This is a genomic window from Nonomuraea sp. NPDC003804 (genome assembly GCF_040610675.1).
Classification (GTDB): Bacteria; Actinomycetota; Actinomycetes; order Streptosporangiales; family Streptosporangiaceae; genus Nonomuraea.
In genome coordinates this window covers 1-91,570 of the sequence record NZ_JBEXMT010000040.1, presented here as the reverse complement: position 1 = coordinate 91,570, position 91,570 = coordinate 1, and the positions used below count along the sequence as shown (strand labels likewise).

The window sequence follows — 91,570 nt, the reverse complement described above, 5'->3', positions numbered from 1 at the left end:
AGGTTCCCCCGGACAGCCGACGATCAACGCCGACTGGGTGGGACTGGTGAACTCTATGTACGACTCCGTCCCCCGTCAAATCAACGCACCGCCATGCGTGCCAACACATCCCGTCTTGCCGTAACAAACCGGTATTGATGGGTATGAACCACGGGTGAGTGATCAGCCTGCGCCACGCGCGATGATCGTCCTGGTGACGGCCGCGAGCGCGGTCGTCACGTTGTTCGGACTGCGCGAAGTCTCCTCGATCGCCGGCCCCGTGATTCTGGCCCTGGTCCTGGTGATCGCGGTCTCCCCCGTGCGCTCGTGGCTGAGCGGGCGGGGCGTGCCCGCGTGGATCCAGGTGGCGGTGCCGTTCCTGATCGTGGTGCTGGTCCTGCTCGGCATGGTGGCCGTGCTGACGGTGTCGGTCATGCAGCTGGCCACGATCCTGCCCACCTACGCCACGCAGTTCCAGGAACTCCTGGCCGAGGCGCAGCGCTTCGCCGCCCGGCAGGGATTCGGCGAGGAGCAGCTCGCCTCGGCCCTGCGGGCGTTCGACCCCGGCAAGGTGCTGGGCTTCGTGCAGACGCTGCTGACCGGCCTGTTGAGCGTGCTGTCCAGCCTGTTCCTGATGGTGGTGCTGCTGCTGGCGATGTCGCTGGACGCGCCGATCACCTCGAAGATCCTCGCCTCGGGCAGCGAGCGCAGCCCGGCGCTGGTCACCGCACTGACCACGTTCGCCGGCAGGACCCGGCGCTACCTGGTCGTCTCCACCGTGTTCGGCCTCATCTGCTCGACGCTCGACGTGGTCGCGCTGGCGCTCCTCGGCGTGCCGCTACCGCTGCTGTGGGGTGTCCTGGCGCTCATCACCACCTACATCCCGAACATCGGTTTCGTGCTCGGACTGGTGCCTCCCGCGCTCCTCGCCCTGCTCGACGGCGGTGTGCAGCAGATGATCCTCGTCATCGTCGCCTACTGCGTGATCAACGTGGTGTTCCAGTCGTTCATCCTGCCGAAGTACCTGGGGGACGCGGTCGGCCTGTCGACCACGATGACATTGCTGTCGCTGATCGTGTGGACGTTCGTGCTCGGGCCGTTGGGCGCGCTGCTCGCCATCCCGCTCAGCCTGCTCACGCGGGCCGTGCTGATCGACAGCGATCCCGCCGCCCGGTGGGCGGCGGCCCTCATCTCCGGCGACGCCACCCCGGCACCCGTTCCCGAGCCCGCGTCGAGTACGGCAGGCACCGGCCGGGCCGGGGCCGGCCCTCCTGGCGGCGAAAGTGTCGGCCCCGGCGCCTAGCGTGGGTTCCATGTACGTCGAACGCGCTCCGGGGGTGGCACTCGCCGCGCGGGTCGCCTGCCTCTGGGCGCAGGACAGCGCCGAGGAGGGCGTCCAGCTGGTGGTGCCCGACGCGTGCGTCGACCTGATCTGGGGGCCCGACGGCCCGCACGTGGCCGGCCCCGACACCGGCCCCATGCCGGTGCGGATGCGCGCGGGCGACGCCTACCAGGGCATCAGGTTCAAACCGGGCGCGCTGGGCGGGGCGCTCGGCGTGCCGATCGAGGAGCTGCGCGACGGCCGGATCCCGTTCGAGGAGCTGGGGCTGCCGGCGGACCTCACGCTGGAGGACCTCACCGAACGGCTGCGCGCCACGCCGCCGCCCGACCCCGCCGCGCCCGCCATCGCGGTGGCGCTGCGCGAGTGCTCCTCGGTACGGCAGGTGGCGTGGGATCTCGGGCTGAGCGAGCGTCACCTGCACCGGCGCGCGGTGGCGGCGTTCGGTTACGCGCCGAAGATGCTGCAGCGGATCGTGCGGTTCCAGCGGGCGTTGCGCATGGCCAGGTCGGGGGTGCCGCTGGCACGGGTGGCCGCCGAGAGCGGCTACACCGACCAGGCGCACCTCGCCCACGACGTCAAGCGGTTGAGCGGTGTCTCCATGGGCCGCCTGCTGGCTCCCCCACCCGCCTCCTCCACGGACGGCGGCTGACCGCAGGCCCGCACTCCCTGGGTCACGGGGTGGGACGGCCGTAGGCGCGCAGCGTGTTGAGGCGCGCGAGCGTCAGATGCCCGCCCCACTCGTGCCGCACGACGGGCGTCCACATGAGGAAGTCGGGCTCCCAGCCGCCCTCGGGCATCCGGGTCTCCAGCAGCGCGTCGAGGTGCCGGGCGATGGTCTCGTCCGTGAACAACGGCAGCCGTCGCATCGGGGCGGGCGCGAAGTCGAGGGGGAAGTGCGCCTCGCCGCCGGCGTGGGGGTCGAGCGACACCACCGCCAGGATCGAGTCCTTGAGCCGGGCGAACTCCGCCAGTGCCCGCTCGCCGTCGTCGACCAGGTCGAGGAAGGTGACGACCGCGCGCGCCTCGTACGGCGTCGTCTTCTCGATCCGGGCGATGGCGTTCCAGCAGAACGATGTCGCGGGCCCGAGCCATGGGTGCGCGACGCCGTGCTTGTGCAGGAGCCCGGCGATGGAGGCGGTCGGGATGAGGTCGCCGGGCGGGTCGGCGTCGGTCCGCCACCACGGCGCGTGCGGCGCCTCGTCCACGCTGGGAAGCACGAACGGCACGCCGCCGTCGTCCGCCGTCACCGAGACGAGGTAGTCGCACGCGGCGGCCACCATCGGGTCGTCGAAGGCGTCGAGCTCGTCCAGGATCCAGAACGCCATCTCCACGGGTTCCGGCTGGCTGGTGGAACCGCGCAGGTCGGGCTCCAGCGCGTGGGCGAACCCGCCGTCGGGGTTCTGGTACGCGCGCAGCGCCCGCAGGACCCGTTCCTTCGAGCCGCCCTTGAAGAGGGCCTCGTGCCTGAGCCTGTCGAGCAGGCGGGCGTTGAGCTGGATGTAGCGCTCCGGGCTGTTCTCCATGCCGCCGACCCTACGGCGGGCGGGCCGGCCGGAGCTTGTAGGAATCGGCCGCGCCGGCTCTTGGGAAACCTCGCTGCGGCGGCGACAATCACCGGCATGGAGCAGCGGCGATGGGATGACGACGAGCGGTTCACCGGGGTCGGCGACGCCTCGGCGATGCGGCCTGCCGTACAGGACCTGGCGGCGGTCATGGCGCGGGACGGGTGGGTGACCGAGGACCCCGACGCGCACCTGCTGCCACACCTGCGCGCCGTCCCCGGCTGGCGGGTGGTGGCCGAGCGGCTGGTCGAGGGTGGGGTCTACGAGGTGGCCGCCCATCCCGACGAGCCGCTGGAGGGGATCGAGGCGCACCGGGCGGCGATCAGGCTGCTGGCCGCGATCGCCGAGCCGTCGTTCTTCGTCCGGCAGTGCGGCCCGGACACCTTCGAGTGCGTGACGGGCGTGCTGCCGGGTGATCCTCCCGGATACGCCACGCATGGCCATCTCGTCCGGCTTGTCATCACGCCATAGGCGGCGTCCCGGAGCGACATGCCAGAGGGCGGCGGTAGGGAGGGGCACGGCAGACCGGCGAGCGCGGGCTCGGCCGACCAGCGGGTCGGCCCCTCGGCCGGTACGGCAGCCGCCCCGCCCCGAAAAACACGTCGCAATCTCCGGCCGGCTTCTTTAGCCTGCTGGCATGTCATGCATCTGTTTCATGCGTCTGCGCAGCGGCCGGGCTCTGGCTCGCTAGCTTCGTAGATCGCGAGCCCAGGGCCCGTCGAGATCCCCTTCGTCTCGAGGACCCGAAAGGGCTTTTGCTGTGGCGCAGAACTTCGCGCACGGAAACTATTCACACACCCAGAAGAAGGTCAGGAACAACGGTGGCGGTCGCACGCCCAGAGATCGGGCGCGGCGCGAGCTGTCGCAGAACTTCCTGGTGGATCGGAACGCCGTCGACCTGATCGTCAAGGCGGCCCGACCGAGCGGTCTCGTCCTCGAACCCGGCGCGGGCGAGGGGGTGCTCACGACGGCGCTGGCAAGGGCGGGCGCCGAGGTCGTGGGGTACGAGATCGACCCGCTGCTGGTGGCCAAACTCAGGGCCAGGACCAAGCTCAAGATCATGAAGGGTGACTTCACCGCGACACGGCCGCCGGACCAGCCGTTCGCCGTCGTGGGAAACATCCCCTACGGGATCACCTCCAAGATCGTCGACTGGTGCCTGCGGGCGCCCGAGCTGACGTCGGCGACCCTGCTGACCCAGCTGGAGTACGCCCGCAAGCGCAGCGGCGACTACGGCAGGTGGAGCCTGCTCACCGTCGAGAGCTGGCCGTGGTTCTCGTGGGAGCTGGTCGGCCGGATCGGCAGGGAGAGCTTCAGGCCCGTCCCGTCGGTCGACTCGGCGATCCTGCGCATCGAGCGCCGGCCCGCGCCGCTCGTCGACGACGGCGGGGCGTGGCAGGAGCTGGTGGAGGTGGGCTTCTCCGGCGTGGGCGGCTCGCTGTTCGCCACGCTGTCGCGACACTTCGGCGGCGGGGTGGCCGCGGCCTTCGACCGCGCGGGCATCGCCCGCGACACGGTCGTGGCCTTCGTCCACCCCGACCAGTGGGTGACGCTCCACGCCGGCCTGCACCGCTGAGCGCCGGGCGGGCGGCGGTCCGGCCGCCGCCCGCCCACACGCCGAGCCGGCTGGTCAGCCGGTGATGCCTGCCGCGTCGGGCTTGGCCGGGGTGGTCCGGGTCGCGGTCGCCGGCACGGCGACGGAGGTCCGCCGGTCCCACGGCAGCGCGACGGCCAGCACGGGCAGCAGCGCGATGGAGGCCATCGCCCAGCCGGGATGCCAGGACGACCACACGTACCAGCTCTGGCTCATCCAGAGGTAGCCGATCGCGGCCCACAGCGAGGTGCCGAGGATGGCCGGCCAGGCGAAGCGGGTGGGCCTGGCGACCAGGAACGGCATGAACCACAGCAGGTACTGCGCGCCGAGACGCGGGGTGACGACCATGAAGGCCAGCAGGATCGCCGTCGTCATGTCGACGGGGTCGGCCTTGCGCCACACCCAGCAGACGGCCAGGACGGTCGCGTAGATCAGGTAGGTGCCGATCTTGGCGTAGGCGGAGTGGAGCGTCCAGTCGCCGCCGACCAGCACCGCCGTCCAGCCCCATTCGCCGACGATCGGCCGGATGTCGCTCATGACGTCCATCACCTTGGGGATGTCGGCCAGCGAGGTACCCGCGAAGATCGGCAGCGTGACGAGGAAGAACACCGGCGGGACGCCGGTGGCGGCCAGCCCGATGAGGCGCGCCCTGAAGTTCGGCAGCAGCAGGACCATGCCGGGGATGAGCCAGATCGGCCAGCTCTTCGCGCACAGCGCCAGGCCCATCAGCAGGCCCGCCCACATCGCCCTGCGGTAGGCGGGCGCCTCGGCGGCCCGGAAGGTGAGGACCTTCCGCAGGTCGAATCTGGCGACCGCCTCGCGGACCGTCATCGTGAAGCCGTGCCGGTCGGGCTCGCCGGGACCGCGCGCCACCACGAAGGCCGCCACGCCGAACACCAGCGCGACCGGCTCGACCTGCCCATGGACGGAGGCGACCAGCAGCGCCAGCGGGTTGAGCGCGTACTGGAAGGCGCGCAGTGACGCGCGCGGGCCGCCGGCCAGCTTTCCGACCAGCGGGATCAGCACGATGTCGGCGACCACGGTGACCAGACGGCCCGCGTACTCCCAGGGGATGCCCAGCCACAGCAGGATCCCGTAGACGTAGGGGATGGTCGGCAGGAAGTGCCACCCGCCGTTGCTGCCCAGGACGGGGTCCTGCCGGTTGAGTACCGCCTCGCCGGCCGGCTTGAAGCTGTTGACGAAGTCGACAGGCTGCCAGGTGTCGATCGCCGACGTGTACATGATCAGCACGCGGACCCCGATGCCCACCGCGAGGGCGAGCCAGAGCGGGGGTCGCCAGTCACGCCACTGCGCGATGAGAGCGAACACGACACCTGAGACGAGGACGATCCCCGTGAGCACTGCGTAGTCCATGGCGGCTCCTAGCCTGCCTCACGATCGGAGGTACTGCCACCCATAAGGCGGGTCGCAGCACCCCGGATCGTCACTCAGTGTGTTCAATGAGAAGCATGGGGGGATCACGGGGCAACGCGCTGCTGGTCGGGCTCTACCGGGAGGCGAGAGGCAGGGTCGCCGACCCTGTCGCGGCCTGGGCGCAACTCACAGCCAATCCACAGGTACGGCAGGCCTACCAGCGCGGCAGGGGCGGCGAGGTGGCACCGCTCGGCGACGACGAGGTCGCCGAGATCGTCGCCGCCGCCCACGTGCACACGATCGCCGCCTACGGCCCCGATCGGGTCGCCGCCCACTCCACCTCCATGATCGCCAGGTTCGTCGGCCTGATCGGCGGCACGGTCCTGTTCGACCAGCCGCTGGTCGCCGCGCAGGTCTTCGGCCCCTGCTCGGAGGTGCCGGAGCCGGCCGACTGGGAGCAGGCCGCCTACGCGGTCATGTGGGGCGAGAACGACCGCGCGATCCGCTCGCCCGACACGCACTGGCTGGTGGCCGGGCGCTACCCGGGGCAGAAGGTGGTCGCGATCGGCAGCCACCCGATGCGGCTGTCGGACGAGACCGTCGTGGTGCGCTCGGGCACCGACGCCGCGCTCGCCATGGCGATGGGGCACGTGCTGCTGAAGGAGTTCCACCTGGAGCGGCCGGCGTTCGCCGAGCACGCCAAGCAGCGCACCGACCTGCCGTTCCTCGTGCGGCTGCGCGAGCGCGCCGACGGCTACGTGGCCCACCGCTTCCTCACCGCCGCCGACCTGGGCGACACCTCGCCCACCGCCGCGCTGAAGACGGTGCTGCTCGACGGCGACGGCGCCCCCGTGGTGCCGAACGGGTCGCTGGGCCTGCGCCGCGATCCCGCCCGCTGGAACCTGACGCTGGAGACCGACCCGGCGCTCACCGTGTACGGCACGGCCGGCGACGGCGTCGAGCTGCTGCTCCCCCGCTTCGACGAGGGATCGGGCGTGCTGCGCAGAGGCGTGCCCGTCATGCGGGTCGGCGACCATGTGGTCACGACCGTCTACGACCTGCTGCTCGCCCAGTACGGCGTGGCGCGTGACGGGCTTCCCGGCGCCTGGCCGGCCGGCTACGACGACGCGCGGGAGCCGTACACGCCGGGCTGGCAGGAGCCGATCACCGGTGTCAGCGCCGCGCGGGCGCTGAAGGTGGCCCGCGAGCTGGCCGAGACCGCGCTGCGCACCGGCGGCAGGTGCATGATCATGCCGGGGCGGCTGGGCACCGAGCACGCCGACACCGCGCACCGGGCGATGCTCGCGCTGCTGGTGCTGACGGGCTCGGCCGGGGTGCGCGGCGGCGGCTGGGGCGGACCGCGGGCCGAGAGCGAGCGGGTGGTGGAGACGGGGCTCTACTTCTACCTGCACGCCGACCGGTGGCGCTACGACTGCACCGACGTGGGCATGCTGTCCTGGCAGCTGGGCGAGGGACTGTTCAACGACCGGGCGCCGTGGCCGGTGCTGGCCGAGGCGGTGCGCGAGGGGTGGCTGCACATGTCGCCCGAGTACGATCGTAACCCGCTCGACCCGGACGGCGACCCGGGGCGCCGCGCCTGCGACGAGCCTGACGACCCGCGCAACTGGCCGAGGGTGCTGACGCTCGCGCACGGCGACCTGGCCGACCCGTGTTTCGAGCACCATCTGGTCAACGGGAAGCTGGACCTGCTGGTGGGCCCCTCCCAGTACGCCGACGTGCCGCTGCCCGACGTGGGGCTGCTGGCCGAGACGTTCGCGAAGCTGTCGGTCGACCATCTGGGCAGGCGCAGGGACATGGTGGGCGGCCGCGTCGTGGAGCGCAACTACCCGGAGACGGCGGCGCTGCTGGCCGCCGTGCCGGGGCCGGCCGTACGGCCCGAGGGCATGCCGTGGCTGACGCTGACGGGCCGCATGCACACGCTCGTCGACCATGACTGGATGCACGAGTACGGCGAGGCGCTGCCCATCTACCGGCCGCCGGGCTCGGGGCATCACGTGAAGCCGACGGTGATGGTCAGGCATCGCGGGCAGGAGGGCTGACTCCCGCCCGCGATCCCCCGGCCGTCAACACACCGTCAGCGCAGGCCGCCGGCGCAAAGCCGTCAGCGCAGGCCGTCAGCGCAGGCCGTCAGCGCAGGCCGTCCAGGTACGGGCGGTGCGAGCGGGAGAACTCGAAGCCGTTGTGCCGGTCCCAGTTGACCGACCAGGCCATCAGGCCCCGCAGGTTCGGGTACACGCCCCTCGGCTGGTAGGAGCCGCAGCCGGTGCCCTTGGTCAGGCAGGTGAACGCCTTCTGGACCTCGGCGACGGTGGTGAACCCGTTGCCCGCGTTGGGCGAGGCGGGCAGGCCGATGGCGACCTGGTCCTGGCGGAGCGCGGGGAACACGTTGCCGGCGTTGCCCATGATGGGGAATCCGGCGAGCAGCATGTCGGTCATCGCCACGTGGAAGTCGTGCCCGCCCATCGTGTGGTACTGCCCGTCCAGGCCCATGATCGGCCCGGAGTTGTAGTCCTGCACGTGGAGCAGGGTCAGGTCGTCGCGCAGCGCGTGGATGACCGGCAGGTAGGAGGCGCTCCTGGGGTCGGCGGTGCCGTTCGGGCCCGGTCCATAGAACTGGTGGCCGAGCTGCACGAAGAACGTCTCGGGCGCCATGGTCAGCACGAACCGCGCGCCGTACCTGGCCTTGAGCGCCTTCAGCGCGGAGATCAGGTTGACCACGACGGGGGTGGTGGGGTTGCTCAGGTTCGTGTCGCCCTGGTTGAGGTAGAGCGAGTGGCCCTCGAAGTCGACGTCGAGGCCGTCGAGGCCGTAACGGTCGATGATCGCCGACACCGACGCGACGAACGTGTCGCGCGCGGCGGTGGTGGTGAGCTGGACCTGCCCGTTCTGCCCGCCGATGGAGATGAGCACCTTCTTGCCCGCGGCCTGCTTGGCCCTGATGGCGGCGATGAAGTCGGCCTCGGACTCGACGTCGGGGCATTCGGCGACCGGACACCTGGCGAACCTGATGTCCCCTGAGGTGACCGAGGTGGGCTCGCCGAAGGCGAGGTTGACGAAGTCCCACTCGGCGGGCACGTCGGCCATCCTGACGTAGCCGGAGCCGTTGGCGAACGAGGCGTGCAGGTAGCCGGCCATCACCCTGCTGCTCGGCCCTCCGCCGCCGGTCGAGGTGGTCCCGCTGACCTCCTGCGTGTACGGCGAGCAGTTGCCCGACGGGTCGCAGGCGCGCACCTTGAACCGGTAGGTGGTGGCCGGGTTGAGCCCGGTGGCGGTGTGGGAGGTGCCGGTGACCTGGGTGGGGGCGGCGCCGTCCCTGGAGATCTCGTAGCGGGCGACGGTGCCGGAGTCGTCGGTGGACGGCGACCAGGTGACGGTGAGCGAGCTGCTGGTGGGGCCGCCGACGGCCAGGTTGCCCGGCACGGTGGGCGGGGTGGTGTCGCCGCCTCCTCCCGGGCCGTCGAGCACGACGTCGTCGGCCAGGTAGGGGCCCTGGCCGTACCAGCCGTTGACGTGGACGGTCACGGCGGTGGTGCTCGCGCCCGTGGTGAAGGAGGTGGTGAGCTGCCGCCAGGTGGCGCCGGGCGTGCCCCACGTGCTGGCGTTCACGCCGGTGCCCGTGGCGCCGAGGAAGACGTAGGCGCCCTGCACCCAGGCGGACAGCTGGTAGGCGGTGTTCGGCTGGACCGTGACGGTCTGCCCGCAGCGGGCGAAGTCGGTGCCCGCGGGGCTGCCCTGGAGCGCCTTGGTGCCGCCGTGGACGGGGCTGGAGACCGTGGTCGCCAGCGAGCAGGTCCATCCGTCCAGGCCCGACTCGAAGCCGGGGTTGACGGCGATGTTGGCGGCGATGTTGGCGGCGGGGCCGGCGGCCGTGCCGGTGGCGGGGCCGGCGGTGATGCCGGCGGTGATGCCGGCGGCGGCGTCGACGGGGTGGGCGGGGGTCAGGGGCAGCACGGCCATGGCGAGTGCGAGGGCGGCCGCGGCCGCGGGCTTGCTCAGGTTCATGCGTGCGGTTCCTCGATCGTGGTGCGTGGGGGGTGCGGCCTCCCGTCCCGGGAGAGGAGGCGAGCTCTCCCGGGACGGGAGCCGGGCCGGCGCTCGGGAGGGGCGAGCGCCGGGCGGGCGCTCCGGAGAGGAGCGCCGGGGGGCGCGCTCCGGAGGGGGGAGCGCCGGGGGTGGGCCTGGATCAGAACCCTGCGGTGGTCCTGGTGAACTCCCACTCGGTCTGGGCGATGCCGCTGCAGTTGGAGGTCACGCCGCCGCCGGGGCACGGCCGGTCGCGGTTGACCGCCCAGTACGCCAGGCGGGTCAGGCCCTTGGACCTGGCCCAGGTGGTGATCTGGGTCCAGGTGGCGGGCGTGGTGAGCTCCTGCTGGTCGGACAGGCCGTTCATGCCCGAGATGCCCATGTGCGCGTACGCCTGGGCGTCGGTCCAGCCGAACGCGCTCTTCAGCGTGTTCTTCAGGCCCTCGGAGGCGTTGACGGTGTCGGTGTAGATGTCCGAGCCGCCGAAGTCGAACGGCATGATCGTGTAGTTGTCGATCGGGACCGCGAGTTCCTTGGCGCGGTTGACCAGGCGGACGCCGTGGGCGTTCGGCCCGGTCCTGGTGGTGCCGAAGGTGACGACGACCTTGACGTTCGGGTTGTTCTGCTTGACGATCTTCAGGCCGTTCAGGATGCGGTCCTGCACGGTGTAGTTCTCGAACTCGTCGGTGTTCTCGATGTCGAAGTCGACGACCGCGGGGCCGACGGCGTTGATGACCTGCTGGACGGCGCCCGCGAAGGCCTGCGGGGTCGAGCAGTTCGGGCCGAGCTTGTTGCCCTGCCACCCGCCGAAGGAGACCTGGACGCTGCCGCCCTTCGACTTGATCGTGGAGATCGCCTGGGCGTCGGTGCCGCCGGTCAGCGGCCGGTTGCCGTCCCATGCGGGGGTGCAGCCGCCGCTGGACAGGATGAAGGCCATGGTGAAGGACTTCACGCCGGTGGCGTCCATGACGGTGCCGGGGTTGGGCGGGTTGCCCCAGCCCATGTAGAGGTAGGGCGCGCCGGGCATGCGGGCCCCGGTCGGGCAGCCGGTGGTGGAGCCGGTGACGGAGGCGCTGGAGCCGGACTCGCCCGCGGAGTTGTAGGCCCTGACGGTGTAGGTGTGCGAGGTGCAGGCGCCGAGGCCGGAGATCGTGGCCGAGGTGCCGCTGACCTGGGCGCGCTGGGTCGAGCCCTCGTAGACGCGGTAGCCGGTCACCGTACCGCCGGCCGCGCCCCATGACAGGGAGATCGAGGTGTCGGTGGCGCCGGTGACGGCGGGCGCGCCCGGCTGGCCGGGCACCCCGGTGCCGCCGGAGGTGGCGGCGGTGACCGCGGCGCTGGCGGCCGACAGGTTGCCGGCCGCGTCGCGGGCGCGGACGGTGTAGGTGTAGCTGGTGCCCGAGGCCAGGCCGGTGTCGGTGTGGGTGGTGCCGGTGACCGTGGTCACCAGCGTGGTGCCGCGGTAGACGTTGTAGCCGCTGACCCCGACGTTGTCGGTGGAGGCGTTCCACGCCAGCGAGATGCTGCTGGAGGTGCTGCCCGTGGCGCGCAGGTCGCCCGGCACCGAGGGTGGGGTGGTGTCTCCGCCCCCGGAGACCGTCGTCCACAGGGCGGGCACGTTGGGCGGCTCCCAGCCGGGCTGCGAGGTGTGCGCCTGCCGGCATTCGTAGTCGACGCCGTTGTGGGTGACGCGGGTGCCGATGGTGTACGACGTCCAGGCCTGCCACGCGGGGTAGGCGGCGACCGTGACGCCCTGCGCGGCGGCGGGCGTGGAGGTGGCGAGGCCGGTGACCGCGAGGGCGAAGGCGGCCAGCAAGGCGAGCATGATGCGTCTCATGGCATTCCCTGGAGGTGGGGCTTGACGGTCTTGGCGAAGTTCCAGTTGTTGCTCGCGTCCCAGTTGATGGACCAGGTCATCGCGCCCCTGATGTCGGGGTAGGCGCGGGGAGGGACGAAGGTGCCGCAGCCGGTCCGCTTGGCGAGGCAGTCGAGCGCCTGGTTGACCAGGCTCGGCGCGACGACGCCGCCGCCTGCCGCGCCGGGGCCGGCGGGCAGGCCGAGCGCCACCTGGTCGGGGCGCAGGCCGTTCTCGAGCTGGATGCAGGCCAGCGCGACCATGAAGTTGACGGTGCCCTGGGAGTAGGCGGCGTTCTGGTCGCAGCCGAGCATGGAGCCCGAGTTGTAGTACTGGGTGTGGACGACGGTGAGGATGTCCTTGATCGACAGGGCCAGCTTGAAGTACTCGGCGCCCGTCGACTGCATGTCGATGGTCTGCGGCGCCATCGTGATGATCAGGCCGGAGCCGGCCTTCGCCCGCAGCGACCTGAGAGCCTGGGCCATGTAGGTGGCGTTGAGCCCGTTCTCCAGGTCGATGTCGACGCCGTCGAAGCCGTAGGCCTGCATGATGGCGTGGACGGTGTCGGCGAACTTCGTGGCCGCGGCGGCACTGGCGACCTGGACGCGGCCCGCCTCCCCGCCGACCGACAGGATGACCTTCTTGCCGCGCTGGTGGAGGGCGGCGACGTCGGCCTTGAACTGGGCGTCGGTGTAGCCGCCCACGGCGGTCGCCAGGCCGGGGTCGACGCCGAAGACGACCTCGCCCGGGGTGGCGGTGGCCTCGCCGAAGGCGATCGCGACCAGGTCGTACTCGTCGGGTACGGCCGACAGCTTCAGCTCGACGGCCTGGTTGACGAAGTTGTGCCAGTAGCCGGTGAGGAAGTGCCGGGGCAGCGGGCCCGCGGTGCATCCGGCCGTGGTGCCGGTGACGTCGCGTCCGGCCGACTCGCCGACGGAGTTGTAGGCCCTGACGGTGTAGATGTGCGTCTCGCAGGTGCCCAGGCCGGTGATCGTGGCGCTGGTGCCCGTCACCGTGGTCTTCGGCGTGGTGCCCTCGTAGACCCGGTAGCCGGTGACGGTGCCGCCGGCCGTACCCCAGGACAGGGAGATGGACGAGGTCGTGGAGGTGGCGGTGGCCGGTCCCGGCTGGCCGGGGACGCCTGGCTGCGGTTCGCCGCCGCCGCAGGAGGCGCCGTTGATCGTGCAGCCGGTGATGCCGGGGAAGTTGCCGGGGCTGCCGTTGAATCCGAAGGTCGTGGTGGCGCCGGGGGCCAGCGGGCCGGCCCAGCCGGGCGCGGTGAAGGTGTAGTGCTGGCCGCTCCGGGACATCGTGGCGTCCCAGGCCGACGGGATGGAGTGGCCGGCCGGCACGTCGAACTGGACGTTCCAGGAGACGGGGGCGGAGGTGCCGTTGGTGATGGTGACCCTGCCCTCGAAGCCCGAGCCCCAGTCGGCGGCTTTGGCGAAGGTGGCGGTGAGGCCGGCGGCGTGCGCGGGCGGGGCGACCAAGGCGAAGGCGAGGGTGATCAGGGCTACCACTGATGCGCGTAATCTCACGCTGTTCCTTCTTTTCGGGGGGTGCGCGCCCTTTGCAGGGGCTGTCAGGGCGAGTCAGGCGAGGGCGCGCCGCGCGACGACCTCCCGGGCCGGCGGGACGGCGCGGCGCGATGCGCTGCCCCGCGGGACCGGGCGGGGGGCGTGATCGTTGTCGCAGGTGGGGTGTGGGGGGTGGGGGTGTGCGATGGTCCGTGGGGCGTCTTTCATGATTTCTTTTAGGAAAGTTTCCTAAGAGTTGTCGCGATCGTAGCCTTGACACCGACCCCTTACAAGACCCAAAAAACCACCCCTCCCGGCCTGCGAGGAAGCCGGAAGGGGTGGGTCTGTGACCGGGTTTCGGCTACGGCGTGTGAGTGATCTTCACATCGTCGACGCCCGCCTCGACCAGGGAGGCGGTGGAGGCGTCCGCCGCGTCGACGACGATCCTCACCGTCTGGCCCGCGTGCGAGCTCAGGTTGGCCGTCGCCACCGTCCACGCGCCGTTCCTGTTGGTGGCGGCGCCCTGCTGGTTGACGACCGTGGTCGTGGTGGAGCCGACCACCCGCACCCTGAAGTAGTCGGCGGTGGAGGAGTTCGAGCCGTGCGCCAGGTACCACGACAGCGACAGGTTGAGCGTGCCCGAGGCCGGCAACGTGATCGGTGGTGACTGGATGGTGGTCACGCCGCCGTCGATGTCGTAGTCACCCGCCGACGTGCCCGCCAGAGGCCCCGTCACCAGGTCGTTGACGCCGCTGACCGTGGTGCCGAGCTGCTTGGCGCCGGAGGAGGTGGTCGCCGCGGGGTCGCCGCGCTCCCACCGGCCGGTCGTCGCGGTGTCGGTGCCGGCCGGGTTCGCCGTCCAGCCCGTCGCGCTCTCGAAGGTGTCGGAGTAGATCGTGGTCCCGCCGCCCGTGCCGCAGTACTGGGCCTCCTTGCCGATGATCCGGTAGACGCAGTCGGAGTACTCGAGGAAGCGGAGCACGGCCTCCTTGTTGCGTGTGGTCTGCGGGACGATCTGCTCGTCAGGCGGGTAGAAGCCGGGGCTCGCCCCCGTCGGGTACATCTCGAACGTGAAGCTGAAGATCTTGTAGACGCCCCACAGCCAGTCGTCGATCGTGCCGTCGGTGATGTAGAGGTCGCTGGCCTGTTCGGGGGTGTAGCTGTTGGTGGAGGCCATGTTCTGGCCGAGCGTGGCGTGCGCGTCCCTGTCGTCCTGCGTCAGGCCGGGCGCGGTGTCGTTGAAGGTGTAGCCGTAGGGCCACAGGATCAGCTCGCTGTAGGTGTGCCAGTCGATGTGCGACTTGATCTGCTGCACGCCGCCGACGACACGGCCGCGCACCCAGTCGGCCACCGCCCGCACCTCGGGAGTGGACTCGGCCGACGCGCCGCGGTAGGTGTCGCTGGAGGGGGAACCGGACGAGCCGCCGCAGCAGCCCCAGTTGTAGCCCCAGTTGCGGTTCATGTCGGTGCCGATCGCCGTGGAGCCGGAGTTGGGCTGCCGGTTCTTGCGCCACGACCGGTAGGAGCCGGTGGCGATGTCGTATTCGCCGCCGTCGGGGTTGAGGTCCGGCATGATCCAGATCTCGCGGGTGTTGACCAGGTCGGCGATGCGGGTGTCGGTGCCGTAGCCCTCGGCGAGCAGGTGCATGATGTACAGCGCCATCTCGACCGTGAGGTGCTCGCGGGCGTGCTGGTGGGCGGTGAAGAGCACCTCGGTCTCGGCCTCGTCGGAGCCCACGTTGTCACTGATCTTGACGCCGATCAGCGGCCTGCCCTCGTAGGAGGTGCCGTAGACGAACTTGCCGGCGATCGCCGGATGCGCGGCCACCAGCGCGTCCACGTCCGCGGTCATCTCCGCGTAGTTGTGGTAGCCGGAGTCGGACGGAGGGAAGTCAGCGGCCCGCACACCGGACGGGGGTAACGGGGACGGCAGCTCCACGACCCGGTAGCCGAGCCGCTTGATCGCGGCGACCTCGTCCGCGGTCGCGCTCACCACCACCGAGTCGGCGGCCACCTCGTTGATCGCCGCGCCCGTGGACGCCACGGCGCTGCGCTCCCGTGCGTCGGCCGGCCCCTGCACCCTGTACTGCTTGTTGGGCGGCGGTTCCGCGCTCGCCCCTGCCCCTGTCACGCCGGTCAGGCAGATCAGGGCCAGAACGGACAGCAGGATGACTAATCGACTTCTCACCTTCAGCCTCCTCAGGCTTGACGGGCGTCTGCACCGAGAGTGAAGAAGCTCGCACAACCGGAAAAGGCCCAAATTTTCAGAAGCGGACCAGCGCCTCGTCCAACGGCTTCCGCCGCAGGTCGGGCACCTGCGCGTCGGGCGCGGCGTGGCCGACGGGGAACAGGATGTAGGGCCGCTCGTTGCCCGGCCGCGCGCAGATCTCGCTGAGGAAGGCCATCGGGTTGGGCGTGTGCGTCAGCGTCGACAGGCCCATGGTGTGCAGCGCGGTGATGAACAGGCCGCAGGCGATGCCCACGCTCTCGTTGACGTAGTAGTGCTTCACCCTGCTGCCGTTGGCGCGCACGCCGTACTTCTCGGCGAAGCACACCACGATCCACGGCACCACCTCGAGGTAGCCCTTGTCGGAGGTCGTCCCGAGCGGCGCCAGCGCCTGCCGCCACTGGGGGGTCAGCCTGCCGCCCTCGTAGTTCTGGCGCTCCTCGACCTCGGCCGCCTGCCTGATCCGCCGCTTGGTCGCGGGGTCGCCGATCAGCACGAACTTCCACGGCTGCTGGTGGGCGCCGGACGGGGCGGTGTTGGCGGCCATGACGGCCAGCTCGACGCACTCCCTCGGCACGGGTTCGGCGCTGAAGAAGCGCACGCTGCGCCGCCGGTCGACGTGCTCGTAGAAGGCACGGCCCCGGCGCACCATCTCCGCCTCGTCGAGACGGTCGGCCGCGTAGGGGACGAACGGATACCTGTGCTCCATGGACCGCAGTGTCCGCAGCGGTGACGATGATGACAACACCGCGCCCTCTATCCTGGCGAAAAGTCAGCCAAAGGCCCGCCAAGGAGCCAGATTGCCAGCACGCCGTACCGGACTCGACGATCTCGACCTGCTCATCCTGCGCCTGGTGCGGGACCGCCCCCGCACCGGCCTGCTGGAGATCGCCCGCCTGGCAGGCGTGGCGCGCGGCACCGTGCAGGCGCGGCTCGACCGGATGGCCGCCGACGGCGTGATCAGCGGCTTCGGCCCGGCCCTCTCCCCCACCGCGCTCGGCTATCCGGTGCAGGCCTTCACCACTCTGGAGGTCGAGCAGGCCGCCCGCGAGCACATCTCCTCCGCCCTGCACGCCATCCCCGAGCTGCTGGAGGCCTACATCGTCACCGGCCCTGGCGACGTCTGGTGCCGCATCGCCGGGCGCGACAACGAGCACGTCCAGCGGGTGATCGACGGCATGCTGACCATCCCGGGCGTACGGCGCAGCACGACCGTCATCACGCTGTCCGAGGTCGTCGCGCACCGGGTCCACCCGCTGGCAGGCATCCCGGACTGACCTGACAGGCCGCCTGCCAGGCACCTGCCAGGGCACTGCCAGCGGCCGGCGGCACCGTAGCGGGCATGATGTATGCGATCGAAGCCGAAGGGCTGGTCAAGAGATACGGCGACAAGGTGGCCCTGGCCGGGATCGACCTGCGCGCCAGGACCGGGACGGTGCTCGGCGTCCTCGGCCCGAACGGCGCGGGCAAGACCACGGCCGTGCGCATCCTCGCCACCCTCCAGGCCGCCGACGCGGGCCGGGCCACGGTCGGCGGGTTCGACGTGCGCGCCCAGGCCGCGCGGGTGCGCGAGCTGATCGGGCTGACCGGGCAGTACGCCTCGGTCGACGAGCAGCTGACCGGCACGCAGAACCTGGTGATGATGGGCCGCCTGCTCGGCCTGCCCCGCGACGCGGCCAGGGCCAGGGCCGCCGAGCTGCTGGACAGGTTCGGGCTGAGCGAGGCCGGCGGCAGGAAGGCCGGCGGGTACTCCGGCGGCATGCGCCGCCGCCTGGACCTGGCCGCCAGCCTGGTCAGCCGCCCCCGCGTGCTCTTCCTCGACGAGCCCACCACCGGGCTCGACCCCCACGCCCGCAACGAGCTGTGGCAGGTGGTCAGGGAGCTGGTCGCCGACGGCGTGACCGTGCTGCTGACGACGCAGTACCTGGACGAGGCCGACCAGCTCGCCGACGACATCCTGCTGATCGACGGTGGCCGCGTGGCCGCCTCCGGCACCCCCGGCGAGCTCAAGGCCAAGGCGGGCGGGCACCGCCTGGAGGTCAGGCCGCTGCACGAGCCCGACGCGGAGCGGATCACCGCGATCATGGGCGGCCTCAGCGTGCCCGTCCACGACCTGGCCGAGGCGCCCGTGCTGCTCAGGAAGCTCGACGAGGCGGGCATCGTGCTCGCCGAGCACGCGTTGCGCCTGCCCTCCCTCGACGACGTCTTCCTCAGCCTGACAGGAGCATCGAAGTGATCTCGCAGAGCCTCACCCTCGCCTGGCGCAGCCTCGTCCCGCTGAGGAACAGCCCCGGCCAGCTCGTCGGCCTGCTGATGCAACCGATCTTCATGATCGTGGTGTTCGTCTACCTGTTCGGCGGCTCGGGCGGCGACAGGGCGGGCGCGGTGCAGTACATGCTGCCAGGAGTCCTCACCCAGGTGGCGCTGATCACCACCATCGGCACCGGCATGAACCTGGCCACCGACATCGGCAACGGGGTGTTCGACCGGTTCAGGACGATGCCGATCGCCAGGGCCGCGCCCCTCGCCGGCCGGATCCTGGCCGACCTGGCCACGCTCATGGTCACCATCATGATGTCCCTGCTGATCGGCTACGTCGTGGGCTTCAGGATCAGGACCGGCCCGCTGGAGGCGCTGGCCGCCGTCGGGCTGATGGTGCTGTTCGCCTTCGCGCTGAGCTGGGCGTCGGCCTACCTGGGGCTGGTGACGAAGTCCGTGACCACGATGCAGAGCATGGCCAGCGCCGTCCTGCTCCCGCTCACCTTCGGCAGCACCGCCTTCATCCCGGCCACCGGCCTGCCCGGCTGGCTGGTGTGGTGGATGAACGTCAACCCCGTCTCGCACCTGGCGTCCGCGCTGCGCGGGTTGATGGTCGGCGGCACGCAGGCCGCCGACGTGTGGTTCACCCTCGGCTGGGCCGCCGCCATCGCCGCGGTGTTCGTGCCGCTGGCGCTGCGCGCCTACGCCAGGCGGGTCAGCTGATCACGGGACATGCGCCCGCCGCGCCCGAACGCCGCCTCGAAGGCCGCGTCACCGAGCGCGGCACGCGTGTCGGCGGCGGTTGTGGCCATCTCGGCGCCCCCTCCGCCGACACCGCCGTGGACGGCGCTCGCCCCGCCGAGCAGGACGGCGGCCCGCTCGGCGTCGCCGTCGGCCAGCGCCACCTGGGCGAAACCGGCGAGCGCGGCGGCCAGGATCGGCAGGTCCGGCGCCGCCCCGAAGGTCTCCACCGCCAGCCGCAGCTGCTCCCTGGCGCCCTGCGGGTCGCCCGCCTCCAGCAGCGCCCTGCCGTAGGAGGTGCGCGCCCAGCTCACCTGCTGCGGCAGCACGTCGCTCATCGCGGGCAGCGCGGCGAGGAGTTCCTCGTAGCGTGCCAGCGCCGCCGCTCCGTCCCCGGCCAGCCTCGCCAGCTCGGCCTCGCCGAGCCGCAGGTGCAGCAGCACCTGCGGCGACGTCTCGTCCGAGACGACCGCCCTGGCCCTGGCCAGGTCGGCGGCGCCGCCCTCGGCGTCGCCGCCCTGGGCGCGCAGCAGCGCCACCGTGGTGAGCGTGGTGATCGTGTCCTCGACGCTCACCCATCCCACGGTGAGCGCCCCCGCCTCCGCGATCAGCTCGGCGGCCGGCTTGCCGCGAATGACCCGCGCCCCGGCCAGGGCCAGCAGCGACTCGCTCAGGCCCCACCGGTCGCCGATCCGCCTGAACCCGGCGACCGCCCGCTCCAGATCGTCCTCCGCCAGCGGGTGGGCCGACCGCCAGCCGCCCCTGATCATCAGCGCGGCGCTCGACAGCCACGGGTCCTCGGCCGCGACGTACTCGTCCAGCAGCTCGGCCAGGCGCTCCTCCTGCCGCGTCATCGCGGCCAGCACGGCCCTGCCCAGCCACAGCATCGGATGGACGGGGCCCTCCGCGCGAGCCTGGACGATCACCCGCTCCATGTCGTCCAGGATCCGCCCCAGCGCGTCGGGCTCGTTCAGCAGCCGCCCGATGAACCGGGTGCCGACGCCGAAGGTGCAGGCGGCGTAGGCGGCCGCCAGCCCCGGCGGCGGGCCGTCGCCCGCCCGCTCGGCCAGCTCGATCACCTGCGTGGCCCACGCCTCGCCCTCGGCCCGGTAGCCGCACAGCCACCAGTACCAGGTCAGCGCCCCGCACAGGCGCAGCGCCAGCTCCACCTCGCCGGTGTCGAGCGCCCAGCGCAACGCCGCCGCGTGGTTGTCGCGTTCGGCGGCCAGCCGCTCGATCCACACCAGCTGCTCGGCCGTGCGCAGGTGCGGCACCGCCGCCTCGGCCAGCTCCGCGAAGTGGACGGCGTGCGCCCTGCGCGGCTGCCGGCCGCCGTCCATGGCGTAGGCCCTGATCGTCTCCAGCATCGTGTAACGGCCCTGGGCGTCCATCCTGACCAGCGACTTGTCCACCAGCGCGCCGAGCACCTCGATCCCCGCCCCGCACACGGCCTCGACCGCCTCCAGCGTGGCTCCGCCCGGGAACACCGCGAAGCTCTCGGCCAGCGCCCGTTCCTCCTCGGTCAGCAGGTCCCAGCTCCACTCGACCACCGCGCGCAACGTCTGCTGCCGGGGCAGCGCCGTCCTGCTGCCGCCGGTCAGCAGCCTGAACCTGTCGTCGAGCCGGTCGGCCAGCTGGGCGGGCGTCATCGTGCGCAGCCTGGCCGCGGCCAGCTCTATCGCCAGCGGCATCCCGTCGAGCCTGCGGCAGATGGCCACGATCGCGGCCACGTTCCGCTCGTCGAGCCTGACGCCGCTGGCCCGGTCGAGCAGGAGCCGCACCGCCGGAGACGCCGCCGCCACGCCCGGCTGCGCCCCCTCGGGCGGCAGCTCGAGCGGCGGGATGGCCGCCAGCCGTTCCCCCTGCACGCCGAGCGGCTCCCTGCTGGTGGCCAGCACCCTCAGGCCGGGACACTCGATCAGGAGCCGTTCGGCCAGCACGGCCGCCGCCGCCACGAGGTGCTCGCAGTTGTCGAGCACGATGAGCGCCTTGCGGCCGGCGAGCGCGCCCACCAGCCGGTCGGCCGGGCTGACCTTCTCCGCCGCGCCCAGCGCAGGCCGGTCGGTGCCGCGCAGGTCGAGCGCGTCGAGCACGGCGCCGGGCACGTCGGCCGGGTCGGTGATGGCCGCCAGCTCGACCAGCCACGCCTCCTCGGCCAGCAGTGCCGCCTCCGTCGCCAGCCTGGTCTTGCCGGCGCCGCCGGGGCCGACGATGGAGACCATTCTCGAGGTCGCCAGCAGCCCGGTCAGCTCCTCCAGCTCCTCCTCGCGGCCGATGAAGCTGGTCAGCGGGCGTTTCACGCCCGGGCGGCGATGCCGTACGGCGGGCGGGCCGGTCGGCTGGACAGGGGGCCGGCCGGTCGGCGGGGCCGCAGGGAGGTCCCCCGACACCACCGCCAGATGGGCGGCGCGCAGTTCGGGGCCGGGATCGACGCCCAGCTCGTCGGCCAGGCGCGCCCTGGTGCGCTCGAAGAGGGCCAGCGCGTCGGCCTGCCGCCCGGCGGCGGCCATGGTGCGCACGGCGATCGAGCACAGCCGTTCGCGCAGCGGGTGGGCGGCCACCTCCGCCGCCAGGTCCACGGGCAGCCCCGCCGCCAGCCGCGCCTCGGCCCTGGTCTCGACCGCGGCGAGCCTGTCCTCCTCCAGCGCCGCCGCCACGTTGGCCAGGTGCGGCACCGTGGCCAGGTCGGCCAGCGCGGGCCCGCGCCACAGCTTCAGCGCCGCCTCCAGCTCGCCGGCGGCCACCAGGTCGTGGAAGCGGCGCACGTCCACCCGCGCGGTCAGCCGGTAGCCGCCCGGCCTGCTCTCCACCGCCTCGCATGGCCTGAGCGCCGCGCGCAGCCGCTTGACCAGCGTCTGGAGGGCGTTGGCCGCGTTGGCGGGCGGTTCGCCCGGCCAGAGCGCGTCGATCAGCCGGTCGGCGGTGACCAGCCGTCCCTCCTCCAGCGCGAGCAGCGCCAGCAGGGCCCTGACCCTGGCGCCGCCGACCTCGATCGGCCCTTCAGGTCCCTCGACCTCCAGCGGACCGAGAATCGCCACACGCATACGCACATCTTGCCGTCCGGAAGGGCCCGCGCAGCCACCCCAGCCGCGCGAGCCCTCGATACCGGCTAATTCATAGTAACTCAGTGGGTTTTATAGGTAAATACCCGTCTCCCTAGTCGGCGCGCACCCTCTCGCGCACCCACACCCCCGCCGGCTTGAGCCTGGAGGTGCCCGCGAACGGGCCGTTCGGGCAGGTGCCCGAGGTGAAGACGGCACCCGAGCGCGAGTCGTCGGAGTAGTTCCAGTTCACCCAGCTGATCTTCTTCTGCGCCATCAGGTCGATGTACTGCTGTGACCGGGTGAAGTTGTTCGAGCCGTCACCCGAGGCCGTCTGCGTGCCGAACTCCGTGACGAACATCGGGATCCGGTCGGCCGCCCGCGACAGCGCGTTCAGGTACTCCGAGCCGTGGGAGGCGGCGTAGAAGTGGAAGGTGTACATGATGTTGGTCGCGTTGACCGGGTTGTTGACGACCTCGCTCTCGTCGGCCCCGTCCGAGACACCGAGCGACGACCACGCGCGGGTCCCCACGAGGATCGGGGTCTCCGGATCGTGCTGCCTGATCACCGGGATCAACTGGTGGGCGTAGTTCCTGATCGTCGACCACGACACGCCGTTCGGCTCGTTGGCGATCTCGTACAGCAGGTTGTTCTTGCCGTTGTGCCGCTGCGCGATCTCGGTGAAGAAGGTCTTGGCCCTGCTCAGGTTCACTGTCGGATCGCCGGGGCTGAGCATGTGCCAGTCCACGATCGCGTACATCCCGCGCGCCGTGGCCATCTCGATCAGGTTGTGCACCCGGTCGGTGAACAGCCGCGGATTGGTCTCGTAGCCGCCCTCCTGGATGTACATCGAGATCCGCAGGACGTCGGCCTTCCAGTCGGTGGCCAGCGCGTCCAGCGAGGCGGTGTTGAGGCACTGCGAGTACCACTGCAGGCCGTGCGAGCTCATGCCGCGCAGCTGGATCTGCTCGCCGCGCTCGTTGCACAGCCGTACCCCGCACACCTGGAGCTGACCGTTGGCCTCCACCGGCGTGCCGGTGCCGCCCGGCTGGGTCGTGGCGGTGACCGCGGCGCTCCTGCCCGACTCGTTGTCCGACGGATCACGGGCGGTCACGGTGTAGGTGTGGGTGGACGACGGCGCCAGGCCGGTGATCGTGGCCGACGTGCCGCCGACGGTCGCCTTCAGCGTCGACCCCTCGTAGACCCGGTAGTCCTTGATCGTCCCGCTGTTGTCGGCCGAGGCGTCCCACGCCAGCGTGACGGAGCTGGAGGTGGTGGCCGTCGCCCGCGGGTTGCCGGGAACGGAGGGGCTCTCCGTGTCGGGCGGGCCCGCGGCCGAGACCGTCAGCCGGTCGAGGTTCGGGCCGCCGTTGGCGGTCGTGGCGGTGGCGCGGACGGTGTTGGCGCCCGCGTTCAGCGCCGCGGTGACGGTGGTCTCCGCCCACGTGCTCCACGCGCCCGTGCCGGGGAAGTCCTTGGTCACGCCGGTCCCGTTGACCGCGACGGCCATCGGCCGGTCGGTGGTGGTGCCGTTGGCGTAGCGGAAGGTCAGCGCCGCGTTCCCGGCCGCGGCGGCGTTGACCGTGAACTCGACGTAGGAGCCCGCGACGTTGGTGTAGTCCACGAAGCCGGTGCCGGTGTACCCGGCGTGCTTGGTGTCCACGATGCCCTGCGAGATGACCGCGTTCTCCGCCTGGTACTCGTTCGACGGGGCCGCCACGTCGATCTCGGCGTAGTCGAGGTTGGGCCCGCCGTTGGCGGTCGTGGCGGTGGCGCGGACGGTGTTGGCGCCCGCGTGCACCGGCGCCGTGACGGTCGTCGAGGCCCAGGTGGACCAGGCTCCCGTGCCGGGGAAGTTCTTGGTCACGCCGGCCCCGTTGACCGCGACGGCCATCGGCCGGTCGGTGGTGGTGCCGTTGGCGTAGCGGAGCACGATCGAGGCGGTGCCCGCCGCGGCGGCGTTCACGGTGAACTCGACGTAGGAACCCTGGACGTTGTCGTAGTTGACGAAGCCGGTGCCGCTGAAGCCCGCGTGGTTGGACTCGACCGCCCCTTGGGAGACGGTCGCGTTCTCCGCCTCGAGGCGGGAGGGCGCCTGGGCCAGGGCGGGCGCGGCCAGGCAGGTGGTGAGGACGGCGGTGAGCGCGAGGAAGCGGACGGGTCGGAGCATCGCCCCTCCGGTTTATTAGGAAACTTAACTAACGATCAATCGGAGAATAGGTCTGACCACTCCCGGGCACAAGGCCCAAATTGACAGGCATCAGACAGGAAGGCTGACGGCCTTGACGAAGTAAGTCCGATGCGCCACGCGTAGGGCCGCGCTAGGCGCGCAGCATGCCGCGCAGGATGGCGTCGAGCGTGCCGGCCTCCTGCTCGGTGAGCCGGGCGGCCAACCGCGCCAGGTTGGCCGCGTGCTCGGTGAGGGTGGCGTCGATGACCTCGCGGCCCCGCTCGGTGAGCGAGACGCGGAAGCTGCGCCGATCGGCGGGGTCGAGGCTGCGCTCGACCAGCCCCGCCGCCTCCAGCCGGTCGATGCGGTTGGTCATGCCCGCCCGCGACATCATCAGCACGTCCGACAGCTCCGACGGCATCAGCGTGTACGGCGGGCCCGACCGGCGCAGCGCCGCCAGCACGTCGAACTCGCCCGGTCGCAGGCCGTGGCGCCGGAAGACCTCCTCCACGGCCGACTCCACCAGCCGCGACGCCTGGCCGAGGCGGCCGAAGACGCCCATCGCCGACAGGTCGAGGTCCGGACGCTCGCGCCGCCACTGGGTGAGGATGACGTCGATCGCGTCCTGCTCACTGCTCATGGTCAGACCCTATGGCCATCGGCGGCGCCGTCCGCCCGGCGGGAGACCGGGCCCCGGCGGTCCTGCCGTACCGGTGTCCGGACGGGGCGCCGGGACGCCGCCAGGCGCCCGGCGGCCCGCGGTACCGGCCGCTCTGAAACCGGCCGGGAGACGCGACACGCTACTGTGAAATGACCCATTTGAGCAGGAGCGACCATGTTCTTCGGCGTGACCGATATCTGGACATATGTGGCGGGAGCCTTCTTCATCATCCTGCTGCCCGGCCCCAACTCGCTCTACGTGCTCGCCCTCGCCGCCCAGCGCGGCGTGCGTGAGGGCTACAAGGCGGCGATGGGCGTCTTCGTCGGCGACACCGTCCTCATGGTGCTCGCGGCGGCGGGCGCGGCGTCGCTGCTGCGCTCGAATCCGGTGCTGTTCACGGTCGTGAAGTACCTGGGCGCGGGCTACCTGGCGTGGATCGGCCTCCAGATGATCAGGGGCGCGTGGAAGGCGTGGCGCTCCGCCGGCCCGGCTCACGTCCCGGTCGCCGTGCTGGTGGACGAGCGCGGACCGAACCCCTTCCGCAAGGCGCTGACGATCAGCCTGCTGAACCCGAAGGCGATCCTGTTCTTCGTCTCCTTCTTCATCCAGTTCGTGGACCCCTCGTACGGCATGCCCGCGGTGCCGTTCCTCATCCTGGGGGCGATCATCCAGCTGTTCAGCGCGCTCTACCTGTCGGCGCTGATCTTCGGCGGGACCTTCCTGGCCGGGCAGTTCCGCGCCAGGCGGAAGCTGTCGGCCACCCTCACCTCGGGGGTCGGCGCGCTGTTCCTCGGCTTCGGCGCCAAGCTCGCCACGGCCAGCCTGGGATAATCGTTTCCCCACAAACTATGACAGATGCGACATATGGCCACGGCAAGATCAACAAGTGCCGAATGTGCACAATCTGACAGTGGCACTCCCGGACGTCAGGTACGGTAAGCCAGCGGCGCGCCCCTGCGCGCCGGGGTAATCCGTCCCGCAACCCGACGACAGCGTCCGACGATGCCTGATCCCGCCAGCCAGGGGTAGGCGCTGCTCGTGGGCCGACCTACGGAGCAGAGTTGAACCATCCCCCCGTCGTGCTGCCACGTCTGACCGCCCTGGCCAGGCAGGCGATCCCCCGCCTGCTCGAAGGAGTCGTCGCTCCGCTCGCCGTCTTCTACACCGCCCTCATGATCCTGGGCGAGACGGGCGCGCTGATCGCGGCGGTGTCGTGGGTCTACCTCGGCGTGGGATGGCGGCTCGTCAGGAAGGTGCGGGTGCCCGCGACCATGTTCCTGGCCGCGGTCGCGATCACCGCGCGGGCCCTGGTCGCGCTGTGGACCGGCAACAACGCCGTCTTCTTCCTGACGCCCGAGTTCGGGACCATCTGCATCAGCATGATCTTCCTCGCCTCGGTCAGGCTGAACAGGCCGATGGTCCAGAAGCTCACCCTCGACTACATCCACCTGCCGCAGGCGGTGCTGAAGCACGAGCGGATGCGCAGGTTCTTCGCCAGGATCACGCTGCTGTGGGCGTTCGTGCTGATGGCCAACTCCACCGTGAGCATCTGGCTCTTCCTCAACGAGTCCATCGGCGCCTACATGCTGCTGCGCACCTCAGCGGTGGCCGCTATCAGCGGGTTCGCGATCACCTTCTCGTTGTGGACCTTCAAGCGGGTGCTGCGCCGCCTCAGCCACGCTCCCGCCTGACTTCTCGATCAGTAGGAACGCGCCACCGAGCCCCAGCGTCAGTCCGGTCAGCATGGCGAACAGCGCCATCAGGTGGGGCGCGACCATCGGGACCTCGGCGGCCAGCGGGCCGGCGGTCACCATGATGATCATCTCGTAGAGGCCCCAGGCGAACAGGTAGCCGCTGCCCAGCCACGCCACGGCCGTCGACCACCACGCGTGCCCGCGCAGCAGGGCCAGGTAACCGGCGGCGCCGACGATGATGAGCGCTCCGCCGAGGGCCTGCACGACGCTTCCCGGCAGGTTCCGCGCGGCCGTCACAGCGGGGTCGAGTCCGGCGGTGCCGCCGCAGGCCCAGTACACGTCCACGGCGCCGACGACCAGCGCCACCAGCAGGCCGCCGCGGCCCACGACGTGCTGGAACGCCACGGCCGTCCGCGCCCTGCCGTACCGGAAGGCCCACGGCCACCTGGCGCGGGCGTAGAGGGCGAAGGCGACGGTGAGCCCCACGCCCTGCAGCGAGAAGCCGCCGTAGACCATCAGGTAGACCCAGCCCTCCACCATCGGGCCGCCGTGGAAGGAGCCCGGTCCCTCGATCAGCAGGGTCAGCGGCAGCGCGAGGACGATCTTGGACAGCAGGGCGGTGCCGACCCAGATGGGCAGCAGCACCAGCCACGCCGGCAGGCGCATCCCCCACCGCGTGGTGAAGGCGAACGCGAGGCACAGGCCGACCAGGTCCATGCCGAAGGTCATGGCGTTGAGCCCGGTCATCGCGCCCGAGTCCATCAGCGAAAGGTCGACCACGCCGACCGGGCGGCCCGCCAGCCAAAGGATCTTGATGGTGAGGTAGGGCAGGGTCGCGGCCATCGCGACGATCGCGGCGGTGATCCTGCCGATTCCTGCGCGGGGAACGTCCATGCCGCCCAATCTGCCCGGCGGCGGCACCCCCGGCCTCACGCGACGCGGGGATCCCCCTCCCCCGCGCGGGGGACGACGACCAGTTCGAAGCCCTCGCCGGCCGGGCCCGCCGCCATCGTGCCGCCGGCCAGCCGGACGCGCTCGCGCAGTCCGGTGAGGCCCATGCCGCCCGGGACCGCGGTGGGCCGGCCGCGGGAGGGGCCGTTGCGCACCGAGATCCGCCCGGGCGCGACCGAGACCCGCACCCATGCGCCGGGGGCGTGCTTGGCGGCGTTGGTCAGGCCCTCCTGGACCACCCGGTGCGCCAGCGCGGGCACGGGACCCGGCGCGATCTCCGCCGTGACCTCCATCCCCGAGCCCCTGGCCCGCTCGACCAGGGCGGCGACGTCCTCGTCGACGGGCGCGAGCGGGGCGGGGTCGATGTCCTCGCGCAGCAGCCCCACGATCTGCCTCAGCCGTTCCGTGGCCTCCGCCGCCGCCACCCGCAACTCCCCTGCGGCCTTGGCCTGGGCCGGAGCGAGTCCAGGCGCGATCTCGAGGCCCGCCGCGCGCACCGCGATGAGGGCCAGGTCGTGCCCGAGCGAGTCGTGCATCTCGTGCGCGATGCGGGCGCGCTCGCGCATCCTGGCCTGCGCCGCCGCGGCCTCGCCGGCCCGCGCCCGCTGGTGCACCAGCCGCCGCCGCAGCACCCCCAGCAGGTACGGCAGGACGTAGAAGCCGGCGAGCCCGGACACCATCGTGACCCACAGCCGCGGCTGGCCGCCGTGCGCCAGCACGACGCCCGAGCCGACGACGGTGGCCGCGCCGAGAACGGCCACGGCCGGCCAGGCGCGCGCGGTCCTGCGCCCGGTCAGATAGGCGTACCAGATCACGGCCGGCGTGGTCGGCGTGAGCGGGAAGATCTTCACCGCGACCAGCGACAGCGGCCACAACTGGTCGCCGGTGGCCTGCCCCCGGCTGAAGTCCCAGTCGGCGGTGGCCAGACCCTCGTCGAACTGCCAGGGTCCCACCGGCAGCAGGATCACGACCGCGGCGAGCGGCCACGGCCGGCCCACCGCGATCGCCAGGGCCAGAAGCAGCACGCGCCCGCCCGTCACCGCGAGGAAGCGGCCGGGGTCGGCGAAGGGGTCGGGCCCCGCGGCGGCGGCCAGGAGGGACATGACGAGCCACAGGAGCACGTCGTGGAGCAGGTGGCGGGGCGTGCGGCGCATGCGGGAGACGCTATCGGGCCGGGCCCCGGCGGCACCTCTGCCGAAAGTCGGGGTATCGCCCGGCCTACCGGAGATGGTGGTGCCAGCCTCACCGTCGATCTCCACCCTCACACCAGTGTGCGAGGTCTCCTTCCCGAGTTGGATCGAGGGACATGACGAAAGTAGGGGGTCGTGCGTACCGATCGTCCGATGTGGGCGGACCTGATCGATCCCTAGGTTCGAGGAGGTAGATCCCTGAGATTTCCAGGGGACGGCCGGGGTCCGGCCGGGGGCCGTTCCCCGATGTCGCCAGGGTGATCCGCCGCCACTCTGAGAGAACCCCCTCCACAGACCGGAGCGCACATGTCCCATGCCATTCTCGACCTGCTCAACCAGGTGATGACCTCGCCATGGTTGTACGTCGCGCTGTTCGCGCTGGCGATGCTCGACGGGTTCTTCCCCGTCGTGCCCGCCGAGACGGCTGTCATCACCGCGGGCGTGTTCGCGGCCTCCACGGGTGACCCGAACCTGTGGCTGGTGATGGTCGTGGCCGCGCTGGGCGCCTTCACCGGCGACCACATCTCCTACTTCATCGGCAGCAAGGCGGGCCGCCGGCTGCGGGGCAAGAAGGCCTTCACGTGGGCCCAGCAGGCACTCGCCGAGCGTGGCGGCCTGCTGCTCGTGGTGGCCCGCTACATCCCCGGCGGCAGGACCGCGGCCACGCTCACCATGGGCGGGGTCGGCTATCCGCGCGGCTCGTTCGCGTTCTTCGACGCGATCGCGGCCGGGTCGTGGGCGGTCTACTCGACGCTGATCGGCTTCTTCGGCGGCATGGCCTTCGAGAACGACCCGATCAAGGGCCTGCTGCTCGGCCTCGGCATCGCGGTGACGATCACCATGGTCGTCGAGCTGGTCCGCTGGCTGCGCAAGCGGCGTTCACCGGGTTCTCACCGGGCGCTCGTCCCTGCCGCGCAGGGCGCCGAAGGAGAGTCCTGACTGTTCGCCCCCCTGTCCCTGAGCGGAGACCTCACGGACACCTCCACATGTCTTCATCCAGGTGAAAGGAGTGCGCATGACTGTGCTGGCCGCGGCCGTGGCCCTGTTCGGCTCGTTGTTCTTCGCACTCGGCGCCGCTCTCCAGCAGTTCGAGGCGGTGGGCTCGGCCAAGCCGGGCCTGCTGGCCCTGCTCAGAAAGCCCCGCTGGCTCGTGGGCGGGGCGTCGATCCTCGTGGGCGGAGGGCTGCACATCGTGGCCCTCGGCCTCGGCCCGCTGACCGTCGTCCAGCCGATGGGCGTGGCCAGCCTCCTGTTCGCCCTGCCGATCGCGGCCGCCCTGCACGGGCGGCGGCCGTCCCGGAGGGAACTGGCCGCGGCGGCCACGGTCGCCATCGGCCTGATCGGGCTGGTCCTGCTGGTCCCCTCGCACGACGGCCCCACGTACCTGAGCCCGCACGGGGCCGCCACGCTGCTCGCGGTCGCGGGCGTCGCGGCGGTGCTGCTGTGGGCGGGCGCGAGGGCCGCCTCCCCGGCGGGACGGGCCGCGCTCCTGGCCACCAGCGCGGGCGTGCTGTACGGCGCGACCGCGACCCTCATGCGCGTCCTGGTCGACGGGGCGTGGAACTGGTGGTACCTGCTGGCGCTGCCGGTTCCCGCCCTGCTCGCCCTGGTGCTCCTGCAGCGGGCCTACGCCGTCGGCCACTTCGGCGTGTCCTTCGCCTCGCTGCAGATCGCCGACCCCCTGACCGCCGTCGCCTTCGGCGCCCTCCTGCTCGGCGAGCCCCTCCCCCAGGGTGTCGCCCCGATCGCGGCCGCCGCGCTCACGGCGGTGGGCACGATCGCGCTCGCTCGCACCACCCCCCTCGAATCACGTTCCTAACTCCCAGGAGTCCCCCACCATGGCCATGCCGCTCGTCTCCACCGAGACCACCCGCCCGGCGCTCGCCTCCGTGCCCGCCAGGCCGCGCCGCGTGCTGATCTCCACCGACACCTACCCGCCCGACGTCAACGGCGCCGCCGTCTTCACCCATCGCCTGGCCACCGGGCTGGCCGAGCGCGGCAACGACGTCCACGTGATCTGCCAGTCGGACGAGGGCCCCGCCAAGGCCTCGGTGGAGGACGGCGTGGTCGTGCACCGGCTGCGCTCGGCGCCGCTGCTGGTCCACCCGACGATGCGGGTGACGGTGCCGACCAGGCTCGACCGCCTGGTGAAGGCCATCGACCCCGACGTGCTGCACGCCCAGGGGCACTTCGTGGTCGGCAGGGCGGCGATGGCCGCCGCGCGCAGGAACGGCGTGCCCGTCGTGGCGACCAACCACTTCATGCCCGACAACCTCTTCCAGTTCGCGCACATCCCGGCCCGGCTGCGGGAGTCTGCGGGCCGGCTGGCGTGGCGCGACTTCAGCCGGATCTTCTCCCGCGCCGACCACATCACCACCCCGACGCCGCTGGCCGCGGGGCTGCTGGCCGGCCAGGGCTTCTCGCGCGAGGTGGAGGCGGTCTCCTGCGGGATCGACCTGACCAGGTTCCACCCGCACGCCGAGCCCAAGGCGTGGGCGCGCAAGGCGTTCGGCCTGCCCGACCGCGAGACCGTGCTGTTCGTGGGACGGCTCGACGAGGAGAAGCGCCTGGACGAGCTGGTGCGGGCGCTGCCGTACGTCCTGAACGAGACCGACGCGCAGGTGGCGCTGGTGGGCAAGGGCAACCAGCGGGCCGAGCTGGAGCGGCTGGCCGGCAGGATCGGGGTCGGCGACCGGGTGTTCTTCCTCGGGTTCGTGCCCGACGAGACGATGCCGCAGGTGTTCGCCGCCGCCGACGTCTTCGCCATGCCGGGCGTGGCCGAGCTGCAGAGCATCGCCACGCTGGAGGCCATGGCCAGCGGGCTGCCGGTGGTCGCCGCCAACGCGATGGCGCTGCCGCACCTGGTCGAGGACAACGGGTACCTGTTCGAGCCGGGCGACGTGATGGAGCTGGCGGGGCATCTGACCACGCTGCTGGCCGACGCCGACCTGCGGGCCAGGGCCGGCCGGGCCAGCCGCGAGCTGGCGCTGACCCACGACCACCAGGCGTCGCTGGCCCGCTTCGAGCAGATCTACGCCGAGGTCGCCCGATGATCCTGGTGGCTCCCCTCGTCGCGGCGGTGGTGTGCCTGGCGGCGCTGGCCCACGCGCACCTGGCGCTGCCCGCGCAGCCGCTGGTCAGCGACTACGCGCTGGTTCCCGGCGGGATGCCGCTGGTCGTGGTCGGCATGACGGCCCTGGCCTCCGGCTGCCTGTTCCTCGCCTACGGCCTGGCCGTCAACGACCCCGCCCGCACGGCGGCGACCAGGCTGCTGCTGATCGCCGCGGCGGCGGGCCTGATGCTGAGCGCGGTCTTCCCGACCGACCCCGGCGCCGCCAAGTCGCTGTCGGGCGAGCTGCACCGGTGGGCCTCGGCGGTGGTGTTCACCTCCCTGCCGGTCGCCGGCTGGAGCCTGGCCAGGGGACGCGCCGCGCTCCCCCGGTGGAACCTGGTCAGGTCGCTGGCCGTGACCTCCGTGATCACACTGGCGGTCTACCTCGCCGCGCACCCGGCGACGCTCACCTCGCCGCTCATCGGCGGCGCCGCGTACTACGGCCTCATGGAACGCGCGCTGATCGTGGCCGAGATCGTCCTCGTGGTGGCGATGGGCCTGGCCGCCTTCCTCGACTTCCGCCTTCCCGCCGCCGTGCCCGTGGCCGGCAGGAACCCGGGCGCCGCGAAGGCCCCCGAGGCCGGGCCGGCCGCCGTCGACCGCGCCAGAGCCGCGTGAAGGTTCGGCACCCGCCGAACCTTCACCGGCCTACCGTAGAGGCATGTCAGCTCAGGGCCTCGCCGCGTTCGCGGCGCTCATCGCCGACCCGACCAGGGCGGCGTTCTGCCTGGCGCTGCTCGACGGGCGGGCGTGGACCGCGGGCGAGCTCGCCAGGACGGCCAAGGTCGCCCCTTCCACCGCCAGCGAGCATCTCAGCAAGATGGTGCAGGGCGGGCTGCTCGCCGAGGAACGGCAGGGCAGGCACCGCTACGTACGGCTGGCCGACGCCGCCACCGCGCAACTCGTCGAGGACCTCGCCGCGCGCGTCTCCCCCGCGGCCTCCGGCCCCGCCCCCGCCACGCTCAGGGCGGCCAGCGCGTCGGCCGCGATGGCCAGGGCCCGCACCTGCTACGACCACCTCGCCGGACGGCTCGGCGTCGCCGTCACCGACGCGCTCCTGTCCCGCGGCCTGCTGGAACCCGGGTTCTCGCTGAGCCCGTCGGGGGCCGACTGGTTCGCCGGGCTCGGCATCGCGCTGGAGGCCAGCCGTACGCGGCCGATGGCCAGGCCGTGCCTCGACTGGACCGAGCGCCGCCCGCACCTGGCGGGCACCGCGGGGGCGGCGCTGTGCCACCACGCCTTCGCGGCGGGCTGGGTCACCAGGATCGGCGGCCAGCGGGCGCTCAAGATCACTGACGACGGCCTGGCGAGCCTGTCGGCGCTGCTGGAGATCCCCGCCGGCATGCTTCGGCCGGCGCCGAACTGACCGGGGTCTACGGTCGGTTCCATGTTCATCACCGGTCACGCGGAAGTCCGCGCCGTCCTGTCCGACCCGTCGTACGTGCCGCCGCCGGTCGCGGCGGGGGCCGAGCCGGGCACGCTGGGCTGGCTGCGCGCGCGGGTCTCCCGCTTCGCCGCGGGCCCCGCACACGCCGAGCGCCGTGCCCTGGTGGAGGCCCGGCTGGCGGTCCTGGACCCCGCCGCCCTCCGCACCGCCGCCGCCGAGACCACCCGGACGCTGCTCACCGGCCCGGCCGCGGGCCAGGCCACGGATATGGCCACGGATATGGCCGCCGACATGGCCGCCGACATGGCCACGTCCGAGGCCACCGACAGGACCACGGACATGGCCGATCGCGTCCTCGCCCACGGGGTGCCCACCCGGGTGCTCGGCCCCGCCCTGGGCGTCGCCTGCACGGACGCGCTCGTCTCCGATGTCGCCACCGTCGCCGGCGGCTACCTGTCCGGCGTGACGACGCCCGAGATCGACGCGGCCGTGGCCGCCCTCGCCGCCGTCGCCGGCATCCCGGAGATCACCATCCTGCTGCAGGCCCACGGCGCCACCACCGCCCTCCTGCGCAACGCTATCGCCCGGCCGCCGGAGCCTCTCGCCCCCGACGACCTGCTGCGCGACACCCTCCGCCACGACCCTCCGGTCCGGGCCACCAAACGCGTCGACGCCACGGGCGCCCTCGTGGAGGTCGACCTGACCCCCGACCTCGCCTTCGGCCACGGCCCCCGCCGCTGCCCCGGATCCGGCCACGCCATGGCCATCGCCACCGGCGTCCTCGAAACGATCATGGAGTTCCGATGACCTTCGCCGACCTGCACCAGCCCGGCAAGCCCCTGGTCCTGCCCAACGCCTGGGACTACGGCTCGGCCGCCTTCATGGCCGCCCGCGGCCATCCCGCCATCGGCACCACGAGCCTCGGCGTCAGCGCGGTCCACGGCAGGCCCGACGCCGCCGCCGCCACCAAGGCGGAGACCCTCGACCTGGTCGACCTGCTGAAGGACCTGCCCGTCTTCCTCACCGTGGACATCGAGAACGGCTTCAGCGACGACCCCGCCGCCGTCGCCGACCTGGTCGACGTCCTGGCGAGCATGGGCGTGGCGGGCGTCAACCTGGAGGACGGCAGGGCCGACGGCACGCTGCGCCCGATCGGCGAGCAGACCCGCATCCTGGAGGCGGTGGCCGGGCGGGGCGTGTTCGTCAACGCCCGCACCGACACCCTGTGGCTGGCCACCGGCGACGACACCCTCGAGCGGGTGCGCGCCTACGGCGACACGGGTGCCGACGGGATCTTCGTGCCCGGCACGAACGACCTGGGCACCATCGCCGAGATCGTCGAGAGCACGCCGCTGCCGCTCAACGTGCTCTACGGACCGCCCGTCGAGAGGCTCGCCGACGTGGGCGTGGCCAGGATCAGCACGGGCTCCCTGCTCTACCGGGCCGCGCTCAGGGGCGCGCTGGCCGTCCTGGAGGACGACCCGGGCCTGCCCACATATGCGGACATCGTGCGGCTGTTGCCCGAGCCGAGATAATCGGGGGCATGCGCTTCGAGATCCTCGGTCCGGTCAAAGTGCGCGACGGCGACGGGCAGCCGGTCGCGCTCGGCGGGCCCAGGGTCAGGGCGCTGCTGGTGCTGCTGGCCGTGGAGGCCGGGCGCATCGTCACCCACGAGCAGCTGATCGACGGCCTCTACGGCGCCGAGCCGCCGGAGACGGCGGCCAACGCGCTGCAGTCCCAGATCTCCCGGCTGCGCAGGTCGCTCGGCAAGGACCTGATCGAGTTCCATCCCGCCGGCTACCGGCTCGCGGTCGATCCGGCCGACGTCGACGCGCACCGCTTCGAGCTGCTGGTCGCCGACGGGCGCGCGGCCGTGCGGGAGGGCGACCCCGCGCGAGCGGCCCGGGTGCTCAGGGAGGCGCTCGAGCTGTGGAAGGGCGCGCCGCTGGCCGATGCGCCGTTCGCGGGGACGACCGCCACGCGGCTGGCCGAGCTGCGCCTGTCGGCCGTCGAGGACAGGGTGCAGGCCGAGCTGGAGCTCGGATCGCATCGCGAGGTCGCGGCGGAACTGGGCGAGCTGGTCGCCGCCCACCCGCTGCGCGAACGCCTGCGCGCCCAGCTGATGCGGGCCCTGTACGGCAGCGGCCGCCAGGCCGAGGCGCTGGCCGTCTACGAGGAGGGCCGCCGGATCCTCGACGACGAGCTCGGCGTCGCGCCGGGCAGCGAGCTGGCCGCCGCCCACCTCGCGGTGCTACGCGCCGACCCCTCGCTCGGCCCGGCCCCCGGCGCGCCGGAGGCGGGCGTGTCGCGGCGGGGGCTGCGCGCCCAGCTGACCAGCTTCGTGGGCCGCGCCGAGGAGCTCGAGCGGCTTCAGGCGCTGCTGGAGGAGGCCAGGCTCGTCACGTTGATCGGGCCGGGCGGAGCGGGCAAGACCCGGCTGGCCACCGAGGCGGCCGCCACGGCCCCGCGCGACGTGTGCTTCGTGGAGCTGGCCCCGATCTCCGACGAGGCCGACCTGCCGCAGGCCGTCGTGAGCGCGCTCGACCTGCGCGACTCGCTGCACGCCGCCGGCCGCGTCCCCGCCGACGCGGCGACCCGGCTGGTCGCCGCGCTGGCCGAGCGCAGGCTGCTGCTCGTCCTCGACAACTGCGAGCACCTGGTCGGGGCCGCCGCCTCGCTGGCCGACCGGCTGCTGGCCGCCTGCCCCCACCTGCGGCTGCTGGTCACCAGCCGCGAGGCGCTCGGCATCACCGGCGAGTCGATCGTCCCGGTGTCGCCGCTGCCCCTGCCGCCGCCGGGCGCGCCGCGGGCGCTCGACTACCCGGCCGTCCGCCTGTTCACCGACCGGGCCACCGCGGTCAGGCCAGGCTTCACCGTCGAGGACGAGGACCAGCTCGTCCGCATCTGCCGGGCGCTGGACGGGCTGCCGCTGGCGATCGAGCTGGCCGCCGCCCGGCTGCGGTCGCTGTCGGTGGCCGAGGTGGCCGCGCGGCTCGACGACAGGTTCAGGCTGCTGGCCCGCGGCAGCCGTACGGCGCTGCCCCGGCACCAGACGCTGCGCGCGGTGGTCGCCTGGAGCTGGGACCTCCTCGACGCCGACGAGCAGGCGATGGCCAGGCGGCTGACGGTGTTCGTCGGCGGCGCGACGCTGGAGGCGGCCGAGCGGGTGTGCGGGCTGCCCGAGGAGCTGCTGGCCTCCCTGGTGGAGAAGTCGCTGGTGCAGGTGGAGCACGGCCGCTACCGCATGCTGGAGACGATCAGGGCGTTCTGCGCCGAACGGCTGGCCGAGGCGGGCGAGGTCGAGGCGCTCAGGCGGGCGCACGCCGCCTACTACCTCGAGCTGACCGTCGCCGCGGACCCGCACCTGCGCAGGGCCGAGCAACTGGAGTGGCTGGCCCTGCTGGACGAGGAGCGCGACGATCTCCATGCCGCGCTGCGCTGGTCGGTCGAGGTCCGCGACACCGGCACCGCGCTCCGCCTGGTGGGCGGCCTCGCCTGCTACTGGTGGTTCAGGGGCAGGAGGAGCGAGGGCGCGGCCATGGCCGCCGAGGTGCTGACCGTCGTCGACCCCTCCCCCAGCGAGGAGTACGCCATGAGCGTGCTGGTCGCGGCGTGGGATGCCAGGACCAAGGCGGACATCGGAACGCTGAGGTACGACGGGGCCGCGCCGTTCCAGCGGGAGTTCCTCAACGTGATGATGCCGATGCTGCAGGGGCCGCCCGCCGACTACGACATGGCCGAGAGGATGACGGCCGAGTTCGTGGCGACGCTGTCTCCGTGGATGCAGGGCCTGAGCCACGCCGGGCTGGCCTACCTGCAGCAGAACCTCGGCCGCCCTGACGAGGCGTGGGCCTGCTTCCAGCGGTCGCTGCGGGCCTTCCGCGCGCTCGGCGAGCGGTGGGGCAGCACGCTGGCGCTGTCCGGCATGGCCGACCTGGCCTTCCAGCAGGGCGACCACGCCGCCTCCGCCGAGCTGTCGGCGCAGGCCGAGGCGCTGGCCGAGGAGCTCGGCGCCGTCGAGGACCTGGCCGACTACGGCTGCCGCAGGGCCGACGCCGTCGTCCACCTGGATCTCGGGGAAGCCGAGTGGCAGTACCTGCGGGTGGTTGAGCTGGCCACGCGCACCGGCGCCCGCGAGACGCTGGCGCGAGCGCATCTCGGCCTCGGCCGGCTGGCCATGATCCGCGGCGACCTGCGGGAGGCCAGGGCGTTGATGGAGCAGGCGCTGGAGGAGTGCCCCACCACCTGGTACAGCGCCGCCGACTCCAGGATGCAGATCATGCTGGGCCTGGGCGCGGTGGCCGCGGCGGCGGGCGAGACCGGCACCGCACGCGCCTGGTACACCCAGGTCCTCGACACCGTCCGCGACACCAACCTGCCGCTGGCCGCCATGGCCGAGGAGGCGCTGTCAGCGCTCGGTGCGTGAGCGGTCAGCGGGCGCGGCGACGCTGCCGCCATGAACACCAAATGGGGAAGCCTCGCCATCGTCTGCCTGGCCCAGCTGCTCCTGGCCATCGACCTCACCGTCCTGCACCTGGCCCTGCCGGGGCTGATCACCGACATGAGGCCGACCGCCGCCCAGCAGCTGTGGATCGGCGACATGTACGGCTTCGCGCTGGCCGGCCTGCTGATCACCATGGGCAACCTGGGCGACCGGATAGGCCGCAAGAAGCTGCTGCTGATCGGCTCCGTCGCCTTCGGCCTCGCCTCCGCGGTCACCGCCTACGCGCCCAACGCCGACCTGCTCATCGCGGCCAGGGCGCTGCTCGGCGTGGCGGGGGCCACCATCATGCCGTCCACGCTGTCGATCATCCGTAACGTGTTCACCGACCCCGCCGAGCGGACCATGGCGGTGGGCATCTGGGGCGGCATGGGCGCGGCGGGCTTCGCGCTCGGGCCGATCGTGGGCGGGCTGCTGCTGACCTCGTTCTGGTGGGGGTCGGTCTTCCTGATCAACCTGCCGCTCATGGCGCTGGTGCTGGTCGGCGGCCTCCTGGTGCTGCCCGAGTCGCGCAACCCCGGGGCCGCCGCGATCGATCCGGCCAGCGCCGTGCTGTCGATCGTGGGCGTGGTGGCGGCCGTGTACACGCTCAAGAGCTGGGTCATCGACGGTTTCGCGGCCAACGTCGCCCTCTCCGCCGCGCTGGCGGTGGCCGGGCTCTCGCTGTTCGGCCGGCGGCAGAGGCGGCTGGCCGTACCGCTGGTGGACCTGCGCCTGTTCCGCCACCGGGCGTTCACCGGCGCGGTGGCCGCCAACCTGTTCGCGATCTTCGGAATGATCGCGCTCAACCTGATCTTCGCGCAGTACATGCAGCTCGTGCTGGGCTGGACGCCGCTGCAGGCCGGTCTCGCCTCCCTGCCCGGCGGCCTGTGCGGCGCGGTCGGCGGCGCGCTGGCCGCCAGGCTGGTCACCTGGTGGGGCCGCAACACCGTCGTCGCCGTCGGCCTGTTGTGCTCGGCCGCCTCCTTCGCCGTCTACGGCCAGGCGGACGCCACCACCACCTTCGGCTACCTGCTGATCGGCATGGTGATCGGCGGCCTGGGCGTCGGGTTCACCTTCGCCGTCACCAACGACACGATCCTGGCCGCGGTGCCGAAGGAGCGGGCGGGCGCGGCGGCGGCGCTCTCGGAGACGGCCTTCGAGCTGGGCGGCTCGCTCGGCATCGCCGTGCTCGGCAGCATCCTGGCCGCCACCTACCGGGCCAACCTGGAGGTGCCCGCGGGACTGCCGCCCCAGGTCGGCGACAGCCTCGGCGGCGCGCTCAGCGTGGCGGGACAGGTGCCGCCCTCGGTCATCACGGCGGCGAAGCTCGCCTTCGTGGAGGCGCTGCAGCTCACCACGCTCGCCACGAGCGCCCTGCTGGTCGTGCTGGCCGTGGCCGCCTACCGCACGCTCCGGGGCATCCCCAAGGTCATCCCGGACGACGCCCTGTCCCACGCGTGAGACACGTCGTCATCGAGCAGCGGGTGGATCGCCTCTCGCGTCGACGTCACCCGCGCGCGGATCCGCTCGGTCGGGGGGAGTCAGCGGCGGTGGTGGCCGCCGGGGTGGCGGGCCCGGGGACGGGGCGCAGGCTGGGCAGGCGGAGCAGGACGAGCACGGCGACGACGCCCACCATCAGGGGCGGCACGACGAAGGCCACCGGCGGCCCGAAGCGGTCGACGAGCTGTCCGGCGAGCGAGGCCCCGGTGGCGAGGCCGAGCCCGATCGCGCCCGTCAGCCAGGTGAACGCCTCCGTCCGCACCTCGGCGGGAGTCAGCCGCTCGACGATGGTGTAGCCGGTGATGATGACCGGCGCGATCACCAGCCCCGCCAGGCCGGCCGCGGCGAACAGCAGGGGCACGGTGCCGGCGAACAGGAGGGCGCTGGTCGCCACGGCGAGCAGGCCGAGCCCCCAGACCAGACGGGCGGGGGCGGAGACGCGCCAGCGGATCGCGCCGTACAGCAGGCCGCCGACGACGCTGGCGCCGGAGAAGGCGGCGTAGACGGGGCCGGCGACGGCGGGCGCGCCCAGCTGGGCGGTGAAGGAGGTGACGCCGACCTGCATGCTGCCGAAGACCGACCCCATGGCCAGGAAGCCGAGCGCGAGCACGGCCACGCCGCGCAGCCTCAGCACGCCCCTGGCCGAGCGGACCCTCACCGGCATCGGCTCGGGGGCGCCGACGCGGGTGACGGCGAAGACGACGGTGCCGGCGAGGATGAGTGCGAGCGAGACCAGCAGCGCCACGGCGGGCGTGAAGCCGGTGGACAGCAGCACCAGGAGCACGGGCGCGAGCGTGAAGGTCAGCTCGTCGGTGATCGACTCGACGGCGAAGGCGGCGCCGAGCCGGCCGGAGCCGCCGAGCAGGTGCGACCAGCGGGCCCGCACCATGGCGCCGATCTGCGGCACGGTGGCGCCGGCGAGCGCGGCGGTGACCACCAGGAGCGGCGCGCCCGCGCCGGTGGCGGCCAGCGCGACGAGCGCGCCGACGGCGAGGGTGTGCGCGGCCACCTGAGGGAGCAGCACGCGCGGCTGGCCGTACCGGTCGGCGAGGCGGCCCGTCTGCGGTCCGGCGAGGGCCTGCGCGATCGCGGCGGCGGCCGAGGCGGCGCCCGCCGCGCCGTACGAACCGGTGGACCACCGCACCAGCAGCAGGATGCCGATCTGCAACATCGCGTACGGCAGGCGCGCCACGAGCGCGGGCACGAGGAACCGCCATGCTCCCGGGGTGGCGAGCACGGTCAGGTAGGACTTCACAAGGTCTCCGTCCAGGTCATGACGGAGAACCCCCTGCGAGGCACACCGCCGTGGTGGGCTTCGACCGGGGTAGATACCGCTCGCTGCGGCCGCCGTGCGGTCTGCCAATGAACAACGCGACAAAGCGTCATTTTATGTCACATCATCGATACATGGTCCTCGAAGAGCGCCCCGGCGGCAGCCTGGGCTCACGGCTGGTGCCCTTCCTGGCACGCCTGTTCGTCTACCCGCTGCTGGCCTGGACGCCGTTCGCCCTGATGCGGTTCGCCGCGGTGATCGACCTGATGGCCGTGGTGCTCAGGCCGCCGCGCGGCACCAGGACGGCGAGGGTGCGCGGGCTGGGGTGCGCGGCGGAGTGGGTGCGGGCGAAGGGCGTCGACCACCGCTCCCGCCGCGTGATCCTCTACTTCCACGGCGGCGGCTTCGTGCTGTGCGGGCTGCGCACCCACCGGCGGCTGGTCGCCAGGCTCTCCCTGGCGGCGGGAGCACCCGTGCTGTCGGTCGCCTACCGCAAGCCGCCCGGCGTGCCGTTCACCGAGACGGTCGAGGACTGCGTGGCGGCCTACCGGTGGCTGCTGGCCAGGGGCTATGCCGCCGATGACATCGTGGTCGCGGGCGACTCGGCCGGCGGGTACCTCAGCTTCCTCACGCCGCTGCGCGCGGTGGCCGAGGGGCTGCCCCGTCCTGGCGGCATCGTGGCGCTGTCGCCGTTCATCGACCTCGACCACGCGGCCAGGCTCGGCACGGACCCCTACCTGCCGGTCTCCAGGCTGCCCGCGCTCAGCCACCTGCTGTGGCCGGGCATCGTGCCGACCGACCCGCTCTGGGGTCCGGCCCACGCCGACCTGTCGGTGCTGCCGCCCGTCCTCATCCAGGCCGGATCGAGGGAGGTGCTGCGCGCCGACGCCGAGCTGATGGCCGCCGCCCTGGACCGCGCGGGCGTGCCGTGCCGCCTGCAGATCTGGCAGGGCCAGGTGCACGCCTTCCAGGTCTTCGCCGACCTGGCGCGGGAGGGCGTGGCCGCGATCGCCGAGGCGGGCGCCTTCGTCCGGGCGGTCGGGCCGGATCACGGGATCAGAGGTGCTCGCGCATGAACTCCGCCGTCGCCTCGACGGCCTGGGTGACGTACGGCTCGCCGTCGTAGAGGTCGATGTGGCGCCTGGCGTCCAGCCAGACGATCCGCTTGGGCTGCCCCATCCGCTTGTAGGCCTCCTCGGCGCCCTCGGGCGAGCAGAACCTGTCGATGACACCGTGCACGATCAGGCCGGGCCGGGGCGACAGGAAGTCGGCGCCCATCATGTTGTCCATGGTGACCAGCTCGCGGATGCTGGCCGCGGTCACCCTGTTGCGCCAGGTCGGTGAGGCGGTGGCGCCGTAGTAGGCGTACGGCTCGTCGCCCGGCATGGCCGCCTCCCCTTCCTCGGCCACGGCGGGCAGGTACTCGGTCTCGCCGCCCCGGTCCTGCCGTTCGAGCACCTGGGTGAGGCCGGGAAGGACCGATTCGAAGTGCCTGCCGTAGGGGTTGTTGTAGGCGCCCGCGATGCCGGCGAACGCCTTCACCCTCGGGTCGAAGGCGGCGAACCTGAGGGCGTAGCCGCCGCCGAGGCAGATCCCGACCGCCCCGATCCGCTCGGGGTCGACCTCGGGCCTGCTCCGCAGCAGCGACACGGCGGCCCTGAGGTCGGCCAGCTTGCCCTGCCAGTCCTCGTGCTGCCGTGGCAGGCCGCCCGACTCGCCCCAGTTGCGGTGGTCGAAGGCCAGCGTGACGTGGCCGTGGGCGGCCAGCCGCTCCGCGTACCGGCCGGTGACCTGGTCGCGCACCCCGGTGAAGGGGCCGGTGAGGACGAGGGCGGGGTGCGGCCCCTCGCCCTCCGGGATGCGCATGTCGCCGACGAGCGTGATGCCGTCGACCTCGAACTCGACTCTCATGCGTTCAGTCTGGCCCGCCGGGGCGACCTCGCGGGCCGCACCGCCGGACTCGGCCGGGGCCTTCCGGACAGGCCCCCGCCGAAGCCCGGGACCGGCGCGCCGTCACGGGGCGCCGGCCGGGGTCCACACGATCGCCGAGAGAGGGCGCCCGGGGTCAGGAGTCGAAGCCGAGGCCCATCCTGTCGAGCGTCCGCAGCCACAGGTTGCGCCGCCCCTGGTGCAGGTCCGCCTGGGCGATCGACCACCGGGTGAACTGGATCACCCCCGACCGCACGGGCTCGGGAGGGAACGGGACCGGCTTCTCCCGCACCATCGCCAGCTCGGTCCGCTCGGTGCGCTCGCCCGACAGCAGGTCGAGCATCACGTTGGCGCCGAACCTGGTCGCGCCCACGCCCATGCCGGTGTAGCCGACCGCGTAGGCGAGACGGCCGCCGTGCGCCTGGCCGTAGAAGGCGCTGAAGCGGCTGCAGGTGTCGATCACGCCGCCCCACCGGTGGGTGAAGCGGAGCTCCGACAGCTGCGGGAAGGTCGCGTAGAAGTGCCCTGCCAGCTTGACGAAGGTCTCGTCGCGCTGCTCGTACTCGGGCTTGATCTGGCCGCCGTTGTAGTAGACGGCGTCGTAGCCGCCCCACAGGATCCGGTTGTCGTCGGTGAGCCGGTAGTAGTGGAACTGGTTGGCCGAGTCGCCGACGCCCTGCCGGTTGTCCCATCCGACGGAGGCGAGCTGGGCCTCCGACATGGGCTCGGTCATGAGGGCGTAGTCGTAGACCGGTACGAGGAAGTGCTTGAGCCGCTTCAGCAGGGGCGGGAAGACGCCCGTGCCGAGCGCGACCCTGCCGGCCTTCGCGGTGCCGTACGGCGTGCGCAGTTCCATCGTGACGCCGTCGTCGGCGAGCGACCTGACGGGGGTGCGCTCGTAGATGCGCACGCCCGCCTCCAGGCAGGCCTTGCGCAGGCCCCAGGCCAGCCGGGCGGGGTCGACCATGGCGCAGCCCTGGCGCTCCCACAGCCCTCCCAGGTAGGTGGGGGAGTTCACCTCCGCCCTGATCTGCTGCTGGTCCATCAGGACGTAGTCGAGCCCGAGCTCCTCGATGAGGTCGAGGTGTCCTGCCAGGTCGTCGAGCTGCCACGGTTCGGTGGCGACGTGCAGCTCGCCGGTGCGCTCGAAGGAGCAGTCGATGTCGTAGCGCTCGAGCGTGCGCTCGATCTCGTCGAGGTTCTCGACGCCCATACGCTCGAGGCGGTCGATGTCCTGCGGCCACCGGTCGAGGCCGTTGGGCAGTCCGTGCGTCAGCGTCGCCATGCAGAACCCGCCGTTGCGGCCGCTGGCCGCCCAGCCGATCCTGCGGCCCTCCAGCAGGACCACGTCCTGGCCCGGGTCCCGCTCCTTGGCCATCAGGGCGGTCCACAGCCCCGAGAAGCCGCCGCCGACCACGACGAGGTCGGCCTTGGTGGTGCCGATGAGCCGTTTCAGCGGCTCGGGTCTGGCCGGGGTGTCCAGCCAGTACGGCTTGCGCTCCGCGTCAGCAAGAGCCTTCAGCGGATCCACAAATCTCACATCCCTACGTGAGTGTTACTACAGCACATGAATTGATTGCCCGATCAGTCAGTTGATCGCGCGCGGGTTCCCCCCGCCTGAATCCGATCTCGCCTCCCTGTTCCTTGCCAAGGTCTCGCCCGCGTGCCACCGTACGGCACACACGGGCAGGTCCGCCCGCGACCCGCGAAAGCGGGCGCGGTCCCGCAGGACGGCGGGGGCCGATCCCCCACCGCCGTATGCCGAAAACCCCCGCGACCGCGGGGGCTCACGGACTTCCTAGACGCGGCGCCGCGCGGTCACCGAGTTGACGACGGCGATCACGACGCCCACCGCGAAGATGAGCGTACCCAGGATATTCACCTGGGGCGGGACACCGATGCGGGTGGCCCCCCAGATCCACAGCGGGAAGGTCTGCATGGCGCCGCTGGTGAACTGGGTGATGACGAAGTCGTCGATGGACAGCGCGAAGGCCAGCAGCGCGCCGGCGACCACACCGGGCAGGATCATCGGGAAGGTGATCCGCCAGAACGTGGTCCACGACGAGGCGCCCAGGTCCCTGGCGGCCTCCTCGATGGACGGGTCGAGCCCGACCACGCGGGCGCGCACGGTGATGGCCACGAACGACACCGAGAAGAGCACGTGGGCGATGAGCGCGGTGGTGAAGCCCATGTCCACGCCGGTGCTGACGAACAGCGACAGCAGCGCGGCGCCCATGACCAGCTCGGGCGAGGAGATCGCGGCGAACATCACCAGGTTCATCGGGCCCTGCCCCTTGAACCGGTAGCGGCCCAGCGCGAGCCCGATCATCGTGCCGAGCACCGTGGTGATCAGCACCGAGAGCACCGCGAGCTGGAGCGAGTTGATCACCGCGTCGGTCAGGTCGGGATACTCGTCGAGCCGTCCCCACCACTTGAGCGTGAAGCCCTGCCAGGAGACGTTCGACTTGCTCTGCGTGTCGTTGAAGCCGAAGGCGATCATGACGGCGATCGGCAGGAACAGCCACGCGATGATGACCCACACGTAGGCGAACAGCAGCCGGTCGGCGAGTTTGCGCGTTCTCATCGTGCCGCCGCCTCCAGCACGTTCTCGGTGCCCAGCGCCTTGGCGTAGGCGAAGATGCCCACGAGCATGGCCGCCATCAGCGTGAACGACAGCGCCGAGGCGGTCGGGTAGTTGTTGTTGACCAGGTACTGGGTCTGGATGATGTTGCCGATCATCGTGTTGGCCGGGCCGCCCAGGATGCCCGCGTTCACGTAGTCGGCCGTCATCGGGACGAAGGTCATCAGCACGCCCGCGAACACCCCTGGCAGCGACAGCGGCAGCACGATCTTGCGGAACGCGGCGGTCCTGGTCGCGTAGAGGTCCTGGGCCGCCTCCACGACCCGGGGGTCCACCCGCTCCAGCGCCACGTAGATCGGCAGGATCATGAAGGGCAGGTAGTTGTAGACCAGTCCGCCGATCACCGCGGCCGACGTCTGCAGCACGTGGAAGTCCTGGGGCAACCAGCCCAGGGCCTTCAGCGGCTGCAGCACGATGCCCTCGTCGGCCAGCAGGAACTTCCACGACACCGTCCGCAGCACGAACGAGACGAAGAACGGCAGCAGCACCAGCAGCAGGTACGTCGACTTCCTGGACCCGCCCTTGAAGGCGATCCAGTAGGCGACGGGGTAGGCCATGGCGATGGCGATCGCCGTCCCGGCCAGGCCGTAGCCGACCGAGCGCAGGAACTGCGTCTTGAACTGCACCAGGCTGTCGACGTAGGTGGCGAAGTGGAAGGTCTGGGCGAACCCGTCGACCACGTTGCCCTCCTGGGTGGACACCGAGGCCATGAAGACCATCGGCACCACCAGGAAGATCGCCAGCCACAGCCCGCCCGGCAGGATCAGCAGGTAGGGGGTGAGCCGCCTCATCGTGCTAGCCCTGGGTGATGGGCTGGAAGATGCTCTCGAAGAGCTGCTCGGTCTTGCTGTCCAGCAGCAGGTAGGAGCGCATCTTGGCCAGATCCGCCTCCGACGGGTAGATCAGCGGGCTCTCCGCGACCTGCTGGAGCGCCTGCTTGTCCTCGCCCGTGGCCTTGGCGGCGTCGGCGAGCACGATGTCCCTGGTCGCGGGCACCGGCGTGATGTAGTTGATGTACTCCACGAGCATCGCGGCGATCTTGGGCTGGTAGACGTAGTCCATCAGCGTGAGCGCGTCGACCGGGTTCTGGGCGGTCTTCGGGATGCACATGTTGTCGGTCCAGATCGTGGCGCCCTCCTGCGGCACCACGAACTTGAGGTTCTTGCCCTCGGCGACCTGCTGGAAGATGTCGCCCGACCAGGCCATCGTGATCCAGATGTCACCGCGGACGAGCGCCTCGATGTAGTCGTTCTCGTAGTACTTGCGCACCAGGCCCTGGTCGCGCTGCTCCTGGAGCTTGGCCGCGGCCTTGCGCCAGTCGGCCTCCTTCGACTTGTCAGGGTCGATGCCGAGCGCGAACATCCCGAAGTTGGCGATCTCCTGCGAGTCGAGCATCATGCCGACCTTGCCCTTGTACTTCGGGTTCCAGAGGTCGTTCATGCTGGTGACCTCGTCGACGTACTCGGGGTTGTAGGCGATGCCCGTGACGCCGACCGTCCACGGGATCGTGTAGGTGTTGTTCGGGTCCCAGACCGGGTTCTTCACCTTCTGCGCCGCGTTGGCGGCGAAGTTGGGAAGCTTGGAATGGTCCAGCGGAGCCAGGTAGCCGAGGTTCATCGCCTTGGCGAGCTGGTTGCCGTTGGTCATGACCATCAGGTCGAAACCAATGTCGGTGTTGGCGGCGAGCTGCGGCTGGATCTTGCCGAACCACGTGCCGTTGTCCTGGATGGCCTCGGTGTAGGTGACCTTGATGCCCTTGTCCTTCTCGAACATCTGCAGGGACGGGTAGTTCTTGCCGTCCTTGTCGATGTAGAGCGGCCAGTTGGCGAAGCGGAGCACGCCGTTCTGCTTCTTGCCGGCCCAGAAGTCGGCGGCGGCGTTCTGCGTCGGTGCGGCGGCTGACTTCTTGCCCTCGACGCCACAGGCGGCGAGGGCCATGGCGGCGGCCGTCATCCCGGCGAGCTTGAGTGCGTCGCGGCGACTCGTGGTCATGCCGCGTAGGAAGGCGGGGTTCGTGCGGACGTCCATGAGACGGATATCAACTTCCAATCGCGTATGAGTGCTGCGGCTGCCATGAGAGCCAGACGGCATCGCCACGTTCGGCCGTGGTCGAGGCGTCGTGCGCGTTCTGCTGGAAGACGGTCACCTCGGCGCCGTCGGCCAGCCGTACCGCATAGCTGTTGTAGGTGCCCAGGTAGACGACCTCGGAGACGGTGCCGGGGACGGCGCTGAGGCCGCCGTTGGGCTCGTCGACGTCGATCGTGATCTTCTCAGGGCGGACGGTCACCGTGACCTCCCCGTCCTGTCCCCCCGGGACCAGCACGCGCCCTCCCGCGACCTTCAGCACGCCCCCCGTGAGGGCGCCGGTCAGCAGGTTGGATGTGCCGATGAAGCCCGCGACGAATGCGGTGGCGGGCTGCTCGTAGATCTCGCGGGGCCCGGCGAGCTGCTCGACCAGACCGTCGTTCATGACGGCGATGCGGTCGCTCATCGTGAGGGCCTCGCTCTGGTCGTGCGTCACGTAGACGAACGTGATGCCGACCTCACGCTGGATGCGCTTCAGCTCGATCTGCATGGCCTGGCGCAGCTTCAGGTCGAGCGCGCCCAGCGGCTCGTCCAGCAGCAGGGCCCTGGGGTTGTTCACCAGAGCCCTGGCCAGCGCCACGCGCTGCTGCTGGCCGCCGGACATCTCGCGTGGCCTGCGCTTCTCGCGACCGGTCAGGTCGACGATGTCCAGGATCTCCCCGACGCGGCGCTTGATCTCCGCGTCGGGGGTCTTCTTCTGCTTGAGCCCGAAGGCCACGTTGTCCCACACGTTCATGTGCGGGAACAGGGCGTAGGACTGGAACACCATGTTGACGTCGCGCTTGTTGGGCGGAACGTCGGTGACGTTCTGGCCGTGGAGCTTGACCGTGCCGCGCGTAGGCTCCTCGAAGCCGGCGATCATCCGCATGGTGGTCGTCTTGCCGCACCCGGAGGGGCCGAGGAGGGAGAAGAACTCCCCCTCGGCGATGGAGAGCGAGACGCCCTTCACCGCCTGGACGACCTCGCCATGCGAGAGGTACTCCTTGATCACGTCCTCAAGGTCGATAGCGCTGGTCATACCAGGATTTATCCCACTCTGTGTCGGAGCTATTCGCCGATGTAGTGCATGACGTGCTTGACCCGGGTGTAGTCGTGCAGGCCGAAGACCGACAGGTCCTTGCCGTAACCCGAGTGCTTGAAGCCGCCGTGCGGCATTTCGGAGACGAACGGGATGTGGGTGTTGACCCACACCACGCCGAAGTCGAGTCTGTTGGACATCCGCATGGCGCGGCCGTGGTCGGACGTCCACACCGAGCCCGACAGGCCGTACTGCACGCCGTTGGCCTTGGCCAGGGCGTCGGCCTCGTCGGTGAAGGTCTGGACGGTGATCACGGGTCCGAAGACCTCGTTCTGGACCATCTCGTCGTCCTGCTGGAGGCCGTCGACGACGGTCGGCGCGAAGAAGTAGCCCTTGTCGCCGACCCGGTGGCCGCCGGTCAGGACCCTGGCGTGCGCGGGCAGCCGCTCGAAGAACCCGGAGACCTTGGTCAGCTGGTTCTCGTTGTTGAGCGGGCCGTACAGCGCCTCCTCGTCGGACAGGTCGCCGGTGACGGTTCCCGCCGCAGCCTCGGTGAGGGCGGCGACGAACTCGTCGTGCACGCTCTCGTGGACCAGCACGCGGCAGGCCGCGGTGCAGTCCTGGCCCGCGTTGTAGAAACCGGCGGTGGCGATCGACTCGGCGGCCGCCTTGAGGTCCTTGACGTCCTCGAACACCACGACGGGCGCCTTGCCGCCCAGCTCGAGGTGCACGCGCTTGAGGTCCTCGGCCGCGCTCTTGGCGACGGCCATGCCCGCGCCGACCGAGCCGGTGATGGCGACCATCGCGGCCGTCGGGTGGCCGACGACCAGGGCGCCGGTCTCGCGGTCGCCGGTGACGACGTTGAAGACGCCGGCAGGCAGCACGCTGCCGATGATCTCGGCGAGCTTGAGCGTCGAGGCGGGCGTGGTGTCCGACGGCTTGAGCACGATCGTGTTGCCCGCGGCGAGCGCGGGGGCGATCTTCCAGACCGCCATCATCATCGGGTAGTTCCAGGGCGTGACCTGGCCGACGACACCGATCGGCTCGTGCCGGATGACACTGGTGTGGTCGGCGAGGAACTCACCGGCCGTGGGGCCCTCCAGCGTGCGCGCCGCTCCCGCGAAGAAGCGGAAGTGGTCGGCGGCGACCGGAGTCTCGTCCTCGGCCATGCGAGCTCGGGGCTTGCCGGTGTTGAGGCACTCGGCCTCGTTGATCTCGTCGGCCCGCGCCTCGATCGCGTCGGCGACCTTCAGTAGCAGCCCGGCGCGCTCGCCCGGCGTCGTCCGCCCCCACGATTCGAACGCGGCGGCCGCGGCGGCGTAGGCAGCGTCGACGTCCTCCTGCCCGGAGACGGGCGCCTGTGCGTAGGTTTCTCCGGTGCACGGGTCGATGACGTCCGAGAATCGGCCGCTCTTGGCATCCACGAACTCACCGTTGATGAAGTTCTGCAGACGGGTGGTCAACGTTGACCTCCTGGTGAGGTGGCTGAGTTGTCGCGACTCTGACAGAGCGTCAGCATCAGGACAAGGGATTTCGTCGCGAAGATATCAAATTGCTACGAATTCGCTTGACAGTGCGCCCAGAACTGACAACATGTCGCACCAGGACCCCACAAGGGCTGTGCGGCACAGGAGGGATTGCCACATGACGACCCCGCCCAAGGCGCGCAGAGACGGCGACGGCAGGCCCGCCCAGGTCGTGCTCGACGACCTGTCCAAGCGCATCATCGAAGAGTTGCAGGAGGACGGGCGCAAGCCGTACGCGGCGATCGGCAAGGCGGTCGGGCTGTCGGAAGCCGCGGTACGCCAGCGGGTGCAGCGCCTGCAGACCGACGGGGTCATGCAGATCGTCGCCGTCACCGACCCGCTGACGCTCGGCTTCCCCCGCCAGGCGATGATCGGCATCAACTGCGAGGGCGACCTCGACAGCGTCGCCGACGAGCTCGCCTCGATCGAGGAGATCGACTACGTGGTGCTGACCGCGGGCTCCTTCGACGTCATCGTCGAGGTGGTGTGCGAGGGCGACCGTCACCTGTTGGAGATTCTCGGCAAAATCCGCGCGATCCCGGCGGTCCGCGCCACGGAGTCGTTCGTGTACCTCAAACTGCGCAAGCAGACCTACTCGTGGGGCACTCGGTAAATCTTTTCCCCTTTTTCCGGCAAGCAGCGTCATCTCGCTCGTGTCGGTTTCCGCACGATCATGACAGTGCCGCCCTCTCCAGGGCCGACCTCTCCAGGGCCGACCGCGAAGGACGCCGGTAGGCCCGGCTGCGGTCCGCGCACAGGTACAGCGTGAGCCTTCGGGCGTGGTCGTGCGGGACAGACCGCCCCAGACCCGCTCGGGATCGAGCCGGACGAGAAGAGCCTCCAGCGCCCGGATCACGGCCGCCCGGCCGGTCCGCCGGAGTGACGGGCCGGCCGGGTGGCCGCCGGGCTCACCGCACCTGGATGGTGGCGATCTCCCAGGCGCGCAGCGGCAGGCGGGCGGCGTCGACCGGCTCGCCCGGCCGGCCGCGCAGGTCGGCGCGGCGGCCCTCGGTGAAGTCGCCCTCGATCGTCGCCACCGTGTCCGCGCCCGACAGGGCGACCAGCCGCAGTTCCTTCCACTCGTCGCGGCGGCGCAGCGAGGTCATGACGACGCCCTCGCCCTTCACGGTGAGGCCCGTGGCCGGGGCGGGCAGGGACAGGTCCGCGGCGCCGGTGCCGGGCACGGCCAGCACGTCGTGCCGGAACACCTCCGCCGCCCCCGGCACCGCCGCCCATGTCCCCGTGTACGGCATGAGCGCCAGCCTGACCGAGCGCGGCCCCCTCGACTGGGCGGCCGGGGTCGGCAGCTGCGGACCGGCGGGCTCCGGCCGCAGGGCGTTGCGGTTGCGGGACAGGTACCCGACCGAGCGCAGCAGCGTCAGAGCCAGCTCGTCGTCCACCAGCTCGTACTCGGTGACGTGCTCGAGCAGGGCGGCCACCCCGCCGGCGGCCACCCACGAGGAGGCGGGGAGGGTCGGCAGCGGGGTCTCGCCGCAGCCTCCCTCGGCCGTCAGAGCGCGTTCGACGACGGCGAACTGCCCCTCGGCGAAGGAGGCGGCGGCCGGCTCGGCCAGCGGCACGTGCAGGCGGACCCGGTGGTCGGCGCAGCGGTTGTCGAACTCCACGTGCAGCCGGACGAACGGCTCGCCCGCCCGCAGCTCGACCCGGGTGGCGACGGTGACGTGCTCGACGGCCGCCGTGCGGGCGGCGGCGGGGAGCGGGTCGGCGGGCCCGTCGGCCTCGGTGACGTCGGTGCCTCTCGGCCAGGCGTAGCCGCGGTGGACGTCGAGGGCGGCGACCAGCGGGCCCGAGCAGACCACACTCACCTCCACCGACTCCGGCGCCAGGACCAGCCGGTCGGCGGCGGGCGGGGCGTGGTTGTAGGTGTCGCCCACGTCCCCGCCTTCGACGATCCGCGCGGCGCCGGCGATCGTCACGCCGTCGCGGCCGGTGAGGGTGAGCGTGCCGTCGGCGGCGACCTCCACGCGCAGCAGGCCGTTGTCGAGCACCTGACCCTCGGCCCGCACCCCGCCGGCGCCGGGGGCGGGGCTCTGCGGCCCGGACGGGCGGCCGGGGCGGACGCTCGTGTGGCCGAGGGCGGGCGTGTCCACCAGCGCGGCGACGGTCCTGCGGGCCTCGGCGACGATGCGGACGCGGGTGACGGCGCCCTCCGCCTCCGCCAGCGCCGCGGCCACCTCCGCCACGTCGAAGGCCGCCGCCGGCTCGCGCGCGACCCTGAAGACCAGCACCCCGTCGGCGATCGACCAGCCGGTGATGTGCTGGCCGTACAGCTCGGTGCCGTGGATGAACGTGAACGCCAGGCGCGGGTCCATCTCCTCGTCGAGCAGCAGCGTCGGGGCGTACTCCAGGGTCTGGGCGGGCACCGCCCTGCCCGCGGCGTCCACCAGCGGGTCGAGGCCGGCCACGTCCATCAGCACCACCCCGGTGCGCGGGAACGGCGAGGGGTTGACCACCAGGACCGCGCCCGAGGGCACGGCGGCGGCCAGGCGGGAGGTCACCATGTCGCGGACGGCCTGGCCGAGGTGCTCGGCCTCGGCGATGCGGGCGGCGACCTGCTGGGCGGTCTCGTCGACGCCGCACCCGGTGACCGAGTCGTGGCCGCTGGCGTCGATCAGCCGCCACCACGCCATGTCGAGGAAGCGCTCGGGCCACGCCTCGCCCCAGAGCGCGGCCAGCGGCTCGGCGTAGCGCTCGACCATCCGCTCGGCCCTGCCCATCGCCTGCTTGACGTGGGCGCGCACCGAGATGACGCCGGGCAGGATGTTGGCGCGGGCGTGCGAGCGCAGCTCGCCGTGGACGCGGGGCAGCCCCTCGGTCCCCTGCGCGCCGATGTAGCCCGACAGCGTGTCCATGCGGGCGCCGAGCGAGGCCACCATCTCCGGCAGCCCGCGCACGGGGGCCGAGTGGTCAGTGCCGTACATCGCCAGCAACGGCTTGGCCTCGCCCTGCCATCGCCGCATGGTGGTCACGAACGTCTCGGCCCGCGCGAGCACCTGTCCCGGCGCCTCGAACAGGTGGGCCCCGTTGCCGTAGCCTCCGGCGGGCAGGTACTGGGCGCGGACCGCGGTGCCGTCGGGCGCGACCCACGCGAAGGCGTCGGTGACCACCGAGGCGGGCACCCCCCGGTAGACGCACGCCTGCGTCAGTCCGGCGAGGGCGAGGATCTGCGGCATCTGGGCGGTGTGGCCGAACATGTCGGGCAGGTAGCCGACCGGCATGGCGCCGCCGAGCTTGTCGGCCCGGTCCATGCCCAGTTCGAGGTTGCGGACGATGGTCTCGCCCGAGCACAGGAACTCGTCCAGCAGGATCTGCCACGGCCCGATCGCCAGCCGTCCCGCCTCGACCAGCGCGGCGATCCGGTCGCGGTTCTCCGGGCGCACCTCGAGGTAGTCGTCCACGCAGGCCAGCTGCCCGTCGAGGGTGAAGTGGTAGTCGGGCTCGCATTCCATGGTGTCGAGCACCTCGTCCATGAGCGCGACCAGGCGCAACCTGAAGCGCTGGAACGGCTCGTACCACTCCCTGTCCCAGTGCGTGTGCGGGACGACGACGATCTCCTGGGTCACGCGCACAGCGCCATCACCTCGTTCTCGTGGGTTTCCAACCTGAACGGCCCGTCGCCCGCGGGCAGCACGACGCGGTCACCGCGGATGACCTGCCGCGCCCCCGAGCGGCGCACCAGGACCAGCCCGTCGGCGTCGAGGGCCAGCAGCTCGTCGCCGAGCCTGAGCAGCAGCGGCCCGTCGGGCCCCGCCGAGACCGCGGTACGGCCCGCCCGCACGCCGTCGAGGACCGCGCCAGGCTCCTCGGCCAGCACCCACGTGGTGGGCGCGCCGGGCAGCCCGTCGGCGCCGTGGCGGTGGAAGTCGCTGCCGCCGATGACGATGACGTCGTCGCGCCAGGCCTGCGCCCACGCCAGCGGCGCGCCCCAGCGCCGGTCCCACCAGCCGGAGTGCCAGACCTCGACCACGCGCGGCCGCCGCGGCAGCGGGTGCAGCCACGCGCAGTCGCCGCCGAGCGGATGGTTGATCGACAGCAGCCCGCGCTCGCCCCAGGTGCCGGGCGGCCGGCGGAAGTCGACCCAGCCCACGTCGCCGAACACGTTGGCGTGGCCCCGGTCGGTGGTCACCTCCTGCCCGGGAATCAGCGTGATCTCCCGGACCTTGGCCAGGTGAGGGTGATGGCTGACGGTGTTGTGGTCGGTGACCGCCAGGAAGTCGAGCCCTCTGCCGGTGGCCAGCGCGGCCAGCTCCGCGACCGTCAGCGCGCCGTCGCTGTGCACGGTGTGGGCGTGGAAGTCGCCCGCGTACCACCGCAGGCCGTCCACGTCGGGGATGTCGCGGCGCGGCGGCCGGACCGCGGGCGGCGGCTCCTCCTCCACCGGCCGCTGGGGCGCCCGCCGGTGGACCGTCACCTCCAGCGTGTACTCCAGCCCTTCCGGCGGCACCCGGTGCAGCCGCAGCCACGCCTGCCACGGGCCGGGCTCCAGCTCGCCCGGCAGGTAGCCGGGCGTGGCCCAGTCACGGGTGATCGTGTACTCGTCGCGCGCGCCGCCCGACCAGCCGCGGAAGCCGTACGGCCCGGCGGCGCCCAGATCGAGCACCCCCTTGGACCGGTCGTAGCGCAACCCGACGGTCACCCCCTCGGCCCCCGCGGGCAGCTCGAAGGGCACCTCCCTCAGCATCCGCTCCAGCCGGTCGTCCAGGCTCCAGCGGCCGTGGATCAGCGTCATACCACGTTCCCATCGCGATAGATCAGCGCCCGGTCGCCCCTGGGCACCGCGAATCCTTCCGCACCGGGCGCCGGCTCGCTGCCTTCCGGCACGACGACCTGCACGAGCACGCCGCCGACCTCGAGCGTCACCAGATGGACGGCGCCCAGGTTCTCCACGATCGCCACCCTTCCCCCGAAGGCGCCCTCGACGGGCTCGGCCGCGTAGGTCATGTACTCCGGCCGCACGCCGTAGACGATCTGCTCGCCGTCGGACAGCCGGCCCTCCGCCGAGGCGGGCACCGGCAGCTTGCACCCCGCGACCTCCAGCCGCTCTCCCCTGACGACGCCCTCCAGCAGGTTCATCGGGGTCGAGCCGATGAAAGCGGCGACGAAGGTGTTGGCCGGACGCTGGAACACCTCGGCCGGGGTGCCGATCTGCCTGATGTGCCCGTTCTCCATGACCGCCATCCGGTCGGCCATGGCCAGCGCCTCCGCCTGGTCGTGGGTGACGAAGACGGTGGTGACGCCGAGCTCGCGCTGCAGCTTCTTCAGGAACGTGCGGGCCTCGAGGCGGAGCCTGGCGTCCAGGTTGGAAAGCGGCTCGTCGAACAGGAACGCCTGCGCCTGGGTGGCCATGACGCGGGCGAGGGCGACGCGCTGCTGCTGGCCGCCGGACAGCTGCCCGGGGCGGCGGTCCATGAGGTGGGCCAGGCCGAGCCGCTCGCCGACCTCGCGGGCCCGGCCGGCCCGGGTCGCCTTGGCGACCTTCTTGATGCGCAGCGGGTAGGCGATGTTGTCGGTGACGTCCATGTGGGGGAAGAGCGCGTAGTCCTGGAAGACCATCGCCACGTCACGCCCGCCCGGCTGAACCCCGGTGACGTCGCGCTCGCCGATGACGACCGAGCCGTCCGTGGCGGTCTCCAGGCCCGCGATCGTCCGCAGGAGCGTCGTCTTGCCGCAGCCCGACGGGCCGAGCAGGGCGAAGAACTCGCCGTCGGGAACCATCAGGTCGAGCGAGTCGAGCGCCTTCACGCCGCCTGGGTAGACCTTGGTCAGGCCTCTGAGTTCGATCGCGGCCATCAGCGCTTGATCCCTCCGTGGAAGCGGAAGCCGTACTTCTTGCTGACGAACAGGTACATGAGCACCACCGGCACCGAGTAGAGCAGGCCGAAGGTGGACAGCAGCGGCAGGTTGGCCTGACCGCCCTCGGTGTAGAGGGTGAACATGATCACCGCGCCCGGCTGCTTCTCGATGTCGCTGAGCAGCAGGTAGGGCATCAGGAAGTTGCCCCACACGTTGGCGATGGACCAGACGGCGATCGTGGCCAGGCCCGGCCGTACCAGCGGGACGACCACGTGGCCGACGATCTGCAGCGGCGAGGCGCCGAAGACCCGCGCCGACTCCTCGTAGGACTTCGGGGTGGAGTCCATGAAGTCCTTGAGCATGAAGACGGCCGCCGGCAGCAGGCCACCGGTGAGGATGAGGATGAGGCCGAGCTGCGAGTCGATGAGGTCGAGCTCGACGGCCAGCTGGAACAGCGGCACCATCGCGGCCGTCCCCGTGATGATCGAGGACAGCAGCAGCAGCGCGTAGAGCAGCGCGTCACGTCCCGGCAGGCGCACGCGGCTGAGCGCGTAGGCCGCCAGCGCGGCCAGCAGCACGACCAGGACGGCGGTGCCCACCGCCAGCAGCAGCGAGTTGTAGAGGGAGCCGAGCGCGTACGGGTGCTCCAGGATCGCCGCGAAGTTGGCCACCGTGAAGTCGGGCAGCGAGACCTCGTAGGTCGGGTTCGAGGTGAACGGCGCGGCGGCCAGCCACAGCAGCGGCACGGTGAAGAAGGCCAGGAGCACGGCGATCAGCGTGTAGAAGCCGATCCGGCCGAGGACGAAGCGGGTCATGACCTCCTCCTGAGCAGCCGCAGGTAGAACACCGCCACGACCAGGTTGATCAGCAGGATGATCGTGGAGACGGCGGCGCCGAACCCGAGCTCGCCGCCCTTCAGCGCCACGTTGTAGACGTGGACGGCCAGCACCTCCGACCTGTGGTCGGGCCCTCCGGCGGTCAGCAGGAAGGGGGTGAAGTCGTTGAACGTCCAGAGGCTGATGAGCAGCAGGTTGGTCAGGATGTGGCCCCTGATGTGCGGGAAGACCACGTCGCGCAGCTGCTGCCAGCCAGAGGCGCCGGCCAGCCTGGCGCTCTCCAGGTGCGAGGGCGGCACGTTGCCGAGCGCCGCGCCGTACAGCATCATCGAGAAGGCGGTGCCGCGCCAGGTGTTGAAGACGACGATGGACAGCATCGGGTGGTCGAGCAGCCAGGCGAAGCCGGGGATGCCGAGCAGCGCGTTGAGGGAGCCGCTGTCGCGGTCGAGCAGCGCGATCCACAGGAACGACACGACCGCGCCCGGCAGGATCCAGGCGAGGATGACCAGGCCCTCGACCACGCGCTTGAGCGGGCCGCGCCGGTCGCGCAGCAGCCAGGCGATGGTGAAGCCGAGCACGACCTGGCCGATGACCGCCGAACCGAGCACGAACTGCACCGTCAGCCAGGTGGAGTTCCAGAACCCGCCGTCGGAGACGGCCTTGACGAAGTTGTCGAGGCCGACGAACCGCGGCTCCGCGGCCGCCAGGCCGGTCAGGCGGTAGTTCGTCAGCCCCAGGTAGATGACCCACAGCGCGGGAAACACCAGGAACACCGCGATGAGCGCCATCGCGGGGGCGACGAACGCGACGGCCCTGGGCGTGCCCAGACCCGCCGCGTCCGCGCTGTACCGGGCCTTCTCAGAAAGAGACGTTGCCCGCGCCACCGACGAGTCCTTCGAGCTTCGACTGGTAGTCCGCGGCGGCCTGGTCGGGCGCCTTGCCGCCGACCACCTGCGCGGTGGCCTCCTGCAGCGCCGCCGACACCTGCGGGTAGACGGCCATGGGCGGCCGGTAGGCCGTCAGCGGGAGCACCTTCTCCGAGATGAACATCAGCAGGGGGTCGCTGGCGAGGATCTCCTTGTTGACGTCCGAACGCGGCGTGATGCGCACGTTCGCCTTGGTCTCCTCCTTCAGCGCCTCGGGCGACAGGGTGAAGGCGGCCAGCTCGAAGGCCTCCTTCGGATGGGCGCTGTTGGGGTTGACGGTCCGCAGCGCGCCGCCCGACATGCTGACGAAGTCCTGGCCGCGGATGCCCTTGCCCGGCTCCAGCGCCGGGATCATCGCGTAGCCGACCACCTGGTCGCGGTCGGCCATCTTGGCGACGCCGTCCTTGGGGTTGACCACGCCGCGCCAGAAGTAGTCGCCCTCCATCAGGATGCCGATCTTGCCGGCGGCGAACTCGGCGAACGACTTGTCCCTGCCCTTGGCCTCCTGCTGCAGCTTGGGATCGCCCAGTCCGCTACCGCCGTAGATCTTCTGGTAGAGGCCGAGGGCGTCCTTGAGCGGCTGGGAGGCGCCCGACCACTTGCCGTCCTTGTAGATCTCGCCGCCCGCTCCCACCAGCAGTGGTAAGACGCCCTGCATGGAGGTCGCCTCGCCCATGGCGGTGCCCGCGTTGATCTGGAGGGGGGTGGGGACGCCCGCCGACTTCAGCTTGGCGCCCGCGTCGAGCACCTCCTGCCAGCTCTTGGGTTGCCAGTCGGCCGGCAGGCCCGCCTTCTGGAAGAGCGTCTTGTTGAAGTAGAGGACGCGGCCGTCGGTGCCGATCGGCAGCGCGTACTTCTTGGCGTTGTAGGTCGTCAGGCCCTGCACCGCCTCGGGGATCTGCGACCAGCCGTCCCAGGCGTCGGCCTCGGGGCCGACGACCTCCGACAGCGGCTTGATGTACCCGGCCTCGGCGAACTCTCCCGCCCAGATGCCGTCGATGTCGATGACATCGGCGCCCTTCCTGGACTTCAGGTCGAGAGCCAGCTTGGTCTTGTACTGCTCGTCGTCGACACCGCTGGGCACGAACGTGACCTTGACGTTCTTGCCCTTCGCCTTCTGCGCCGCCTCGAACTTGGGGATGACCCAGTTGGCGATGTGTTCGGCGGTCACGGCGTTCTTGCCGCCCGCGATGGAGTTCTGGGTGATCGTCAGCTCGATGGCGTCAGAGCCGGAGGACGACTGGCCGCACGCGGTGAGCGCCATCCCGGTCACGGTGAGCACCGCGACAGCGCCAATGGATCTTTTCACGCAACCCTCCGAGAGTGTCCGAAAAGCCTGGGCCAATATGTCATGACAACATCACGACGTAAAGACCTGGCAACATTCCGGCAATCTCTCGGTTTTGGACAGGCCCTTGGGGTGGGCAGGCGGTGCCGTTGGGTCGTTCCGGGACAGGAGAGACGCGCGCCGATCCCGTTCCGGCGGGGCACTCCCGTCCAGCGCTGTCTCCCCGGCGGGGGTGCTCATGGGGAGGCGCCCGGTGGTCGTGGGCGGGCGTGGGGCTCGCGTGGCGGCAGGGGCCCGGAGCACGGCCGGGGAGCACAGGCGTCGACGGGACACTCGGGCGGGGGCCGCGAAGGCCCGGTCACCGGCGGGGGGCGTCTCACGCCGGTGACCTTCGCGCCCGGGGCGCCGATCGGTGCTTGTCAGGGTGTGAGCGCCAGCTCCAGTTCGTGCGCGATCGGGATGCCGTCCGACACGGCAGGGATGGACGGCTTCAGCGCGCGGGCCCGCTCGACCGCGTTCCGGTGCAGGGCGACCAGGTCGAAGCCGCGACGCTGGTAGAAGCGCAGCGCGTGGGTGTTGTCGTTGGTGGTGACCAGCCACAACCTGGTCGCACCGGCCGCGCGCGCCGCCTGCCTGAGGGCGCCGAGGAGGGCGGTCGCCGCGCCCCTGCCGGGAATGACGGCGTCGAGCGTGACGACCTCCCACTCCCGGCCGCGCACCGCGTAGGTGACCAGCCCCGCCAGGGCGCCGTCGAGGTGGGCCAGCAGGCCGGGCAGCGAGCCGGCGTCCATGGCCTCGCCGTGGCCGACCACGATCGGGCTGCCCCAGCTGTCGGTGAGAACCCGCAGGACGACCTCGCGGTCGGCCGGACCGATCGGCCAGATCTCGAACGGCATGCCCGACACGCTAGCCGATCAGCGGCGCCTCCGGCTCGAGCACGCGGGCGTCGGCGGCGACGATCGGCGGGACGGGCGTGCCGCTGGAGCCGACCAGGCGCGGCCCCGCGGGGCCGTACACCTCGCGCGGCTCGGGGAAGGCGAACAGCAGGGCCAGGTACAGCACGGCGGCCGCCGCCAGGCCGAGCGGCAGCGAGACGTCCACGCCCCCGGCCAGGTCGCCGAGCGGGCCGACGAACTGTCCCGGGAGGTTGACGAACAGAATGGCCAGCGCCGCGGAGACGAGCCACGCGGTCATGCCGCGCCAGTTCCAGCCGTGGGTGAACCAGTAGCGGCCGCCGCGCTGGCGACGGTTGAAGACCTGCAGCGCCTCGGCGTCGTACCAGCCGCGGCGGGTGACGTAGCCGAGCATCATGATGACCATCCACGGCGCCGTGCAGGTGATGATCAGCGTGGCGAAGGTCGAGATGCTCTGGGTGAGGTTGGCGGCGAAACGGCCGACGAAGATGAAGCCGATCGACAGCGTGCCGATGAAGACCGTGGCCTGCACGCGGGAGAAGCGCGGGAAGACGCTGGAGAAGTCGAGGCCGGTGCCGTACAGGGCGGTGGTGCCCGTGGACATGCCGCCGATCAGCGCGATGAGGCAGACCGGCACGAAGTACCACGCGGGCGAGATGGCCAGCAGGCCGCCGACGTAGTTGGGCGCGGCCGGGTCGACGTACTGCGCGGCCTTGACCGCGATGACCGCGGGTCGCCAGGGGCGATCGTGCCCGCGTAGGAGGGGTCGAAGTCGCCGGCGAAGGCGAAGGCGCCCAGCACGAACAGCAGCGACGCGGCCACCACGGCGATCTTGTTGACGAAGAGCATGAAGCGGAAGCCGTACACGCAGACGATCAGCACCAGGCTCGCGAACAGCGCGTAGGCGACGGCGTAGGCCGGTCCGCTCTCCGGCAGGCCCACCAGCCGGTGCGCGCCGCCGACCAGTGCGTCGCCCGAGGACCACACCGAGATGGAGAAGAAGGCGATCGCCGTCAGCAGCGACAGGAACGAGCCGACGACCCGGCCGTGGACGCCCAGGTGCGCCGAGGAGGAGACCGCGTTGTTGGTGCCGTTGATCGGGCCGAACAGCGACAGCGGGGCCAGGATCAGCGCGCCCACCACGAGGCCGAGCCCGGTGGCGGCCAGCCCCTGCCAGAACGACAGGCCGAACAGGATGGGGAAGGCGCCCAGCACGCACGTGGCGAAGGTGTTGGCGCCGCCGAAGGCCAGCCTGAACAGGTCGACGGGACGGGCGGTGCGGTCGGCGTCGGGGATGCGGTCGACGCCGTGGGTCTCGATCTCGGTGATGCTTTCCCGGCGGCTCATGGCTTCTCCTTCATGGCCAGCAGGCTGATCAGGTCGTAGGCCACGTGGGAGGCGGCGACGGAGGTGATCTCGGCGTGGTCGTAGGCGGGGGCGACCTCGACCACGTCGGCCCCGATGAGGTTCGTGCCGGCCAGGCCGCGCAGGATCTCCAGCAGCTCGCGGCTGGTCAGGCCGCCCGCCTCCGGGGTGCCGGTGCCGGGCGCGTGCGCGGGGTCGAGCACGTCGATGTCGACGGAGACGTAGAGCGGGCGGTCGCCGATGCGCTGGCGGAGGGCGTCGATGACCTCGTCGAGGCCGCGGCGCAGCACGTCGGCGGCGGTGACGATGCCGAAGCCGAGCCTGCGGTCCTCCTCGAGGGACTTCCCCTGGGCGCCTCCAGCCGGGTCGCCGAGGTCGCGGCGCTCCCGGCCCAGTCGCCCAGTCGCCCAGTCGCCTTGGGAGTTGTCGGGGTTGCGGGTCTTCGGGTTGGCAGGGCGACGTAACGGCGGCGCGCCGAAGTCCCGCTGGAGTGGCGTGATGGACGGGCGGTCAGTCGTGACCGCGGGAGCGCCGGCCCGGCTTGCCGTACGGGGGGATCACGAACGGGCGCCGGCCCGGCTTGCCGTACGGGGGATCACTCTGCGGCCGCGAGCTGGCCGCAGGCGCCGTCGATCTCGCGTCCGCGGGTGTCGCGGACGGTCACCGGCACCCCGTGGAACTCCAGGCGGCGCACGAACGCCCGCTCGTCCTCCGGGCGGGAGGCCGTCCACTTCGAACCGGGAGTGGGGTTGAGCGGGATCAGGTTGACGTGCACCAGCTTGTTCTTCACCAGCTTGCCGAGCAGGTCGGCACGCCACTCCTGGTCATTGATGTCCTTGATCAGCGCGTACTCGATGGACACCCGCCGCTTGGTCTTGGCGGCGTAGGCCCACGCGGCGTCGAGCACCTCGTGCACCTTCCACCGGGTGTTGATCGGCACGAGGGTGTCGCGCAGCTCGTCGTCGGGGGCGTGCAGCGACAGCGCCAGCGTGACGGGCAGCCCCTCGTCGGCGAGCTTGGCGATCGCCGGCACGAGGCCCACGGTGGAGACCGTGATGCCGCGCGCGGACATGCCGAGCCCGTCGGGCGCGGGTTCGACCATGCGGCGGACCGCGCCGATCACCGCCTTGTAGTTGGCCAGCGGCTCACCCATGCCCATGAACACCACGTTGCTGACCCGGCCGGGGCCGCCGGGGACCTCGCCCGCGGCCAGCGCCCTGGCTCCCGAGACCACCTGCTCGACGATCTCGGCCGTGGACATGTTGCGGGTCAGCCCCGCCTGGCCGGTGGCGCAGAACGGGCAGTTCATGCCGCAGCCCGCCTGCGAGGACACGCACATGGTGACCCGGTCCGGGTAGCGCATCAGCACCGACTCGACCAGCGCGCCGTCGAACAGCCGCCAGAGCGTCTTGCGGGTGGTGCCCGCGTCGGTGGACAGCTCGCGCACGGAGGTCAGCAGCGGGGGCAGCAGCACCGACAGCTTCTCGCGGGCGGCGGCCGGCAGGTCGGTCATCGCCGCGACATCGGTGGTGAGGTGCGTGAAGTAGTGGCGCGAGAGCTGGTCGGCGCGGAAGGGCTTCTCGCCGAGCTCGGCGACCGCCGTGCGGCGCTCGGCCATCGTCAGATCCGCCAGATGTCTCGCGGGCTTGGCCCGGCGCGGCGCCGTGAACTGCAGCAACGGGCGCTCGGTCTTCTCGGCGGTCATGAGCCCTCTCTTTAATCTAGAGTCCAGATGTATGGCGATATACCGATCGTCTGGCGAGGGGCAAACCGAGGTCGTCCTCACCGATGGCAACCCTTACGGGAGCCGCACTCTGGTGGTCGAACGCGACGACGCCGCGTCGGTAGCTTACCTGTGCTCCCCGGGCGGCGAGGTGCACGGAGCCGTCTGGCTGGCCAACCACGTGCCCGCCCCCGAGGTCGTCGATCTGGCCAGGCTGAACGCGGGTGCGCCGCCCCTCATGCCACGGCCGAACACCCGCCATCCCGCGGGACGGCACGCGCTCGGCCAGCTGACCACCTTATGGTTCGAGGAGGGCGACGGGGTCGCCCTGTATGAGAACGACGAGCTTCTCGCGGTCATTCCGGGCTGGGCGGACATGAGCAGGGGCATGCCGGGCTACGCCCGCGAGGCCGTCGGCGAGACGCCGTTCGCCTGGGCGCTGTCCGAGGCGCTCGACGGGCTCCAGCCGCGGCTCGACCACGCCGGTTCCTACTGGCAGTGGCGCCACAGCGAGGGCTCGTGGGCCTCCTTCCAGCAGTTCGTCATGGGGCATCTCGACCGGACCGTCGGACCGTCGGGGCGCTACTGGGACGCCAGCGGCGAGCGGCTGCCGACGGTGGGGATCAGCGAGCGCCCGCCGTACCGGGGCAGGGACTTCACCGTGCTGTCGACGGTCGGCATGAGCTGCCAGCGCATGCCCACGGTCGAGCAGTGGATCGACCGGCCGCGCGCCTACGCCAGGATCGAGCTGGCCGTCGCCACCCGCGGCGACCCGCGCGAGGCGGCGCTGCTTCTGGTGTGGCTGGCGCAGTACCCGTGGCATTCGGTGACGTGGCTGGGCCACGGGCACACGGCCACGTGGTACCACGAGCCGTCGACGTTCCCTCTCGGCGCGCGGTACGACGGGGTGATCATGCTCGCCGACGCCCCCGACATGCCGGACCTGTCGGGGTTCGGGTTCGGCGGCGAGGCCGTCCGCTGGCTCTGGCTGGAGGCGTGGGCCGGGGACTCGTGAACCACGGCCCGCGGGCGGCATCAAGCGCACAGGGCGAAGACCCGTGAAACGCACGGCCCGCAGGCGTCTGAGGAGCGCCGCTCCTCAGAAGAACAGCGACAGCAGCAGCCACACCGGGATCAGCGTCGCCACCAGGGAGTCGAGCCGGTCCATCAGGCCGCCGTGTCCCGGCAGCACCGACCCCATGTCCTTGATGCCGAGATCCCGCTTGATCATCGACTCGACCAGATCGCCGAGGGTCGCCATGACGGCCCCCAGCAGGCCGATCAGCGCGCCCTGCCACAGCTGGCCGCCCATCAGCCAGGTCACCAGCCAGGCGCCGACCACCATGCAGGCCAGCACCGATCCGGCGAAACCCTCCCAGGTCTTCTTCGGGCTGATGATCGACATCTTGTGCCTGCCGAACAGCACGCCGGCGAAGTAGCCGCCGATGTCGCTGCTCACCGTGACCGCGATGAAGATCAGCACCCGGTAGTGGCCGTTCTCCGGCGTCGCGAGCATCAGCGCGACGAAACCGGCCAGCAGCGGCGGGTAGGCCAGGGCGAACACCGATGCCGTCGCGTCGCGGACGTAGCCATCCTGCGGGCCGTCGAACATCCGCCAGAGCAGCAGCGCGAACACCGCCACGACGTAGGTGCCGAGCAGCCACGAGGCCCCGCCCCAGTAGGCGCCCGCCTGCATCGCGGCCGTCGCGACGAGCACCGGGATCAGCGGCACCTTGATGTCGCGCGTGCCGAGCGCGTGAACCACCTCGGCCGCGCCCACGCCCACGGCCGCCACGACCAGCAGGAGGAAGAGCTCCTTGATCGTCAGCAGGGAGGCCAGGACCAGCGCGCCCAGCACGACGCCGACCGCGATGGCGGCCGGCAGGTTCCTGCCGGTACGGCTGCCCGGTGTGCGTTCTTCCACAGACTCTCCAACTCGGCGGTCAGACCGCACCGAGCCGTCTGATGCGCACACTTCGTGACAAAGCCACGGCCCCCGCGTCCACGCGAGGGCCGTGCGGATGCGACCGCTCAGACCTCGAGCAGTTCCGCTTCCTTCTGCTTGAGCAGCTCGTCGATCTTGGCGACGTGCTTGTGGGTCAGGTCGTCGAGCTCCTTTTCGGCGCGGCGGACCTCGTCCTCGCCGGCCTCGCCATCCTTGATCATCTTGTCGAGCGTCTCCTTGGCGGAGCGCCGGATGTTGCGGATCGAGACCTTGGCGTGCTCGCCCTTGTTGCGCGCGACCTTCACGTACTCCTTGCGGCGCTCCTCCGACAGCTCGGGGAAGGCCACCCTGATCACCTGGCCGTCGTTGCTGGGGTTGACCCCGAGGTCGGAGTCACGGATCGCCTTCTCGATCGCACCCATCGAGCCCTTGTCGTAGGGCTGGATGATGACCATGCGGGCCTCGGGGACATGGAACGAGGCCAGCTGCTGGATCGGGGTCGGCGAACCGTAGTACTCGGCGTTGATCTTGTTGAACATCGACGGGGTGACACGGCCGGTCCTGATGCCCGCGAAGTCCTCCTTCGCGACCGAAACGGCCTTGTCCATCTTTTCCTCGGCTTCGAGGAGAGTTTCGTCGATCACAGCGGCTCCCTGTCTATTGGTCGCTCACCTTCCTGGCTCGCGCCACGGCCCCATCCCTCTGCGCCAGGCACCGCGTCGCTCGCGTCGTCAGGCTCGCTCCCTATTTCCCTGCCGGACTCACCAGCGTGCCGATCTTCTCACCGCGCACCGCGCGCAGGATGTTGCCCTCGCCCATCAGGTCGAAGACGACGATGGGCAGGTCGTTCTCCTTGCACAGACTGATCGCGGTCTGGTCCATGACGGCGAGGTCGCGTACGAGGACCTCCGCGTAGTCGAGGTGGTCGAACCGGACCGCGTCGGGGTTCTTCCGCGGGTCGGAGTCGTAGACCCCGTCCACCTGCGTGCCCTTGAGCAGCGCCTCGGCGCCGACCTCCAGCGCTCGCTGCGCGGCGCAGGTGTCGGTGGAGAAGTAGGGGATCCCGAGCCCCGCGCCGAAGATGACCACGCGGCCCTTCTCCAGGTGCCGGATGGCGCGGCGGGGCAGGAACGGCTCGGCCACCTGCTGCATGGAGATGGCGGTCTGGACGCGGGTCTCGATGCCGCGCTTCTCAAGGAAGTCCTGGAGCGCCAGGCAGTTGATGACCGTGCCCAGCATGCCCATGTAGTCGCCCCTGCCGCGGTCGAGACCGCCCGCGGACAGGGCGGCGCCGCGGAACATGTTGCCGCCGCCGACCACGACGGCGACCTGGACGCCCTCGCGCACCGCCTCGGCGATCGAGTCGGCCACGTGACCGACCACCTCCGGATCGATGCCCATCGGCTCGCCGCCGGCGAACGCCTCGCCGGACAACTTCAGCATGACCCTCTTGTACGGCGAAGCCGCCGGCGCGACGGGCTCCTGGTTCTCCTGCACGGCGGCGGCCTCCTCGGGTGGTGGTTCTGGTAGAGCGGTCAACGCGGTGGGAGACGGTACGCGCCTCCCACCTCGAGACTAAGCCTGGCCGACCTTGAAGCGGACGAAGGCGAGCACCTCGACGCCGTTCTCCTCGGCGTACTTGGCGATCGTCTTCTTGTTGTCCTTGACGAAGGCCTGCTGCAGCAGCGTGAAGTCCTTGTACCAGCCGTTGACGCGACCCTCGACGATCTTGGCGATGGCGGCCTCGGGCTTGCCCTCCTCGCGGGTCATCTCCTCGAAGAGCGCGCGCTCCTTCTCGATGACCTCGGCGGGAACGGCCTCGGCGTCGAGGTACTTCGGCGCCATGGCGGCGGCGTGCTGTGCGACGTCCTTGACGACGTCGGCGTTGGGCTTGTCGAGCTGCACGAGCACACCGACGGCCGGCGGGAGCTGCGGGTCGGTCTTGTGCATGTAGGCGCCGATGTAGCCACCCTCGAGCACGGCGAAGCGGCGGATCTCGATCTTCTCGCCCAGCGCGGCGTTGGCCTCGTCGAGCAGCTCCTTGACGGACTTGCCGTCGAGGGTGGAGGCGAGCAGGGTGTCGACGTCGGCGGGCTTGGTGTCCAGGATGTGCGCGACGACCTGGGCCGCCAGCTCCTGGAAGCGCTCGCCCTTGGCGACGAAGTCGGTCTCGCAGTTGAGCTCGAGCAGCGCGGCGGCGGAGTCACCCTCCTGCTGGAGCGCGACCAGGCCGTTGGAGGCGGTGCGCGCCTCGCGCTTGCCGACGTCCTTGGCGCCCTTGAGGCGCAGGAGCTCGACGGCGCGGTCGAAGTCGCCCTCGGACTCCTCCAGCGCCTTCTTGCAGTCCATCATGCCGGCGGCGGTCAGCTCGCGAAGCCGCTTGACGTCGGCCATGTTCACGGAAGCCATGTGCTTTTCCTCGTGGGATGTCGTCGTGGATCGGGTTGGACCCGGAAAGCCTCGGTGCCGGTGCGACCACCGGCGGGGGGTACGGCTCGCGCGGCCGGCGCGAGCCGTACCCTCGCAAGCCCTTAGGCCTGCTCGGTCTCACCCTCGGCGGTGGCCTGAGCCTCGGCGGGGGCGGCGGCCTCCTCGACGGGAGCGGCAGCCTCGTCAGCAGGGGCGGCAGCCTCGTCAGCGGGGGCGGCGACCTCCTCAGCGGGGGCGGCGACCTCGTCGACCTTCTGCTCGCCCGAGCCCTGCTCGATGAGCTCGCGCTCCCACTCGGCCAGCGGCTCGGCGGCGGCGGGCTTCTCGTCACCGCGGGCGGCGCCGGAGCGAGCCATGAGACCGGCGGCGACACCGTCGGCGACGACCCTGGTCAGCAGGCCGACGGCGCGGATGGCGTCGTCGTTGCCGGGGATCGGGTAGTCGACCTCGTCAGGGTCGCAGTTGGTGTCGAGGATCGCGACGACCGGGATGCCGAGCTTCTTGGCCTCGGAGATCGCGATGTGCTCCTTCTTGGTGTCGACGACCCACACCGCGCTGGGCACGCGGCCCATGTCACGGATACCGCCGAGCGTGCGCTCGAGCTTCTCCTTCTCGCGGCGGCGCATGAGGAGCTCCTTCTTGGTGAGCCCCGAGCCGGCCACGTTGTCGAAGTCGAGCTCCTCGAGCTCCTTCAGACGCTGGAGCCTCTTGTGCACGGTGGAGAAGTTGGTGAGCATGCCACCCAGCCAGCGCTGGTTGACGTACGGCATGCCAACGCGGCCGGCCTGCTCGGCGATGGCCTCCTGAGCCTGCTTCTTCGTGCCGATGAACAGGATCGTGCCGCCGTGGGCGACGGTCTCCTTGACGAAGTCGTAGGCGCGGTCGATGAACGACAGCGACTTCTGCAGGTCGATGATGTAGATGCCGTTGCGCTCGGTGAAGATGAAGCGCTTCATCTTCGGGTTCCACCGGCGGGTCTGGTGGCCGAAGTGAACGCCGCTCTCGAGGAGCTGTCGCATGGTGACGACGGGGGCCATCTGCTGGTCCTCCAGTTTCTCGGTTGTGCGCGGCAGCCGTGTGGCCTGCCGCCCTGATGCCCCGCTCTCGCTCCTGCCGGACTCTCGTCCGGACCGAAGGAACGGTTCGCGACGGGGCATGCGAAGTCGGCCTGTCGCTGACAGGCCACCGAAAAGCATACCTTGCGGGGAGCCCCGGCCTGACCGCTCCGGCCGTCGGCGCACGTCACTTCACGTCGTCGTCCACGGCCGGCTGACCGGCGACGGGCATGACGGAGCCTGTCAGCCCCACCATGATCCCCCGGCCCGACCGGCGTGTCAGTCCACGTCGTGGTCCTCGGTCGGCAGGCCGGGGACGGACCTGGCGGCCCTGGGGAAGAGCGACAGGTGCAGCTCGCCGTGGCGGGCCCCCTCCGGCGCGCCAGTCCGAGCGGTGGTGTAGGGGCGCACGAGCTCCTCGATCCGCTCGCCCAGCTCCTTCATCTCGGCCGCGGTGATCAGCAGGTGCGAGCGCTGGAACAACGTCGCGTCGCGCCACTCCTCCGGCTCGGTGGGCACCGCGTCCATCGCCCGCCTGGCCTCGCGCTCCTTGTCGGCCACGATCGCGTCGGCGAGCAGCCGCTTGGCCTCACGGACGCCGTGCTGGTCGTCGTCCTCGTACCCGAAGGAGAAGCCGCCCGGCTCGACGGCCCACAGGCGCTCCCTGCCGTCCTCGCTGGCGGGCGCGTCGCGCACGAAGCCGTACTTCTCCAGCATGCGCAGGTGGTAGCTGGCGGCACTCGGGGAGACGCCGACGACCTCGGCGAGGGTGGTCGCGGTGGCCGTCCTGCGCCACATCAGCTCGGTGAGCATCGTCAGGCGAGCCGGATGCGCGAGCGCGCGCATCGCCTTGGGGTCGCTCAGCAGCGGGCGCGCTTCCTTGGTCACGTCACGACGATACCTGAAGGCTTGCCTTCACACTTATGAAGGGTTACTTTCACAGTCGTGAAGCAAACCCTTCAGGATTTACCGCCGCTCCACCGGCAGCGCGACTACCGCCTGCTCTGGTCGGCCAGGACCGCCTCTGTCACCGGATCGGAGGTCTCCAAGCTCGCCGTCCCGCTCACCGCGGTCACCCTGCTGGCCGCCTCACCCGCCCAGATGGGGCTCCTGGCCGCGACGGCCTCCGTGCCCACGCTGCTGTTCGGGCTGCACGCGGGCGCGCTGGCCGACCGGCTCAGGCGGCACCGGCCGCTGATGATCACCTGCGAGCTGGTCGCCGCCGCGGCGGCGCTCCTCGTCCCCCTCGCGTGGATCACCGGCACGCTCAGCGTCCCGCTGCTGATCGCCGTCTCTCTCGTCATCGGTACGGCAAGCGTCGTGTTCAGGGCGGCGAACTTCCCCCACCTGGCCGTCGTCGTCCCCGCCTCGCAGCGGACCGAGGCGATGGCCGGCTTCCACGCCTCCTACTCCGTCGCCTCCATCGCCGGACCCGGGCTCGCCGGACTGCTGGTCCAGATGCTCACCGCGCCGCTCGCCGTCCTGGCCGAAGGGGTGTCGTTCCTGGCCTCCGCGCTGATGCTGCGCTCGATCCGCACCCCCGAGGACCACGAGCCGAGCGCGTCGCGCGGCATGTGGCGCGACGCGGTCGAGGGCCTGCGCCTCAGCGTCGGCCATCCCGTGCTGCGCGCGATCCTGGCCACCGGCGTCACGCTGAACTTCTTCGCCATGGCCTACATCGCCGTCGTGATCCTCTACATGCTCCAGGTCCTGCGGATCCCCCAAGGCATGATCGGCGCCCTCACCGCGGTCTCCGGCATCGGCGGCCTGATCGGCGCCTGGGCGACCGCCAGGCTCGCCCGGCGCTTCGGCGAGAACAGGGTGATGCTCTACGCGGTCCTGCTCTTCCCCTTCGACATGCTGGCGGTCGGGCTGGTCGGCGGCCCGCCGCAGGTCACGATCCCCGTCATGGCCACGACGGGACTGCTCATCGGGGCCATCGTCGTCTCCCTCGGCACCTGCACGAACGTCATCACCATGCGCGAGGCGCCCGCCGACATGATGGGGCGCGTCAACGCGACCATGACCTTCGCCATCCACGGCGTGCTCGCGTTCGGCGGCATCACGGGCGGCCTGCTGGCCGAGGTGGTCGGCCTGCGGGCGGTCATCCTGATCTGCGCCGGCGGCACCGCCCTGGCGGGGCTGTGGATCTGGCGGTCCCCGCTGCGCCCCCACCGTCCGCGTCCTGGCGCCCTGCCGGCGCCCGAACCCGACCCGGTGCTGAGCGCCGTCCTGCGAGAGCTCGCGATCACCAAGATCAGGACGGGCGGGTGAGCCACTCAGCGCCGTGCTCACCCGGCCGCGGCGGCGGCGTCACCCAACCGGGCCGGCGGCCGCCGACACGGCCCGGCGGGAGCACGTACCCGAGCCTGCCGAAGGAGCTGTCCATCTCCGCCATGAGGTCGCCGACCTCGATCTCGCCGGTGCCGGTCGGCCGGAATCCCGCGCGGCCGGGCGCCGCTTCCCACCATCCGGGGAACGACCCGGCCGCCGCCATGCGGCGCAGCTCGTCCAGCCACTGGGCGGTCCTGGCCAGGCTCAGCTCCACCCGCCACGAGCCGCCCTCCACCCGCCTTCTCAGCAGCGCCGCCATCGCCCCGAACGCGGCCAGATACCCGGTCGCGTGATCGAGCACCTGCGCGGGCAGCGGACGCGGCGGATCCCCCCACGCGATCCCGGTGGCCATCTGCACCAGGCTGTCGAACCCCCGACCGCCCGTGCGCCCGTAGGCGGTGATGTCCACGGTGATCAGGCCGGGCGTGCGCCGCGCCAGCTCGTCGACCACGCCGAGCGCGCCGGGCCGTACCGACCTCACCACCACGTCGGCCGCGCCCGCCAACCGTGCGAACGCGTCCGTGGCCGGATCGAGGTGGCACCAGCGCTTGCCGAACGCCGTACTGATCACCAACCCGTCGACCTCGGGCAGCCGGGGCGTACTCACCTTGAGGACGTCCGCGCCGTGGGCGGCGAGTGTCCTGGTCGCCACCGGTCCCGCGATGACCCTGGTGAGGTCGAGCACCCTGGGCGATTCCCCGCCACGGGCCGGGCCGTCCCCCACCCTGGTCAGCCGGACCAGCGGCAGCTCCGCCACGGCGCGCGCCCTCGGGTCCCGCCGCCACTCCTCCGGCGTTCTCAACGCCGCCGCGCACCCGCCCGCCACGGTCACTGCCCGTTCGACCTCCCGCGAGGTACGGCCCGCGCACGCCCGCCGGACGTCCTGCGTGCCCAGCGCCCGGAAGACGGCATCGCGGTGATGGTCGAAATTGCAGTGCAGCCTGACCCAGCCGTCGGCCGTCCGGTAGTCGCCCGACAGCGGTGACCACAGCTCCTTCGTCGCGCCGTCGATCGTGAACAGCCGCTCGTCCAGGAACGCGGCCAGCGACTCCCGCACATCGACCTCGGCCCCCACCCCCCGCATGGCGGCGGCAGCGGCGGTGGCCGCCCCCACCGACACGGCGGCCGCCACCTCCACCGGATAGCGGGACGGCAGCCGCGAACCGTCATCGGTGACACGAACGCCCGGCAGGCCGACACCCAGCCGCGCGCCCAGATCGGCGATCAGCGCCGCCGCCGTCACGTCAGCTCCCCGGCCAGCAGATCCATCAGCAGACCGTCATGGAAGACACCCGTGGCCGGATCGCGCTCGTAGGCCCGCATCACGCCCACCCGCCTGAACCCCACCTTCTCGTACGCCCTGATCGCGGCGGCGTTGTGCGCGGCGGGATCGATCGTGAGCCGGTGATGACCCCGCTCCCCGATCAACCACCTGGCCAGCGTCCGGACGGCCTCGCTCCCGTAGCCGCGACCGTGGTGCTCGGGGGCCAGGAAGATGTCGATGCCCGCGTGACGGTACTGCGGGTCGTCCTCCTCGTCGTACTGGACGGCGCCGATCACCTCGCCGTCCAGGGTGACGGCCAGCATGCCGTCGAAGTCGTCCACCTCCCCCCACCACCTGGCCACCTCCGGGGTGGCGACGATCGCCCGCAGCCTCGGCTCGTCAGCCTGGACGGCCTCGCGCAACGTCAGTCGAGGTCCTTCGAGCTTCATCCGGCGCTGTCCCTTCACTCGATCGACAGCCAGCATGACGCCGGCCGCGCCCGCCGGGCCCCTACGGTGGTTCCTGAAACCGCCGCTCTGTGCGCTGCTTTTCAGCGGGCGGTCTCCGGGCCGGCCTTCACATCAGTCAGAGGTCTCCTGAGTGACCCTCCTCAAGAATTCTCGACTGACGGACCAACCGTCTCGACGCTTGGTCACACGTCTGCACCGCGACGAGCGCCAGGTCACTTCATTCGACTCTGGTAGGCCCGCGGCTCGGATAGGCCCCCGACTCGGGCACGCCCGGCGTGCTCGGGTAGGCCCGCAGCTCAGGTACGCCCGGCGTGCTCGGGTACGCCCGGCCTGCTCGGGTCGGCCCGCGGCTCAGGTACGCCCGGCGTGCTCGGGTACGCCCGCGACTCGGGTAGCCGGCGTGGTCTCCACGCGGTAGGCGACGTGAGGCCCCTCACGGCCGGTTCGCATCGGGTACCGCGTTCCGAGGGAGTAGTGGCACGAGCGTGAGCGCGCGAACCGTCCTACTGCTGTCGGCGCACCATCTCGGTGATCCAGATGGGCGCGAACGGAGACGTGCAGCCCGGGGAAGTCGGGTAGTCCTTGAGCACCTCCAGGCGCTCACCGATGTCCATCGCACGGGCGCGATGTTCGGCGTGCTCGATCCCGATCTGCGCCAGGCAGTGGTTCATCGCCCACTGCAGGCGATCCGGGGCGTCTTTCATCTCCGCCTCGATGACGTCGAGCAGTCCTGCGAGGTCGAGGCCCTCGGGCTTCTTCGTCACGCGTTCGGTGGTCAGCGCCCAGCCGGCACTCGCGACCACTGCATCCGGATCGGCGGACCAGGCAAGACGCAGCTCTTCGGAGTGCGGGTTCTTCTTCACCACGTAGTTCACGAGCCAGTCGTGCACCTTGGGTGTGCGCGCTTCGCGCACCATGGCGTCCAACTCGTCACGCTCGAACGCCTTCGGGCGGCAGATCAGAAGCGCCAGCAGTCTCGCCGCGGTGTCACCTGTCTCCCAGAGTTGGCGCGCGAGTTCCTGCTGCGTCTTCAACCGCTTCGCGAGCGCGCGCAGCTTGCCGAGGTTCACACCATGATCGTCACCGTGTTTCTCGTTCACCTCGCGTGCCCTCGGGTCCTCGAGCTCGGCCAGCTCGGCCATCACCTCGGCCACCATCGGCTCGGTCAGCGTCGTCTCTGCCACCTCGGCCTCCTGTCCGTCGCGTGCGAGATTCAGCCTACGAGGGGAGTCGGCCTCCTGCCGTACACGCCGGTTCGGCGGCAGCCATCGACACGAAATCCCGCGTCTTCACAAATATGCAGCAGTTCTCAGCACTGGCCCTCAGCACTGGCCCTCAGCACTGAGTCTGGGCACTGACTCTCGGCCTCACTCCGAGCAGCCATCCGACTGCTGGCTCACCCAGTGAGGAGCGTGATTGGCTGCCCGGCAGCCATCCGACTGCTGGCTCACCCAGTGAGGAAAGTGATTGGCTGCCGGCCGGATGAGAGTAGCCAGCTCAGGCTTCGCCCGAGGCACGATCCACAGGCAGCAGAGGAGCCCCGCCGCTTTTCCACAGAATCTCACTCGCCCCCAACCGACCCCAGCACCACCGACGACGCTGAGCCGCATGCTGCCCGTCACCCCGCGCAAGCTCCTCAGAGCTGCCCACCGTCAAGCCCCGGGTCTCACGTCACGGCGCGGCATCCGCCCGTCAGCGCGGGCCTTGAAGGCCATCCTCGCGGTCATCGTCGCCACCGCCCTCACCCTGGCCGCCCTCGCCCTCACCCCCTCTCGCGCGACCGCCGTCCTGGCCCTGACACACCCCCTTCCGGTTGTCCCGTCTCCGTCTTCCTCACTACCGACCTGGCCGCCTCAACCCGTCCCACAACCGGGAACTAACACCCCAGCTCTGCGCGCAACCCCTAGTCACAAGATCGCTGGACTGATCGCCTGGCCTCCGATTCCGGACAAGGTCGAATATCCCTCACCCACCGCAAGCGCCCTGACGGCACGACAACAACCCACCATCACCGACCCGCCTCCGCACCCGTCACTCACGCCAATCCACTTGCCCTCGCCCGACTCACTGATCGCCACCCACCCGCGGTCACCGACCTCGGTCACCGCCGCCCACCGCCCCTCAGGCGATTCACTTTCCGCCACCCACCACCCCTCAGGAGACTCACCTTCCGCCACCCACCACCCCTCAGACGACTCACCTTCCGCCACCCACCCCTCTTCACCGGCCGCCTATCGCCCCCCGGACAATCCACTCGCAGCCGCCCGCCGCCCGTCGACCGACTCACTCACGGCCGCTGATCCGCTCTGGCCACAGCCATTCACAGCGGCGGATCCGTCTCACTCTCCCGCACCCGCGACAGCCGCCCCTGCCGCACAACTCCCCATCACGCCTGCCAACGCGCTCCCGCGACTTCAACCCGCAACAGCGAATCCGTTCCTGCCGCCCACACCCACCGCCGACCAACCACTCTGGCGTTGGCCCCTCGACGGTCGCCCTGTGGTCATCCGTCGCTTCAACCCACCGCCCGAGCCCTGGCACGCCGGACATCGCGGCGTAGACCTCGCAGCCTCGCCTGGGGCACGGGTCCGTGCGGCAGGCCCGGGCACGGTCACCTACGCCGGCCCCCTCGCCGGCCGCGGCGTCGTCAGCATCCAGCACCCAGGCGGTCTGCGGACGACCTACCTCCCCGTGCGAGCGTCCGTGCGCCGCGGCCAGACCGTGTCCACGGGCGACGAACTCGGCGTCATCGAACCCACCTCGTGGCACTGCATCACAACCTGCCTCCACTGGGGACTCCGCCGCGAGTTCCGCTATCTCGACCCCCTGCTCCTGCTCGGCTTGGGCCCCATCCGCCTGCTCCCCCACTGGCCGACCCCGCCCGCGAGTTCCTCAACCCCCTGAGCCGCCGCCACACCTCCACCGCCCGCCGCACCCCCACCGCGTGCCGCACGCCGCCCGCTGCCCGCTGCCCGCTGCCCGCTGCCCGCTCGAACGATCCCAAGCCCAGGGCCAGGTGACCTCCGCATTCGGACCCGACGAGACGCTCCTGCCACAAGCCCCCGAGACTCGCCAGCGCCCTTCACATACATCCACACGAGGCGTCCGAGACGGCATCACTCCTCGTAGCCGCCCCACCCGATCCCCCGTCAAATCCCCACGCACAGACCAACCCGCCGAACCATCCGCGCCCGCGCCACCCACCGCCAGTCACGCACATGTGAGGCCGCCGGCAAAGGACCCTCCATCACCCGCTTCACAGGTACGACAGAGCCCACCAATCAGATGTCAACGACGGCCGAATTCTGACCCCCTGACGACGGTTGAATCTTGACCCCCTGATGTTGTCGTTAGCTATTGCTCGTGCTCGGATCGGGCCGGTGGAACCCGGCCCAGGTCGCGGTTCTTCAGCCGGTAGCTGTCTCCCTTCAGTGAGATCACTTCGGCGTGGTGGACGAGGCGGTCGATCATGGCGGCGGCGACCACGTCGTCGCCGAATACCTCGCCCCAGCGGCCGAAGGGCTTGTTGCTGGTGACGATCAAGCTGGCGCGTTCGTAGCGGCTGGAGACCAGCTGGAAGAACAGGTTGGCGGCCTCGGGCTCGAACGGGATGTAGCCCACCTCGTCCACGATCAGGACCGGGATGCGGGCCAGCTTGACCAGCTCGTCTTGCAGTTTGCCGGCGGCGTGCGCGTCGGCCAAGCGGGCCACCCACTCGGCCGCGGTGGCGAAGGCGACCCGATGCCCGGCCTGGCAGGCCCGGATCCCCAACGCGATCGACAGATGCGTCTTGCCGGTGCCGGGCGGGCCGAGGAAGACCACGTTCTCCCGGGCGGTGACGAAGTCCAGCGTGCTCAGATGAGCGATGGCCTCGCGTTTGAGCGAGCGCTGGTGGTCGTAGTCGAAGTCTTCGAGGGCTTTGCGGGCAGGGAAGCGGGCGGCGCGGATGCGAGCCTCGCCGCCGTGGGAGTCGCGGGCGGCCACCTCGCGTTGCAGGCAGGCAGCCAGGAACTCCTCATGCGTCCAGGACTCGGTGCGGGCCCGTTCGGCCAGCCGTTCGACGGCGGCTGCCAGCGACGGTGCCTTCAGCACCCGGGTCAGGTAGGCCAGCTCGGCGGCCACGTTGCGGCCACCCGGGGCAGCCGTCGACGCGGTGGCGGCTCTGGTGGTTCGTGCAGGCATCACGCCACCGTCTCGATGCCGAGCAGAGCGTCGTAGTCGCTGAGCTGGCGTTGTTCCACCTCGGTGTCCATTGGCGTGGCCACGGCCTGCAGCCGGGCCGCGCGCAGCGCCGCCGCGGCCCTGGCATGGACGGGGTCGGTGAGTGTCTGGTGCACGTCCCAGCAACGCTCGTGCCGGGCCACCACCTGCCCCGCGCAAGTCACCGTGACGTGTTCCAGGTCGGCGACGACCTCGACCAGGCGGCCGATCGCGGACGGGTGAACGGAGTAGTCGTTGGAGGCGACGCGCACGTAGTGATCGCGCGCCAGCCGGGTCGCGCTGCGCCAGCCCACGGTCGGCGGCACTGGCGGCAACGCGACCATCGCCGCCCGATCCGCGCCGATCCGGTCAGCCGGTCGGCAGTCCAGGCGTCGATGATGGCGGTGGTTGGCCCGCTGCAGCCAACCCTCGAGCTGGGCGTTGAAGTCGTGCGGGCCGGTGAAGGCGCGGCCCGGCAGGAATGAAGTCTCCAGATAGCCGTTGGCCCGCTCAACCAACCCTTTGGCTTCTGGATCGGCCGGCCGGCACTGCAGGATGCGGGCGCCGAGGGTGCCGCGGAAGGCCTCGGCGTCTTGGGTGAGCTGCGGGCGGCCGCCCTTCCATGCCCCGATGGCGCCCTCGTTGTCCCACACCAGCGTCTTCGGGGTGGCGCCGAGCAGGGACAGCAGCGCCCACATCCCGGCGAACAGATCCCCCGCCGCGCGGGAAGGCAGCATCCGGGCCAGTAGCCAGCGCGAGTAGCCGCAGACCAGGACCAGCACCGGCAGGCTCATCCCCCGGTCGGGGCCGACCGGGATACGCGCCGGGGGGAACCATAGATCGCATTGGGCCAGCTCGCCCGGCTGGTAGCTGGTCCGCGAGGCTGGATCGACGGGTCGGTATTCCGGCCGGATCTGCCGGATGCGGTCCTTCAGCACGGTCATCGACCGCTGCCAACCGATCCGCTCGGCGATCACCGTGGCCGGCATGTCCGGCCACTGCCGAAGCAGCTGGCGGATCTGCGGTTCTACCGCGTCCACGATCGACTTCTTACCCGGCCGTTGATACTTCGGCGGCTCCTCGGCCGCCAACGCCCGCCGCACCGTGTTCCTGGCGATGCCCAGATGCCGTGCGATCGCTTTGATCGGCATGCCCTCGGCCCGGTGCAACCGGCGGATCTCCGCCCAGTCCTCCACCTTGATCACCCTCCAGAGTGAACTGCAAGGGGGGTCAGACTTCGGCCGTCGCCTGGGGGTCAGTATTCACGCGTCGTCGACATCAGACGTCTCCAACGACCGATCCTCGCGCGCAGCCGATCCTGCCCGCCACCCCACCTCAGCCGCCCACCGCCGACACCCACAGACGCGCCCACCGGAGCCCACCAAGTAACGACCCGAAATCACATGGCCTAGCGCCCGTTCACCAGCCGGGGACGCCTCACTGACCAACCGTCGCCAGCCACCAGTCCACCGTCGCCAGCCACCAGTCCTCGCACAGCCGAGTCCCCGCCAACCACCCATCCCCGGCTACCTACCGTCAGCCACGCACAGACGAGCTCACCAACGGACTGGCCTGATCCACCTGACCAAACACCGGTTTCACGCGCGCGGATGAGCCTGCCGGTAAGCCGCCCGAAGCCGCTCGATCGACACGTGCGTGTAGATCTGCGTCGTGTTCAACGAGGCGTGACCCAGCAGCTCCTGCACGCTCCGCAGATCTGCCCCACCCTCCAGCAGGTGCGTGGCTGCCGTGTGCCGCAAGCCGTGCGGTCCCATGTCCGGCACCCCGTCGACGCCTCCCAGCCGGGCGTGGACGATCCGCCGTACGGTGCCCGCGTCCAGCCGTCCACCGCGCACCCCGAGGAACAGCGCCGGGCCGGTTCCCTCCCTGATCCAGAGCGGACGCCCGTGCACGCACCACCGGTCCACCGCTCGCAGCGCGGGCAGCCCGAACGGCACGGTCCGTTCCTTTCGTCCCTTGCCGAGAACGCGGATCGCGTTCCGGTCCCTGTCGATGTCGTCAACGTCCAGCGCGCACAGCTCGCTCACCCTGACACCAGTCGCGTACAGGAGCTCCAAGACCGCCTGGTCCCGTAGGTCTTTGGGCTCGCTCGACTGCGGCGGCACGTCCAGGACGGCCTGCGCCTGCTCTTGATCGAGTACGGCGGGCAGCGACCTCGCCGCCTTCGCACTGCCCAGGAGCAGGCCGGGATCGTCAGGCAACCATCCGCGCCTATGCGCGAAGGCCGTGAACGTGCGCACGCATGCCGTACGCCGCGCCAGAGTCGCCCGCGACAGACCTGCGGCGTGCTGCTCGGCCAGCCACTCGCGCAGCGCCGCCGTATCGAGCCCGGCCATCCCGAGGTCCAGGTGCGCGAGCAAGGAGGCTATGTCGGACAGGTAGGCACGAACGGTGTGCGGCGAAAGATCCCGTTCGAAGCGCAGATGCCTCTCGAACTCGGCCAGTACCTCGTCGCCGTCTGTCATACCGCCGCTCCCTCACCAGGCTGGCCTGGAATGCCTCAGCCCGTGTTTCTTGTGCCCTCGCCTGCCATCCATGATCCCCCTTCACCGCGGACATACCCGGCTGGCCCTCCGCTTGCCTTGCGAGGGCCGCTCATCACCGGTGACTTGCCTTGCGAGGGCCGTTCATCACTGGCGACGGTGTCCGCGCGCCCTGAGCGCACTTCTCCGTCGGCACGGCCGCCACCGAGCTCCGTCACACCAGCGAAGGCAACCCCAACGACCGTCACCGGCGGCCTGCAGCTCCAAGCGCCGCGTCCGTCACCGCCGCAGCCGTCATCACGGTTGGCCTCTGCGCAGTCTCCAGCCCTTGGGGACACGTTCCACGTAGCCGGCTGCGGCGAGGCCGCCCAGGCAGCTCAACGCCGTGGTCAGATCGACTCCGCCCGAGACCGCGATCGAGGCGGGCCCCGCGCCCCCACGGCTCGGGACGGCGTCGAGGACGCGCCGGGTGGGCTCGTTCAGCGCGTCGCGGGGCAGCACGGGCCCGCGGACCGGCACCGCGATGTCGTCGCCGATCAGACCGACCAGCTCGATCAGCTCTTCGGGCGTGGTGACGCAGACGGCGTTGCGGTCGCGGATCAGCTTGTGGCAGCCGATCGACATCTCGGAGGTGATCGGGCCTGGCAGCGCGGCCAGATATCTGCCGAGAGAGACCGCGTGTCCCGCCGTGTTGAGCGCGCCGCTGCGGATGGCGGCCTCGACGACGAGCGTTCCCCGGGACAGAGCGGCGATCAACCGGTTGCGGATGAGGAAGCGCGCTCTTGTGGGATGCACGCCGGGAGGGCACTCGCTCACCACGGCGCCCTTTTCGCGTATCGCCGCGAACAGCTCGTGGTGGCCGCTCGGGTAGCAGATGTCGGTGCCGCAGGCGAGAACAGCGATGGTCGGAGCGTCGCCGACCAGGGCTCCGCGGTGCGCGGCCCCGTCGATGCCGTACGCGCCGCCTGAGACGACGGTCCATCCCGCCTCGCTGAGCGCGACACCGAACTCTGCCGCGACGTGTACGCCGTACGCGGTGGCGGCCCGCGCCCCGACCATGGCCACCGAACGCAGGCAAGAGAAGCGCAGGTCGGCCGAGCCGTGCACCCACAGGCCGAGTGGGCGGCTGTGCCCGAGCGCGTCGAGCTGGGTGGGCCACTCGGTCGAGCCTGGGATGACGAGTCGCGCGCCGGTGCGATGCCCTGTTTCGAGGTCCGCGGCTGGATCAGCGATCTCCAGGCGAGCATGCCAGGCCTGGAAGCGCCGGTGGAGTTCGGCGACACGGGTCGGCCCGTGGTCGTGGAGCCTTTCGCCGGCGACGAAGTCCTCGGGCAGGGCACCTTTGCGGATGGCCTCAACGGCTGCGCCGGGCCCCTGCGAGCGGACGAGACGGCCCATGACGGGATCGCCGACGTCCGCTGCGCGCATGAGTGCCGCCCTGGCCAGGGTCTCTTGGCGGTCAGCGTGCGCGATCGGGGGCTGCGGATGCGCGCATGTATGGGGTGAGGCTGGCCCGGCGGCGGCCGGCAGTGGGCTGCCTTCTGACATGCCGTCCGGTGTCTGGTCGCCGAGTGGGGGTGTCACGAGTACGGCAGGCGTCGCGTCCGCTTCCTTGAAACCAGGCGCTTCCTCGTGGCACGGCGCTTCTTTCCAGCGTGGCCCTTCCTCGGAGTACGACACTTCGCCTTCGCGTGGCCCTTCCTCGGAGCGCAACACTTCCCCCGAGCTCGGCGCTTCCCCCGAGCACGGTGCTTCCCCGCAACAGGGCAGTCCCTGGGAGCACGATGTTTCCTGTGGGCGTGCCACGAGTTCCGCGTGACTCGCAGTAACGGAAGCGGTCATCGGTTGCGGGGGCTGGTCGTCCGTAGTGGGGGAAGTCCTGGCGGACTGGGATTCGGGTGTTACCGGGACGGCGTGCTGGCCGGCGTTGGGTGGGGATGGGGGCGTGGCGTCCAGGCCGCCAGACGACGGCGGAGTCGCGGGAAGCGTGTCCGTCCCCGCAGGATGGGATGCCGGTGTGGGACACGACGAATCGTTCGGCAGCGCGGCGTCTGACAGTGTGCGCTCGGTCGAGGGTGGGAGCGTCGAACCTCCAGGGGTGCGAGCAGGCGGGCCAAGGGGCGTGAGCTCTGGTGATGTTCCGCCGGATGGCCGCGTGAGATTCGGCCGCGGTCCTCCGGATGGCCGTGTGGAATCTGACCACGTCCCCACGGATGGCTGCGTATGGTCGGGCTGCGTTCCCTCGGATGGCAGCGTGAGATCTGGCCACGTTCCCTCGGATGGCCGCGCAAGGTCCGGCCACGTTCCCTCGGATGGCCGCGCAAGGTCCGGCCACCTTGCCCCGGATGGCCGCGTGAGATCTGGCCACGGCTCCTCAGATGGCGTGGGGGCTGTCGGTGTGTGGGCACATGACGGTGATGTGGATGGCGCGGGGACTGTGGGTGTGTGGGCATGTGGCGCTGATGCGGTCGGGGTGGGGTTCGGTGGTGGTGAGGGCTCGGGCGGCTCACGCCACACCGGATCGGTCGAGAGTGGCCTGCTTGGCGCCTCTTCGTCGCGACGGGTCCGCGAGGGGTCCTCGCCGTCCGGGGTCGAGAGGGTGGGGCTGCTCATGTCGGCGTACTCCCTGGTGGTGTGGGTGGAAGTGCCGGAGAGCGTCGCTGCTACCGGCAGGATGACGCTCCGGATGGCGTGGGGTGGGCTCAGCGGGCCCGTGTGACGAGGTGGCGGTGTTGCTGCAGTGGCGGTGTTGCTGCAGTGGCGGTGGTGCCCGCTAACCGCAGCTGGCGCGGGGCGACTTCAGGACGGCGGCGGAAGGTGTCAGCCGACGCCGAGCCACATGGCCAGGGCGGCAGCCGTCTCGTCGGCTCCAGGACGGTTTTTGCCGGCGAGGTCCGTGATCGTCCAAGCCACCCGTACGACACGGTCGAGCCCGCGGGCGCTGAGTGAGCCCGAGTCGAGGCAGGCCGTCATCGGGCGCATGGCATGGTCGGACGGACGGAAGTCGGAGTGGAGAGCCGCTGAGGGGATCTCGGCGTTCGTTCGCCAGGGGGTGTCGGCCAGGCGTTCGGCGGCACGTTCGCGGGCGAGCCTGACGCGTTCGGCGACGACCTTGCTGGTCTCGACGAACTGGCGGTCGGCCATGAGCTCACGCCGGCTGGAGCGGGCCACTGTGATCTTCATGTCGATGCGGTCGAGGAGCGGTCCGGACAGCCTGGCAAGGTAGCGGCGCCGTACGGCGGGCGAACAGCGGCAGGACTCGCCCGAGCCGGCTGGTTGGGCGCACGGGCACGGGTTGGCCGCCAGGACCAGCGTGAACTTCGCCGGGAAGGTGACGGTGCCCACCGATCGTGACACGGTCACCTTCCCCGCTTCCAACGGCTGGCGCAACGAATCCAGGACGTGTCTCGGGAATTCCGGCGCCTCGTCGAGGAAGAGGGTGCCGCGGTGGGCGAGGGAGACGGCGCCAGGGCGGACCACGCTGCTGCCGCCGCCGACGACCGAGGCGATGCTCGCCGTGTGGTGAGGGTTCACGAACGGCGGGCGGCTGATCATCGGGCTGTCGGGCGGCAGGACTCCGGCGATCGAGTGGATGGCGGTGACCTCCAGGGCGTGGTCGATCTCGAGGTCGGGCAGGAGCGTGGGCAGGCGTTCGGCCAGGAGCGTCTTGCCCGTGCCGGGCGGGCCGAGCATCCAGAGGTTGTGGCCTCCGGCGGCGGCCACTTCGAGGGCGCGGCGGCCCAACGGCTGCCCGACCACGTCGGACAGGTCGACACCGGGGTCCGGGCCGGTGAGCGGACCGCTTGAGGCGGCGCCCACGGCGTATCCGGACGAGGACGGCGTGCCGTCGTCTGAGGTGGCGTCCGGCGAGTGATCGGCGAGCGTGTGTGCGGAGCCGCCGGATGGACGGGACACGCCTGACGATGTGGGGCGGAGGCGGTGCTGCTCGTGTGCATGCCGTACGGAAGACGCGTCTGTTGCAGGTGTGGGGTCGGGGGGCGGGATGTAGCGGGGTGGCGCGTCGCCTCGGCGCAACCATTCCACGAGCTGGCGCAGGTCGGTGATGGGCACCACGGTGGCGTCGGGGACGAGGGCGGCTTCGGCGGCGTTCGCGGCGGGGACGACCACGGTGGCGCCGCCGCTGCGCACCGCGCCGAGCACCGAGGGGAGCACGCCTCGAATGGCGCGCAGCCGTCCGTCGAGCCCCAGTTCGCCGAGGAAGAACGGCTCCGCGATCCGGTCGGCCGGTACGGCGCCCGCCGCGCCCAGGATCGCGATGGCGATGGCCAGGTCGAACTGGCTTCCACGCTTGGGGAGGCTGGCAGGGAAGAGGCTGACGGTGATGCGGGCGTCCGGCCAGGGGTAGTGGCTGTTGACCATCGCTGAGCGCACCCGGTCGCGGGCCTCGCTCAGCGCGGTGTCGGGCAGGCCGATGAGGTGGATGCCGGCCAGGCCGCTGCCGACGTCGGCCTCGACCTCGACGCTGCGGCCGGCGACGCCGATGAGGGTGACGCTACGGGTGCGCGCGACCGCCATCTAGATCGCCCCCTGTACATGGCGCAGCGCGAAGTCGCCGCCGATCCGTTCCAGGGCGATGACGTCGACGCGGACGGAGTCGAAGCCGCGGGACTGGGCGGCCAGCCACGTGGCGGCGAGCATGCGCAGGCGGGCCAGCTTGGCGGGGCGGACAGCCTCCAGCGCGGTGCCGTGGGTGCGGCCCGACCTGGTTTTGACTTCGATGACCACGAGGTTCGTGCCGTCTACCGCGAGGACGTCGATCTCGCCGTGGCGGCAGCGCCAGTTTCGGTCGAGGATCTGCAGGCCCTTGGCGCGCAGGTAGTCGACGGCGATCTGCTCGCCTTGTTTGCCCAGCTCGTCTTTGGATGACATGGGATCACCTCCGGGGGTGACTCTTCCGGAGGGTGGGTGGGGTGGAAGGAGGCGAACGGGGTTCTGTGGATGGGGCGGCGGGGCGGTGACCGGGGTGTGGATAACGGAGGCTTGTCGGGGGGTGTCCGGGAGTTCTGGAGCCGGGGCGGAGTGAAGGGATGAGGGCGGTGACGGTCTGGTCGAGCGGCCCCTGCGCGGGTTGGGGACTAGCAGAGCGGCCCCTGCGCAGGGCGGGACTGGCAGAGAGGCGCGGGCGGACAGTCCATGGGGGCGGGCGGACTGCTGGAAGTCCCCAAGCACGGGCAGATGACGGGCACGTTGGCCGGCGGGACCAGCGGGTGGCCTGGAGGGCCCCGGGCCAGGGGCTCAGGGGTCGAAGCCAGCAGGCGACCGGTCGGTCGGGGCCTGCGAGCGGCCCGTTCCTCGGGCGTCGGCAGGTGACCGGCCGGTCCGGGTCAGCGGTGCGGGCGGGTGGGCAAGGGCTCCATCGTGGCGAGCGAACGGTGGCCGGTGCCGGGTGAGGTGCCCGCCGGGCATGTGTCATCCGCCAGCCGGAGAGGGGGTACAGCGCTTCCGGCACGCTGGAGCACAGACCGGGTCCTGACGCTTCGCAGGCGAGAGGCCGCTGGATCGATCGACAGATGGCAGGAGATGTTCCGGTATTCACGGGGGTCTCGAGGGCCGCGAACGTCGGGAAGAGGCCACCATCCTGGGCCCGCATCCACCCGTAGAGCGCCACAGCCGTTTACCCGAGAGGGCCGGACCCTGGCCGCGCGCGAGGATCGGGCGCCATCTCTCAGACACCCGCCACCCACCAAGAGCGACACCTCAGAAACCCGCCGCCCACGGAAAGCGACCCCATCTCGCCCGCCCGGGAAAGACGACACCGCCTCCAGACCCTGGCCTCCCCCGAGGACCCGCGCCATCTCTCAGACACCCGCCACCACCAGGAGCGACACCTCTGAGAGCCGCCGCCCGCGGGAAGCGGCTCCATCTCGGCCGCCCGGGGAAGGCGACACCGCCTCTCGAACCTCCCCCGATGTGCGGCAGCCAGGGGTCGTCGGCCGCCTAGCCCGAGAAGCCCTCCTTGGGCATCTCCAGGTCCGACTTGGCGAGTTCCTCGACGTTCACATCCTTGAACGTCACCACCCGTACATTCTTAACAAACCGTGCAGGCCGGTACATATCCCAAACCCAAGCATCCTGCATCTTCACGTCGAAGAACACGTCCCCGTTCTCCGCCGTCCGCACGTCGAGATCCACCGAATTCGTCAGATAGAACCGCCGCTCGGTCTCGACGACATACGTGAACAGCCCGACCACATCACGGTATTCGCGGTAAAGCTGCAGCTCCATCTCGGTTTCGTATTTCTCGAGATCCTCTGCGCTCATCCCGGTCCTCCAGCCTGATCAGGCAACTCCTGCCCCCACTCCATTCTCCCCCACGAAAGTCCGTGACACCGTCACGAAGGAGAAGCGGTGGTGGGAGCACGGCCCGTGCGCGCGCAACGCCCGCCGATGGGCCGGAGTCACATACCCCTTGTGCTCCGCGAAGCCGTACTCGGGAAAGTCCGAGGACAGCTCCGTCATGATCCTGTCCCGCGTCACCTTCGCCACGATGGACGCGGCGGCGACGCAGGCCGCTACCTGGTCCCCCTTCCACACGGCCAGCGACGGCGCGGGCAGCCCGGGCACCGGGAAGCCGTCGGTGAGGATGTATCCGGGAACCATCGGCAACCGCGCCACCGCCCGCCGCATTCCCGCGACGTTGCACTTGTGCAGTCCGCGCGCGTCGATCTCGGCCGGGGGGATCACGATGACGGCGACCTCGGCCGAGGCCATGACCTTGTCGTAGAGTGCCGACCGCGTCTCGGGCGTCAGCAGCTTGGAGTCGGCCAGCCCGGGGATCTCCCGCCGGAGGATGACGGCCGCCACCACCAGGGGCCCCGCACAGGCTCCCCTGCCCGCCTCGTCGACTCCGGCGATCGGGGTCAACCCCCTGCGCGCCAGCGCCCGCTCGTAGGCGTAGAGCCCGGAATCGCGCCGGACAACGCTAGGACGTGGTCGAAACATGACACACGCAGCGTACGCCTCATCCGCGACTCACCGCACCTTGTCGAAGATCTCGGGCCGGCTGAGGATCGTGGCGTGCGAGAGCGGCCAGTAGATGGCCCATGCCCGGCCGATCACCTGGTCCTCGGAGATCCAGTCACCGGCTTCGCGCACGTGGGTCCTGGAGTCGACGGAGGCGGAGCGGTGGTCGCCCATGAGCCAGAGCTTGCCCTGGGGCACGGTGTAGGAGAACTTCTCCCCCGAGGGGAAGTCGTCGGGGAACAGGTAGTTCTCGTCGAGCGGAATCCCGTTGACCGTGATGCGCTTCTTGGCGTCACAGCACGCGACCTTGTCGCCGCCGACCGCGATGACCCGCTTGATGGTGTCTTCGCCGTTCCAGCCCTCGAAGACCACGATGTCGCCGCGCTCGCTGGCGCCGTGGAGCTTGTTGACGCTCACCCGGTCACCGATCCTGAGCGTGTTCTCCATCGATTCGGAGGGGATGTAGAACGACCGCACGACGAACGCCTGCAGCAGCAGCGCCACGCCGACGCCCAGCGCGATCAGGAAGAGCGTCTCCCTGAGCCCGCCTTTGCGCTTGTTGCTCTCTTCAACTGCCATGGGGGTACGGCTACCGCCTCGCAAGCCAGCGTCGGCGCAGCCAGAACAGCGGCAGGGAGCCCGCGAGTCCGGCCAGGGCCGGTGCGGCCCCCTCCAGAGCGCCGACGGGCTGCGCGAACGTTTCGGGGATGGACAGGGTCGTGGCCCTGGACAGGGGCCAGATGATGACGAAGGCCCGGCCGATGACCTGGTCGACAGGGATCGAGCCGCCACCGGGGCCGGAGGTGTGCTCGCGGGAGTCGAGCGAGACCTGCCGGTGGTCGCCCATCACCCAGAGCCGTCCTTCGGGCACCTTGGCCGTGAAGAAGTTCTGGGAGGGCACGTTGCCAGGATAGAGGTAAGTGGATTCGTCCAGCGCGACGCCGTTGACCGTGACGCGCCCCTTGACGTCGCAGCACGCGACGGTGTCGCCGCCCACCCCGATGACTCTCTTGATGTAGTCCTTGGTGCCCGGCACGACGCCGACGGCGGTGCCCAGCCACTGGAGGGCGGCGGCGACGGGATGGGCGGGCGGCGGGGCGGGGGCGGCCGGGTCCCACGAGCCGGTGCCGGAGAAGACGACGACGTCGCCGCGCTCGACGTCGCGCGTGTGGTACACGACCTTGTTGACCAGGACCCTGTCGTTGGTCAGCAGGGTGTTCTCCATCGACTCCGACGGGATGTAGAACGCCTGGAGCACGAAGGTCTTGACGATCAGAGCCAGCGCCAACGCCATGACCACGAGCACCGGGAGTTCTTTCCAGAACGACCCTTTTTTCCTGGCGGACGCGTCCGCCGTGTTCCGGCTCTCGCTTTTCATCGCTGATGAGCCTAGATGAAGGCCATACCCCACGGAGGGCACACGCGCCCCTGGGTCGCCTCACCTGAAGGAAATGCCCGCGCAAAGCGCCACGGCCCCGTGACCTGCTGGTCACGGGGCCGTGGGGCGAGGACTCACTTGCCGGCGGGCACGCTGTCACGCTTCTCGCGGATGCGGGCGGCCTTGCCGCGCAGGTCGCGCATGTAGTAGAGCTTGGCGCGACGGACGTCACCGCGGGTGACGAGGGTGATCTTCTCGATGACCGGGCTGTGGACCGGGAAGGTGCGCTCGACGCCGACGCTGTAGCTGATCTTGCGGACCGTGAAGGTCTCGCGGGCGCCACTGCCCTGGCGGCGGAGCACGAAGCCCTTGAAGACCTGGACGCGGGAGCGGTTGCCTTCAACCACTCGGACGTGCACCTCGAGCGTGTCACCGGGGCGGAAGGCCGGGACGTCGCTGCGCAGGGTGGCCTTCTCGAGCTCCTGGATCTTCGTGTGCATGAGAGCGTTTCCTCAACGTTTCGCGAGCATGCGGAGGTCCACCCGGCAGCGCCATGGCGCTGCGACGAGGGGGACACGCCTGCTGGTTGGATGAATCAGGTGGCCGACGGCGGGCACACCAGCGATTCAGTCTGCCACATCTTCCGGCTCGGCGCGAAACGAGAGCAGCAGCTCACGGTCGTGCTTGTCGAAGTCGGCGGCGTCGAGCGCCTCGACCAGGTCGGGCCGGTTCCTCATCGTACGGCGCAGCGCCTCGTCCCTGCGCCATCTGGCCACCTTGCCGTGGTGTCCGGACAGCAGCACGTCGGGCACCTGGCGTCCGCGCCAGACCGGCGGCTTGGTGTAGACGGGCCCCTCCAGCAGGTTGCGCATCGCGCCGGGGGCGAAGGAGTCGTCGACCGCGGAGTGGGCGTTGCCGAGCACGCCGGGCAGCAGCCTGCCGATCGCCTCGACCATGACCAGGACGGCCACCTCGCCGCCCGCCAGGACGTAGTCGCCGATGCTGACCTCGTCGACGCGCAGGCGCGTGCCGTACTCGGCCATGACGCGGGAGTCGATGCCCTCGTAGCGGCCGCAGCAGAACAGCAGCCACGGCTCGTGGGCCAGTTCCTGGGCCAGTTCCTGGGTGAAGGGGCGGCCGCTCGGGGTGGGCACCACCATGCGGGGCGCGCCGTCGCCGATGATCGAGTCGATCGCCTCGCCCCAGACCTCCGGCTTCATGACCATGCCGGGGCCGCCGCCGTAGGGGGTGTCGTCGACGGTCTTGTGGACGTCGTGGGTCCAGTCGCGCAGCTGGTGCAGCCGCACGTCGAGAGTGCCGCGCTCACGCGCCTTGCCGATGAGGGAGACGTCGAGCGGGGAGAAGTACTCGGGGAAGATCGAGACGATGTCGAGCCTCATGACAGCAGGCCCTCCGGCGGATCGATGACGATCCTGCCCCCGGCCGGGTCGACCTCGGGCACGAGCGCCTTGACGAACGGGACGAGGACCTCGTCGGCGCCCGCGCGCCGGACGACGAGGAGGTCCTGGCCGTGGTGGAGGACGTCGGTGACCTCGCCGACCGGCTCGCCTGCGACGGTGACGACGGACAGCCCGATCAGCTGGTGGTCGTGGAACTCGTCGGGGTCGTCGGAGGGCGGCACGTCTGCCGAGTCGATGACCAGCATGGTGTCGCGCAGGTCTTCGGCCGCCTCGCGGGAGGAGACGCCCTCGAAACGCACCAGCAGGATGCCCTTGTGCCAGCGGTGACCGGTGACCGACAGCGGCCCGCGCGCGGCGGGCTCGGTGGCCAGGGACGATCCCGGGGCGAAGCGCAGGTCAGGATCGTCGGTGCGGACCTCGACGGTCACCTCGCCGCGCACCCCGTGGGGGCGGCCGATCCTGCCGACGACTAGCTGCACGTGTTCTACCTTCCACGAAAAACGGCCCCCACCGGCCAGGCCGGTGGGGGCGCGACACTCCTCGGTCAGCGGACGGTCTCGTGCAGGTCGAGCAGATCGACCCGCACGTACTTGCCGTCAGCCAGGGCGTTGATCACGGTGCGCAACGCCTTGGCCGTGCGGCCGCCGCGACCGATGACCTTGCCGAGGTCCTCGGGGTGGACCCGGACCTCGAGAACGCGCCCGCTGCGAATGCGGCGGGCACGGACCCGGACGTCGTCGGGATTCTCGACGATGCCCTTCACGAGGTGCTCCAGGGCCTCCTCAAGCATGTCAGGCCTCGGCCGGAGTCTCAGCGGACGCCTCAGCAGCGGGCTCCGCGGCCTCTTCCTTCTTCTTGGCCTTCTTCGGCGTGGTGGCGGAGGTGCCGGTGTCGCCACCGGACAGCGCCTCCTTGGCCGCGGCCTCGTAGACGGCGTGGCGGTCGGCCTTCGGCTCGGCGACCTTCAGCGGCTCAGGGGCGGGCTCGCCCTTGAACTTCTGCCAGTCGCCCGTGAGCTTGAGCAGCTTGAGAACCGGCTCGGTCGGCTGCGCGCCGACACCCAGCCAGTAAGCGGCGCGCTCGGCGTCGATCGTGATGAGCGAAGGGTTCTCCTTCGGGTGGTACAGGCCGATCTCCTCGATCGCCCGGCCGTCACGCTTGGTGCGGCTGTCGGCGACGACGATGCGGTACTGCGGGTTGCGGATCATGCCGAGCCGCTTGAGCTTGATCTTGACTGCCACTGGTGTGGTCTCTCCTGCATTAGAGCGTGGGTGAGCCTCGCCTCGCCGAGTGGGGCACGGCGGAGTGTCGGCCCGAGGGACAGGCGTGACCGGCGGGAGATGAGAGGGCACCCACCTGGTCACGGTGTTCCAACATGTCATTCTGCCAGATCCACGGCAGTGGCCGAACCCGACACGGACTTCAGCGGAAACTGACGCCCAGCTGCTGCAGCACGGTGAGGGCCGAGATGGCGAGCACGAGGACCGCGACGACCACTCGTGCCCGCTTGCCGAAGATCACTGCTGGCCCGGCAGCTTCAGCTTGGAGGGGTCGAAGCCCGGCGGCAGCTCCATGCCCTTGGGGAGCTGGCCCCCCAGCGCGCCGAGGTTGCCGAGCGCGCCGCCCACGGCGGGCTTCTCCTCGGCGGAGTTGGCCTTGCCCAGCGCCGCCTTGCGCGGGTCGCCGCTGATGCGCCGCCCCTTCTTGGCCTTCTTCTGCGCGGCCTTGGCCGCCTTGCCCCTGCCGCCCGGCATGCCGGGGATGCCCATGCCCCCCGCCATGCGCTTCATCATCTTCTGCGCCTCGAAGAAGCGGGTGACCAGGTTGTTGACCGCGGTCACGGACACGCCGGAGCCGTTCGCGATGCGCGCCCTGCGCGACCCGTTGATGATCTTCGGGTCCTGCCGCTCGGCGGGCGTCATCGAGCGGATGATGGCGGCGATGCGGTCGAGGTCGCGGTCGTCGATGGAGTTGATCTGGTCGCGCATCTGCCCCATGCCGGGCATCATGCCGAGCAGGTTCTTGATGGGCCCCATCTTCTGGACCATCTGCATCTGCTCGAGGAAGTCCTCGAGGGTGAAGTTCTCGCCCGAGGTGAGCTTGCCCGCCATCTTGGCGGCCTGCTCCTCGTCGAAGGTCTTCTGCGCCTGCTCGATCAGGGTGAGGATGTCACCCATGTCGAGGATGCGGGAGGCCATCCGGTCGGGGTGGAAGGCGTCGAAGTCCTCGAGCTTCTCACCCGTCGAGGCGAACATGATGGGTCTGCCGGTGATGTGGCGCACCGACAGGGCCGCGCCGCCTCTGGCGTCGCCGTCGAGCTTGGTGAGCACGACACCGTCGAAGCCGACGCCCTCCATGAAGGCCTGCGCGGTGGTGACCGCGTCCTGACCGATCATGGCGTCGACGACGAACAGGACCTCGTCGGGCGAGACCGCGTCGCGGATGTCGGCGGCCTGCTTCATCAGCTCCTGGTCGATGCCCAGGCGGCCGGCGGTGTCGATGATGACGATGTCGTGCTGGCGCTGCCTGGCGAAGTCGATGGACTCCCTGGCCACGGCGACGGGGTCGCCCACGCCGTTGCCGGGCTGCGGCGCGTAGACGGCGACCTGCGCCCGCTCGCCCACGACCTGCAGCTGGGTGACCGCGTTGGGCCGCTGCAGGTCGGCGGCGACCAGCATGGGCGCGTGCCCCTGGTCGCGCAGCCACTTGGCCAGCTTGCCGGCCAGCGTCGTCTTACCGGCGCCCTGCAGACCGGCCAGCATGACGACGGTCGGCGGCGTCTTGGCGTAGCGGAGCCTGCGGGTCTCCCCGCCCAGGATCGCGATCAGCTCGTCATTGACGATCTTGACGACCTGCTGGGCGGGGTTGAGCGCCTGGGAGACCTCGGCGCCGCGGGCCCGCTCCTTGACATGGGCGACGAAAGCCTTGACCACCGGCAGCGCGACGTCGGCCTCCAGCAGCGCGATGCGGATCTCGCGCGCCGTGGCGTCGATGTCGGCGTCGGACAGCCGACCCTTGGATCGGAGGGAGGAGAAGACCGATGTCAGCCGGTCGGAAAGCGTCTCGAACACGTGGTTGGCCAGTCCTCGAAGCGAATATGCGTGGTCTTGCGACTCAGCCTAACCGCTATTGGAGACCGGGGACGGCCATGCGGATGGTCAACGCGTGCTCCACCAGGGTGATCAGCGTGCTCTTGACCGAGTCGCGGGCGCGTGCGTCCAGCCTGACGATCGGGATGTGCTGCGACAGCGTGAGGGCGTCGCGCACCTCCTCCTCGGCGTGGACCTGCTGGCCGTCCCAGCCGTTCAGGCCGACGACGAACGGCAGCTTCGCCTCCTCGAAGTAGTCGATCGCGGGGAAGCTGTCGGCGAGCCTGCGGGTGTCGACCAGCACGACCGCGCCGATGGCGCCGCGCACCAGGTCGTCCCACATGAACCAGAACCGGTGCTGACCGGGCGTGCCGAACAGGTACAGGATCAGGTCCCTGTCCAGCGACACCCTGCCGAAGTCCATGGCCACCGTGGTGGTGGTCTTGTTCGGGGTGAGCGACACGTCGTCGATGTG

80 protein-coding genes and 1 pseudogene are annotated in these 91,570 nt (G+C 71.1%); 24 read left to right on the top strand and 57 right to left on the bottom strand.

The window, feature by feature from the left end; all coding sequences use genetic code 11:
- Positions 1–154 precede the first annotated feature (154 nt).
- Both ABZX22_RS39345 and ABZX22_RS39340 read left to right on the top strand, forming a co-directional pair.
- Positions 155–1,282, top strand: coding sequence for an AI-2E family transporter (locus tag ABZX22_RS39345; protein WP_354920291.1), 1,128 nt, complete (start codon positions 155–157; stop codon positions 1,280–1,282).
- 10 nt (positions 1,283–1,292) lie between these two features.
- Positions 1,293–1,970: a helix-turn-helix transcriptional regulator gene (locus ABZX22_RS39340; protein ID WP_354920288.1), complete on the top strand. Its 678-nt coding sequence runs from the start codon at positions 1,293–1,295 to the stop codon at positions 1,968–1,970.
- Positions 1,971–1,992: 22 nt separating this feature from the next.
- Here ABZX22_RS39340 and ABZX22_RS39335 read toward each other — a convergent pair whose 3' ends face one another.
- The gene (locus ABZX22_RS39335) at positions 1,993–2,844 is read right to left on the bottom strand and encodes a hypothetical protein (RefSeq protein ID WP_354920285.1); all 852 of its coding nucleotides are present in this window, start codon (positions 2,842–2,844) and stop codon (positions 1,993–1,995) included.
- 96 nt (positions 2,845–2,940) lie between these two features.
- Between ABZX22_RS39335 and ABZX22_RS39330 the strand changes: the two genes are divergently transcribed.
- A complete protein-coding gene (locus ABZX22_RS39330; RefSeq protein ID WP_354920282.1) occupies positions 2,941–3,354 on the top strand; it encodes a hypothetical protein in 414 nt (137 codons plus the stop codon).
- A 289-nt stretch (positions 3,355–3,643) separates the two neighbouring features.
- Entirely contained in the window at positions 3,644–4,459 is an 816-nt protein-coding gene (gene erm, locus ABZX22_RS39325; RefSeq protein WP_354920279.1) for an ErmE/ErmH/ErmO/ErmR family 23S rRNA (adenine(2058)-N(6))-methyltransferase, read from the top strand.
- A gap of 54 nt (positions 4,460–4,513) precedes the next feature.
- Here erm and ABZX22_RS39320 read toward each other — a convergent pair whose 3' ends face one another.
- Positions 4,514–5,851 carry a hypothetical protein gene (locus tag ABZX22_RS39320; RefSeq protein ID WP_354920276.1) on the bottom strand — a complete coding sequence of 446 codons (1,338 nt, stop codon included), beginning with the start codon at positions 5,849–5,851 and terminating at the stop codon, positions 4,514–4,516.
- Positions 5,852–5,946: 95 nt separating this feature from the next.
- On the opposite strand from ABZX22_RS39320, the gene ABZX22_RS39315 reads away from it, so the two are divergent.
- Positions 5,947–7,911, top strand: coding sequence for a molybdopterin-dependent oxidoreductase (locus ABZX22_RS39315; RefSeq protein ID WP_354920273.1), 1,965 nt, complete (start codon positions 5,947–5,949; stop codon positions 7,909–7,911).
- Between the two features lie 88 nt (positions 7,912–7,999).
- Here ABZX22_RS39315 and ABZX22_RS39310 read toward each other — a convergent pair whose 3' ends face one another.
- The 5 genes from ABZX22_RS39310 to ABZX22_RS39290 form a co-directional block, all read right to left on the bottom strand.
- The gene (locus ABZX22_RS39310; RefSeq protein ID WP_354920271.1) at positions 8,000–9,874 is read right to left on the bottom strand and encodes a glycoside hydrolase family 18 protein; all 1,875 of its coding nucleotides are present in this window, start codon (positions 9,872–9,874) and stop codon (positions 8,000–8,002) included.
- 181 nt (positions 9,875–10,055) lie between these two features.
- Positions 10,056–11,732 (bottom strand): carbohydrate-binding protein, encoded by a 1,677-nt coding sequence (locus ABZX22_RS39305; RefSeq protein WP_354920268.1) that lies wholly within the window; start codon positions 11,730–11,732, stop codon positions 10,056–10,058.
- Positions 11,729–13,288: a cellulose binding domain-containing protein gene (locus tag ABZX22_RS39300; RefSeq protein WP_354920265.1), complete on the bottom strand. Its 1,560-nt coding sequence runs from the start codon at positions 13,286–13,288 to the stop codon at positions 11,729–11,731. The genes ABZX22_RS39305 and ABZX22_RS39300 overlap by 4 nt, the downstream gene beginning before the upstream one ends.
- Positions 13,289–13,628: 340 nt before the next feature.
- Positions 13,629–15,455, bottom strand: coding sequence for a M14 family metallopeptidase (locus ABZX22_RS39295; RefSeq protein WP_354920262.1), 1,827 nt, complete (start codon positions 15,453–15,455; stop codon positions 13,629–13,631).
- Between the two features lie 76 nt (positions 15,456–15,531).
- Positions 15,532–16,203, bottom strand: a complete 672-nt coding sequence (locus tag ABZX22_RS39290; RefSeq protein ID WP_354920259.1) for a nitroreductase family protein — start codon at positions 16,201–16,203, stop codon at positions 15,532–15,534.
- Positions 16,204–16,294: 91 nt separating this feature from the next.
- Between ABZX22_RS39290 and ABZX22_RS39285 the strand changes: the two genes are divergently transcribed.
- From ABZX22_RS39285 to ABZX22_RS39275, 3 genes are all read left to right on the top strand, one after another.
- Positions 16,295–16,771 (top strand): Lrp/AsnC family transcriptional regulator, encoded by a 477-nt coding sequence (locus ABZX22_RS39285; RefSeq protein ID WP_354920256.1) that lies wholly within the window; start codon positions 16,295–16,297, stop codon positions 16,769–16,771.
- A 65-nt stretch (positions 16,772–16,836) separates the two neighbouring features.
- The gene (locus tag ABZX22_RS39280; RefSeq protein WP_354920253.1) at positions 16,837–17,730 is read left to right on the top strand and encodes an ATP-binding cassette domain-containing protein; all 894 of its coding nucleotides are present in this window, start codon (positions 16,837–16,839) and stop codon (positions 17,728–17,730) included.
- A complete protein-coding gene (locus tag ABZX22_RS39275) occupies positions 17,727–18,476 on the top strand; it encodes an ABC transporter permease (RefSeq protein ID WP_354920250.1) in 750 nt (249 codons plus the stop codon). The genes ABZX22_RS39280 and ABZX22_RS39275 overlap by 4 nt, the downstream gene beginning before the upstream one ends.
- On the opposite strand, the gene ABZX22_RS39270 is transcribed toward ABZX22_RS39275, so the two are convergent.
- From ABZX22_RS39270 to ABZX22_RS39260, 3 genes are all read right to left on the bottom strand, one after another.
- Positions 18,455–21,538, bottom strand: coding sequence for a BTAD domain-containing putative transcriptional regulator (locus ABZX22_RS39270; protein ID WP_354920247.1), 3,084 nt, complete (start codon positions 21,536–21,538; stop codon positions 18,455–18,457). The two genes, ABZX22_RS39275 and ABZX22_RS39270, sit on opposite strands and share 22 nt — an antisense overlap.
- A gap of 112 nt (positions 21,539–21,650) precedes the next feature.
- A complete protein-coding gene (locus ABZX22_RS39265) occupies positions 21,651–23,705 on the bottom strand; it encodes a cellulase family glycosylhydrolase (RefSeq protein ID WP_354920244.1) in 2,055 nt (684 codons plus the stop codon).
- A 151-nt stretch (positions 23,706–23,856) separates the two neighbouring features.
- On the bottom strand, positions 23,857–24,345 hold the full coding sequence (locus ABZX22_RS39260; protein WP_354920241.1) for a MarR family transcriptional regulator: 489 nt from the start codon (positions 24,343–24,345) through the stop codon (positions 23,857–23,859).
- Between the two features lie 195 nt (positions 24,346–24,540).
- Between ABZX22_RS39260 and leuE the strand changes: the two genes are divergently transcribed.
- Entirely contained in the window at positions 24,541–25,197 is a 657-nt protein-coding gene (gene leuE, locus ABZX22_RS39255; RefSeq protein ID WP_354920238.1) for a leucine efflux protein LeuE, read from the top strand.
- A gap of 248 nt (positions 25,198–25,445) precedes the next feature.
- Positions 25,446–26,057: a VC0807 family protein gene (locus ABZX22_RS39250; RefSeq protein ID WP_354920235.1), complete on the top strand. Its 612-nt coding sequence runs from the start codon at positions 25,446–25,448 to the stop codon at positions 26,055–26,057.
- On the opposite strand, the gene ABZX22_RS39245 is transcribed toward ABZX22_RS39250, so the two are convergent.
- Both ABZX22_RS39245 and ABZX22_RS39240 read right to left on the bottom strand, forming a co-directional pair.
- The gene (locus ABZX22_RS39245; RefSeq protein WP_354920233.1) at positions 25,965–26,954 is read right to left on the bottom strand and encodes a hypothetical protein; all 990 of its coding nucleotides are present in this window, start codon (positions 26,952–26,954) and stop codon (positions 25,965–25,967) included. The genes ABZX22_RS39250 and ABZX22_RS39245 overlap by 93 nt on opposite strands.
- Before the next feature lie 35 nt (positions 26,955–26,989).
- The gene (locus ABZX22_RS39240) at positions 26,990–28,165 is read right to left on the bottom strand and encodes a histidine kinase (RefSeq protein WP_354920231.1); all 1,176 of its coding nucleotides are present in this window, start codon (positions 28,163–28,165) and stop codon (positions 26,990–26,992) included.
- A gap of 342 nt (positions 28,166–28,507) precedes the next feature.
- On the opposite strand from ABZX22_RS39240, the gene ABZX22_RS39235 reads away from it, so the two are divergent.
- The 9 genes from ABZX22_RS39235 to ABZX22_RS39195 all read left to right on the top strand — a co-directional run bounded on the left by ABZX22_RS39235 (position 28,508) and on the right by ABZX22_RS39195 (position 38,644).
- Positions 28,508–29,140, top strand: coding sequence for a DedA family protein (locus ABZX22_RS39235; RefSeq protein WP_354920229.1), 633 nt, complete (start codon positions 28,508–28,510; stop codon positions 29,138–29,140).
- 76 nt (positions 29,141–29,216) lie between these two features.
- Positions 29,217–30,020: a DMT family transporter gene (locus tag ABZX22_RS39230; protein WP_354920226.1), complete on the top strand. Its 804-nt coding sequence runs from the start codon at positions 29,217–29,219 to the stop codon at positions 30,018–30,020.
- A 19-nt stretch (positions 30,021–30,039) separates the two neighbouring features.
- The gene (locus tag ABZX22_RS39225) at positions 30,040–31,254 is read left to right on the top strand and encodes a glycosyltransferase (protein ID WP_354920223.1); all 1,215 of its coding nucleotides are present in this window, start codon (positions 30,040–30,042) and stop codon (positions 31,252–31,254) included.
- Complete coding sequence (locus tag ABZX22_RS39220) at positions 31,251–31,931, top strand: DUF998 domain-containing protein (RefSeq protein WP_354920220.1); 681 nt, start codon at positions 31,251–31,253, stop codon at positions 31,929–31,931. The genes ABZX22_RS39225 and ABZX22_RS39220 overlap by 4 nt, the downstream gene beginning before the upstream one ends.
- A gap of 43 nt (positions 31,932–31,974) precedes the next feature.
- Positions 31,975–32,679, top strand: coding sequence for a winged helix-turn-helix domain-containing protein (locus ABZX22_RS39215; protein WP_354920217.1), 705 nt, complete (start codon positions 31,975–31,977; stop codon positions 32,677–32,679).
- Positions 32,680–32,700: 21 nt separating this feature from the next.
- Positions 32,701–33,507, top strand: coding sequence for a hypothetical protein (locus ABZX22_RS39210; protein ID WP_354920214.1), 807 nt, complete (start codon positions 32,701–32,703; stop codon positions 33,505–33,507).
- A complete protein-coding gene (locus ABZX22_RS39205) occupies positions 33,504–34,235 on the top strand; it encodes an isocitrate lyase/phosphoenolpyruvate mutase family protein (RefSeq protein WP_354920211.1) in 732 nt (243 codons plus the stop codon). Before ABZX22_RS39210 ends, ABZX22_RS39205 begins: the two co-directional genes overlap by 4 nt.
- Positions 34,236–34,243: 8 nt before the next feature.
- Positions 34,244–37,126 (top strand): BTAD domain-containing putative transcriptional regulator, encoded by a 2,883-nt coding sequence (locus ABZX22_RS39200; RefSeq protein ID WP_354920208.1) that lies wholly within the window; start codon positions 34,244–34,246, stop codon positions 37,124–37,126.
- 30 nt (positions 37,127–37,156) lie between these two features.
- Complete coding sequence (locus tag ABZX22_RS39195) at positions 37,157–38,644, top strand: MFS transporter (RefSeq protein ID WP_354920206.1); 1,488 nt, start codon at positions 37,157–37,159, stop codon at positions 38,642–38,644.
- Between the two features lie 46 nt (positions 38,645–38,690).
- Here the strand turns inward: ABZX22_RS39195 and ABZX22_RS39190 are convergent, their stop codons facing one another.
- Entirely contained in the window at positions 38,691–39,938 is a 1,248-nt protein-coding gene (locus tag ABZX22_RS39190; protein ID WP_354920203.1) for an MFS transporter, read from the bottom strand.
- Positions 39,939–40,090: 152 nt separating this feature from the next.
- Here ABZX22_RS39190 and ABZX22_RS39185 point away from each other — a divergent pair, with 152 nt between their 5' ends.
- Positions 40,091–41,032 carry an alpha/beta hydrolase gene (locus ABZX22_RS39185; protein ID WP_354920200.1) on the top strand — a complete coding sequence of 314 codons (942 nt, stop codon included), beginning with the start codon at positions 40,091–40,093 and terminating at the stop codon, positions 41,030–41,032.
- On the opposite strand, the gene ABZX22_RS39180 is transcribed toward ABZX22_RS39185, so the two are convergent.
- The 7 genes from ABZX22_RS39180 to ABZX22_RS39150 form a co-directional block, all read right to left on the bottom strand.
- Positions 41,013–41,867, bottom strand: coding sequence for an alpha/beta hydrolase (locus ABZX22_RS39180; protein ID WP_354920197.1), 855 nt, complete (start codon positions 41,865–41,867; stop codon positions 41,013–41,015). The genes ABZX22_RS39185 and ABZX22_RS39180 overlap by 20 nt on opposite strands.
- Before the next feature lie 154 nt (positions 41,868–42,021).
- On the bottom strand, positions 42,022–43,416 hold the full coding sequence (locus tag ABZX22_RS39175) for an FAD-dependent oxidoreductase (protein ID WP_354920300.1): 1,395 nt from the start codon (positions 43,414–43,416) through the stop codon (positions 42,022–42,024).
- Between the two features lie 267 nt (positions 43,417–43,683).
- Positions 43,684–44,469: an ABC transporter permease gene (locus ABZX22_RS39170; RefSeq protein WP_354920195.1), complete on the bottom strand. Its 786-nt coding sequence runs from the start codon at positions 44,467–44,469 to the stop codon at positions 43,684–43,686.
- Positions 44,466–45,317, bottom strand: a complete 852-nt coding sequence (locus tag ABZX22_RS39165; RefSeq protein WP_354920192.1) for an ABC transporter permease — start codon at positions 45,315–45,317, stop codon at positions 44,466–44,468. Before ABZX22_RS39165 ends, ABZX22_RS39170 begins: the two co-directional genes overlap by 4 nt.
- Before the next feature lie 4 nt (positions 45,318–45,321).
- The gene (locus ABZX22_RS39160) at positions 45,322–46,554 is read right to left on the bottom strand and encodes a spermidine/putrescine ABC transporter substrate-binding protein (protein WP_354920189.1); all 1,233 of its coding nucleotides are present in this window, start codon (positions 46,552–46,554) and stop codon (positions 45,322–45,324) included.
- 10 nt (positions 46,555–46,564) lie between these two features.
- Positions 46,565–47,629, bottom strand: coding sequence for an ABC transporter ATP-binding protein (locus ABZX22_RS39155; RefSeq protein ID WP_354920186.1), 1,065 nt, complete (start codon positions 47,627–47,629; stop codon positions 46,565–46,567).
- 29 nt (positions 47,630–47,658) lie between these two features.
- A complete protein-coding gene (locus ABZX22_RS39150; protein ID WP_354920183.1) occupies positions 47,659–49,092 on the bottom strand; it encodes a gamma-aminobutyraldehyde dehydrogenase in 1,434 nt (477 codons plus the stop codon).
- A 181-nt stretch (positions 49,093–49,273) separates the two neighbouring features.
- Here ABZX22_RS39150 and ABZX22_RS39145 point away from each other — a divergent pair, with 181 nt between their 5' ends.
- Positions 49,274–49,768, top strand: a complete 495-nt coding sequence (locus tag ABZX22_RS39145; RefSeq protein ID WP_354920180.1) for an Lrp/AsnC family transcriptional regulator — start codon at positions 49,274–49,276, stop codon at positions 49,766–49,768.
- 295 nt (positions 49,769–50,063) lie between these two features.
- Here the strand turns inward: ABZX22_RS39145 and ABZX22_RS39140 are convergent, their stop codons facing one another.
- The 11 genes and pseudogenes from ABZX22_RS39140 to rlmN all read right to left on the bottom strand — a co-directional run bounded on the left by ABZX22_RS39140 (position 50,064) and on the right by rlmN (position 62,003).
- Positions 50,064–52,745 (bottom strand): alpha-mannosidase, encoded by a 2,682-nt coding sequence (locus ABZX22_RS39140; RefSeq protein ID WP_354920177.1) that lies wholly within the window; start codon positions 52,743–52,745, stop codon positions 50,064–50,066.
- Positions 52,736–53,905 carry a CehA/McbA family metallohydrolase gene (locus tag ABZX22_RS39135; RefSeq protein ID WP_354920174.1) on the bottom strand — a complete coding sequence of 390 codons (1,170 nt, stop codon included), beginning with the start codon at positions 53,903–53,905 and terminating at the stop codon, positions 52,736–52,738. Before ABZX22_RS39135 ends, ABZX22_RS39140 begins: the two co-directional genes overlap by 10 nt.
- Positions 53,902–54,966 carry an ABC transporter ATP-binding protein gene (locus tag ABZX22_RS39130; RefSeq protein WP_354920171.1) on the bottom strand — a complete coding sequence of 355 codons (1,065 nt, stop codon included), beginning with the start codon at positions 54,964–54,966 and terminating at the stop codon, positions 53,902–53,904. Before ABZX22_RS39130 ends, ABZX22_RS39135 begins: the two co-directional genes overlap by 4 nt.
- A complete protein-coding gene (locus ABZX22_RS39125; RefSeq protein WP_354920168.1) occupies positions 54,966–55,784 on the bottom strand; it encodes a carbohydrate ABC transporter permease in 819 nt (272 codons plus the stop codon). The genes ABZX22_RS39130 and ABZX22_RS39125 overlap by 1 nt, the downstream gene beginning before the upstream one ends.
- A complete protein-coding gene (locus tag ABZX22_RS39120) occupies positions 55,781–56,689 on the bottom strand; it encodes a sugar ABC transporter permease (protein WP_354920165.1) in 909 nt (302 codons plus the stop codon). Before ABZX22_RS39120 ends, ABZX22_RS39125 begins: the two co-directional genes overlap by 4 nt.
- The gene (locus ABZX22_RS39115) at positions 56,664–58,040 is read right to left on the bottom strand and encodes an extracellular solute-binding protein (protein ID WP_354920162.1); all 1,377 of its coding nucleotides are present in this window, start codon (positions 58,038–58,040) and stop codon (positions 56,664–56,666) included. The genes ABZX22_RS39120 and ABZX22_RS39115 overlap by 26 nt, the downstream gene beginning before the upstream one ends.
- 398 nt (positions 58,041–58,438) lie before the next feature.
- Complete coding sequence (locus ABZX22_RS39110; protein ID WP_354920159.1) at positions 58,439–58,915, bottom strand: GNAT family N-acetyltransferase; 477 nt, start codon at positions 58,913–58,915, stop codon at positions 58,439–58,441.
- 10 nt (positions 58,916–58,925) lie between these two features.
- The gene (locus ABZX22_RS39105) at positions 58,926–59,591 is read right to left on the bottom strand and encodes a cytosine permease (protein ID WP_354920297.1); all 666 of its coding nucleotides are present in this window, start codon (positions 59,589–59,591) and stop codon (positions 58,926–58,928) included.
- The gene (locus ABZX22_RS39100; RefSeq protein WP_354920156.1) at positions 59,546–60,280 is read right to left on the bottom strand and encodes a cytosine permease; all 735 of its coding nucleotides are present in this window, start codon (positions 60,278–60,280) and stop codon (positions 59,546–59,548) included. Before ABZX22_RS39100 ends, ABZX22_RS39105 begins: the two co-directional genes overlap by 46 nt.
- A pseudogene (locus ABZX22_RS39095) lies at positions 60,277–60,636 on the bottom strand (arginase family protein); the annotation flags it as partial. The pseudogene ABZX22_RS39095 and the gene ABZX22_RS39100, both read right to left, overlap by 4 nt.
- A 257-nt stretch (positions 60,637–60,893) precedes the next feature.
- A complete protein-coding gene (rlmN, locus tag ABZX22_RS39090; RefSeq protein WP_354920154.1) occupies positions 60,894–62,003 on the bottom strand; it encodes a 23S rRNA (adenine(2503)-C(2))-methyltransferase RlmN in 1,110 nt (369 codons plus the stop codon).
- A gap of 112 nt (positions 62,004–62,115) precedes the next feature.
- Between rlmN and ABZX22_RS39085 the strand changes: the two genes are divergently transcribed.
- Complete coding sequence (locus ABZX22_RS39085; protein WP_354920151.1) at positions 62,116–63,036, top strand: suppressor of fused domain protein; 921 nt, start codon at positions 62,116–62,118, stop codon at positions 63,034–63,036.
- 84 nt (positions 63,037–63,120) lie between these two features.
- On the opposite strand, the gene ABZX22_RS39080 is transcribed toward ABZX22_RS39085, so the two are convergent.
- From ABZX22_RS39080 to ABZX22_RS39055, 6 genes are all read right to left on the bottom strand, one after another.
- Positions 63,121–63,945: a phosphatidate cytidylyltransferase gene (locus tag ABZX22_RS39080; protein WP_354920148.1), complete on the bottom strand. Its 825-nt coding sequence runs from the start codon at positions 63,943–63,945 to the stop codon at positions 63,121–63,123.
- A 107-nt stretch (positions 63,946–64,052) separates the two neighbouring features.
- Positions 64,053–64,610: a ribosome recycling factor gene (frr, locus tag ABZX22_RS39075; protein WP_354920145.1), complete on the bottom strand. Its 558-nt coding sequence runs from the start codon at positions 64,608–64,610 to the stop codon at positions 64,053–64,055.
- A gap of 100 nt (positions 64,611–64,710) precedes the next feature.
- On the bottom strand, positions 64,711–65,409 hold the full coding sequence (pyrH, locus tag ABZX22_RS39070; protein WP_354920142.1) for a UMP kinase: 699 nt from the start codon (positions 65,407–65,409) through the stop codon (positions 64,711–64,713).
- Between the two features lie 132 nt (positions 65,410–65,541).
- Positions 65,542–66,375, bottom strand: coding sequence for a translation elongation factor Ts (gene tsf / locus ABZX22_RS39065; RefSeq protein WP_354920139.1), 834 nt, complete (start codon positions 66,373–66,375; stop codon positions 65,542–65,544).
- A 122-nt stretch (positions 66,376–66,497) separates the two neighbouring features.
- Positions 66,498–67,433: a 30S ribosomal protein S2 gene (gene rpsB / locus ABZX22_RS39060; protein ID WP_354920136.1), complete on the bottom strand. Its 936-nt coding sequence runs from the start codon at positions 67,431–67,433 to the stop codon at positions 66,498–66,500.
- A 297-nt stretch (positions 67,434–67,730) separates the two neighbouring features.
- Positions 67,731–68,339, bottom strand: coding sequence for a helix-turn-helix domain-containing protein (locus tag ABZX22_RS39055; protein WP_354920133.1), 609 nt, complete (start codon positions 68,337–68,339; stop codon positions 67,731–67,733).
- A 57-nt stretch (positions 68,340–68,396) separates the two neighbouring features.
- Between ABZX22_RS39055 and ABZX22_RS39050 the strand changes: the two genes are divergently transcribed.
- The gene (locus ABZX22_RS39050; protein ID WP_354920130.1) at positions 68,397–69,725 is read left to right on the top strand and encodes an MFS transporter; all 1,329 of its coding nucleotides are present in this window, start codon (positions 68,397–68,399) and stop codon (positions 69,723–69,725) included.
- Here the strand turns inward: ABZX22_RS39050 and ABZX22_RS39045 are convergent.
- The 3 genes from ABZX22_RS39045 to ABZX22_RS39035 form a co-directional block, all read right to left on the bottom strand.
- Entirely contained in the window at positions 69,709–71,028 is a 1,320-nt protein-coding gene (locus ABZX22_RS39045; protein WP_354920127.1) for a CoA transferase, read from the bottom strand. The two genes, ABZX22_RS39050 and ABZX22_RS39045, sit on opposite strands and share 17 nt — an antisense overlap.
- Positions 71,025–71,498 (bottom strand): GNAT family protein, encoded by a 474-nt coding sequence (locus ABZX22_RS39040; protein ID WP_354920124.1) that lies wholly within the window; start codon positions 71,496–71,498, stop codon positions 71,025–71,027. Before ABZX22_RS39040 ends, ABZX22_RS39045 begins: the two co-directional genes overlap by 4 nt.
- A gap of 524 nt (positions 71,499–72,022) precedes the next feature.
- Positions 72,023–72,661: a DNA alkylation repair protein gene (locus ABZX22_RS39035; protein ID WP_354920294.1), complete on the bottom strand. Its 639-nt coding sequence runs from the start codon at positions 72,659–72,661 to the stop codon at positions 72,023–72,025.
- Between the two features lie 340 nt (positions 72,662–73,001).
- Between ABZX22_RS39035 and ABZX22_RS39030 the strand changes: the two genes are divergently transcribed.
- Positions 73,002–74,423: a peptidoglycan DD-metalloendopeptidase family protein gene (locus ABZX22_RS39030; protein ID WP_354920121.1), complete on the top strand. Its 1,422-nt coding sequence runs from the start codon at positions 73,002–73,004 to the stop codon at positions 74,421–74,423.
- Positions 74,424–74,873: 450 nt separating this feature from the next.
- On the opposite strand, the gene istB is transcribed toward ABZX22_RS39030, so the two are convergent.
- The 17 genes from istB to ABZX22_RS38945 form a co-directional block, all read right to left on the bottom strand.
- A complete protein-coding gene (gene istB, locus ABZX22_RS39025; protein ID WP_354920118.1) occupies positions 74,874–75,701 on the bottom strand; it encodes an IS21-like element helper ATPase IstB in 828 nt (275 codons plus the stop codon).
- Entirely contained in the window at positions 75,701–76,924 is a 1,224-nt protein-coding gene (istA, locus tag ABZX22_RS39020; protein WP_354920115.1) for an IS21 family transposase, read from the bottom strand. The genes istB and istA overlap by 1 nt, the downstream gene beginning before the upstream one ends.
- A gap of 393 nt (positions 76,925–77,317) precedes the next feature.
- Positions 77,318–78,205, bottom strand: a complete 888-nt coding sequence (locus ABZX22_RS39015) for a tyrosine recombinase XerC (protein ID WP_354920112.1) — start codon at positions 78,203–78,205, stop codon at positions 77,318–77,320.
- A 315-nt stretch (positions 78,206–78,520) separates the two neighbouring features.
- Positions 78,521–79,651, bottom strand: a complete 1,131-nt coding sequence (dprA, locus tag ABZX22_RS39010) for a DNA-processing protein DprA (RefSeq protein WP_354920109.1) — start codon at positions 79,649–79,651, stop codon at positions 78,521–78,523.
- Between the two features lie 1,392 nt (positions 79,652–81,043).
- A complete protein-coding gene (locus ABZX22_RS39005) occupies positions 81,044–82,759 on the bottom strand; it encodes an ATP-binding protein (RefSeq protein WP_354920106.1) in 1,716 nt (571 codons plus the stop codon).
- Positions 82,760–83,113 carry a YraN family protein gene (locus tag ABZX22_RS39000; protein WP_354920103.1) on the bottom strand — a complete coding sequence of 118 codons (354 nt, stop codon included), beginning with the start codon at positions 83,111–83,113 and terminating at the stop codon, positions 82,760–82,762.
- A gap of 1,068 nt (positions 83,114–84,181) precedes the next feature.
- The gene (locus tag ABZX22_RS38995) at positions 84,182–84,505 is read right to left on the bottom strand and encodes a DUF2469 domain-containing protein (protein ID WP_068895098.1); all 324 of its coding nucleotides are present in this window, start codon (positions 84,503–84,505) and stop codon (positions 84,182–84,184) included.
- Positions 84,506–84,523: 18 nt separating this feature from the next.
- Positions 84,524–85,186 (bottom strand): ribonuclease HII, encoded by a 663-nt coding sequence (locus tag ABZX22_RS38990; protein WP_354920099.1) that lies wholly within the window; start codon positions 85,184–85,186, stop codon positions 84,524–84,526.
- 30 nt (positions 85,187–85,216) lie between these two features.
- Positions 85,217–85,786 carry a signal peptidase I gene (lepB, locus tag ABZX22_RS38985; protein WP_354920096.1) on the bottom strand — a complete coding sequence of 190 codons (570 nt, stop codon included), beginning with the start codon at positions 85,784–85,786 and terminating at the stop codon, positions 85,217–85,219.
- 10 nt (positions 85,787–85,796) lie between these two features.
- Entirely contained in the window at positions 85,797–86,585 is a 789-nt protein-coding gene (gene lepB / locus ABZX22_RS38980) for a signal peptidase I (protein WP_354920093.1), read from the bottom strand.
- A gap of 134 nt (positions 86,586–86,719) precedes the next feature.
- On the bottom strand, positions 86,720–87,085 hold the full coding sequence (gene rplS / locus ABZX22_RS38975; RefSeq protein WP_354920090.1) for a 50S ribosomal protein L19: 366 nt from the start codon (positions 87,083–87,085) through the stop codon (positions 86,720–86,722).
- Between the two features lie 126 nt (positions 87,086–87,211).
- Positions 87,212–87,985, bottom strand: a complete 774-nt coding sequence (gene trmD, locus ABZX22_RS38970) for a tRNA (guanosine(37)-N1)-methyltransferase TrmD (protein ID WP_354920087.1) — start codon at positions 87,983–87,985, stop codon at positions 87,212–87,214.
- Positions 87,982–88,485 carry a ribosome maturation factor RimM gene (gene rimM, locus ABZX22_RS38965; protein ID WP_354920084.1) on the bottom strand — a complete coding sequence of 168 codons (504 nt, stop codon included), beginning with the start codon at positions 88,483–88,485 and terminating at the stop codon, positions 87,982–87,984. The genes trmD and rimM overlap by 4 nt, the downstream gene beginning before the upstream one ends.
- 65 nt (positions 88,486–88,550) lie before the next feature.
- Positions 88,551–88,796, bottom strand: a complete 246-nt coding sequence (locus ABZX22_RS38960; RefSeq protein WP_354920081.1) for an RNA-binding protein — start codon at positions 88,794–88,796, stop codon at positions 88,551–88,553.
- 1 nt (position 88,797) lies between these two features.
- A complete protein-coding gene (gene rpsP, locus ABZX22_RS38955; protein ID WP_354920078.1) occupies positions 88,798–89,247 on the bottom strand; it encodes a 30S ribosomal protein S16 in 450 nt (149 codons plus the stop codon).
- Between the two features lie 276 nt (positions 89,248–89,523).
- Positions 89,524–91,077: a signal recognition particle protein gene (gene ffh / locus ABZX22_RS38950; RefSeq protein WP_354920075.1), complete on the bottom strand. Its 1,554-nt coding sequence runs from the start codon at positions 91,075–91,077 to the stop codon at positions 89,524–89,526.
- A gap of 55 nt (positions 91,078–91,132) precedes the next feature.
- Positions 91,133–91,570, bottom strand: a 438-nt coding sequence (locus tag ABZX22_RS38945) for an ATP/GTP-binding protein (RefSeq protein ID WP_354920072.1), incomplete at its 5' end; no start/stop codon positions are given.

Excerpts from the sequence above, each read along its gene's own strand:
- ABZX22_RS39340 (WP_354920288.1), top strand. The coding sequence starts at position 1,293 with ATGTACGTCGAACGCGCTCCGGGGGTGGCACTCGCCGCGCGGGTCGCC.
- ABZX22_RS39335 (WP_354920285.1), bottom strand. The coding sequence starts at position 2,844 with ATGGAGAACAGCCCGGAGCGCTACATCCAGCTCAACGCCCGCCTGCTC.
- ABZX22_RS39330 (WP_354920282.1), top strand. The coding sequence starts at position 2,941 with ATGGAGCAGCGGCGATGGGATGACGACGAGCGGTTCACCGGGGTCGGC.
- ABZX22_RS39320 (WP_354920276.1), bottom strand. The coding sequence starts at position 5,851 with ATGGACTACGCAGTGCTCACGGGGATCGTCCTCGTCTCAGGTGTCGTG.
- ABZX22_RS39315 (WP_354920273.1), top strand. The coding sequence starts at position 5,947 with ATGGGGGGATCACGGGGCAACGCGCTGCTGGTCGGGCTCTACCGGGAG.
- ABZX22_RS39310 (WP_354920271.1), bottom strand. The coding sequence starts at position 9,874 with ATGAACCTGAGCAAGCCCGCGGCCGCGGCCGCCCTCGCACTCGCCATG.
- ABZX22_RS39305 (WP_354920268.1), bottom strand. The coding sequence starts at position 11,732 with ATGAGACGCATCATGCTCGCCTTGCTGGCCGCCTTCGCCCTCGCGGTC.
- ABZX22_RS39290 (WP_354920259.1), bottom strand. The coding sequence starts at position 16,203 with ATGGAGCACAGGTATCCGTTCGTCCCCTACGCGGCCGACCGTCTCGAC.
- ABZX22_RS39280 (WP_354920253.1), top strand. The coding sequence starts at position 16,837 with ATGATGTATGCGATCGAAGCCGAAGGGCTGGTCAAGAGATACGGCGAC.
- ABZX22_RS39270 (WP_354920247.1), bottom strand. The coding sequence starts at position 21,538 with ATGCGTGTGGCGATTCTCGGTCCGCTGGAGGTCGAGGGACCTGAAGGG.
- ABZX22_RS39265 (WP_354920244.1), bottom strand. The coding sequence starts at position 23,705 with ATGCTCCGACCCGTCCGCTTCCTCGCGCTCACCGCCGTCCTCACCACC.
- ABZX22_RS39260 (WP_354920241.1), bottom strand. The coding sequence starts at position 24,345 with ATGAGCAGTGAGCAGGACGCGATCGACGTCATCCTCACCCAGTGGCGG.
- leuE (WP_354920238.1), top strand. The coding sequence starts at position 24,541 with ATGTTCTTCGGCGTGACCGATATCTGGACATATGTGGCGGGAGCCTTC.
- ABZX22_RS39245 (WP_354920233.1), bottom strand. The coding sequence starts at position 26,954 with ATGGACGTTCCCCGCGCAGGAATCGGCAGGATCACCGCCGCGATCGTC.
- ABZX22_RS39240 (WP_354920231.1), bottom strand. The coding sequence starts at position 28,165 with ATGCGCCGCACGCCCCGCCACCTGCTCCACGACGTGCTCCTGTGGCTC.
- ABZX22_RS39235 (WP_354920229.1), top strand. The coding sequence starts at position 28,508 with ATGTCCCATGCCATTCTCGACCTGCTCAACCAGGTGATGACCTCGCCA.
- ABZX22_RS39230 (WP_354920226.1), top strand. The coding sequence starts at position 29,217 with ATGACTGTGCTGGCCGCGGCCGTGGCCCTGTTCGGCTCGTTGTTCTTC.
- ABZX22_RS39225 (WP_354920223.1), top strand. The coding sequence starts at position 30,040 with ATGGCCATGCCGCTCGTCTCCACCGAGACCACCCGCCCGGCGCTCGCC.
- ABZX22_RS39220 (WP_354920220.1), top strand. The coding sequence starts at position 31,251 with ATGATCCTGGTGGCTCCCCTCGTCGCGGCGGTGGTGTGCCTGGCGGCG.
- ABZX22_RS39215 (WP_354920217.1), top strand. The coding sequence starts at position 31,975 with ATGTCAGCTCAGGGCCTCGCCGCGTTCGCGGCGCTCATCGCCGACCCG.
- ABZX22_RS39210 (WP_354920214.1), top strand. The coding sequence starts at position 32,701 with ATGTTCATCACCGGTCACGCGGAAGTCCGCGCCGTCCTGTCCGACCCG.
- ABZX22_RS39205 (WP_354920211.1), top strand. The coding sequence starts at position 33,504 with ATGACCTTCGCCGACCTGCACCAGCCCGGCAAGCCCCTGGTCCTGCCC.
- ABZX22_RS39200 (WP_354920208.1), top strand. The coding sequence starts at position 34,244 with ATGCGCTTCGAGATCCTCGGTCCGGTCAAAGTGCGCGACGGCGACGGG.
- ABZX22_RS39195 (WP_354920206.1), top strand. The coding sequence starts at position 37,157 with ATGAACACCAAATGGGGAAGCCTCGCCATCGTCTGCCTGGCCCAGCTG.
- ABZX22_RS39185 (WP_354920200.1), top strand. The coding sequence starts at position 40,091 with ATGGTCCTCGAAGAGCGCCCCGGCGGCAGCCTGGGCTCACGGCTGGTG.
- ABZX22_RS39180 (WP_354920197.1), bottom strand. The coding sequence starts at position 41,867 with ATGAGAGTCGAGTTCGAGGTCGACGGCATCACGCTCGTCGGCGACATG.
- ABZX22_RS39170 (WP_354920195.1), bottom strand. The coding sequence starts at position 44,469 with ATGAGAACGCGCAAACTCGCCGACCGGCTGCTGTTCGCCTACGTGTGG.
- ABZX22_RS39165 (WP_354920192.1), bottom strand. The coding sequence starts at position 45,317 with ATGAGGCGGCTCACCCCCTACCTGCTGATCCTGCCGGGCGGGCTGTGG.
- ABZX22_RS39160 (WP_354920189.1), bottom strand. The coding sequence starts at position 46,554 with ATGGACGTCCGCACGAACCCCGCCTTCCTACGCGGCATGACCACGAGT.
- ABZX22_RS39155 (WP_354920186.1), bottom strand. The coding sequence starts at position 47,629 with ATGACCAGCGCTATCGACCTTGAGGACGTGATCAAGGAGTACCTCTCG.
- ABZX22_RS39145 (WP_354920180.1), top strand. The coding sequence starts at position 49,274 with ATGACGACCCCGCCCAAGGCGCGCAGAGACGGCGACGGCAGGCCCGCC.
- ABZX22_RS39135 (WP_354920174.1), bottom strand. The coding sequence starts at position 53,905 with ATGACGCTGATCCACGGCCGCTGGAGCCTGGACGACCGGCTGGAGCGG.
- ABZX22_RS39130 (WP_354920171.1), bottom strand. The coding sequence starts at position 54,966 with ATGGCCGCGATCGAACTCAGAGGCCTGACCAAGGTCTACCCAGGCGGC.
- ABZX22_RS39125 (WP_354920168.1), bottom strand. The coding sequence starts at position 55,784 with ATGACCCGCTTCGTCCTCGGCCGGATCGGCTTCTACACGCTGATCGCC.
- ABZX22_RS39110 (WP_354920159.1), bottom strand. The coding sequence starts at position 58,915 with ATGCCGTTCGAGATCTGGCCGATCGGTCCGGCCGACCGCGAGGTCGTC.
- ABZX22_RS39100 (WP_354920156.1), bottom strand. The coding sequence starts at position 60,280 with ATGAGCCGCCGGGAAAGCATCACCGAGATCGAGACCCACGGCGTCGAC.
- rlmN (WP_354920154.1), bottom strand. The coding sequence starts at position 62,003 with ATGACCGCCGAGAAGACCGAGCGCCCGTTGCTGCAGTTCACGGCGCCG.
- pyrH (WP_354920142.1), bottom strand. The coding sequence starts at position 65,409 with ATGCTGAAGTTGTCCGGCGAGGCGTTCGCCGGCGGCGAGCCGATGGGC.
- tsf (WP_354920139.1), bottom strand. The coding sequence starts at position 66,375 with ATGGCTTCCGTGAACATGGCCGACGTCAAGCGGCTTCGCGAGCTGACC.
- rpsB (WP_354920136.1), bottom strand. The coding sequence starts at position 67,433 with ATGGCCCCCGTCGTCACCATGCGACAGCTCCTCGAGAGCGGCGTTCAC.
- ABZX22_RS39040 (WP_354920124.1), bottom strand. The coding sequence starts at position 71,498 with ATGAAGCTCGAAGGACCTCGACTGACGTTGCGCGAGGCCGTCCAGGCT.
- ABZX22_RS39035 (WP_354920294.1), bottom strand. The coding sequence starts at position 72,661 with ATGGCCGAGCTGGCCGAGCTCGAGGACCCGAGGGCACGCGAGGTGAAC.
- ABZX22_RS39030 (WP_354920121.1), top strand. The coding sequence starts at position 73,002 with ATGAGAGTAGCCAGCTCAGGCTTCGCCCGAGGCACGATCCACAGGCAG.
- istB (WP_354920118.1), bottom strand. The coding sequence starts at position 75,701 with ATGCCTGCACGAACCACCAGAGCCGCCACCGCGTCGACGGCTGCCCCG.
- ABZX22_RS39015 (WP_354920112.1), bottom strand. The coding sequence starts at position 78,205 with ATGACAGACGGCGACGAGGTACTGGCCGAGTTCGAGAGGCATCTGCGC.
- dprA (WP_354920109.1), bottom strand. The coding sequence starts at position 79,651 with ATGCGCGCAGCGGACGTCGGCGATCCCGTCATGGGCCGTCTCGTCCGC.
- ABZX22_RS39005 (WP_354920106.1), bottom strand. The coding sequence starts at position 82,759 with ATGGCGGTCGCGCGCACCCGTAGCGTCACCCTCATCGGCGTCGCCGGC.
- ABZX22_RS39000 (WP_354920103.1), bottom strand. The coding sequence starts at position 83,113 with ATGTCATCCAAAGACGAGCTGGGCAAACAAGGCGAGCAGATCGCCGTC.
- ABZX22_RS38995 (WP_068895098.1), bottom strand. The coding sequence starts at position 84,505 with ATGAGCGCAGAGGATCTCGAGAAATACGAAACCGAGATGGAGCTGCAG.
- ABZX22_RS38990 (WP_354920099.1), bottom strand. The coding sequence starts at position 85,186 with ATGTTTCGACCACGTCCTAGCGTTGTCCGGCGCGATTCCGGGCTCTAC.
- lepB (WP_354920096.1), bottom strand. The coding sequence starts at position 85,786 with ATGGCAGTTGAAGAGAGCAACAAGCGCAAAGGCGGGCTCAGGGAGACG.
- lepB (WP_354920093.1), bottom strand. The coding sequence starts at position 86,585 with ATGAAAAGCGAGAGCCGGAACACGGCGGACGCGTCCGCCAGGAAAAAA.
- rplS (WP_354920090.1), bottom strand. The coding sequence starts at position 87,085 with ATGCACACGAAGATCCAGGAGCTCGAGAAGGCCACCCTGCGCAGCGAC.
- trmD (WP_354920087.1), bottom strand. The coding sequence starts at position 87,985 with ATGAGGCTCGACATCGTCTCGATCTTCCCCGAGTACTTCTCCCCGCTC.
- ABZX22_RS38960 (WP_354920081.1), bottom strand. The coding sequence starts at position 88,796 with ATGCTTGAGGAGGCCCTGGAGCACCTCGTGAAGGGCATCGTCGAGAAT.